94 protein-coding genes and 1 riboswitch (1 of these 95 running past the window's edge) are annotated in these 115,343 nt (G+C 64.3%); of the genes, 58 read left to right on the top strand and 36 right to left on the bottom strand.

Translation table 11 applies throughout. The features are described 5' to 3' along the window. The first annotated feature begins 208 nt into the window (after positions 1-208). Entirely contained in the window at positions 209-1,594 is a 1,386-nt protein-coding gene (locus tag E1748_RS21650; RefSeq protein ID WP_133649181.1) for an EAL and HDOD domain-containing protein, read from the top strand. Here the strand turns inward: E1748_RS21650 and pdxR are convergent. Continuing rightward, on the bottom strand, positions 1,543-3,102 hold the full coding sequence (gene pdxR / locus E1748_RS21645; RefSeq protein ID WP_133649180.1) for a MocR-like pyridoxine biosynthesis transcription factor PdxR: 1,560 nt from the start codon (positions 3,100-3,102) through the stop codon (positions 1,543-1,545). The two genes, E1748_RS21650 and pdxR, sit on opposite strands and share 52 nt — an antisense overlap. A gap of 89 nt (positions 3,103-3,191) precedes the next feature. On the opposite strand from pdxR, the gene E1748_RS21640 reads away from it, so the two are divergent. Continuing rightward, positions 3,192-3,962 (top strand): NAD-dependent epimerase/dehydratase family protein, encoded by a 771-nt coding sequence (locus E1748_RS21640; RefSeq protein WP_133649179.1) that lies wholly within the window; start codon positions 3,192-3,194, stop codon positions 3,960-3,962. Beyond that, a complete protein-coding gene (locus E1748_RS21635) occupies positions 3,959-4,534 on the top strand; it encodes a cupin domain-containing protein (RefSeq protein ID WP_133649178.1) in 576 nt (191 codons plus the stop codon). Before E1748_RS21640 ends, E1748_RS21635 begins: the two co-directional genes overlap by 4 nt. A gap of 19 nt (positions 4,535-4,553) precedes the next feature. Here the strand turns inward: E1748_RS21635 and E1748_RS21630 are convergent, their stop codons facing one another. Next, the gene (locus E1748_RS21630; protein WP_133649177.1) at positions 4,554-6,023 is read right to left on the bottom strand and encodes an HDOD domain-containing protein; all 1,470 of its coding nucleotides are present in this window, start codon (positions 6,021-6,023) and stop codon (positions 4,554-4,556) included. A 60-nt stretch (positions 6,024-6,083) separates the two neighbouring features. Then, positions 6,084-7,829, bottom strand: coding sequence for a putative bifunctional diguanylate cyclase/phosphodiesterase (locus tag E1748_RS21625; protein WP_240766715.1), 1,746 nt, complete (start codon positions 7,827-7,829; stop codon positions 6,084-6,086). A 620-nt stretch (positions 7,830-8,449) separates the two neighbouring features. Between E1748_RS21625 and E1748_RS21620 the strand changes: the two genes are divergently transcribed. From E1748_RS21620 to E1748_RS21610, 3 genes are all read left to right on the top strand, one after another. Then, a complete protein-coding gene (locus E1748_RS21620) occupies positions 8,450-9,829 on the top strand; it encodes an EAL and HDOD domain-containing protein (RefSeq protein ID WP_133649176.1) in 1,380 nt (459 codons plus the stop codon). Positions 9,830-9,987: 158 nt separating this feature from the next. After that, on the top strand, positions 9,988-10,551 hold the full coding sequence (locus E1748_RS21615) for a peroxiredoxin (protein WP_133649175.1): 564 nt from the start codon (positions 9,988-9,990) through the stop codon (positions 10,549-10,551). Positions 10,552-10,627: 76 nt separating this feature from the next. Continuing rightward, the gene (locus tag E1748_RS21610) at positions 10,628-11,095 is read left to right on the top strand and encodes a hypothetical protein (protein ID WP_133649174.1); all 468 of its coding nucleotides are present in this window, start codon (positions 10,628-10,630) and stop codon (positions 11,093-11,095) included. Between the two features lie 17 nt (positions 11,096-11,112). On the opposite strand, the gene E1748_RS21605 is transcribed toward E1748_RS21610, so the two are convergent. The 5 genes from E1748_RS21605 to crcB form a co-directional block, all read right to left on the bottom strand. Continuing rightward, the gene (locus tag E1748_RS21605) at positions 11,113-14,424 is read right to left on the bottom strand and encodes an efflux RND transporter permease subunit (RefSeq protein WP_133649173.1); all 3,312 of its coding nucleotides are present in this window, start codon (positions 14,422-14,424) and stop codon (positions 11,113-11,115) included. A 3-nt stretch (positions 14,425-14,427) separates the two neighbouring features. Then, the gene (locus tag E1748_RS21600) at positions 14,428-17,562 is read right to left on the bottom strand and encodes an MdtB/MuxB family multidrug efflux RND transporter permease subunit (protein WP_133649172.1); all 3,135 of its coding nucleotides are present in this window, start codon (positions 17,560-17,562) and stop codon (positions 14,428-14,430) included. Positions 17,563-17,581: 19 nt separating this feature from the next. Continuing rightward, positions 17,582-18,991 carry an MdtA/MuxA family multidrug efflux RND transporter periplasmic adaptor subunit gene (locus E1748_RS21595; protein WP_133649171.1) on the bottom strand — a complete coding sequence of 470 codons (1,410 nt, stop codon included), beginning with the start codon at positions 18,989-18,991 and terminating at the stop codon, positions 17,582-17,584. Between the two features lie 411 nt (positions 18,992-19,402). Continuing rightward, positions 19,403-20,239 (bottom strand): IclR family transcriptional regulator, encoded by an 837-nt coding sequence (locus E1748_RS21590; protein WP_133649170.1) that lies wholly within the window; start codon positions 20,237-20,239, stop codon positions 19,403-19,405. A 518-nt stretch (positions 20,240-20,757) separates the two neighbouring features. Then, positions 20,758-21,138 (bottom strand): fluoride efflux transporter CrcB, encoded by a 381-nt coding sequence (crcB, locus tag E1748_RS21585; protein ID WP_133649470.1) that lies wholly within the window; start codon positions 21,136-21,138, stop codon positions 20,758-20,760. Between the two features lie 73 nt (positions 21,139-21,211). Next, a riboswitch (Fluoride riboswitch) is annotated at positions 21,212-21,273 on the bottom strand. A 100-nt stretch (positions 21,274-21,373) separates the two neighbouring features. Here crcB and E1748_RS21580 point away from each other — a divergent pair. Together E1748_RS21580 and E1748_RS21575 are read left to right on the top strand one after the other, a co-directional pair. Beyond that, complete coding sequence (locus tag E1748_RS21580) at positions 21,374-21,700, top strand: DUF190 domain-containing protein (protein ID WP_133649169.1); 327 nt, start codon at positions 21,374-21,376, stop codon at positions 21,698-21,700. Between the two features lie 201 nt (positions 21,701-21,901). Further along, positions 21,902-23,557 carry a sensor histidine kinase gene (locus E1748_RS21575; protein ID WP_133649168.1) on the top strand — a complete coding sequence of 552 codons (1,656 nt, stop codon included), beginning with the start codon at positions 21,902-21,904 and terminating at the stop codon, positions 23,555-23,557. A gap of 75 nt (positions 23,558-23,632) precedes the next feature. Here the strand turns inward: E1748_RS21575 and E1748_RS21570 are convergent, their stop codons facing one another. Further along, complete coding sequence (locus tag E1748_RS21570) at positions 23,633-24,214, bottom strand: DJ-1/PfpI family protein (protein ID WP_133649167.1); 582 nt, start codon at positions 24,212-24,214, stop codon at positions 23,633-23,635. Between the two features lie 155 nt (positions 24,215-24,369). Here E1748_RS21570 and E1748_RS21565 point away from each other — a divergent pair, with 155 nt between their 5' ends. The 3 genes from E1748_RS21565 (at position 24,370) to E1748_RS21555 (ending at position 26,133) form a co-directional block, all read left to right on the top strand. Next, positions 24,370-24,828 carry a BCAL1086 family glycoprotein gene (locus tag E1748_RS21565; protein WP_205965269.1) on the top strand — a complete coding sequence of 153 codons (459 nt, stop codon included), beginning with the start codon at positions 24,370-24,372 and terminating at the stop codon, positions 24,826-24,828. Between the two features lie 76 nt (positions 24,829-24,904). Then, positions 24,905-25,360: an Rrf2 family transcriptional regulator gene (locus tag E1748_RS21560; RefSeq protein ID WP_133649166.1), complete on the top strand. Its 456-nt coding sequence runs from the start codon at positions 24,905-24,907 to the stop codon at positions 25,358-25,360. A gap of 125 nt (positions 25,361-25,485) precedes the next feature. Continuing rightward, positions 25,486-26,133, top strand: a complete 648-nt coding sequence (locus E1748_RS21555; protein ID WP_133649165.1) for an NAD(P)-dependent oxidoreductase — start codon at positions 25,486-25,488, stop codon at positions 26,131-26,133. Positions 26,134-26,608: 475 nt separating this feature from the next. Here the strand turns inward: E1748_RS21555 and E1748_RS21550 are convergent, their stop codons facing one another. Then, entirely contained in the window at positions 26,609-27,253 is a 645-nt protein-coding gene (locus E1748_RS21550) for a cysteine dioxygenase family protein (protein ID WP_133649164.1), read from the bottom strand. 130 nt (positions 27,254-27,383) lie between these two features. Here E1748_RS21550 and E1748_RS21545 point away from each other — a divergent pair, with 130 nt between their 5' ends. Both E1748_RS21545 and E1748_RS21540 read left to right on the top strand, forming a co-directional pair. Further along, entirely contained in the window at positions 27,384-27,866 is a 483-nt protein-coding gene (locus E1748_RS21545; protein ID WP_133649163.1) for an Lrp/AsnC family transcriptional regulator, read from the top strand. Between the two features lie 147 nt (positions 27,867-28,013). Next, entirely contained in the window at positions 28,014-28,220 is a 207-nt protein-coding gene (locus E1748_RS21540; RefSeq protein WP_133649162.1) for a hypothetical protein, read from the top strand. Positions 28,221-28,247: 27 nt separating this feature from the next. Here E1748_RS21540 and E1748_RS21535 read toward each other — a convergent pair whose 3' ends face one another. Then, positions 28,248-30,719, bottom strand: a complete 2,472-nt coding sequence (locus E1748_RS21535) for an FUSC family protein (protein WP_133649161.1) — start codon at positions 30,717-30,719, stop codon at positions 28,248-28,250. Between the two features lie 149 nt (positions 30,720-30,868). Here E1748_RS21535 and recC point away from each other — a divergent pair, with 149 nt between their 5' ends. From recC to arfB, 4 genes are all read left to right on the top strand, one after another. Next, positions 30,869-34,336, top strand: coding sequence for an exodeoxyribonuclease V subunit gamma (gene recC, locus E1748_RS21530; protein WP_133649160.1), 3,468 nt, complete (start codon positions 30,869-30,871; stop codon positions 34,334-34,336). Next, positions 34,333-38,061, top strand: a complete 3,729-nt coding sequence (gene recB / locus E1748_RS21525; RefSeq protein ID WP_133649159.1) for an exodeoxyribonuclease V subunit beta — start codon at positions 34,333-34,335, stop codon at positions 38,059-38,061. The genes recC and recB overlap by 4 nt, the downstream gene beginning before the upstream one ends. Then, a complete protein-coding gene (locus tag E1748_RS21520) occupies positions 38,058-40,208 on the top strand; it encodes an AAA family ATPase (protein WP_133649158.1) in 2,151 nt (716 codons plus the stop codon). Before recB ends, E1748_RS21520 begins: the two co-directional genes overlap by 4 nt. A gap of 201 nt (positions 40,209-40,409) precedes the next feature. After that, positions 40,410-40,814: an alternative ribosome rescue aminoacyl-tRNA hydrolase ArfB gene (gene arfB / locus E1748_RS21515; RefSeq protein WP_133649157.1), complete on the top strand. Its 405-nt coding sequence runs from the start codon at positions 40,410-40,412 to the stop codon at positions 40,812-40,814. Between the two features lie 13 nt (positions 40,815-40,827). Here the strand turns inward: arfB and E1748_RS21510 are convergent, their stop codons facing one another. Continuing rightward, positions 40,828-42,108, bottom strand: coding sequence for an EAL domain-containing protein (locus E1748_RS21510; RefSeq protein ID WP_133649156.1), 1,281 nt, complete (start codon positions 42,106-42,108; stop codon positions 40,828-40,830). Between the two features lie 273 nt (positions 42,109-42,381). On the opposite strand from E1748_RS21510, the gene E1748_RS21505 reads away from it, so the two are divergent. Next, on the top strand, positions 42,382-42,672 hold the full coding sequence (locus E1748_RS21505) for a putative quinol monooxygenase (protein ID WP_133649155.1): 291 nt from the start codon (positions 42,382-42,384) through the stop codon (positions 42,670-42,672). A gap of 33 nt (positions 42,673-42,705) precedes the next feature. On the opposite strand, the gene E1748_RS21500 is transcribed toward E1748_RS21505, so the two are convergent. From E1748_RS21500 to E1748_RS21490, 3 genes are all read right to left on the bottom strand, one after another. After that, on the bottom strand, positions 42,706-42,963 hold the full coding sequence (locus E1748_RS21500) for a DNA-binding protein (protein ID WP_133649154.1): 258 nt from the start codon (positions 42,961-42,963) through the stop codon (positions 42,706-42,708). A 165-nt stretch (positions 42,964-43,128) separates the two neighbouring features. After that, positions 43,129-43,398 (bottom strand): hypothetical protein, encoded by a 270-nt coding sequence (locus tag E1748_RS21495; protein WP_133649153.1) that lies wholly within the window; start codon positions 43,396-43,398, stop codon positions 43,129-43,131. Positions 43,399-43,653: 255 nt separating this feature from the next. Then, positions 43,654-44,310: a YdcF family protein gene (locus E1748_RS21490; RefSeq protein ID WP_133649152.1), complete on the bottom strand. Its 657-nt coding sequence runs from the start codon at positions 44,308-44,310 to the stop codon at positions 43,654-43,656. Positions 44,311-44,637: 327 nt separating this feature from the next. Between E1748_RS21490 and E1748_RS21485 the strand changes: the two genes are divergently transcribed. Continuing rightward, positions 44,638-44,952, top strand: a complete 315-nt coding sequence (locus E1748_RS21485; protein ID WP_133649151.1) for a hypothetical protein — start codon at positions 44,638-44,640, stop codon at positions 44,950-44,952. Between the two features lie 194 nt (positions 44,953-45,146). Here the strand turns inward: E1748_RS21485 and E1748_RS21480 are convergent, their stop codons facing one another. After that, entirely contained in the window at positions 45,147-45,422 is a 276-nt protein-coding gene (locus E1748_RS21480) for a hypothetical protein (RefSeq protein ID WP_133649150.1), read from the bottom strand. A gap of 239 nt (positions 45,423-45,661) precedes the next feature. Further along, positions 45,662-46,063, bottom strand: a complete 402-nt coding sequence (locus E1748_RS21475) for a transposase (RefSeq protein ID WP_091016060.1) — start codon at positions 46,061-46,063, stop codon at positions 45,662-45,664. Between the two features lie 407 nt (positions 46,064-46,470). Between E1748_RS21475 and E1748_RS21470 the strand changes: the two genes are divergently transcribed. The 9 genes from E1748_RS21470 (at position 46,471) to truB (ending at position 58,818) form a co-directional block, all read left to right on the top strand. Beyond that, on the top strand, positions 46,471-47,373 hold the full coding sequence (locus tag E1748_RS21470; RefSeq protein ID WP_133649149.1) for a LysR family transcriptional regulator: 903 nt from the start codon (positions 46,471-46,473) through the stop codon (positions 47,371-47,373). A 61-nt stretch (positions 47,374-47,434) separates the two neighbouring features. After that, positions 47,435-48,634, top strand: a complete 1,200-nt coding sequence (locus tag E1748_RS21465; RefSeq protein WP_133649148.1) for a pyridoxal phosphate-dependent aminotransferase — start codon at positions 47,435-47,437, stop codon at positions 48,632-48,634. Between the two features lie 376 nt (positions 48,635-49,010). After that, the gene (gene scpB / locus E1748_RS21460) at positions 49,011-50,066 is read left to right on the top strand and encodes an SMC-Scp complex subunit ScpB (RefSeq protein ID WP_133649147.1); all 1,056 of its coding nucleotides are present in this window, start codon (positions 49,011-49,013) and stop codon (positions 50,064-50,066) included. 60 nt (positions 50,067-50,126) lie between these two features. Beyond that, complete coding sequence (gene rluB / locus E1748_RS21455) at positions 50,127-51,932, top strand: 23S rRNA pseudouridine(2605) synthase RluB (protein WP_133649146.1); 1,806 nt, start codon at positions 50,127-50,129, stop codon at positions 51,930-51,932. A gap of 444 nt (positions 51,933-52,376) precedes the next feature. Beyond that, complete coding sequence (rimP, locus tag E1748_RS21445) at positions 52,377-52,835, top strand: ribosome maturation factor RimP (RefSeq protein ID WP_133649468.1); 459 nt, start codon at positions 52,377-52,379, stop codon at positions 52,833-52,835. Continuing rightward, positions 52,832-54,307: a transcription termination factor NusA gene (gene nusA, locus E1748_RS21440; protein WP_133649144.1), complete on the top strand. Its 1,476-nt coding sequence runs from the start codon at positions 52,832-52,834 to the stop codon at positions 54,305-54,307. The genes rimP and nusA overlap by 4 nt, the downstream gene beginning before the upstream one ends. A gap of 93 nt (positions 54,308-54,400) precedes the next feature. After that, positions 54,401-57,307 carry a translation initiation factor IF-2 gene (gene infB, locus E1748_RS21435; RefSeq protein WP_133649143.1) on the top strand — a complete coding sequence of 969 codons (2,907 nt, stop codon included), beginning with the start codon at positions 54,401-54,403 and terminating at the stop codon, positions 57,305-57,307. A 120-nt stretch (positions 57,308-57,427) separates the two neighbouring features. Beyond that, positions 57,428-57,793 (top strand): 30S ribosome-binding factor RbfA, encoded by a 366-nt coding sequence (gene rbfA, locus E1748_RS21430; protein WP_133649142.1) that lies wholly within the window; start codon positions 57,428-57,430, stop codon positions 57,791-57,793. A 68-nt stretch (positions 57,794-57,861) separates the two neighbouring features. Further along, complete coding sequence (gene truB, locus E1748_RS21425) at positions 57,862-58,818, top strand: tRNA pseudouridine(55) synthase TruB (RefSeq protein WP_133649141.1); 957 nt, start codon at positions 57,862-57,864, stop codon at positions 58,816-58,818. 114 nt (positions 58,819-58,932) lie between these two features. Here truB and E1748_RS21420 read toward each other — a convergent pair whose 3' ends face one another. The 4 genes from E1748_RS21420 to E1748_RS21405 are packed head-to-tail and all read right to left on the bottom strand — an operon-like array spanning position 58,933 to position 63,906. Next, positions 58,933-60,498: a DHA2 family efflux MFS transporter permease subunit gene (locus tag E1748_RS21420; RefSeq protein WP_133649140.1), complete on the bottom strand. Its 1,566-nt coding sequence runs from the start codon at positions 60,496-60,498 to the stop codon at positions 58,933-58,935. Positions 60,499-60,534: 36 nt separating this feature from the next. After that, the gene (locus E1748_RS21415) at positions 60,535-61,761 is read right to left on the bottom strand and encodes an HlyD/EmrA/EmrK family protein (RefSeq protein ID WP_133649139.1); all 1,227 of its coding nucleotides are present in this window, start codon (positions 61,759-61,761) and stop codon (positions 60,535-60,537) included. A 48-nt stretch (positions 61,762-61,809) separates the two neighbouring features. Beyond that, entirely contained in the window at positions 61,810-63,336 is a 1,527-nt protein-coding gene (locus tag E1748_RS21410; RefSeq protein ID WP_133649138.1) for an efflux transporter outer membrane subunit, read from the bottom strand. A gap of 54 nt (positions 63,337-63,390) precedes the next feature. Then, positions 63,391-63,906 (bottom strand): MarR family winged helix-turn-helix transcriptional regulator, encoded by a 516-nt coding sequence (locus E1748_RS21405; RefSeq protein ID WP_133649137.1) that lies wholly within the window; start codon positions 63,904-63,906, stop codon positions 63,391-63,393. A gap of 291 nt (positions 63,907-64,197) precedes the next feature. Between E1748_RS21405 and typA the strand changes: the two genes are divergently transcribed. From typA to E1748_RS21375, 6 genes are all read left to right on the top strand, one after another. Beyond that, positions 64,198-66,024: a translational GTPase TypA gene (gene typA / locus E1748_RS21400; RefSeq protein ID WP_133649136.1), complete on the top strand. Its 1,827-nt coding sequence runs from the start codon at positions 64,198-64,200 to the stop codon at positions 66,022-66,024. A gap of 309 nt (positions 66,025-66,333) precedes the next feature. After that, positions 66,334-69,195 (top strand): 2-oxoglutarate dehydrogenase E1 component, encoded by a 2,862-nt coding sequence (locus tag E1748_RS21395; RefSeq protein ID WP_133649135.1) that lies wholly within the window; start codon positions 66,334-66,336, stop codon positions 69,193-69,195. A gap of 143 nt (positions 69,196-69,338) precedes the next feature. Further along, positions 69,339-70,616, top strand: coding sequence for a 2-oxoglutarate dehydrogenase complex dihydrolipoyllysine-residue succinyltransferase (gene odhB / locus E1748_RS21390; protein ID WP_133649134.1), 1,278 nt, complete (start codon positions 69,339-69,341; stop codon positions 70,614-70,616). A gap of 83 nt (positions 70,617-70,699) precedes the next feature. Further along, positions 70,700-72,130, top strand: coding sequence for a dihydrolipoyl dehydrogenase (gene lpdA, locus E1748_RS21385; protein ID WP_133649133.1), 1,431 nt, complete (start codon positions 70,700-70,702; stop codon positions 72,128-72,130). Between the two features lie 127 nt (positions 72,131-72,257). After that, a complete protein-coding gene (zapE, locus tag E1748_RS21380) occupies positions 72,258-73,355 on the top strand; it encodes a cell division protein ZapE (protein ID WP_133649132.1) in 1,098 nt (365 codons plus the stop codon). A gap of 122 nt (positions 73,356-73,477) precedes the next feature. After that, positions 73,478-73,942, top strand: coding sequence for a transposase (locus tag E1748_RS21375; RefSeq protein ID WP_133649131.1), 465 nt, complete (start codon positions 73,478-73,480; stop codon positions 73,940-73,942). 117 nt (positions 73,943-74,059) lie between these two features. Here the strand turns inward: E1748_RS21375 and E1748_RS21370 are convergent, their stop codons facing one another. From E1748_RS21370 to E1748_RS21355, 4 genes are all read right to left on the bottom strand, one after another. Further along, complete coding sequence (locus E1748_RS21370; RefSeq protein WP_133649130.1) at positions 74,060-74,545, bottom strand: DUF2147 domain-containing protein; 486 nt, start codon at positions 74,543-74,545, stop codon at positions 74,060-74,062. 193 nt (positions 74,546-74,738) lie between these two features. Then, the gene (locus tag E1748_RS21365) at positions 74,739-76,439 is read right to left on the bottom strand and encodes a ShlB/FhaC/HecB family hemolysin secretion/activation protein (RefSeq protein WP_133649129.1); all 1,701 of its coding nucleotides are present in this window, start codon (positions 76,437-76,439) and stop codon (positions 74,739-74,741) included. Between the two features lie 162 nt (positions 76,440-76,601). Further along, positions 76,602-78,128, bottom strand: a complete 1,527-nt coding sequence (locus E1748_RS21360) for a collagen-like triple helix repeat-containing protein (protein ID WP_133649128.1) — start codon at positions 78,126-78,128, stop codon at positions 76,602-76,604. A gap of 142 nt (positions 78,129-78,270) precedes the next feature. After that, positions 78,271-79,983, bottom strand: a complete 1,713-nt coding sequence (locus tag E1748_RS21355; protein ID WP_133649127.1) for a collagen-like triple helix repeat-containing protein — start codon at positions 79,981-79,983, stop codon at positions 78,271-78,273. A gap of 633 nt (positions 79,984-80,616) precedes the next feature. Between E1748_RS21355 and E1748_RS21350 the strand changes: the two genes are divergently transcribed. The 15 genes from E1748_RS21350 (at position 80,617) to E1748_RS21285 (ending at position 94,397) form a co-directional block, all read left to right on the top strand. Further along, positions 80,617-80,805, top strand: coding sequence for a Flp family type IVb pilin (locus E1748_RS21350; RefSeq protein ID WP_133649126.1), 189 nt, complete (start codon positions 80,617-80,619; stop codon positions 80,803-80,805). Between the two features lie 125 nt (positions 80,806-80,930). Beyond that, positions 80,931-81,428, top strand: coding sequence for an A24 family peptidase (locus tag E1748_RS21345; RefSeq protein WP_133649125.1), 498 nt, complete (start codon positions 80,931-80,933; stop codon positions 81,426-81,428). Further along, positions 81,428-81,922: a TadE/TadG family type IV pilus assembly protein gene (locus tag E1748_RS21340; protein WP_420819336.1), complete on the top strand. Its 495-nt coding sequence runs from the start codon at positions 81,428-81,430 to the stop codon at positions 81,920-81,922. Before E1748_RS21345 ends, E1748_RS21340 begins: the two co-directional genes overlap by 1 nt. Positions 81,923-82,010: 88 nt before the next feature. Then, positions 82,011-82,961 carry a Flp pilus assembly protein CpaB gene (gene cpaB / locus E1748_RS21335; protein WP_205965285.1) on the top strand — a complete coding sequence of 317 codons (951 nt, stop codon included), beginning with the start codon at positions 82,011-82,013 and terminating at the stop codon, positions 82,959-82,961. Between the two features lie 39 nt (positions 82,962-83,000). After that, complete coding sequence (locus E1748_RS21330) at positions 83,001-84,440, top strand: type II and III secretion system protein family protein (RefSeq protein WP_133649123.1); 1,440 nt, start codon at positions 83,001-83,003, stop codon at positions 84,438-84,440. Continuing rightward, positions 84,437-84,586, top strand: a complete 150-nt coding sequence (locus tag E1748_RS31550; protein ID WP_166653605.1) for a hypothetical protein — start codon at positions 84,437-84,439, stop codon at positions 84,584-84,586. Before E1748_RS21330 ends, E1748_RS31550 begins: the two co-directional genes overlap by 4 nt. Beyond that, positions 84,558-85,799 carry a fimbrial protein gene (locus E1748_RS21325; RefSeq protein ID WP_133649122.1) on the top strand — a complete coding sequence of 414 codons (1,242 nt, stop codon included), beginning with the start codon at positions 84,558-84,560 and terminating at the stop codon, positions 85,797-85,799. Before E1748_RS31550 ends, E1748_RS21325 begins: the two co-directional genes overlap by 29 nt. Positions 85,800-85,802: 3 nt before the next feature. Next, positions 85,803-87,155 carry a TadA family conjugal transfer-associated ATPase gene (locus tag E1748_RS21320; protein WP_133649121.1) on the top strand — a complete coding sequence of 451 codons (1,353 nt, stop codon included), beginning with the start codon at positions 85,803-85,805 and terminating at the stop codon, positions 87,153-87,155. Continuing rightward, positions 87,148-88,170, top strand: coding sequence for a type II secretion system F family protein (locus E1748_RS21315; RefSeq protein WP_133649120.1), 1,023 nt, complete (start codon positions 87,148-87,150; stop codon positions 88,168-88,170). Before E1748_RS21320 ends, E1748_RS21315 begins: the two co-directional genes overlap by 8 nt. A gap of 2 nt (positions 88,171-88,172) precedes the next feature. Next, complete coding sequence (locus tag E1748_RS21310) at positions 88,173-89,189, top strand: type II secretion system F family protein (RefSeq protein WP_133649119.1); 1,017 nt, start codon at positions 88,173-88,175, stop codon at positions 89,187-89,189. A gap of 10 nt (positions 89,190-89,199) precedes the next feature. Beyond that, positions 89,200-90,051: a tetratricopeptide repeat protein gene (locus E1748_RS21305; protein WP_133649118.1), complete on the top strand. Its 852-nt coding sequence runs from the start codon at positions 89,200-89,202 to the stop codon at positions 90,049-90,051. A gap of 27 nt (positions 90,052-90,078) precedes the next feature. After that, on the top strand, positions 90,079-90,426 hold the full coding sequence (locus tag E1748_RS21300) for a DUF3613 domain-containing protein (RefSeq protein WP_240766713.1): 348 nt from the start codon (positions 90,079-90,081) through the stop codon (positions 90,424-90,426). 79 nt (positions 90,427-90,505) lie between these two features. Continuing rightward, complete coding sequence (locus E1748_RS21295) at positions 90,506-92,209, top strand: TadG family pilus assembly protein (RefSeq protein ID WP_166653604.1); 1,704 nt, start codon at positions 90,506-90,508, stop codon at positions 92,207-92,209. Positions 92,210-92,219: 10 nt separating this feature from the next. Beyond that, on the top strand, positions 92,220-93,611 hold the full coding sequence (locus E1748_RS21290; RefSeq protein WP_133649116.1) for a sigma 54-interacting transcriptional regulator: 1,392 nt from the start codon (positions 92,220-92,222) through the stop codon (positions 93,609-93,611). A 54-nt stretch (positions 93,612-93,665) separates the two neighbouring features. Beyond that, positions 93,666-94,397, top strand: coding sequence for a DUF2968 domain-containing protein (locus E1748_RS21285; RefSeq protein ID WP_133649115.1), 732 nt, complete (start codon positions 93,666-93,668; stop codon positions 94,395-94,397). A gap of 115 nt (positions 94,398-94,512) precedes the next feature. Here E1748_RS21285 and E1748_RS31545 read toward each other — a convergent pair whose 3' ends face one another. Beyond that, positions 94,513-94,674 (bottom strand): hypothetical protein, encoded by a 162-nt coding sequence (locus E1748_RS31545; protein ID WP_166653603.1) that lies wholly within the window; start codon positions 94,672-94,674, stop codon positions 94,513-94,515. A 249-nt stretch (positions 94,675-94,923) separates the two neighbouring features. Here E1748_RS31545 and E1748_RS21280 point away from each other — a divergent pair, with 249 nt between their 5' ends. Continuing rightward, complete coding sequence (locus tag E1748_RS21280) at positions 94,924-95,151, top strand: hypothetical protein (RefSeq protein WP_133649114.1); 228 nt, start codon at positions 94,924-94,926, stop codon at positions 95,149-95,151. 43 nt (positions 95,152-95,194) lie between these two features. Here E1748_RS21280 and hfq read toward each other — a convergent pair whose 3' ends face one another. Further along, a complete protein-coding gene (hfq, locus tag E1748_RS21275; RefSeq protein ID WP_133649113.1) occupies positions 95,195-95,701 on the bottom strand; it encodes an RNA chaperone Hfq in 507 nt (168 codons plus the stop codon). Between the two features lie 366 nt (positions 95,702-96,067). On the opposite strand from hfq, the gene E1748_RS31950 reads away from it, so the two are divergent. The 5 genes from E1748_RS31950 (at position 96,068) to E1748_RS21255 (ending at position 99,778) form a co-directional block, all read left to right on the top strand. After that, entirely contained in the window at positions 96,068-96,202 is a 135-nt protein-coding gene (locus tag E1748_RS31950) for a hypothetical protein (protein WP_276324128.1), read from the top strand. Positions 96,203-96,275: 73 nt separating this feature from the next. After that, on the top strand, positions 96,276-96,806 hold the full coding sequence (locus tag E1748_RS21270; RefSeq protein ID WP_133649112.1) for a sigma-70 family RNA polymerase sigma factor: 531 nt from the start codon (positions 96,276-96,278) through the stop codon (positions 96,804-96,806). Then, positions 96,803-97,603: an anti-sigma factor family protein gene (locus E1748_RS21265; protein ID WP_133649111.1), complete on the top strand. Its 801-nt coding sequence runs from the start codon at positions 96,803-96,805 to the stop codon at positions 97,601-97,603. Before E1748_RS21270 ends, E1748_RS21265 begins: the two co-directional genes overlap by 4 nt. An 89-nt stretch (positions 97,604-97,692) precedes the next feature. Further along, positions 97,693-99,300 (top strand): FAD-binding oxidoreductase, encoded by a 1,608-nt coding sequence (locus E1748_RS21260; protein ID WP_133649110.1) that lies wholly within the window; start codon positions 97,693-97,695, stop codon positions 99,298-99,300. A 40-nt stretch (positions 99,301-99,340) separates the two neighbouring features. Continuing rightward, positions 99,341-99,778 carry a hypothetical protein gene (locus E1748_RS21255; RefSeq protein WP_133649109.1) on the top strand — a complete coding sequence of 146 codons (438 nt, stop codon included), beginning with the start codon at positions 99,341-99,343 and terminating at the stop codon, positions 99,776-99,778. A 70-nt stretch (positions 99,779-99,848) separates the two neighbouring features. On the opposite strand, the gene E1748_RS21250 is transcribed toward E1748_RS21255, so the two are convergent. From E1748_RS21250 to E1748_RS21215, 8 genes are all read right to left on the bottom strand, one after another. After that, positions 99,849-100,847: a DUF1571 domain-containing protein gene (locus tag E1748_RS21250; protein WP_133649108.1), complete on the bottom strand. Its 999-nt coding sequence runs from the start codon at positions 100,845-100,847 to the stop codon at positions 99,849-99,851. A 44-nt stretch (positions 100,848-100,891) separates the two neighbouring features. Then, positions 100,892-102,640 carry an AMP-binding protein gene (locus E1748_RS21245; protein WP_133649107.1) on the bottom strand — a complete coding sequence of 583 codons (1,749 nt, stop codon included), beginning with the start codon at positions 102,638-102,640 and terminating at the stop codon, positions 100,892-100,894. Positions 102,641-102,740: 100 nt separating this feature from the next. After that, positions 102,741-104,042: an acetyl-CoA C-acetyltransferase gene (locus tag E1748_RS21240; protein ID WP_133649106.1), complete on the bottom strand. Its 1,302-nt coding sequence runs from the start codon at positions 104,040-104,042 to the stop codon at positions 102,741-102,743. Between the two features lie 40 nt (positions 104,043-104,082). Next, positions 104,083-104,997: a MaoC/PaaZ C-terminal domain-containing protein gene (locus E1748_RS21235; RefSeq protein WP_133649105.1), complete on the bottom strand. Its 915-nt coding sequence runs from the start codon at positions 104,995-104,997 to the stop codon at positions 104,083-104,085. Between the two features lie 2 nt (positions 104,998-104,999). After that, entirely contained in the window at positions 105,000-106,421 is a 1,422-nt protein-coding gene (locus tag E1748_RS21230) for a 3-oxoacyl-ACP reductase (RefSeq protein WP_133649104.1), read from the bottom strand. A gap of 54 nt (positions 106,422-106,475) precedes the next feature. Next, a complete protein-coding gene (locus E1748_RS21225; RefSeq protein ID WP_133649103.1) occupies positions 106,476-108,974 on the bottom strand; it encodes an acyl-CoA dehydrogenase in 2,499 nt (832 codons plus the stop codon). A gap of 260 nt (positions 108,975-109,234) precedes the next feature. Next, on the bottom strand, positions 109,235-110,128 hold the full coding sequence (locus E1748_RS21220; protein WP_133649102.1) for a TetR/AcrR family transcriptional regulator: 894 nt from the start codon (positions 110,126-110,128) through the stop codon (positions 109,235-109,237). Positions 110,129-110,408: 280 nt separating this feature from the next. Further along, positions 110,409-111,632: an MFS transporter gene (locus E1748_RS21215; RefSeq protein ID WP_133649101.1), complete on the bottom strand. Its 1,224-nt coding sequence runs from the start codon at positions 111,630-111,632 to the stop codon at positions 110,409-110,411. Between the two features lie 268 nt (positions 111,633-111,900). On the opposite strand from E1748_RS21215, the gene E1748_RS21210 reads away from it, so the two are divergent. The 3 genes from E1748_RS21210 (at position 111,901) to E1748_RS21200 (ending at position 114,337) form a co-directional block, all read left to right on the top strand. Next, positions 111,901-112,419 (top strand): GNAT family N-acetyltransferase, encoded by a 519-nt coding sequence (locus E1748_RS21210; RefSeq protein ID WP_133649100.1) that lies wholly within the window; start codon positions 111,901-111,903, stop codon positions 112,417-112,419. Positions 112,420-112,526: 107 nt separating this feature from the next. Beyond that, on the top strand, positions 112,527-112,958 hold the full coding sequence (locus E1748_RS21205) for a nuclear transport factor 2 family protein (protein WP_133649099.1): 432 nt from the start codon (positions 112,527-112,529) through the stop codon (positions 112,956-112,958). Between the two features lie 2 nt (positions 112,959-112,960). Then, positions 112,961-114,337 (top strand): MFS transporter, encoded by a 1,377-nt coding sequence (locus tag E1748_RS21200; protein WP_133649098.1) that lies wholly within the window; start codon positions 112,961-112,963, stop codon positions 114,335-114,337. Between the two features lie 9 nt (positions 114,338-114,346). Here the strand turns inward: E1748_RS21200 and E1748_RS21195 are convergent, their stop codons facing one another. Beyond that, positions 114,347-115,343, bottom strand: the 3' portion of a protein-coding gene (locus E1748_RS21195) for an MFS transporter (protein ID WP_133649097.1). 353 nt of this gene lie beyond the right edge of the window; 997 of the gene's 1,350 nt are visible here — the last part of the coding sequence; its start codon lies beyond the right edge, outside the window; its stop codon occupies positions 114,347-114,349.

Genomic DNA, 115,343 nt, shown 5'->3' with positions numbered 1-115,343 from the left:
ATCGCGTGCATTCAGTGGGGTCGCCACGAAATTTCCGCTGATTTCCCGAAGTACGGCCCACGATCGGGTCATGACAGGGAGCGCGGTGCGTTAAAATTGCGGTGCGTTTTGCATGCGCCCGAACGGACGCTTTTCAGCAAACGCCCACACACGTAAGCACAGATCATATAAAGCAGGCTGAAGCGTACGCGCTTCGCGGGGGACCGGAATGAACACGATCGCGGCCGATGGCCCGCGTCGCCACGCCGTGCCGGGCGTGACGAAGACGATAACCGCACAGGTGGTGTTCGCCCGCCAGCCTGTGCTCGACCGCGACGGGATGCTGTGCGGTTACGAAATGAAAGCCCGCGAAATCGCCGTTGATGAGGCGGCGGATGCGTTGCCGCACGCTGGGACGGACCCGGCTGATCCCGTCGAACCGCGTCGCTCCGATCCGCTCGCGGGTGTCCATCTGGTCGTGCGAGCGGCGGTCCAGCCGGCGGTGCGCGCGGCGCTCGTCGGTCACATCGGCTATCTCGACGTCACGCGCACGATGCTGCTCGACGAGACGTTGCAGGTGCTGCCTCCCGATCGTTTTCTGCTCGAAATTCCGCCGGACATCGAAGTCGATAGCACGCTGATCTCGCGCATCGTCACGCTGCATGCGCGGCGTTACCGTTTCGTGCTCGACCATGTGACCGAAGCGGATCATACGTTTGCGCAACTGCTGCCGTACGCGGCGGCGGTGAAAATCGAATTCGGCCGCACCGAGCGCGCGATGCTCGAGAAGCTCGCGAGCGTGCTGAAGACGGCGGGCAAGACGCTGATCGCACTCGGCATCGATACGCAGGCCGATTTCGATTCGGCGCGGCAACTGGGCTTCGATCGCTTCCAGGGTTACTTCTTTGCGCGGCCGCAATCGTCGACTGCGCGTCGTGTCAGTGCGCCGCGTCATGCGTTGCTGAATCTGCTGCAACTGCTCGGTTCCGAACCGACCGTTACGCAGCTCGAAACCGAACTGAAGCTGAACCCCGTGCTCGTGATGCATCTGATGCGGCTCGCGAACACGAGCGGTCTCACGACGGGCCGAAAGGTCGAGACGCTGCGCGAAGCGATCAACGCGACCGGCACCGACCGCATCGCACGCTGGACGCAACTGCTGCTGTACGCGGACGGACGCAAGGTCGCGCTCGAAAGCGATCCGCTGCTGCAACTCGCGGCGACCCGCGCGCGCTTCATGGAACTCGCGGTCGCGCTGTTGCCGAGCGCCGGACGCGACGAACGCGACGCCGCGTTTCTGACCGGCGTGTTTTCGTTTGTCGATGCGGTGTTCGGCGGGTCGCTGGCCAGCACGCTCGACGTGCTCACGCTGTCGCGGCCGATCCGCGCGGCGATCCTGTCGCGCGACGGCGTGCTCGGCGTGCTGCTCTCGGCAATCGATGCGCTCGAACGCGGTGCGTGGGACGACGTCGATGCAGCCTGTGCGCAGCTTGAACCGCTTACTGCCACGCAGATCGCCGCGCTCGCGCTCGAAGCTGCCGCATGGGCCGGCGTCGCGGATCGTCACGCGGAAGCGGCAGGGCTCGAACGTCTCGACGAAGACGAAGAAGAGTGACCCGTTGCACGTGCGTCGAGTGCGTCGCGTAGTCGCGTGCATAGGCGTGCGGCTTCGTCCGGTGAGGCGACGTTCGTGAAGCCGATCAGCAGACCCTGGTCGTCGCCCGGCATCGCATAGCGCGCCGACAGTGACTGGCAGTTCAGTCCAGCCCGTTGTGCACGGTGCGCGAGTTCGAGATCGTCGAGAGGCGATTTGAACCGCGCGATCAGATGCATACCGCCGCTCGTCAGTTCGACGCTCACCTTGTCGCCGAACGTTGCCGCGAGCGCCGCGACGAGCAGCGTGCGGCGGCGCGCATATAGCAGCCGCATCTTCTTCAGATGACGCGAGAAATGGCCCGCCACGACGAAGTCCGCGACGATCGCCTGCATGAACGGCGCGGGGCCATGTGACCATCTTCGTGCTGTCGCGCGGCCTGCGTCGGCGAGCCGTTCGGGCAGGACCAGATAGCCGAGTGCGAGGCCCGGGTAGAGCGTCTTCGAGAAGCTGCCTGCGTAGATCACGCGATCGTGCGCGTCGAGATTCTTCAGCGCCGGCAGCGGCGGACCGCTGTAGTGGTACTCGCCGTCGTAGTCGTCCTCGACGATCCACGCATCGGCACGCGATGCCCAGTCGAGTAGTTGCAACCGTCGCGGCAACGCGAGCGACACGCCGAGCGGCGCCTGATGCGACGGCGTGACAATGGCCATGCGTGCTTTCGGCGCACGTCGCATCCCGTATTCGACGACGAGCCCCTGTGCATCAACCGGCACACCGACGGGCACGACTTCCGCCGCCGCGAGCACATCGCGCGTCGGCGGATGGCACGGATCTTCGACCCACACGCGTTCGCCTTTCCTCAGCAGCATCCGCGCGACCAGGGCAAGCGATGCCCGATAGCCCGCCGTGACGACCACCTGTTCCGGCGTGCACGCGATGCCGCGCGACACCAGCAGATAAGTCGCGATCGCCTGACGCAGCGGCGCGTGGCCGGACGGATCGCCGTACGCGAGATCGGAGAGTTGCAGCGTGCGCATCCGTCGCGCGGCGAGACGCGTCCATGTCTTGCGCGGGAACGCGTCGAGTGCGGGCATGCCGAGTTGAAACGGCGGCGGGAGCGTGGAGGGTAGGGGTTGCGATGGGACGGAGGTGATCAGCGGGGGTTCCTGCGGCACGGAGGCGCGTACCCGGTTGTTGCCGCGCCCACGTGCTGGTGCAACCGCTGCCGTGGTCGTCGGTTCAGGCACAACCGGCAGATGCGGCGACACAACCGTTCCCGCCTGACCGCGCGCGAGCAAATAGCCTTCCCCAGTCAGCTGTTGATACGCTGCTTCCACCGTACCGCGCGCAACGCCCAGTTCACTCGCCAGTGCCCGTACCGACGAGACACGTTCGCCGGGTTGCAGTCGCCGCTGTTCGATTGCTGTGCGAATCCGCATGTAGATCTGCCGCTGCAGAGGCATCCGGTCGTCGCGATTGAGCCGCAGCCCGTCGCGGGAGTCGCGGGAAACACGCTTCGCATTCATGTCCTGGTCGTTTGCTCCGTTTTTGGCCCTTCGGATTGGGGCATCGTACCGCTATGCTGGTCTCCGTGAAAAGACAAAAGGAGCCCATCATGAGCGAACGAATCTTCCTGGCCGGCGCGACCGGCGCCATCGGCCGGATCCTGGTGCCGTTGCTGGTGCGTGCGGGACACACGGTGTACGGCACGACGCGGCGCGCGGACAACAGCGCGATGCTCGAGAAGCTCGGCGCGATCCCGGTCGTCGTCGATGTGTTCGACCGTGATGCGCTCGCCGATGCGATGAGCGACGCGGCGCCGAGCGTCGTGATCCATCAACTGACCGACTTGCCGCCGGGCCTCGACCCGCAGCGGATGGCCGAAGCGACCGCGCGCAATGCACGGATTCGTACCGAGGGCACGCGCAACCTGGTCGATACGGCGCTCGCGGCAGGCTGTGGCCGGATGATCGCGCAGAGCATCGCGTGGGCGTATGCGCCGGGCGAGCCGCCGCTGACCGAAACCCATCCGTTCGATCTCGACGCGACCGGCGCGCGGCGCACCAGCGTGGACGGTGTGATCGCGCTCGAACGTGCGGTGCTCGAAACACCGGGCCTCGACGGCACGGTGCTGCGCTATGGACAACTCTATGGTCCGGGGACGGGCATTCCGGTGGCGGGTGGCGCGAGTCCGCTGCACGTCGAGGCTGCTGCATGGGCTGCCGCGCTTGCGCTCGAACATGGTGTGTCCGGCGCGTTCAACGTCGCGGAAGACGGGGCGGCGGTGAGCAGCGCAAAGGCGCGTCGCGCGTTCCACTGGACACCGGATCTGCGCTTGCCGCAGGACGTGGCACACATCCTCGAACAGACGCGAGGCGCGCAATGAACCTGCGGCCGCCGTTCGGCGGATTCACGGGACAGAAGCCGTTTCCCGCCGTGCTGTTCCGTTTCGCATGGCCCGCGCTCGTTGCCGCGACGTTGCTTGGCGCGCCGTCGGCGGCTCGGGTCGCGCAGGGCAACGCGTCGCTGCTGGAACAATGGCTTGCTGAGTTGTGCGGCGGAGGTGCCGATCAGCCGTTGTTCTCATCGACACCCGCGCGACCCGGCGAGGCCGCGCGGCCGATGACCAAGGTCACTGTGCTGTCGTGCGAGCCGCTGCCCGATGTGCCGGGCAAGACGATGACGACGACGCTTGTCGAGTTTCCGCCGCGCGCGTACACGCCGGCGCATCGCCATCCGGGTTCGGTGACCGCGTTCGTGGTGGAGGGGACGGTGCGCTCGCAGCTGGAAGGCGGGCCCGCAGTCGACTACACCGCGGGCGCGACGTGGTTCGAAGCGCCGCGCGAGCTGCATCTGTTCGCGGAAAATCCGGACCCGGTGCGGCCGGCCAAACTGCTTGCGACGTTCGTTACCGATCGCGATTGCGGGCCGTTGACGATTCCCGAACCGAAGTCCTGAACGGGTCGAGAAAGAACGGTCAGCGCGTTTCGGCTTCGGTGTCGGTATCCGTCTCGGCCGTATGCGCAAAGAACCGCCCAAGCTCGCGCGCAAGACTGTTCAACGCCGCCATCTCGCGCTGAGAGATCCGCCGCGGTTCATGCGTGAGCGACCAGTCGCCGTACAGCAGTGCCACCGTCGACTGATCGCTGGCACGCGAGATCGGCAGCAGCACGAACGAGCGTGCATCGTCGATCGTGCGACGGAACCATTGCGGCAGCCGCGCGAGCATCTTCGGATCGCGTGCATTCTCGATGAAGATGCCGACCGAATTCGCGATCGCCAGATGGAACACGTCGGGTTCGAACGCCGCGTCGAACGAGAGTCGCGGCAGCGCGGCCTCGACGTCGGGTCCGAAACCGAGACGCGCGACGAACGTGCCGCTGCCCTGGCGCACGAACACGATCGTGCGCGTGAACCCGAGGCCCGCCAGCACCGTTTCCGATGCGAGCGCGAGCGCCGGACCGAGCGCATTGTCAGAGGAAAGCGCACGCAGATCCTCGACCCCCGCGTCGATGCGCGCTTCCGGATCAAGCGACTCGCGCGCGATCGCATCGGCGTTCGCGCGCAGCTCGACGATCTCGCGCATCACGCTGTCGCCGGCTTCTTCATGCGCGAGCGACACGCTCATCTCGACCAGCGTCTCCACGTCCGAGCCCAGCACGCGGCTGTAGCTGCCCGCCAGCTCCGCAATGCGCGCTTCGCGCTGCGATTCGGGCAGGTTCGGGGTCGTGAGCAGCTCGGCGACTTCGGTCGAATAGGTGGTGAGCGCGCGCAGCCATTGCACCTGGCGCGGCTCGTCGCCGTGCGGATCGTATTCGCCCATCCCGGTGCGAATCGTGTCCGGCAGACGCCAGCGCGTCGCGGCCTCGAGGCCGATCTCCTCGAACGTCACGCCGAGCACTGCATCGCAGGCTTCGTCCGGATCGGTGCCGGCTTCGATGCGCTGGCGGATCTGATCCCACTCGGTGTCGAGATAGAACACGACCAGCAGCTTGCCGATCTGCCGCATCAGCGTGCAGACGACCGCTTCTTCACCGACGCGCAGATCGCCGCGCTCGGTGAGCTTGCGCGCGACGCAACCCGACAGCATCGTACGGTTCAGTTCGAGCTTCGCGTCGATGCGGCGTGGCGCGCTGTGATGAAAGTGATCGACGATTTTCAGGCCGACGACCAGATGGCCGACCGCGTCCATGCCGAGCACCATCAGCGCGCGCGTGACCGTCGTGATGTTGCCGCCGAACGCCATGTACATCGCCGAGTTCGCGAGCCGCAACACCTTCTGCGTGAGCGCGAAATCGGACAGCACGACCCGTACGAGCGCACTGAAATCCAGCTCGTCGTTGTTCATCGCTGCCATCGTCGTGCGCAGCGATTGCGACAGCATCGGAAAGTCGCCGCGCTCGCTCATTCGCGTCCAGAGCCTGTCGAGCACCGCCGCTTTTACCATGTGAATCCCGCCAACAAAACCATAGGTGTTGCAATGAGTGGTACGCCGCGTCGCACGCCGTTACGGCATGCGACGCGGCGAGCCGTGCAGATGCAGCGAGCGCGATTCGAAGCGCTGCGCCAGTTCTTCCGACGGCAATGCCCTGCAGACCAGCCACCCCTGAATATGATCGCAGCCCATCTCGGTCAGCAGCGTGCGCTGCGCTTCGGTCTCGACGCCTTCGGCTACCAGTTCGAGATCGAGCGTCTGCGCAAGGCCGACCACCGCGCTGACGATCGCCTGATCGTTGCGCGAGGTTAGCAGATTCTCGACAAAACTCCGGTCGATCTTCAGCTTCGCAAGCGGAAAGCGCTGCAGGTACGCGAGGCTCGAGTAGCCGGTGCCGAAGTCGTCGACGGCGAAGCGGATGCCGATCGCGGTCAGTTCTTCCAGCAGCGCCTTCGCGTGCAGCGGATCGTGCATCAGCAGGCTCTCGGTGATCTCGAACACGAGCCGGCGCGGGTCGAGCCCGGTCAGCTCGATCGCTTCGCGCACGCTGTCCTTGAAGCGCGGATCGCGGAACTGCTGCGGCGACACGTTGACTGCAACGTATTGCAGTGCGATGCCCTGCGCGTCCCACTGGATCAGCTGCATGCACGCCGCCTTCAGCACCCAGTTGCCGAGGTAATTAATCAACCCGACCGATTCGGCGAGCGGAATGAACATCGACGGCGGCACGAGTCCATGCAGCGGATGATGCCAGCGGATCAGCGCCTCGACGCCGACCACGCCGTGCGTCTGGCTGCTCGTGATCGGCTGGAAGTGCAGCGAGAATTCGCCGTTGCGCACACCGTCGTACAGATCCGATTCGAGCTTCAGACGTTCGGCGTCGGCGGGGCTGTCGTCGGCGACGTAGAACGCGAGCGTGTTGCCGCCCGCGGCCTTCGCCTGCAGCAACGCGTGATCGGCCCAGCGCAGCAGATGACTGTCGTGGTTCGCGAGGTCGCGGGTGCCGGATACGTCCGGGTACAGCGCAATGCCGATGCTGGCTGACAGATGCACCTGCTGGCCGTGATACGAATACGGTTGCTGCACTGCGGTCAACAGGCGTCGCGACAGCGCTTCGGCCGCGGCGGCCACCGCGGTCCGTCCACCGCCGGGGGGCAGCAGGATCGCGAATTCGTCGCTGGCGACGCGTGCGATCGTCTCGCCCTGGTTCGCGGCGGCCGAGAGGCGGCGTGCGGTCTCGCGCAGCATTTCGTCGCCGGCATCGTAGCCGAGCGCGCGGTTCACGCGTTGATAGTCGTCGAGATCGAGCAGCAGCAGGCCGGCCGGCGTGCCGAGCGTGTCGGCGCGTTGCTGCGCGTCGAGCAGCGCCGGAATCAGCGCGGACAGGTTCGAGATGCCGGTGAGCGGATCGTGATTCAGCGCATGCGTGAGACGCGCTTCGGTCGCGCGCCACGTCGACACGTCGAAGCCGGCGATCGCATAGCCTTCGACGCCGTCGTGCTGATTGCTCACCACACGCAGTTCGACCGCGATCGGATAGGTCAGCGACTTGACGAGTTCGATGGTCGCTTTCTCGACCATGCCGCTCGACTTCGCGCGGGTGAGCAGCGCGGTGAGGCGGGTGGCGTCGGCGGGCGCGACGAGGTCGTACAGCGTGACCGTCTGCAGATACTCGCGGTGATAGCCGATGAAGCGCAGGCTCGCATCGGACACGTACAGGAAATGCAGCTCGTGATCGACCTGCGCGAGAAAATCGACCGCGCCGACCGTCTGCTCGAGACGCAGCGGTGCGAATGCGGGGCTGGGCCGGCCGCCCATGTGCCGGCTTCCCGGATGCCGGCCGCCCATACGCCGGCCGAATGCGCGGAACCGGTCGAAGACCGTGCGCAAGGAGCCCCGGCGGGGCGCGATGATGCTGTTCGCTTCCATGTTTGTGGCGGGCAACCCTCGTCGTTCTGCGGCGGCGCGGCCCGTCCGTCCAGCCGCGCGTGAGTCGCGACCGGGACGGTAGAGCCGCCCATCAGAACTTGATATCGACCGGCGGGGAAAAATCTTTAACAATTTCTGACGGATCGACAGGTGGGACGCACGGCGGGGCGCGAGTCGCACGGGAAAGCACACGGGAACGCACGCAGGAAAGGATTGGAAAGCACGGGGCATACCGTATGTGCGTTGCTGTCAGTTGCACATGCAGTTGCACATGCGGTTGCTCATGCCGGACGACGGGCGGTCCCATAAACAGTACCCCGATACCCTCATTTTTCCCTGTACGCCGCCGCGCGGGATTCGGTTAAAGTGGGGCGATCGAGTGGGCGCGGATGTCGATGCGCCACGTGCGAGCGTCGCGCATCGCGGCTTCGTATGCACGACGAATCCAGGTGCACCGCGATGCATCGCGAATCCGCGACGCTGTCCCCGAACCTTTGCTGCCGCAAGCCATGTCCGACTCTCCGAAAACCGGCGTGAGCAGTCAACCTGCGGGCCATCCGGCGCCGTTGCGCGTGCCTGCCGACGCTGCACGGCAGCCGACGCCCGCCGCGCTCGCGGCCGGCGTCCAGCAGTGCGTCTATCTCGGCCGGCAGCCGATCGTCGACCGGCATGGCGCGGTGCACGCGTACGAGCTGCTGTTTCGCTCGGGCCCGCACAATCGCGCCGACGTCAGCGACGATGCGCAGGCCACCGCACAGGTGGTCGCGCGCACGATCGGCGGAATCGGTGTCGCGGCGGTGCTCGGTACGCGACGCGGCTACGTGAACATCGGCCGCGAGCTGCTGTTCGACGACATCGTGCATCTGATGCCGCCCGAGCGCTTCGTGCTCGAGATCCTCGAAACCGTGACCTTCGACGCGCGGCTGCTCGCGCGCATCACGGAACTGCGGCGCGCGGGTTTCGGCATCGCACTCGACGACGTCTGCGCATGGAGCGGCAACATCGCGCTCGCGCTGCCGTACGCGGACATCATCAAGATCGATTTCCTGCAGACACCACGCGACGCGTTGCCCGCGCTCGTCGAGCAGATGCGTGGGGCGGGGCGCACGCTGATCGCGGAAAAAGTCGAGACGCGCGAAGACTTCGCACTCGGTCATACACTCGGCTTCGATCTGTTCCAGGGTTATTTTTTCGCGCGGCCGCAGATGCTCGCCGCGCCGCGTGCGCGCATCTCGCGGTCCGCGCTGCTGCGTCTGCTCGCACTGCTTGCACGCGATGCGGACATCGTGGAACTCGAGGCCGAGCTGAAGCGCAGTCCGTCGATCGTCGTGCAGTTGCTGCGGCTCGTGAACTCGAGCGCATTCGGTCTGCCGCGCGAGATCGGTTCGCTGCGCGAGGCGGTGCTGGTCGTCGGCACACGGCAGATCGCGCGCTGGGCGCAGTTACTGCTGTATGCGGGCGGCAGCGAGCTGCCGTGGCATCGCGATCCGCTCGTGCAGCTGACCGGCACGCGCTCGCGCTTCATGGAACTGGTCGCGCGCGCGCTGCGTCCGCACGACGACGCATTCGCCGATGCGGCGATCATGACCGCGATCTTCTCGCTCGTGCATGTGGTGCTGGGCGGCACGATCGAGGAGGCGCTCGACCGGGTCGGACTCGCGCAGCCGATCCGCGATGCGATCGTCGGATATCACGGACCGCTGGGTGCGGTGCTGCGTATCGCCGAAGCCGCCGATCACGGCGACGATGCGACGGTGCTCGCTCACGACGATGCACTGGCCGGTTTTGCGCCACTGACGCAGGCGTCGCTCGCGGAGTTGAATCTGGCGGCGGCTGCATGGTTCGATGCGCATGCGGGGGAGTCGGTGGATACGCAAGCGGGTGAGTAGATCCTCCCCAATCGATGCCGACCAGCCTGCGCATCCCCCCGTAACGTGTTCCAATACCGGCACGGACCGACGGTGGTCCGCGGCGGTCTCCGGCGGCGCACCATGCGTGCGCGCCTGATCGACATGATGAATTCGACGTGGACTAGCGAGGTGACGACATGATGCGAAAAGGATGGCCGGCAGCGGCCGCGATTCTGAGCGGCGCGGCACTATGCGCGTATTCGATGCTCGCGTCGGCGACGCTGAAGCCGGGTGCGCAGGCGCCGGACTTTACGGCGCAGGCGTCGCTGGGCGGCAAGACGTTCACGTACACGCTCGCCGATGCGCTGAAGAAGGGCCCGGTTGTGCTGTACTTCTACCCGGCCGCGTTCACGAAGGGTTGCACGATCGAGGCGCACGAGTTCGCCGAAGCCGTTGACCAGTACAAGCAATACGGCGCGACCGTGATCGGCGTGTCGCACGACAACATCGATACGCTGACGAAGTTTTCGGTCAGCGAATGCCGCAGCAAATTCCCGGTCGCGGCCGATGCCGATTCGAAAGTGATCGACGCGTACGACGCCGGCCTGCCGATGCATGCGCCGATGGCGAATCGCGTGTCGTATGTGATCGCGCCGGACGGCAAGATTCTCTATGAGTACACGAGCCTGTCGCCGGACAAGCACGTCGAGAACACGCTGAATGCGCTCAAGGCGTGGGCTGCTGCGCACAAGCAGCAGTAGTCATGGTTTTGCGGTGCGCGGGTCAGCAGGACTACCTGCGCGCACCGGCTTTCGTTTTTTTCTGATGGTGCGTTGAATGCCGATTCTGGTTCTGCTGGTCGTCGTGATCGGAGTGATCTACGGCGCGGTGTGGTCGTTCGAACGGCTGGCCGCGTTGTTCGGCACCGGCGTCGCGGTCGCCGTGGCCGTGGTGGTCGCGGCACTCGTCATCGCGGCGCTCGCGTACTGGTGGCGGCGCCGTCGCGAGGTCGCGTCGAACATTCGCGACGGCGACTGGACTCACGAACTGAAGGGCGGCTGGGGCGACGTGCGGTTCGCAGCGGACAAGCGGCTGTGCCGGTTGCGCATCGACGGTGTGGAAGGCAACTACATCTTCGCCGATCTTGAAGCGGCAACCGCGCGGTCCGACCCGCAGCGTGGCTGGCTGGTCGAGGTCTACGTGAAGGATGCGAAGCGGCCGGTGTGGAACGTGCCGGCCGGCGACGAGCGGCGTGCGCGTCAGTGGGTGCGGATCTTCGCGCTCGCGATTCGTCAGGCGCTTTGAACGGCGCCTGACGATCCCTATGTTCCAGCAGGCCCTGCCGACTCCGCGCGTCCGCGTGCACCACGGTTTTCCCACCGCACGCGAATCCGGTCCATATACAGATAAACGACCGGCGTCGTGTACAGCGTCAGCATCTGGCTGACGATCAACCCCCCGACAATCGAGATGCCGAGCGGCGCGCGCAGCTCGGCCCCTTCGCCGGTGCCGAACGCGAGCGGCAGTGCACCGAGCAGCGCTGCGCAGGTCGTCATCATGATCGGCCGGAAGCGCAGCAGACACGCCTGGCGAATCGCCTCATACGAAGACAGTCCTTGCCGCGACGCCTCGATCGCGAAGTCGACCATCATGATCGCGTTCTTCTTCACGATGCCGATCAGCAGGATCACGCCGATCAACGCGATGATGCTGAACTCCGTCCTGAACGCGAGCAGCGCGAGCAGGGCGCCGACACCGGCCGACGGCAACGTCGACAGAATCGTGAGCGGATGGATGTAGCTCTCGTACAGCACGCCGAGCACGATGTACACGGCGGCGAGCGCTGCGAGGATCAGGATCGGCTGGTCGGACATCGATTGCTGGAACGCCTGCGCGGTGCCCTGGAAGCTGCCGTGGATCGTCGCGGGCATGCCGATTTCGGCCATCGTGTCGTAGATCGCCTGCGTCGCGTCGGACAACGATTTGCCCGGCGGCAGGTTGAACGAGATCGTCGATGCGACGAACTGGCTCTGGTGATTCACCGATATCGGCGTGTTGCCCGGCCCGAAGCTCGCGATCGCCGATAGCGGGATCATCGTTTCCTTCGACGTCGACACCGCCGAGCCCGACGACGCGCTCGACTTGCCGCTCGCGGCGATCGAGTTGATCGCCTGGTTGCGCGCGGAGTCGGCGGCAATGCTCGCGACGCTTGCGGCGGTCGTGCCGCCGGTGCCGCCCACCGCCGCCCCGGGCGCGGAATTCGACACGGTGCCGGCCGCCGCGTTGGTGGTCTGCGCGCCGCTTGCGCTGCCGCCCGACGTGCTGATCCACACCTGGTTCAGCATGTCCGGGCTCTGCCAGTATTTCGGCGCGACTTCCATCACGACGTGGTACTGGTTCAGCGGGTTGTAGATCGTCGAAACCTGGCGCTGGCCGAACGCATCGTACAGCGTGTTGTCGATCTGCGCGGGCTTGATGCCGAGCCGCGCCGCAGTTGCGCGGTCGATCGTCACCATCGCTTCGAGACCGCCTTGCTGCTGGTCGGAGTTCACGTCGGCGAGTTCGGGGCGGGCCAGCAATGCGTCGGTGAGTTTGGGGCCCCACTTGTAGAGATCGGCGGTGGTGTCGGACAGCAGCGTGAACTGGTACTGCGCGTTCGACTGCCGGCCGCCGACGCGAATGTCCTGCACCGCCTGCAGGAACGTACGCGCGCCGGCGACGTCCCCGAGCGGCGCGCGTAGCTGCGCGATGATCTGGTCGGCGGACTGCTTGCGCTCGCTCTTCGGTTTCAGCACGACGAACATGAAGCCCGAGTTGGTCTGCCGGCCGCCGGTGAAACCGACCACGCTCGCAACCGACGGGTTCTTCTGCACGATCGCCATCATCTCGGAGAACTTTAACTTCATCGCCTGGAACGACGTGCTCTGGTCCGCCTGAATGCCGCCGACCAGACGCCCCGTGTCCTGCTGCGGGAAAAAGCCCTTGGGAATGATGATGTACAGCCAGACGTTCAGCCCGATCGTCGCGAGCAGCACGACGAGGATCAGCCGCGGATGCCGCAGCGACCAGCCGAGCGTGCGTTCGTAGCCGCGCTGCATCCGCTCGAAACCGCGTTCGAGCCACTGGCCGAAGCGGCCTTCCTTTTGTGCTTCGCGCGGCTCGCGCAGCAGTCGCGAGCACATCATCGGCGTGAGCGTGAGCGACACCACGAGCGACACGCCGATCGCGAGCGACAGCGTCAGCGCGAATTCGCGGAACAGCCGCCCGACGATCCCGCCCATCAGCAGGATCGGCAGAAACACCGCGACCAGCGACAGGCTGATCGACAGCACGGTGAAGCCCACTTCGCGCGCGCCAATAAACGCGGCTTTCATTCGCGGCACGCCGTTCTCGATGTGCCGAGAAATGTTTTCGAGCACGACGATCGCATCGTCGACGACGAAACCGGTCGCGATCGTCAACGCCATCAGCGACAGGTTGTCGATCGAGAAGCCGAGCAGGTACATCGCCGCGAACGTGCCGATGATCGAGATCGGCACCGCGACACTCGGGATCAACGTCGCGCGCCAGTTGCGCAGGAACAGGAACACGACCATCACGACCAGCGCGACCGCGACGATCAGCGTGCGCTCGGTGTCTTTCAGCGACGCACGGATGGTCGTGGAGCGGTCGGCGGTGGGCAGTACCTCGACGTCCGCGGGCAGCGACGCCTGCAACTGCGGCAGCATTTCGCGCACGCGGTCGGTCGTTTCGATGATGTTCGCGCCGGGCTGCCGGTAGAGGATGACCAGCACTGAACGCTTGCCGTTCGTGAGGCCGAGGTTGCGCAGATCCTCGACCGAGTCGACCACTTCCGCGACGTCCGACAGCTTGACCGCCGAGCCGTTGCGATACGCGATCACGAGATCCTTGTACTGGGTCGCCTTGCTCGCCTGATCGTTGGTGTAGATCTGTACGCGGTTCGGGCCGAATTCGATCGAGCCCTTCGGACTGTTCGCGTTCGCGGCCGCGAGCGCGGCTCGCACGTCTTCGAGCCCGATGCCGTAGTGGAACAACGCCTGCGGTTCCAGTTCGACCCGCACCGCCGGATTCGCTGAACCGGCTACGTCTACTTCGCCGACGCCGTCTACCTGCGACAGCGACTGCTGTAGCACCGTCGCCGCCGAATCGTACAGTTGGCCTGCTGGCAGCGTTTTCGACGTTAGCGCGAGGATCAAAATCGGTGCATCGGCCGGATTCACCTTGTGATACGTCGGATTGCTGCGCAAGCTCGCAGGCAGATCGGCCCGTGCTGCATTAATTGCTGCTTGCACGTCACGCGCGGCGCCGTCGATGTCACGGTTCAACCCGAACTGCAGCGTAATCCGCGCACTCCCCACCGAACTCGTCGACGTCATTTCAGTAACGTCCGCAATCGACCCAAGATGCCGTTCGAGCGGACTCGCGACACTGGTCGCGACGGTTTCCGGACTCGCACCCGGCAGGCTCGCCTGCACCGAGATGGTCGGAAAATCGACCTGCGGCAGCGGCGCGACCGGCAGCTTGACGAACGCGAACATCCCCGCGAGTGCGATGCCGATCGCGAGCAGCGTCGTGGCGACCGGCCGCTGGATGAACGGACGCGACAGATTCATCGGTCAGTTCTCCGCGTTCGCGGCGGGCGGGGTTGTACCGCTGCCGGGCTCGTCGCGATTAAAGCGCGCGCGGATACGGCGTGCGAGCGAATCGAAGCCGAGATAGATCACCGGTGTCGTGAACAGCGTCAGCAGCTGGCTCACGATCAGGCCGCCCGCAATCGCGATACCGAGCGGATGACGCAGCTCGGAGCCCGCGCCGGTGCCGAGCATCAGCGGCAGCGCGCCAAGGAGGGCTGCCATCGTCGTCATCAGGATCGGCCGGAAGCGTAGCAGACACGCCTGGTAAATCGCCTCGCGCGGCGGCTTGCCCTGTTCGCGCTCCGCTTCGAGCGCGAAGTCGATCATCATGATCGCGTTCTTCTTCACGATACCGATCAGCAGCACGATGCCGATGATCCCGATGATGTCGAGGTCGTGCCCCGACACCAGCAGTGCAAGTAGTGCGCCGACACCGGCGGACGGCAGCGTCGACAGGATCGTGATCGGATGGATGAAGCTCTCGTACAGCACGCCGAGCACGATGTACATCGTGACAATTGCTGCGAGGATCAGGAACAGTTCGTTCGACAGCGACGCCTGGAACGCGAGCGCCGCACCCTGGAAGCGCGTCTGGAACGACCCCGGCAGACCGACATCCTTCTCCGCCTGCTGGATAGCCTTCACGGCCGCGCCGAGCGACGCGCCCGGTGCGAGGTTGAACGACACCGTCGTCGCGGGGAACTGGCTCAGATGCGTGACGAGCAGCGGCGCGGGCCGTTCGTGGAAGCTCGCGATCGACGACAGCGGCACCTGGCCGCCGCTCGACGTCGACGACGGCAGATAGATCGCGTTCAGCGACTCGGTGTAATGCTGGATGTCCGGCTGCGCTTCGAGAATCACGCGGTACTGGTTCGACTGCGTGAAGATCGTCGAGATGATGCGCTGACCGAACGCGTCGTACAGCGCGTTGTCGACGGTGGCGGGCGTGATGCCGTAACGCGACGCGGTCGCGCGGTCGATCTCTATGTAGACGGACTGGCCGCTGCTCTGCAGATCGGTGGCGACGTCGGCGAGTTCGGGCGACTCCTGCAGACGCGTCATCAGCTTCGGCACCCACGTCGAGAATTCGTCGATGTTCGGCGACGTCAGCATGAACTGGTATTGCGTCGGGCTGACGGTGGAGTCGATCGTCAGATCCTGCACCGGCTGCATGTACAGCGACGCGCCCGGAATGTGCGCGACGTCGTGCTGCAACTGGCGGATCACCTGGCTCGCGGTATTGCTGCGGTCGTCGCGCGGTTTCAGGTTGATCAGCATCCGGCCGCTGTTCAGCGTGATGTTGCTGCCGTCCACGCCGATGAACGACGTGAGGCTGTCGACGTCCGGGTTCTTCAGGATCTCGGCGGCAAGATCCTGCTGACGCTGCGCCATCGACGCATACGACACCGACTGCGGCGCCTGCGTGATCGCCTGGATCACACCGGTGTCCTGCACCGGGAAGAAGCCCTTCGGAATGAAGATGTACAGCACGGCGGTCAGCACGAGCGTGAGCAGCGCGACAAAAAGCGTCGAGCGCTGCCGGTCGAGCACCCACGTGAGCGCGACTGCGTAGCGGCCGATCACGTAATCGATGAACTGGTGCGCCTTCGCTTCGAAGCGATGGCTTTCCTTCGGCGGCGTGTGGCGCAGCAGCTTCGCGCACATCATCGGCACGAGCGTCAGCGACACGATCGCCGAGATCACGATCGTCACCGCGAGCGTGATCGCGAACTCATGGAACAGCCGGCCGACCACGTCGCCCATGAACAGCAACGGAATCAGCACGGCGATCAGCGACACCGTCAGCGAGATGATCGTGAAGCCGATCTGCTTCGAACCTTTTAGCGCAGCTTCGAGCGGCGCCTCGCCTTCCTCGACGTAACGCGCGATGTTCTCGATCATCACGATCGCATCGTCGACGACGAAGCCGGTCGCGATCGTCAACGCCATCAACGACAGGTTGTCGAGCGAGAAGCCGCACAGATACATCACCGCGAGCGTGCCGATCAGCGACAGCGGCACCGACAGGCTCGGGATGATCGTCGCGTAGATGTTCGCGAGGAACAGGTACATCACCAGCACGACGAGTACGACGGACATCAGCAGTTCGAACTGCACGTCGCGCACCGACGCGCGGATGGTGGTGGTGCGGTCGGTGACGATGCGCACGTCGAGCGCGGCGGGCAGCGACTGCTGCAGTTGCGGCAGCAGCGCCTTGATGCCGTCGACCACCTGGATCACGTTCGCGCCCGGCTGGCGCTGCACGTTCAGGATGATCGCCGGCGTGCTGTCGACCCACGCGCCGAGCTTCGTGTTCTCGGCGCCGGAGACGATTGTGGCGACGTCGGTGAGCATCACCGCGCGACCGTTCTTGTAGGCGATTACCGCTGACGTGTATGCGTCGGCGTCGGTCAGCTGGTCGTTCGCATTGATCGTGTACGCCCGCGTCGGGCCGTCGAAGTTGCCCTTCGGCGTGTTGACGTTGAGGTTCGAAATGGTCGTGCGCAGATCGTCGAGATTCAGACCGTACGCGGCGAGCGCACGCGGATTCGCCTGGATACGCACGGCCGGCCGCTGCCCGCCCGACAGACTGACGAGCCCGACGCCCGCGACCTGCGAGATCTTCTGCGCGAGCCGCGTGTCCGCGAGATCCTGCACCTGCGTGAGCGGCATCGTCTTCGACGTGATCGCGAGCGTGATGATCGGCGCGTCGGCGGGATTGACCTTTGCGTAGATTGGCGGCGCGGGCAGGTCGGACGGCAGCAGGTTGCCGGCCGCGTTGATCGCGGCCTGCACTTCCTGCTCGGCGATGTCGAGCGGCAGATCGAGACTGAACTGCAGCGTGATGATCGACGAGCCCGCCGAGCTTTGCGACGACATCTGGTTCAGCGACGGCATCTGGCCGAACTGCCGCTCGAGCGGCGCGGTGACCGACGACGTCATCACGTCCGGGCTCGCGCCCGGATAGAACGTCTGCACCTGGATGGTCGGATAGTCGACTTCGGGCAGCGCCGACAGCGGCAGAAAGCGCAGCGCGACGAGCCCGACCAGCATGATCGCCGCCATCAGCAGCGCAGTGCCGACGGGGCGCAGGATAAAAGCGCGGGAAGGATTCATGCGGTATCAGCCACGCCCTTTATTCGGAAGCTTGCGCCGCGTGGCGGCGATGGTGGCCCTTGGCCCCGGATGCACCCGACGCACCCGCTGCGCCGTGTGCGCCCGATGCACCATGCGCGCCGGAAGCGCCGGCAGGATGATCGGCCGGGATCGTGATCTTCGCGCCTTCCTTCAAACGATCGGAGCCGTCGATCACCACACGCTCGCCGACCTGCAGGCCCGACTGGATGCTGGTGCGCTCGCCGTCGACGGGACCGACCTTCACCTGACGCACGGTCACGGTGTTATCCGGCTTCACGACATAGACGAACTGCCCCATCGAACCGTTCAGCACCGACGACGTCGGCACGATCACCGCGTTGCGCACGACGTCGACGAGCAGGCGCGTGTTGACGAACTGGTTGGGGAACAGCACGTTGCCCTTGTTCTCGAAGCTCGCGCGGAGTTTGAGCGTGCCGGTGGTCGTGTCGATCTGGTTGTCGATGGTTTGCAGAGAGCCGCCTTCGAGCGAATTCGTGTTGCTGCGGTCGTACGCGGTCACCGACATCTTCGTGCCTGCGTTGATCTGCTTCATGATCGCGGGCAGGTTGTCCTCGGACGTCGTGAAGATCACGCTGATCGGCTGCAGCTGCGTGATGACGACGATGCCGTTGGTGTCGCCCGATGTTACGTAGTTGCCCGGATCGACCTGGCGCAGCCCGACGCGGCCCGACACCGGCGCGGTGATGCGCGCGTAGGTCAGGTCGAGTTTGAAGGTATCGATGTTCGCCTGGTCGGACTTGACGGTGCCTTCATATTGTTTGACGAGTGACGCCTGCGTATCGACCTGCTGGCTCGCGATCGAATCCTGCGACAGCAATGTCTGGTAGCGCTTGAGGTCGAGGCGAGCGGTTTGCAGCAGCGCCTGGTCGCGTGCGAGGGTGCCTTGCGCGTTGGCGAGCGAGATCTGATACGGGCGCGGGTCGATCTGCGCGAGCACGTCGCCCTGTTTGACCATCTGGCCTTCCTGGAACGCGACGGTCTGCAGGATGCCGGACAGCTGCGTGCGTACCGTGACGTTGGCGAGCGGCGTGACCGTGCCGAGCGCGGTCAGCACGACCGGCATCTCGCCCTGCGACGCAGTCGCGACGTGGACCGGTTGCGGCTGGCTGGCGAATGCGCCGCCGCGTCCGCCGCCGCCATGTCTGCCGCCTCCGCTGCTCGCCGCGCCGGGTGCCGCCGCACCCGACGAAGCGCCCCACGGATGCCAGCGGAACAGCACGATGCCCGCGATCACGAGGACAACGACGATCAGCGCGATCAGGCGACCGCGGCGTTTGCCAGGCGGCTTGCCGGACGGTGTACCGGACAGACCCGAAGGACCGGAAGCCGGGCGATTCGGCTGTGACGGGCGTGATGTGCTTTCAGGATTCTTTTGTTGTTCGTCCATCGGTTTTCGGTGACGTGAAGTGGAGCCGAAAGCGCTTCGTCGGCGGGACGTAGGGCGGCGGCGTGCAGGCCTGCTTCGACTGCCGGCGCCGCAAGCCGGTTCAGCGCGATCCTACGCGAGACGTGAGAAAAATGGTAAGGCCGAACGGATGGCGACCTCCCGCCGCCACGACGCCGTACCGTATCCGTGATGCGCCGCCCGGTGGGGCTCGCGCCGCTGACAGCTAGTTGAAAACCATGATGCTACGTCGGGCGCTTTGTTACAGTCCAGCCGAGTATTTTTCTGTTGATTACGGGATTGATGGGTGGCGGGTGCAGGTTAACAATTTGTCATGACGACAGCGTGCGGCCGAGTCGAACGGCCACACGCTGTCATTTCACTTGCATCGAGTAAAAGCGGAGCGGGGTGGAGTCAGTCGTCGAGCCGATGACCGGGACTGCCGCCGATCTCCTGCACGATCCGTCCGATGCATTCGAGCAGCGCGGGCGCCGCACGCGAGATCAGCCAGTCGCGCGGACACTGATGCGCCGAGCCGCCGCAGTTCACCGCGTAACGTTCACCGGACGGACCGATGAAGCCCGCCGCGATCGCGTTGAGGCCGTCATACCACTCGCCGGTCGCGATCGCGAAGCCCTGCGTGAAAGTCTCCTGCAGCGCGCTTTGCAGACGGTTGCTGAGATAACCCCAGTCGTCGCCCGATGCGGCCTGCACGCCGGTCAGCAGCTTTTCGCGTTCCGTTTCGCTGAGCGCGGCGAGGTACGCGCGCCCGACTGCGGTGCGACACAGATCCATCCGCGAGCCGATTTCGAGACGCGACACGAGCACGGCCGAACGCGGCCGGATCGCGTCGATCACGACCATGTCGAGCCGGTCGCGCACCGCGAGATGGACCGACAGCGAGGTCCGTTCGGCGAGTTCGATCAGAAAAGGACGAGAGCGAGCACGGATATCGAAATTGCGCAGAAAGCCGTTACTCAGTTCAAGCACCGACGAAGTCAGCACGAAGCGCTCGCTGTCCGGCAGGCGGAACAGAAAACCCGCGCTGACGAGCGTGGCGGTGATACGGGAAACGGTTGGCTTCGGAATACCGGTCTGCTCGGTGAGTTCGCGGTTACTAAGTGGCGCGTCGGCGGCGGCAATGCGCCGCAAAACAGTCAGGCCGCGGGCGAGCGCCGTAACCTCGTCACCGGAACCGTCCTTGTCTTTGACGGGGTCGGCGCGGCGGGAGGGCGTCGGAGGCTGGTTCATGTCGTTTTATGGAACTTTATTTCAATTTAACCACTCGGGACGCGTTTGCCGTTCTACGGAGCAGCCGCGGGCGGTCCCCGGATGTCGTGACGAGAGAGCCTTTATTTATGACGGTTTATTGTCCCTGCGATTCAAAGAAGTACTCTGTGAGCCACATCAGATTTTTCTTGACTTAGTCAGCATAACCATAAAAAATGGAACCCTATTTCGAAAGCGGCGTACGACAGCCGTATCTTTTGCTGGGTCGGAGCCGTTGCACGGTTTCGAGGCCGGCTGTCACTTCTGGCAAGAGCGTCTGCCGGCAGTTCCAACGCTTTCGGATCCCATCTCTCAGGTTCTAGCACGGCCCTCGGAATGGCTAGAACTTTTTAAGGCGTCACGGTCACGTGACGCCTTTTTTTTCGCCCGTCGTTTTTTGATATTGCCTGGCGTTGAATGCTTTTATCGCAGAAAGCGGCGCATTCGCGCCGACAGCGTCAGTACGGCCGGCGCGATTCCAACGTGTGCCTGCAACGACGTCAGCGTGTCGCGAGCGAGACCGTCGCGAAACCGAGCAAGGTCATCGCGACGGACGCTCCCACATGAATGCCGATTTCACCCGCAGCCCATCCGAGCCGACCTTCCTGCAGGTGCTGCACGATTTCGGCGGAGAAAGTCGAGAACGTCGAGAGGCCGCCCATCAAACCGGTGATGACGAAGAGTCGCCACTCGGGCGCGATGTCGGGCGTTCGGGCGAAGAATGCAATGGCGACGCCGATGATGTAGCCGGCCACCACGTTGGACGCGAGGGTGCCGAGCGGCAGCGCGGGAAACAGACTGTTGAGGCGAATACCGAAGAACCAGCGCAACAGCGAACCGAGAGCGCCGCCAATCCCGACGGCGAAAATGGAAAGATACATGACAGGGCCTGAAAGCCGAAAAGGTCGACAGGCCGGGCTGCAAAGACACGATGCCGCCTCCGCAGTGATCCGGGCCAGGGCAGGCATCATCAGCCACATGGGCGGTTAACGGAGAATGCCATCTCCGGCGCGCAAGTCTATCACCGTCGGAGAGCGGCCGGCGACGCCGCGCATCGCTGAGCGGGCACGGAGCGGTGGCCTAAAATGAAATCGACAGGGCTGCTGTGGAGGCGATATGAACGGCTATCAACTCACGTTCTATACAGAGCAGAATCGACGGCACGGTCATCACACGGTAGTCGAGTGGCTGCTTGCGCAGGCTAGCGACGCGGGCATTCATGGCGCGACGGTCGTCGCGACCGCGGAAGGCGTCGGGCATACGGGCGTTCATCATGCCGCGCGCTTCTTCGAACTGGCGGACCAGCCGGTGCAGATCATTTTCGCGGTCACCGAGGCCGAGTCCGAGCGGCTTTTCGACGCGATCCGCCATGCCGGCGTCCGGCTTTTCTATACGCGGTGTGCAGTTGAATTCGGCACGCTCGGCGAGCTGCCTGCTTCCTGATGAATGTGCCGTGAGGCGCTGTTGCGTCACAGATGGCCCGCACTTGAGCGCCCGGCCCGACGGCCCGCGGATTATGCAGCGCGCACATGCTGCGCCTCGTGTCGACGCGGCGCGGCCCGACGCCTTTGTCATCTGACGTAAACGTCGACATAATGTGCCGTCCCCGTGCGCCGCACGCCGGACCCACGACTTTTCCCGCGCATGAGACTGACGACCAAAGGGCTGTTGCTGATCGCGATTCCCGCCGTGTTCGAACTGGCGTTGCTGTCCGGGCTCGTCAAGGCGCAGGCCGATGCGGAAGAGGCCGAGCGCTGGGCCGCGCATAGCCAGGAAGTGCTGCGGCAGACCACATCGATTCTCGAGCCGGTCCTGCTCGAATCGCTGCGGCTGCGCGGCGCGGTGATCGGCAACGACGCGAACGTGTCGACGCCGATCGTGCTGTGGATGGACATCGATCGGCGGATCGACCGGCTCGCAGAACTCGTCGCCGACAATCCCATGCAGGTCGAACGCGCGGTGCAGATTCGCCAGGCGGTGCAGGCGTATCGTCAGTGGTCGGATCGCGTGCAGGATCTGATGCATTCGGGCCGGCGCCGCGACGTGCTCGCGCGCTTCGGCGAGCAGACCACCACCGATGTACTCGACCGTTTCCGCGCGCAGGTCGCCGCGTTCCAGGCGGAAGAGCGGCGTCTCGATTCGGTGCGCGCCGTCGCGGCCGAAGCTGCGCACGAACAGCAGCAGACCCTGATCGTCATCGCAGTGATCGGCTCGATCCTGTTCGTTGCGCTCGCGATCTGGCTGTTCACGCGCGGCGTGAGCGGGCGGCTCGCGCTGCTGTCGGCGAACGCGGGGCGTCTCGCGGGCAGCGAACCGCTCGCGCCGGCCGCGCCCGGCAGCGACGAAATCTCCCGGCTCGACCTCACGCTGCACAACACGAGCCGTCGTCTGCTCGAAGCGGAGCGTCTGCAGGCGCGTTTTCAGTCCGATCTCGCGCGTCGTGCCGACGAACTCGCGCGGATCAATGAAACGCTGCGTCAGCAGACGCAGGAAAACGAGATGTTTATTTACAGCGTGTCGCACGATCTGCGTGCGCCGCTCGTGAACCTTCAGGGCTTCTCGAAAGAACTGATTCACGCGTGCGACGATCTGCGCGACGCGATCCGCCAGTCGTCGTTGACGGCGGGGGACCGGCAGCGTCTCGAACGACTGATCGAAGACGACATCGGCGAGGCGCTGCATTATCTGCAGACGGCGGTACTGCGCGCGTCGCACATCATCGACGCGTTGCTGCGGCTGTCGCGCGTCGGCCGCGTCGAGTACCGGCATCAGCAGGTGCATCTCGGCGATCTCGTGCAGCGCGTCGTCGATGCGATGCAGGCGTCGATCAAGGCGCGTCGCGCGAACGTGGTCGTGCACGATCTGCCGCCGGTATGGGGCGACCCGACCGCGCTCGAGCAGGTGTTCGCGAATCTGATCGGCAACGCGATCAACTATCTGGACCCGGCACGCGAAGGGCTCGTCGAGATCGGTACGACACCCGCGCCGCCCGGCGTGCAGTCGCTGCGGATCTTCTACGTGAAGGACAACGGGCTAGGCATTCCGGAGATCGCGTTGCCGCGACTCTTCAATGCATTCCAGCGACTGCATTCGAACGTCGCGACCGGCGAGGGCATCGGGCTCGCGCTGGTGCGTCGCGTGGTCGAGCGGCACGGCGGGAGAGTGTGGGCGGAGTCGTCGGAAGGGTTCGGCACGACGTTCTATCTGTCGCTGCCGGAAGCGGCGATGCGGCAGGCTCGCGAGACGGCCGCGCTCACTTATGCTGATGAGCCGGAGCTGCGTTTCAGCAGCGTGCGCTGAGTGCTCGCTTAGTGCCCGGGTAGCGTTCAAAAGACGGTCACGGATTGCCCGCGACCGTCTCCATTTTCCTCACATTCACAGTTCGATACGCGTGCCCAATGCAGCGAGGAACTGTCGCAACCATTCGGGATGCGCGGGCCACGCCGGCGCGGTGATGAAGTGCGCATCGGTGATGGCCGCATCGACTGGAATGTCCGCGTAGTCGCCGCCTGCGAGCTTCACCTCCGGCGCGCACGCTGGATACGCCGAAATGCGACGGCCGCGAATCACGTCGGCGGCGGCGAGCAGTTGAGCCGCATGGCAGATCGCCGCGATCGGTTTGCGCTGTTCGTTGAACAGCTTCACGATGTCGAGCACCTTCTGGTTGAGCCGCAGATATTCCGGCGCGCGTCCGCCGGCGATCGCGAGCGCGTCATACTGGGTCGGATCGATTTCATCGAACGACGCATTGAGCGTGAACTGGTGGCCAGGCTTCTCGGTGTAGGTCTGGTCGCCTTCGAAGTCGTGGATCGCGGTCTTGATGCGTTCGCCCGCGTGCTTGCCCGGACAGACCGCATCGACCACGTGACCGACTGCCTGCAGTGCCTGGAAAGGCACCATCGTTTCGTAATCCTCGGCGAAGTCGCCGGTGAGGAAAAGGATCTTCTTCGCTGCCATTGCATACCTCCTGTCGGAGAGAAAAGACGCGGAACGTTCGGGCAGTCTACTCCAGCGAGTTTGACAGTAGCGCGACGGCGTATCATGGCTGCGTTATCCGCGGTTTTCGCGTTCTCTCAACGATGCAATGCTGCCTCGCGCGGCGCTCTCACTCCATGACTCCGAACTCAATCTTCCGTCGCTCTCCGTTCCGCGTAGCCGCTGCCGTCGCGACACTGCTCGTGCTGCTGACCGCATGCGAGAAAAACGATGCGTCCGCCGGTCAGACCAAACTCAACGACGTCGCGCAGCAGGCCGGCCAGAAACTCGACCAGGCGGCGAGCTACGTCGGCCAGCAGGTCAACAATGCGAGCACGGCCACGCAGCAGAGTCTCGACTCGGCGTCGAAGCCGTCGATTACTATCGATCCGTCGGCGCTGGCGTCGGGTGCGCAGGCCAATCTGCGGAGCGCGGCCAGCGCGACCCAGGGCCTGCTCGGCCACGCGGCGTCGGTGACCGGCACCGGGCTCGAAAGCGCGGGGCGCAAGCTGCAGGAATGGTCGAGCCAGAGCGCGGCGTCGTCGGCGGCTGCGTCGTCCGATTCGAGCGACGCGCAGAAGCAGATGGACAAATGAACCTGTCCGAGAGCGGTTTGACAGGACGAATAAGTGTAATTATCATAGTTACACATTGTCGTTGGACGGGTTCGCTGTGAATACGAGTAGCCGCTTTGCGTTTGCGGTTCACGTGCTGGCGCTGCTGTCGCTGCAGGACGGCGTGCCGCTGTCCTCGGAGATGATCGCGGGGAGTGTGAATACGAACCCGGTGTTGATCCGTCGTCTGCTGGCGATGCTGGCCAGTGCGGGGTGCACCACGTCGCAACTGGGTGCGGGCGGCGGCGCATTGCTGGCACGGGCGCCGGAAGATATTTCGCTGCTCGACGTGTACCGCGCCGTGGACGATGCTCAACTGTTCGCGCTGCATCGCGAGACGCCGAATCCCGCGTGCATGGTGGGGCGGCACATTCAGGGCGTGCTGACCGGCATCGTCGACGACGCGCAGCGGGCGATGGAAGCCTCGCTCGCATCGCGCACGCTCGCGGATGCAACTGCGGATGTCGTGCGTGCGGAACGTTTGCGTGAGCGAAAGCGGAGAGCGGACGGATAACTGCACGATGCAGACAATCGAAACGCAATAAGCGAAACGGGGCGAGCAGATCGATGCCCCGCTTTTTTTCACTGAATATGTAATCAACGTAGTTACACATAACCGACTTCAAAGGAATCTTGACCATGAGCCAATCCCTCAAAATCGCACTGTTCGGCGCTACCGGCATGATCGGTTCGGAGATCGCCGCCGAGGCCGCGCGTCGCGGCCACCAGGTCACCGCGTTCGTGCGCGATCCGGCGCGTGTACCGGCGGATGTTGCGAACCTGCGCGCCGTGAAGCTTGACCTGCTCGACGCACCGGCCGTGGCCGCTGCGCTGCGCGGTTTCGATGCGGTTGCGAGCGCATATTCGCCGGCGCATGGCGACGTCGCGACGCTCTCGACGGCGACCCGTTCGCTCGTCGAAGGTGCGCGCGCCGCAGGCGTCAAACGACTCGCCGTGGTGGGCGGTGCGGGTTCGCTGGAGGTCGCGCCGGGCAAGCAGCTCGTCGATGCGGAAGGGTTCCCCGACGCGTACAAGGCAGTTGCGCTCGCGCATCGCGATACGCTGACGATCTATCGCAGCGCAAACGATCTCGACTGGACGTTCTTCTCGCCGGCGGCGGAAATCGCGCCCGGCGAGCGCACCGGCAAGTTCCGCACCGGCGCGGGTTCGCTGATCGTCGATGCAAACGGCAACAGCCGCATTTCGACGAAGGACTACGCTATCGCGTTCGTCGACGAGCTGGAGCAGGGGCGCTTCATCCATCAGATCGCGACAGTCGCGTACTGAGACTGAAGGTTGTAGATCGATGCACCGTCGGCAGATCGTTCTGATTTTCCGGCGGCCTTTTTCACATTCCTTGGCCGTATCCATGCGGTAGGCAAGCCGCATAACATTCGGTTACGCATCGATACGTGTGTCGCTGATGGCAGCGGCTACACTGGCGCATCCGGTTTGATACTGTGCCGCCATGAAGTTACCTTCGCAGCGGCGCGAACCGGGTGCCGCGCTTGTCTCAGGCGCCGCACCGGTTGCGCGCGTCGTTCTTCGTATTGCGTCGTTCTTCCTGTCTCGCCGCGTTCGCGGCACATTCCTTATCCCTGTCGTTCCGGTTCCGGTCGCCGTGCGCACGCATCGTGCGTTATGCCGCGCGTCATTTGTCGACGCGCTTGCTGGCTGTTTCGCGGTGCTTGCGGGGCGGTGTTAAAAAATGTCGCGCGCCGCACGTATTGTCTTCGCGAGCAGGCGAGTCGTCGGGTGCCAGTCAGGCCGATACGGTGTGCGTCGTGCAGCGTGTGGTGACGGGTACGTCACCGATGCGCACGATGTCGTTGACATGCGTCGCGATGCGCGTGCCGCACACGCCGTACAGATGCAGCGACACCGCGGGGGACGCATGCGCGTCGGTGTCGACACCGGTATTGGCATGGGCCGGATTGCCGAGGCGATGGATGCCGATATGACCGGCGCGGGTGAACGACACGGCGCCGGCGGGGCGCAACCGGGTGCGTGTCTCGATGGCGCAGTGCGTGGCGGCGTCCCACGCGTAGACCGTTTCGGCCAGCGTGCCCGCGACGACCGCGTAGCCGCACCACGTGTGATGCGCATGAGCCGGGCTCGCCTGTCCAGGTTGCCAGACGAGTGCGGCGAGCGCGTAGCGTCCGTGTGGATCGGCGGCGAGCAGGTGACGGCGGTAAGTATCGGCATGACCTTCGCGCTGCGCGGGCGACAGCAGCGCGGGATCGGCGGCGGCTTCCGCGAGCGCCGCCCGAACGATGCTGGCGAAGGTCGCGCGGCATGCGGGATCGCCGGTGGCGTCGGAGTGATCGAAAGCAGCGTCGACCGCATGGCACAGGCGCGCGACGGCAGGTGCGGGAGCAGAGGTAGAAGGGCGCATGGGGTGATTCATAGGGGCTTCCGCGATATATTTGTTCAGGCCTCGGACACTGACATTTATACCGGCTTGCCCAGAGAAAGAGTTTTCATATAATTCTGAAAACAACTAGATAAATAGAATAATTTTCTATATTGGTGCAATCATGGGAATGGATATCATCGATCGCAAGCTGCTGGAATTGCTTCAGCAAGACGCGACCACGCCGGTCGCCGAACTCGCGCAGCGCGTGAATCTCTCGCAGACGCCGTGCTGGAAACGGGTGCAACGTCTGAAGGAAACGGGCGTGATTCGCGCGCAGGTCGCACTGTGCGATCCGCGCAAGCTGGGTGTCGGGACGACGGTGTTCGTCGCGGTGCGGACGAATCAGCACACGGAGGAATGGGCGCGCGCGTTTACGCAGGCGGTGCAGGATATTCCCGAGGTCGTCGAGGTGTACCGGATGAGCGGCGAGACGGATTATCTGCTGCGCGTCGTGGTGTCCGATATCGACGACTACGATCGCGTGTACAAGCTGCTGATTCGCGCGGTGCCGCTCTACGACGTGAGCTCGAGCTTCGCGATGGAACAGATCAAATATTCGACCGCACTGCCGGTGCGGCCGCTCGCGATTGCCGGCGCAGGTTGACGTAGCGATTCACCGACATCGATCGGCTCGCCGCCCGCCTGCGACGTGGTGGCGCACCCCGCGCACTGCAAGGCACGCGCAAGGTGCGGCGGCGTAGAATGCCGGCTCCGTCATTGCCCCGTGTCCCACGCGAGCCGAGCCTCCCACATGAACGAACCGCGCAAGAAGAACCCCACTCAAGGCATCGCCATCCTGATCGTGGTCGTGGTGTTGCTGGTGATCGCGACGCTGCTGTACAACGCGATTACCGAGAAGCGCGAATTCGAGCGCGACAATGCGCCGGCGGCGGCATCGACCGCTGCGGCAGCCGCGGCTGCGACGACGGCGTCGGGTAGCGGCGGGGCGTCGCAGTAACCTCTTCGCGACACGTTCGCCTCGTCGCTATCCTGCGGCTGGCAACCGGATCACGCTCGCGTCCTTGCGAATCTGCGACGACGCGGCAAGCATCTGCTTGCATTGATGCGCGAGTAGTTTCAGTTCGTGCACTGCGTCGGCGGACCACGTCGACGACTTCTCCGCTTCCACCACCATCGTATCGAGATCGCGAGTCATCGGCTTCGCGGCATCGCCTTGTTCGGCGGGCAGCGCGGTGCCGTTTTCCGCGGCGCTCAGGTTGTCGCGTACCAGCGTCAGCGCGCGTTGCAGCGGTTGCAGCGACACGTCGTCCTGATGCTGCGCTGTGGTACGCAGTAGCGGCGCCGCCGCGGTGATCTGCGACGCGAGCACGTGACTGCGCACCAGCAGATCGTTCAGTTCGGGGACGAACTTCTGCGCGGCCTTCGGTTCGAGCATCATCCGCTGGAATGCCTGACCCAGGTTCGCGAACGCGACGTGCACGTTCTTGCGGGCGAGCCGGTAGCGGTAGTCGCGATCGAGTGCGCTGGCCGCGGCTGCAGCGGCGGGTGTGGTTGCGGGTTTCGATGCGGGCGATGGAGCGGGGGCCGTTGGGTTCGTCGTCGACACGACCGGCGTAACGGGAGCGGTGTGATCGCTTGCTGCGATTTCATCGCGCGGTGCCGGTGCTTGGGACGGCGTCGATGCGGCCGCTGGCTTGACCAGCGCATCGGCATCCGCCACAGCCGCCGCCGGTGCACGAGCCCCGCCTTCGGTGACGGCGGCCGTGGCGACGGTCGCCGTCTTGCTGCTCCACCACCAGGTGGCCTCGAGAAATTGCCGCGTCGCCGCGATCATGTCGTTGACGAGCTTGCCCATCAGCCGGTATTCCCAGTACGGGAACAGGTGGCTCGCGGCGATCGCGATCGCGCAGCCGACGACGGTGTCGATCGCCCGCTCGCCGATGATGCGCATGCTGCCCGGCGCGAGCAGATGGAACATCAGCAGCACGTACGACGACGTGAACACGACGCTCGCCGCGTAGTTGAACAGCAGCAGGCTGTAGCTCATCACCATCGACGCGAACATCACGATGAGCAGGATGTGCGGTTCCTTGACGAACATCATCAGCAGGATGCTCGCCGTACAGCCGATCAGCGTCCCGACGATCCGCTGCCCATTGCGCTGCTTGGTCAGCGAGTAGCCTGGCTTCAGAATGATGACCGTGGTCATCACGATCCAGTACGCGTTGGTGAGCGGCAGCAGGCGCCCGAGCCAGAAGCCGACCGCGACCGCGATCGTCACGCGCAGCGCGTGCCGGAAGCTCGGCGACGCCATCGTCAGGTTCGAGAAGATCTGCCGGAACGGCACGCGCCGGCTCGATACGAAACGCGACAGCGCCTGGTCGAGCCGCAGTTCGGTTTCGGTCGTGGCTGCATCGGTGGACAGGCTCTTGCGCATCCGGTCGATCAGCCGCGTCGCGCTCCAGATCCGGCGGAACGTCCCCGACACGGCCTGGTACGCGTCCGGATTCTTCGCCGGCAGTTCCTGCTTGCGCATCACGTCGATCTCGAACTCGATCGCGCGCAGCTCGGCCTTCACGTTGACGCGTGCGCGCGGCGGCCGGTTCTGCAGCACGGCGAGGCCGATATCCTCGAGATCGGCTGCGGCCTTGCGGATCAGGTCGCGATAGAACACCAGCAGATCGGAGCCGCCGAACGTATTGCGCACGAGTGGATAGTCGATCTGCGCGCCGACGAACAGTTCGTGCAGGTCGACCGTGTTGATGAACAGATTGAACAGCATCGCGCGACGCGGATCGAGCTGGCCGCTCTTCAGTTTCGGCAAACCGCGCAGCACGATGTCGCGGGCCGCGTCCTGGCGTTCGACCGCCGCGATCTGTTTCGCGACGAGATTGCGATAGCACTCGTCGAGATCGTTGTCGAGATCGTAGAAATCCGCCCGCGCGAGCAGGTAGTCCGCGCACGCGAACACGCTTTCCGCGAGCGCCTGCTGCTCGATGCGGTGCATCTGCCAGCGGCTCACGAAGGTCGACCAGTACGTGTACCAGAGCCCGCCCGCGAGAATCCACGCCGCGTTGACGAGCGCCTGCATCGGCGTGAAATGCTCCTCGAGCGTCATCACCATCATGAACAGCGTCGCGAAGCTGATCTGCGGCCAGCGGTTGCCGTAGACGACGATCAGCGACAGCACGAACGTGAGCGGCACGACGGTGCACCACAGCGCAACCGAGTTCACGGTGGCAAGCCCGGTGGCGAGCGCCGACAGGAAGCCGATCACGCTGCACGCGAGCATTTCGTTGTGCTTGTACTTCAGCGGGCCGGGCATGTCGACCACGCACGCGCCGAGTGCGCCGGTCGCGATCGTGAAGCCGAGGTCGCGATTATGGAAAACGATCAGACAGAGGACCGCCGGCAACGAGATGCCGACCGCGATGCGTAAGCCGCCGTAAAAATACTGGCTGTAAAGGAACTTCTTGATTTCGATCGAGTAGCGCATCGACTGCCGGGTCTTCTTGCGAATGTGCGAATGGAAAGCGCTGATTGGGGAAGTTCAACGCCGTCGAGTCTAACGTATTTTGTACGGCATCTGACCTCGGCCATTCGGCCAGGTTCTACAGCGGGGTAGCGTTTGCTATGCTGCGCGTCATGCTCCAGCTCTTCTATTCGAACCGGTACGAAACGCTCGTCGCCGCACTGCTCGCCGACATGGCCGATGCGCCGTCCGAACCCTGGGTCGCGCAGCCGCTGATCGTGCCGAGCGCGGCGCTGCGGCGCCGGCTCGAACTCGATATCGCCGCGCAGCGCGGCGTGTGCGCGAACGTCGACTTCCGCTATCTCGCGCAGTGGCTGTGGGAGCAGATCGGTGGCGTGATTCCGGTGCAGGCGCATTCGCCGTACGCACCCGACCGGCTCGTCTGGCGCTGCTACCGGCAGCTCGGCCGGACCGACGAAGACAGCGCACTCGCGCCGTGGAATGCGTCGCCCCGTTTGCGCGCGTATCTCGATGCCGCCGATCCGCCGATGCGCTACGAACTCGCGCATCGGATCGCGACGGTGCTCGATCACTATCTGACCTATCGTCCCGAATGGCTGTTGCAGTGGCAGAAGGGTGGGTCGATTTTTGCGAACGGTGTGCCGGGTGCGCCTGGTGCACCTGGCGAAAGCGGGCCACGTCTGATCGGTGCGAGCGCGGCGGCGCGCGAGGACGAGGCGTGGCAGGCTGCGCTGTGGCGCGCGGTGCTCGCCGAAGTGGCGAACGAGGCTGCACCGGAAACGTCAGCCGACAGAAAGAAAGGTTCGGGAGGGGCACGCTCCCGATCCACTGCCCCGGTCACGCCCCCGGCCTACCGTTTTCTCGACGAGGCCCACACCCTTGATCTCGATGCGATCGCGCGCGCGGACTGGCCCGCGGCTGTTTATGTGTTCGCGCTGCCGACGATGCCGCCGCTGCACGTCGAGCTGCTGCGCACGCTGTCGCGCTGGGTCGACGTGCGGCTGTACGCGATGAACCCGTGCCGCGAGTTCTGGTTCGACATCGTCAGCGAACGGCGCATCGAGGCGCTCGACGCGGCGGGGCAGCGCGACTATCAGGAGGTCGGGCATCCGCTGCTCGCGGAGTGGGGGCGGCAGACCCAGGCGCAACTGCACATGCTGCACGAACTGACCGAGAGCGCGGCATCGAGCGAATCGTCGGTGTATGTCGAGAACCCGGAGCCGACCTGGCTTGCCGCCGTGCAGAACGCGATGCTCGCGCTGGAGCCGGAGGAACCGCCCGCGCTGTCGAGTGCGAACGGCATCGAGGTACACGTCTGCCATAGCCTGTCGCGGCAGCTCGAAGTGCTGCACGACCGGTTGCTCGGCTGGTTCGACGAATTCGATGACCTGCAGCCGTCCGACGTGCTTGTCGCCTGTCCCGATCTTGCCGCCGCTGGTCCGCTGATCGACGCCGTGTTCGGCACAGTGTTTGGCACGGCGGCGGGGCGCAGCGAAGCGTCGTCGCGCCGCATTCCGTATCGAATCACCGGCTTGCCGCCGACCGAGGCGAACCCGGTCGCGCGCGTGCTGCTCGACTGGCTCGCGTTGCCCGAGCGTAGCGCGGCCGCGCCCGAGCTGATCGAGTGGCTGCGCGTGGATGCGGTCGCGGTGCACTATGGCATTGACGCGATGGCGCTCGAAACCGCGCAGGAATGGCTCGCGGCCGCAGGCGCGCGACGCGGCCTCTCACCGGTCGAGCCCGAAGACGCGGCGGTGCCGGTCGCGCGCCACACGTTCGCCGATGCGTTGACGCGGCTGTTCCTCGGCTACGCGATGCCGGATCGCGGCGAACCCGTCGATGCGTGGCTGCCCGTCGAAGGCGCAGGCGGTCCCGATGCCGAACTGCTCGGCCGTCTCGCGCGTTTCGTCGATCATCTGGATGCATTCGTGCGCCGCGCGTCGCTGGATCAGACGCCGGCCGCGTGGACCCGACTGCTGCTCGACACACTCGGGCAGTGCTTCGATGCCGGCGTCGAATTCGCGGACGCAGTCGCCGACGTGCGCGACGCAATCGATGCAATGGGCGACGCGATGCACAGCGGCGCACACGACGAACCGTTGCCTGCCGCTGTCGTGCGCACCGCGCTCGCCGCCGCGCTCGACGATCCGGCGCGCGGTGGTGTGCCGTGGGGCAGCGTCACATTCTCGTCGCTGACCAGTTTGCGTGGACTGCCGTATCGCGTCGTGTGTCTGCTCGGCATGGACGATGGCGTGCTGCCGAGCCTCGCGCGCGCGGACGAGTTCGATCTGATGGCGGCGTTCGGCAAAGCCGGTGACCGCCAGCGTCGCGACGACGAGCGCAATCTGTTTCTCGATCTGTTGCTGGCCGCACGCGATCGTCTGCTGATCGCGTACACGGGTCGCAGCATTCGCGACAACGCGCCGCTGCCGCCGGCCGCGCTCGTCGATGAACTGCTCGATCATCTGGCGCGTGTGTCGGTGGGGCCGGACGCGTCACCGAAGGAACTCGATAAGGCGCGGCGCGCGTTTATCGTCGAGCATCCGCTGCAGGCGTTCTCCGCCGATTACTTCGAGCCGCGAAGCGACGCGCCGCTCTTCACATACGACCCCGATCGCGCGGAACTCGCTGCGTTGCTCGCCACACCGCACGATGCAACGACGGCGCCGTTCTTCACCGAACCGCTGCCCGTGGAAATTGCCACGCCCGTGGCCTTCGACGATTTCCAGCGCTTCTGGCGCCATCCCGCCCGCGCGCTGTTGCGCGACCGGCTCGGCATCGTGCTGTCCGATACGCAGGGCGAGCTGCTCGATACCGAACCGTTCGAACTCGACTACGCGGGTCGCGATGCGCTGGCCGATCGTCTGCTGCCCGCATTGCTCGACACGAATGAGCAACCAGGAGCACTCGAGCGGATACATCGCATTGCCGAGGCAAGCCCCGAATTGCCCGGCGGCGCGACCGGTTCCGTGTGGCGCGCGCGCGAACTCGGCGCGCTACGGCAACTCGCGGACGGCGTCCGGCATGCGCTGGCTGGCGGCGCGCAACGCCTGCCGTTCGCGCTCGACGTGGTGCCGCGCTGGCCCGATACCGGCGACTTCGCGCTGTTCGGTCAATACGATGCGTCACTGCGCGAAGCAGTCCAGACGCCGCTGCAACTGCACGGCACGCTGAACCTGCTGACCGACGCGGGGCAAGTCGTGTTTCGCTACGCGCGGCCGACTGCGCGTGACTACCTGTCCGCGTGGATCGCGCACCTGGTCTACTGCGCGGCGCTGCCCGACGGTGCGCGTCGAACGGTGTGGCACGGCAGCGGCGAGACCTTCGAGTTCGCGCCGGTTGCCGCGCCGCTTGATGAACTCGCGCCGCTCGCCGCGCTGTTTCGCGCTGGCCGTTCGCTGCCGTTGCGGTTCTTCCCGAAGAGCGCATGGGCGAAGATCAGCGACAGCGATTCGGCGGCACAGGGCGCATGGATCAACGAGCGGGTGCGCAGCGAATCGGACGATGCCGCGTTGCGGATCGCGCTGCGCGGCACACCGCTGACACTCGACGAACCGTTCGGCACGCTCGCGGCGATCGTGTTCAAGCCGCTCGCCGAGCATCTGCGGAGCACGTCATGAGCGCCGCGATGCAACCGCCGACCGACGCCCGCGAGCTCGACGTATTCGGCTGCGCGCTCGATGGCGTGAACCAGATCGAGGCGTCGGCGGGTACTGGCAAGACGTGGAATATCTGCGCGCTGTACGTGCGGCTGCTGCTCGAAAAGAATCTCGGCGCGGACCAGATCCTCGTCGTCACTTTCACCAAGGCGGCCACGGCTGAACTGCACGAGCGCATCCGCAGCCGCCTGGCGGAATTGCAGCGCGCGCTCGAAACCGGCGACGACGGCGGCGACCCGTTTATCGCGGGGCTGTTCGATACGACGCTCGCGCCTGGCAGTGGGATCGATCTGGGGAAGGCGGCCGGCATCGTCAAGCGTGCACTACGCGCGTTCGATCAGGCAGCGATCCACACGATCCACGCGTTCTGCCAGCGCGCGTTGCAGGAGGCACCGTTCGCGGCGGCGATGCCATTCGCGTTCGAGATGGAAGCCGACGACGCGCCGCTGCGTTTCGAACTCGCCGCCGATTTCTGGCGCGAACGCGTCGAGCCGGTGGCGGCCGCGCATCCGGCGTTCGCCGCGTGGCTCGTCGGCAAGCGCGCGGGGCCTGCTGCGCTCGATGAACAGTTGGCACGTCGGTTGAAGAAACCGCTTGCGGAGTTGCGCTGGGGTAGTGGTGCAGTTAGCAATGACGATGGCGCGGTTGTACAAGGCGAGGACGATCCGCAGACGCGCTTCGACGCCGCGTGCGCGCTATGGGAAGCGGAGCGCGACGCGATCGTTGCGCTACTTGCGCAGGCTGCCGAGCGGTTGAGCAAAACGTCGCACAAGCCCGAAGCGATCGCCGCGGCCGTCGACGCATGGCGCGACTATTTCGCGCAACGCGACTGCCATGCGCCACCGCCGCGCGCCGCGCTCAAGCTGACCGCGTCGGCTCTGGCGAAAGCGACCAAGGTGAAGTTCGAGCCGCCCGAGCATCCGTTCTTCACGCTCGCCGACGAACTCGCAGCAGCCGTCGTCGCCGCCGAAGCCGCACAGCGCGCACGCTGGCTCGCGCTAGTGCAGACGTGGCTCGCCTATGCCCCCGACGAACTCGCAGCCCGCAAGCGTACGCGTCGCGTCGTATCGTTCGACGATCTGCTGTCGAACCTGTATCGCGCGCTTGCCGCGCATCCGTGGCTCGCCGAGACGTTGCGCGCACGCTATCCGGCCGCGCTGATCGATGAGTTCCAGGATACCGATCCGCTGCAGTTCGCGATCTTCAACCGGATCTTTGCGCCGGCTGGCCCGCTGTTTCTGGTCGGCGATCCGAAGCAGGCGATCTACAGTTTTCGCGCGGCCGATTTGCACACGTATCTCGCCGCGCGTGCCGAGGCGTCGGCGCGCTACACGCTCGCGGTCAACCAGCGCTCGACGGCGCCGATCGTCGACGCGTGCAACCGCTTCTTCGAAGCGAACCCGCGCGCGTTCGTGCTCGATGGGCTCGACTATCAGCCGGTGCGCGCGGGTGAGCGGCAGCGTGAGCCGTTCGTCGATCTCGCGACGGGGCATGACGACGAGCACGCGCCTGACTTCCATATCTGGACGCTGCCGGGCGGTGAATCAGCGCTAACGAAACGCGACGCGCAGCGGGCAGCGAGCGAAGCGTGCGCGGCCGAGATTGTGCGTCTGCTGCGCGGTGCGCGCGAAGGCAGCGTGAAAGTCGGCGACGCGCCGCTCGCGCCTGGCAACATCGCGGTGCTCGTACAGACGCACAGGCAGGGCAGCCTGATCAAGCGCGTGCTGGCCGCATGGGGCGTCGGTAGCGTGGAGCTTGCGCAGGCGTCGGTGTTCTCGACGCTCGACGCGGAACAGATCGAGCGTGTGCTGGCTGCGGTCGATACACCCGGCGATCTGCGACGACTGCGTGCCGCGCTCGCCACCGACTGGCTCGGCCTCGACGCATCCGCGCTATGGCGTCTCGAACAACTGACCGACGCACCGTCGCCCGCCGACGATCCCGCGCATGCCGCCGATGCGATGGGTTGGGTCGAACGCTTCTCGCACTACCGGACGCTGTGGCACGAACGCGGTTTCGCCGCGATGTGGCGCACGCTGATGCGCGAGCTGGGCGTCGCGCAGCGGCTCGTCGCCGGGCCCGATGGCGAGCGCCGGCTTACCGACGTGAACCATCTCGCCGAGCTGCTGCAGGCGCGCGCGTCGACGCAGCCCGGCATCGCGCCGACGCTGCGCTGGCTCGCGGCGCAGCGCGAGCAGGGCGGTGGCGACGATGCGCAACTGCGTCTCGAGTCGGATCGCAATCTCGTGCAGATCGTCACGGTGCACAAGTCGAAGGGGCTCGAATACGCGGTCGTGTTCTGTCCGTTCCTGAACGACGGCGCGTTGCGCGATCCGCCAGCGTCGGGTCTGCCCGATGCGCGCGAGTATCACGACGATACGGGCGTCGCGGTGCTGCACTACGGCTACGACGACGAGCAGGCCGAGCAGGCGGCGCGCTACGCATCGCGCGAACAGGCGGCAGAGCGCGCGCGGCTCGTCTACGTCGCGTTGACGCGCGCGGTGTACCGCTGCTATCTCGTCGCGGGCACTTATCTGTCGTCGCGCTCGACCAAAGAATCGCGACGCAGTGTGTTGAACTGGCTCGTCGCGGGCGCAGGTCGCACGTTCGACGACTGGCTGGCTGCACCGCCCGAAGAGAGCGAGCTGCTTGGGCGCTGGCAGGCACTCGACGGCGGACCGATCGCACTCGATCCGTTACCGGTCGGTCTGCGCCGCGTGCCGCTCGAAAGTCGTGCGGACAGCGGTCGCGAAATGCGCGCGCGTACGAGTCGACGGATACTGCGCGACCAGTGGCGCATGGCGAGCTTCAGCGGCATGATCACGGCCGGCGCACGTAGCAGCGACGCATTCACGCAGCCGGAAGAAGAGCGTCCCGATCACGACGGTGTCGCCGATCTGGTCGCACAACCGGCGTGGATTGAACCGCAAGCCGAACCGCTCGCCGCCGACGATATCCTCGCGTTTCCGCGCGGCGCAGCGGCCGGCGAATGCCTGCACCGGATGTTCGAACTGGCCGATTTTTCCAACCGCGATACGTGGCCCGAGGCGATCCTGCGCGCGTTGCGCGAACGTCCTGCACCAGCCACGCTGGATCTTGCCGCGCGTCTGCCGCGAATGATGTATCGGCTGCTCGAAGACATCGTCGCGACCGAACTCGTACCGGGTATGACGCTCGAGCGCCTGAACCCGGCGCGGCGGCTCAACGAACTCGCGTTCCTGTTTCCTGCAGCGTCGCTCGATTTCGCGGCGCTGCGTGCGTGTCTCGTCGCGTGGGATTATCCCGACGTCGCGCTCGAACCGGGTGCGCTGCGCGGTTTCGTCAAAGGCTTCATCGACATGATCGTCGAGCATGACGGGAGATACTGGATCGTCGACTGGAAATCGAATCATCTCGGCGATACGCCGGCCGACTACGGCGCGGCTTCGCTCGACGCTGCGATGGCCGGGCACGCGTATCACCTGCAGGCGCTGCTGTACACGGTCGCGCTGCATCGCTATCTGAAATCGCGTCTGCGTGACGCGTACGATTTTGACCGGCATCTCGGCGGCTATCTGTATCTGTTCGTGCGCGGCGTGCGTCCGGGTTGGCAGGATGGTGCGGAGCCTGCCGGCGTGCATGCGCGTCGACCACCGTACGGTCTGGTGATGGAACTCGATGCGTTGATGGACGGAGGCGCGGTATGAGTACGCACCCCAGCACGCGCACACGCACCGATGCACCCAAGGCCCCGTTCCCGGAAGCCGACATCAGGCTGCCGGCTCCGACCGATTTCAGCACCGCGCTCGCCGACGGATTCGCGCGACGCATCGCGGCGTTGACGCGGCGGTCGGGTGCGTCGGCGGAGATCGTTCGCTGGGCTGCGCGTGCCGCGTTTGCCGCGAGCCGCGCGACTGCCGACGGTCACGTGTGCGTGCCGATGTGGGCGCTCGCGCGGCGTTATGAAACGACACCGCGCGAGATCCGCGCCGCGCTGTTCGCGAGCGGGGTGGTTTGCGACGGTACGCAGGAAGCGATGGCATTGCGTCCGCTGGTGCTCGACGCGCATGGGCGCCTGTATCTCGCGCGCTACTACGACTATGAGCGCAGCCTCGCGCGTTCGCTCGTCGCGCACGAGCGGGCCGCACGGGCGCTGCTGATGCATGACGATGCCGGCGAGCAATCGTCGAGTACGAGCGATATCCAGACGCGGTTGCTGCGCTACTTCGGACCGCCGCCCGACGACAGTATCGACTGGCAGCGCGTCGCGGCGGCGACGGCGTTGACGAGCGGGCTGACGATCGTCAGCGGTGGACCGGGTACAGGCAAGACGACGACGGTCGTCGGCGTGCTCGCGTGTCTGCTCGATCTGCGCGCCGATCTGCGGATCGCGCTTGCCGCGCCGACCGGCAAAGCCGCACAGCGGATGCAGGAGGCGCTGCTCGCGCGGGCCGGCAGCTTGCCTCCCGAACTCGCGGCGCGGCTGCCGCAGACGTCGTACACGCTGCACCGTTTGCTCGGCGCGGGGCCGTCCGGACGCTATCGGCATCATCGGGACAATCCGTTGCCGTACGACGTTGTCGTCGTCGACGAGGCATCGATGATCGATGTCGCGATGGCCGCGCATCTGCTCGACGCCATTGCACCGCAGACGCGGCTCGTGATGCTCGGCGACAAGGACCAGCTTGCTGCGGTAGAGGCAGGCGCGGTGTTCGCGGAACTGAGCGCGCGGCCCGCGTTCAGCTCGGCTGGTATCGACGCGATTGCAACTGCACTTTCGATCGATGCCACGACGTTGGCGGCGGCACTGCCACACGCGGACAACGATCAGGACGATCAGGACGCGGAGCAAACATCGCCCGGCGCGGGATGGATCTCCAACGACGAAACGCCGCCGTGGCTTGGCGACGATGCCGCGCCGTCATGGTCGCTGGACGAGACCGCCGCGACCGCAGAACCCGCTGAAAGCGATGCGCACACCGAACACGATCCGCAGCCGTCCAACACACCGCTCGCCGATTGCGTCGTCTGGCTCGAACGCAATTATCGCTTCGGATTGGACTCGCCGATCGGACGTCTTTCGCTGGCGATCCGGCGTGGCGCAAGCACAGCCGCGCTCGACGTACTGACCGACGGCGCACAGTCCGAACAACGCGCAGTACTTCACGAAGACGCGAACCCGACGTTCGGCGAACGCACGACACAGCGACTCGCAGCCGGATTCACGCCGTACGCGGCCGCACTCACGGCGGCATTGGCAACTGACGACCCCGATCCGTTGCCGCTCTTCGACGCGCTGAATCGCTTCCGGATTTTGTGCGCGACGCGCGGTGGTCCACGCGGTGTCGAACAGCTGAACATCGCGATGGCCGCCGAGGTGCGCCGCGTTGCGCGCGTGCCGTCGGCGATCGGTGGATCGTGGTTCGCGGGCCGGCCCGTCATGGTGACGCGCAACGACTATGCGCTCGGCCTGTTCAACGGCGATATCGGCATCGCGTTGCCTGGGCCGGGCGGCGCGCTGCGAGTGTATTTCCGCACCGGTGACGGCGGCGTGCGCGCCGTGTCGCCGGCTGCGCTGCCGCCGCACGATACGGCTTTCGCGCTCACTGTGCACAAGTCGCAGGGCTCGGAGTTCGAGCATGCGGTGCTGGTCCTGCCAGCGGTGTTCAGCCGCGTGCTGTCGCGTGAGCTGGTCTATACGGCGATCACGCGAGCGCGGGAGCGCGTCGATGTGATCGGCACGCGGGCAGTGCTCGCCGAAGCGATCGCGACACCGACGCGGCGAGACTCGGGGCTCGCGGAACGGATTGCTGCTGCGTCGCGTGAGTTCGATGCCACGGACGGGGGCGGGTAGTCGTGACGCGTTGAATCGTGAGGTAACGGCGAGCGTTGGATATCGTGGCATGCCACCCAGGATTTCGCAGCGACGAAGCGATGCAGCGCCGCCACCCTCACGTATCGCGACGCTTTGCAGCGTGGCAACAAGCCGACACGTCATACCTATCCGCAACCACGCAGCAAGCCACCACCCGCGCCCGACGTTTATCATTCGGTCATGACTTCCCGCTATCCGATCCCACTAAACGAAATCGAGTTGACCGCCGTACGCGCGCAAGGTGCGGGCGGCCAGAACGTCAACAAGGTGTCGAGCGCGATTCACCTGCGCTTCGACGTGCGTGCGTCGTCGTTACCCGACGTGTTGAAGATGCGCCTGCTGGCGCTGAGCGACCATCGGTTGACGCGCGACGGCGTCGTCGTGCTCAAGGCGCAGGAGCATCGCACCCAGGAGATGAATCGTGCGTCGGCGCTCGCGCGGCTCGATCAGCTGATCGAGAGCGTCAGCGTGACGCGCAAGTCGCGCGTCGCGACGCGCCCGACGCGCGCGTCGAACCGGCGGCGTCTCGATACGAAGACGAAGCGCGGCGAAGTGAAGGCAGGGCGTTCGCGGGTGGACGACTGACCCGTCGACTGGATCAGCGGAGGGACAGCTCGATGCCGGCTGCCGGCGTGAAGTCGACGCAGAACACGTTCAGCTCGCCGTCGCGTTCGAGTGCGATCGCTGCGGTATAGCAATCTTCGCCGTCGGTCAGCGAGCGATGCGGGCCCATCATCGCAACGCGCCCCGGCGCCGCGAGCGCGTGCTTGAAGTACGTGCGCCGCGACCAGTTGCTGTACGTGCCGGGCAGCAGCGGAGCGAGGCGCGTCGGCGGCGGGGGCGACGATGGCGACATCACCGAGGGCTTCAGTTGATGCCCGTGCGAGTTCGTCACGAACACGCGGCGCGCCTCCGGAAACGTGAACACCTTTTGTGCAGCCAGCTCGAGATCGCCGGTCGACGCGAACGTTTCCGCTCCGGCCAGCACGGTCTCCGCGAGTCCCTCGAAGCCGATCCGCTGATGGCGCGCGTGCGTGCGTTCGTATTCGGTGAACTTGTCCCACATCGATTCGACCAGCTCGGGCGCCTGCGCGCTTGCCGCGCGCACGGAAGGCTTCGGCTGGCCGAACCAGAAACCCTGCACGAAGTCGACGTCCGCCTGCATCAGGATCATCAGTTCGTCGTCGGTCTCGATGCCTTCGGCGAGCACCATCGTCCCCAACTGATGAAGCATCGAGATCAGATGGCTGATCATCGAGTTGTCGCCGTCGCGTTTGCCCGCGCGCGCGATCAGCGAGCGGTCGAGCTTGACGATGTCGGGACGGAAGCGCCACACGCGGTCGAAGTTCGAGAAGCCGGTGCCGAAGTCGTCGATGGCAATCAGGAAGTCGCGCGGCTGCGACGCGGCCAGCATGCTCGCGACGGCGGCTTCGTCGTCGGCGGGCTGCTCGAGCACTTCGATGACGATGCGCTCTTGCGGCACACCGAAATACGCGGACAGCTCGTCGATGAATTCGCGCTGCGGCCAGCTTGTTTCGAATACCTGCGGGCGCGTGTTGAGGAAGAGCCAGGTGTTGTCGTCGCTATCCTGTTCGACGAAGTTCGCGACGTGCATGCAGCGCGCGAGCCGGTCGAGCGCACGCGCATCGGCGGGCGAGCGGGTCGCGGCGAACAGCGTTTCGGGCGACACCGGCGTGCCGATCGGATCGTATGCGCGCAGTAGCGCTTCGTATCCGACGACGCGTCGATGTGTGATCGACAGGACCGGCTGGAAGACGCTGTGCAGCGTGACGGTTCGCCAGTTGGCGCTCCAGCCGCTGTCGCCGCGTACGAGGTGGGGCAGCAGGCCGGTTAGCGTCTGGTCGTCGATGGTCGGCATGGTGATGTCAGGCTGGCTCGCGCAGCCGGCACTCGCCTGACCAGCGGAGAGCTCGAATGATCGCGGAAGGGAATGACCCGACAAATCGGGAAGCGATGCCAGCCAAGCTCGGACTCCGGCGGATAGTCGTGATTCAGTCTAGCAGTTCGTATGCGCAGTGAATGTACGGGTAATCACAGACCGGTACAGACGTGCGCGCGGGTGTCCTGCATGCCGGCAAGCGAGTCCGCTCGGGCAGGGGTATTCTGCTGCTTTTTGTCGAGGAGCGAAGGCATGGCTGAAGTTGCAGTGGTGGCGATCTCGGTGGCGAAACCCGGTGATGAGGAAAAGCTGCGCGTAGCGATCGAAGGTATCGTCGAGCCGACGCGCAAGGAGCGCGGCGCGCTTCAGTACGACCTGCATCGCGATGTGCGCGAACCGCGGCGGTTCGTTTTCTTCGAGCGCTGGGAGAGCGAGGAAGCGCTCGCCGCGCACGCGAAGTCGGCACATATCGAAGCGTACAAGAAAGCGATTGTCGACTGGGTCGAACACGCGGAAATCCGCGTGCTGACCCGGATCAAGTGAGCGGGCGGCGGCCGCTTTTCTCCGCTTCGCTCGTCAGTGCGTGGACTGCGGGACGTCGAGGATCAGGACGATGGTCCAGTCGGCGTCGCCGTCATGATGGTATTGCCGCTCGGCGACGATGAACGGTTGCTGCTTGCCGTCCGGTCCGAGGAACAGCACGTCGCCTTCCATCGGCAGGCATTCGACCGGCGGTAACGCAAGGTAAGCTTCCTGGCCGCCGCGCGGCATCAGCTTTTCGATTTTTTTCGATGCTGCTTCGGTCCATTCGATGTCCAGCTGGATGTTGCTCATTGTGTCCTCCGCACCAGGGGCGCACGGGTTGGGGAATAGCGTGGTGCGCGACTTTAGCATACCGGTCGACAACGTCCCGTAAAGAAAAAAGCCGAAACCGGCATGACCGGTTTCGGCTTTTTTCGTCATTGCGGCAACCGTCGATGCGTGCCGCGTGCAGGTCGGTTACTGGCTCGCGCCAGCAGCCGGTGCAGCTTCCATTTTGCCCTTCATCGCCTTCTTGTGATGGTGCATCGGCTTGTGATGCTTTTCCATCGGCATGTCTTTCATGTCTTTCATGCTTTCCTGTTTGGCCTGCAGATCCTGCGCACGCTGCTCGACGTCCGCGGCCTTCGCGGGATCGGTGCTCATCGTGACGCCGCTATCCGTTTGCGCATAGGCCGCACCTGACAGTGCAGCCAAAGAAACCAGGATAGCCAGGGACGCTTTCTTCATCGTTACCTCCACAAAGGTGGTTAATGGACCCGAGGACCCGAGGGTGGCCTGTCCAATCGGAAGGACACTGCATTCTAGCCAGCAATATCTGCTCCAGCAGACGGTTCGTAACAGAATTCACATACAGTTACATCCTGTTACACACATCCGGCATGGCTGGCGGGATGGGCCGCGGTGGCGGATCGAACACATGTCGATGTCAAGCGAATCGTTTGCTTCGAAAAAATGAATCGTATCCCTAACTAATTGGCAATCTCAAAACCAGCCGATTGCGCGGTACACATGAAACTGTGCGATGCCGATCAGTTCATGCAATGCGGTCTCCGCATTCACCAGGTTGTCGTAGCGCGGCAGCAGGCCAGGTTCGATGCGACGCGTGTTCGAGATCGCAGGGTAGGGCTGCATGCCGAAGCGATGGAAATCGAGCAGCGCGCGCGGCATCTGGTACGCCGACGTGACGAGAATCAGTGTGTCGTAGTGCGCGTGCTGCACGATGTCCGACACGAAGCGCGCGTTCTCGTAGGTCGTGCGGCTGCGGTTCTCGAGGACGATGTCGGCGCGCGGCACCTGCTTGCGCAGCAGCCATGGCAGGTAGGTATCGGCCTCCGGTGCCGTGTGCCGCTGCGGATTGCCGCCGCTCACGATCACGTCGCAGGTTTGCGAAATCCGCCTGCATTGCGCGTAGAGCGCGGCGCTCGTTTCGATGCGCGCGAAGACATCGTGCTTCGGCATCAACGTGCCGTCGTCGGCGTATTCGGTGCCGCCGCCGAGCAGCACGATCGCGTTTCGCGAAGCGAAAACCGGCGGTGTCGACGGTACCGGGCTGTGCTGGGCCCAAGCGAGCAGCGGGGCCGCGATCCAGCCGGTGGCGATCAGCCAGAAGAGCGCCAGACCGGCAATGACGAGGGCCATACGGAGGCGCCGCGCTAGCACGATTGCTGCAAAAAAAAGCACCGATAAAATGAATAGAATCAATTTAAATGCGGTAACGTATGACTTTCAGGGCAAATTTCCGGGCTCGACATCGCGCCAGTTTGGCGGCATCGTAGGCACCGGGGAGAGAACGCTAACATGACGTTCGAACGGGGGTCCTGAAGCATGGCAGCATCTGGCGCGACACGGCGCCGTCGAACATCGCACGACGATCGTTCGCAATGGCTCCGCGCTGGCGTCCTAAAGGCGGCGCGTTCTACATCGCGCAGAAACTGAGTCATGGCTGCACTTTAAGAAAGAAGTGAGATGACCACGTATTCCAATGAAACGGTACTAGAAGCGCTGAGGCGGGCGCAATACCGCCAGGTCCCGTGGGCCAGACGTCCGGGTGTCTTCGAATATTTACGATCGCTCGGTTTGATGGAGACGGTCCGGCAGCGCACCGTTGCGCCGGCTCCCGGTTTCCATGCTCCCGTGGACATCGCGGTACTGACGGAGCGAGGGCGGGCCGAATTCGCGCGGCTCGCACGCGACGAACGGGCGATGACCTGGGATGCGCAGCGTACCAGCCACTACGTCGTGACCGAAGCCAGTTCCGCGGATCTCGAAGCGCGGCTTTAGCGGCCGCAGTATCGCAAAATCCGGTGCGGACGATAGCGACGGCGGCATACGCCGCCGCACTACCATCGACGCAAAAAAAGCCCGTATCGCAAGGATACGGGCGTACCGGATTACTGCTGCCACGCTGTGCTTATGGCGTTCAATGAGACTGACATGCGCACGGGTGGTTCCCGGCTTTAGCCGTAGTAGAAACGCTAGCGGCGCTGCGGATTATTGTTGCGTGCCTGCGGCGGTGGGCGTACCTGCTCCGGGCGCACCCGAGCATTGCTGGCGATATCGCCACGCAGATCGCCCCGCGGTGCCGGCGGCGTAAATTCCTTAGGCTGTTGGTTAGCGTGTTGCGCGGCTTCAATGGTCGTCGCATGGCCTTTGGGCGCCCAGTGTTGAGGACGTTCCTGCGCGGCGATACCCACAGCTACCGCGATGGATGAAACCACAATGCCGCGCAGTAGCAGGGACACTGGTTTCATGTGAACTCCCGTCAAGTCGATCGACTTGCGTCTGTTGGCATACGTCTACCGTATGCGCGGGAGCGAAAGCGCGCTGTAAATAATAGTAAATGGATGTTTCGCTAGCGGCGGAATACGCGGCCGATACGCGCATCACGGATGCATGGCGCATTAATCGCAATACCGACACGCCGCATCGCGTATGCGACGCAGATACGCATCGGGCGCCCGAAGGCGCCCGATAGCGATGCGATGTGAAGTCAGGCCATCTTGACCGGCGCGCGCCACGATTCTGGATTGGTCCAGAACGCACCGCGCAGACGATCGCGGCTCGGCGGTGCCGGCGGCTTCGCCGCGGTGGCGCCGATGCGCCCGCGCAGCGAAACTTCGCGGCCGCTCGTGCCGAGACGCTTGACTATCTCGGTGAGCGTGCCGTCGGCTTGCCACTCGTCGAAGCGACGCCGGCAGGTCGGCGGCGACGGATACCGACCGGGCAGCTTGGACCAGCCTTCGCCCGTCGACAGCACCCACAGCACCGCATTGACCACCGCTCGTGCTTCCACGCGAGGACGTCCGCGCCGTTCGCTCCGTGCAGGCTCCGCACAGAACAGCGCCTCGACCAGCGCCCACTCGTTGTCTCTCAAATCGTCGAACAGCATCATGTTTCACCTCAGCGAAGCTAACTCCGGTGCGCTGCCCCGCGCCGCGCACTCTTCATGCACCCGAAAACGGGTGCCAGGCGGGATCGGGCTTGCCGCGGCGGTCGATGTGAAATCGAACCGCAGACGGCGCCGACCTGTGCACACTTCAATGCAGGAAGTGTGCCATCGCGCTGTCAATTTCCTTGAAGCCCCTCGGAGCCGGGCCAGCGCGGGTGCTAGCCAGGGGCGTATAAGAATCCAAAAAACCCATCCCGCAAATCGGGACAATCACCAATCTTGTGCAATCAGTCCCGCCCGGCGTGCGTTTGCGCCGTATTGCTGCGTTGCGGCGAAATAATCAACTCGATGCCGCCCCAAAATATCGGCAATACAATCTCATTAAATGACGGCATTGATGAGGTGCGGGGATGAACGTGACGTTGCGCCAGTTGCGCGTATTTATCGAAGTTTCGAGGCTGCAGAGCTTCAGCCGGGCGGGCGATGAGATCGGTCTGACGCAGTCGGCGGTGAGTCGCTGCGTGCGCGAGCTGGAGGCGGAAATCGGCCTGAAACTGATCGACCGGACGACGCGCGACGTTCAGCTCACCGACGTCGGCGCGAATCTGGTCGCGAGCGTGTCGCGGCTGCTGGGCGATCTCGACGACACGTTGCGCGAGATTCGTGAGATCGGCGAACAGCGGCGCGGCCGCGTGGTGGTCGCCGCGAGTCCGACGATCGCATGCCGGCTGATGCCGCAAGTGGTGGCCGGCTGCGGACAGCAGTTTCCGTTCATCACGCTCGGGTTGCGCGACGATGTGCAGAGCGACGTGATCCGCAAGGTGAAGTCCGGCGAGGTCGATTTCGGCGTGGTGGTCGGCCCGTTTTCCGCCGACGATCTGCACGGCGAGCCGCTGATGACCGACACCTTCTGCATCGTGTGCCGCGAGGATCACCGGCTGGCGACCCAGCCGCAGGTTTCATGGAGCGATCTCGAGGGCGAGCGTCTCGTGATGCTCGACCACGCGTCCGGCAGCCGTCCGATCATCGACGCGGCGCTCGACGCGCACGGCGTGACTGCATCCGTCGTCCAGGAGCTTGGGCATTCGGCGACGGTGTTCGGGCTCGTCGAGGCGGGCGTCGGCGTCAGCGTGCTGCCGTGGCTCGCGCTGCCGCTGCCCGCGGATGCCTCGCTCGCGGCGCGACCGCTGGTGCCGCGCGTCGAGCGGACCGTCGAGCTGGTGCGTCGGCGCGACCGTTCGCTGTCGCCGGCGGCGGAAGCGGTGTGGGGATTGATCCGTCAGTTGCCGGCGCGCGCCGAGGATCTGCGCTGACGATCGATCTGCCTGCAGCACGTTAAACTGTGAGCTCCTGCCAATACACCCGCACCCGTCGATGAGCGAATCGGATCTGCCGAAACCTTCCGTCCCGAATGCACGCGACGCCGTGCGCGCGTTGCGCCCGTCGCAGATCCGCGAAGTCGCGAATGCCGGCTTCGGCATACCCGATGTGCTGCCGTTCTGGTTCGGCGAATCGGATCGCGTGACGCCGCAGTTCATCCGCGACGCCGCGAGCGACGCGCTGGCCGGCGGCGCAACTTTCTACACGCACAACCTGGGCATCGCGCCGTTGCGCGCGGCGCTCGCCGAATACGTGACGTCGCTGCACGGTCCGACGTCCGGCGATCACATCGCGGTCACGAGCGCGGGTGTCAACGCGCTGATGCTGGCAGCGCAGCTTGTCGTGGGTGCAGGGGATCGGGTCGTCGCGGTGACGCCGCTGTGGCCGAATCTCGTCGAGATTCCGAAGATTCTCGGCGCGCACGTCGACACGGTTGCGCTCGACTACGGCGACGCGGGCTGGCATCTCGATCTGGACCGGCTGCTCGCCGCACTGACGCCACAGACGAAGCTGCTGATGCTGAACTCGCCGAACAATCCGACCGGCTGGGTCATGACGCGCGACCAGCAGCGCGTGGTACTCGACCATTGCCGCAAGCACGGTATCTGGATCGTCGCTGACGAGGTCTACGAGCGCCTCTACTACGCCGAACCGGACGCGCTCAGCGCGCCGTCGTTTCTCGATCTCGCGGCACGCGACGAACGTGTGATCTGCGTGAACTCGTTCTCGAAGGCATGGCTGATGACCGGCTGGCGACTCGGCTGGATCGTCGCGCCGGCCGCGTTGATGGACGATCTAGGGAAGCTCGTCGAATACAACACGTCGTGTGCGCCGGCGTTCGTACAGCAGGCAGGTATCGCGGCCATCCAGCAGGGAGGGGACTTCACCCGTACTCTCGTGCGTGAACTGCACGATGCCCGCGATCACCTGGTGAAGGCGCTGGGCGCAATCGATGGCGTCGACGTGAAGGCGCCGCCGGGTGCGATGTACGTGTTCTTTTCGCTGCTGGGCGCGGACCGCAGCCTGGAACTCTGCAAGGCGCTGGTGCGCGACGCCGGCCTGGGCCTTGCGCCCGGCAGTGCCTTCGGTGCCGAGGGCGAGGGTTTCGTGCGCTGGTGCTACGCATGCGAGCCGCATCGGCTCGATGCCGGTGTCGAACGGTTGCAGCGCTTTCTGGCAGGGCAGACTCGCTGATTGCCGTGCCGATGCCGGACCCGAGCGGTTTCGGCATGGATTGCGCAGCGGGATTTTCAGGTGAATCACGAAGTCGTTTCGACCGCCGATCAACGGTTTTATCGAGACAGGCTTTCGGCGGGGTTTCGTCTTTACGCACTGGATGTTTTTGCGTAATATGGCGCTCAGTCACGTGATTCCCTCTCGGGACATCGCTGCTCCGTCCGGCTGGGCATGGCTCGGATCTGTTTCGAAGATCCGATTCGCCGCCCCCCGGTGCGTGCTCCCATCAATATGACCGATCAGAATCGGGCGAGCGCGTCTTCAGTTCCATATCGTCTGTTTCGTCTGGTTGATCCGGTTCTTTGACCCTAACCATAAGGTCTGATCTGGCTGCATGAATACCCAAGAGGCGAAGATCGTCCTCGAGACTGCCTTGATCTGTGCGCAGGAGCCGCTGAAGCTCGCTGAGCTGCGCAAGCTCTTTGCCGACAACGTGTCGGCCGATACGGTTCGGACGTTACTCGAAGACCTGAAACATGAATGGTCGGGGCGCGGCGTCGAACTGGTCGGGCTGGCTTCCGGCTGGCGCTTCCAGAGCAAGCCCGCGATGCGTACGTATCTCGATCGGTTGCATCCCGAGAAACCGCCGAAATATTCGCGCGCGGTGCTCGAGACGCTGGCGATCGTCGCGTACCGGCAGCCGGTCACTCGTGGCGATATCGAGGAAATTCGCGGCGTCACCGTGAATACGCAGGTGGTCAAGCAACTCGAGGATCGTAACTGGATCGAGGTGATCGGCCATCGCGACGTGCCGGGGCGTCCGGCGCTGTATGCGACCACGCGGCAATTTCTCGACGATCTGGGGCTCAAGGCGCTGGACGAACTGCCGCCGCTCGACGATCCATCGGCGCAGCTGAACGTCGATCTGCTGGCCCAGCATTCGATCGAATTCGCGGACGGTGAGCTGCAGGTTGCCGATGCGGAAGTGGCACCGGCAGGCGAGATCGCTGGTGAAGTCGCCGCAGCGGAAAGCGCGCTGGAAGAAGCGCACGATATGCAGGAGACGCCTGAAGCACGGACCGATGAAGACGATGCGACGAAGTCCGCCGCATCCGCGCTCGAAGGCGAGGTGCCGCCGGCCGCGCCAGTGAGCGAGGTCGCGAGCGAAGAAGAATCTGCTGCCGAAGTAGCAACGCCGGCAGAACCTGAGCCGGCCGCAGCTGTCGCACCAGAAGGCGCCGACGAGATGCCGGAAGCGACACCCGAAGCAAGCGAGGCGAGCGCCGATCCGGCTACGCCCGCACCCGATTCGAACGCGCAGTCCGAGATTCCCGAAGCGGATCAAGCGGACGCGACCCACGCGGCGCATGACGATAACGATCATCGCCGCAAAGCCGCTCACGACGACGGCGTGATGAGCGACGACGAGGCTGCCTCGCGCAGCGCCTGACGTAACCGAACTTTTTTGCCGTGCCCGCAACGGGCGCGCGACCTGACATTCGAGGTTGTTTTGACACATACCCACGATACCGATTCGTCCGAATCCGAGCACGCGGCAGCGCCTGCTCGCCCCGACGAAACGCATACCCAGCAGACCTCCGCTAGCGGAGCGGACGCTGCGGCGCAGACCCCGGAAGCAGACGGTGAAGACCGTCCGCGCCGAGGTCTGCGTCGTGGGCCGCGCAGCCTGATCGCACGCCGCCGTGCCGGCGCGAAAGCGAAGAGCGCCGACGGAGCGCAGGCGCAGCCGGCGCCGGTTGTGACCGAGGCGCCGCCGGACGGCGTCGTCGTCGCGCAGGTCCGGATGCCGCGCAAGGACGCAGGCGCCAAGGGCCAGCGGCGCAACGCAGGCGGCAAGCCGCGCGGCAACGATGCGCCACGCGACGCGACGCGTGAAGGCGGTCAGCCGCGGCAGAATCGTCGCGGTGCCGAAGCGCCGGCAGCCGACGCGACGCCGGACGATCTGTTTGCCTACGTCACGTCGCCGGCGTTCGACGCCGACAATGGCACGACCGGCGGCGTCCGCGCACCGATGCTGCGCAAGGGTCGCGAACAGGCGCCGAAACGCGTGCTCGCTCCGGACGATGACGCACCGAAGCTCCACAAAGTCCTCGCAGAAGCCGGCATGGGTTCGCGCCGCGACATGGAGGAACTGATCATCGCGGGGCGGGTGTCCGTCAACGGTGAGCCGGCGCATATCGGCCAACGGATCATGCCGACCGACCAGGTCCGGATCAACGGCAAGCCGGTGAAGCGCAAGCTGCAGACCAAGCCGCCGCGCGTACTGCTCTATCACAAGCCGACCGGCGAAATCGTGAGCCACGCGGATCCCGAGGGTCGCCCGTCGGTGTTCGACAAGCTCCCGCCGATGAAAACCGCGAAGTGGCTCGCGGTCGGCCGTCTCGACTTCAATACCGAAGGTCTGCTGATGCTGACCACCTCGGGCGATCTGGCGAACCGTTTCATGCACCCGCGCTATAGCGTCGAGCGCGAGTATGCGGTGCGCGTGGTCGGCGAGCTCGCCGAAGGCTCGCGGCAGAAGCTGCTGCGCGGCGTCGAGCTCGACGACGGCCCGGCGAATTTCCTGCGGATTCGCGACGGCGGCGGCGAAGGGACGAACCACTGGTATCACGTCGCGTTGGCCGAAGGCCGCAACCGCGAAGTCCGCAGGATGTTCGAGGCGGTCGGTCTGATGGTGAGTCGCCTGATCCGGACGCGGCACGGCCCGATCTCGCTGCCGAAAGGCTTGAAGCGCGGCCGCTGGGAAGAGCTCGAAGATAATCAGGTGCGCAGCCTGCTCGCGTCGGTTGGCCTGAAGGCACCCGCCGAAGAGAAGGGCGGTCGTAATGCCGCGCCTGAGCGCAAACAACCCGATCCGATGCAGACGTCGATGGGCTTCATCAACCGCGAACCGGTGCTGATGTCGCACGGTCGCTTCGATCAGCAACAGACGCCGCGCGGGCGTCCGGGCGGCCGGCCGCGTGGAGCCGCGGGTGGCGGTTTCGGCGCACTCGGCAATGCAGGTTCTGGCCTTGGCGGTGGACCCGCTGGCAACCGTGGCGGCAATCGCGGCGGTCGCGGGGACGTCGACGGCAACCGGGCGCCGTCGGGCAATGGTAATCGCGCAGGCGCAGGCGCACGGGCTGGGGGCGGCAATGCTGGTACCGGTAGCAACCGGTCGCCTGGCGCAAATCGCGGCGGCAGCGGCGGTAACGGTAATCGCACGGGCGGCAATCCGAACGCCGCGAACGGCGGCGGTAGCCGCAACGGCGGTGCACCGCGCGGCGCACCTCGCAACCGGTCGCGCGGGCGCTGAACACGAGCGCCAGGCCAGGTGCCGGCCGTGTGGCCGGCAGTCGCGCTTGACGGGAGCGGGGCAAGTCGGCCTCGATGCGAGGTTTGTACAGGCCACGTGCCGAGCATCCTCTGCGAACTGCGGGCGATGACGAAAAAGCCCCGTGAACTCGCGAAGAAACCCGCGAAATCGAACGGCGAAGGGCATCGGCGGCCCTTCTGCGGTTTGCGTTTGCAGCGGAAAAAGGCTAAAATCACGAAGTCGCTGGGCGTGCGGCTTTTTATGTGCGGCTCAGGTGCGACCACTGGCAACAAGATGATGGGCGTTTAGCCCATTTTTTTTTGCCGCTCGATTCATCGTGGTTCGGCATCTCGGGTAGCACCATACGTGCGCCGGCTTGGCGCGCAGCCCGCGAGGTGAGATGGTCGCAGAGGCTTGCCGCGCGAACATCTTAAAGGGCGCATTGTGCATTTGACGGAACTGATAGAAACCACGGTCTCGGGTCTCGGCTACGAGCTCGTCGATCTCGAGCGCACCGGGCACGGCATGTTGACCGTCTTTATCGATCAGCCCGCCGGCATTGCGATTGAAGATTGCGAAAAGGTCACGCGTCAGCTCCAGCACGTTCTGACGGTCGAAAACATCGAATACGAGCGGCTCGAAGTGTCGTCGCCGGGTCTCGACCGCCCGCTGAAAAAACTGGCGGATTTCGAACGCTTCGCAGGCAGCGAAGTGGTGATCACATTGAAAAAGCCATTGGACGGACGGAAATCGTACCGGGGCATCCTGCATGCGCCGGACGGCGAAACGATCGGTCTGGAATTTGAGGGGAAGGAAGGGGCCGCGATGCTCGATTTCACGCTCGCGGATATCGATAAAGCCCGCCTGATCCCCAAAGTTGACTTTAGGAGCCGCAAACAATGAGTCGCGAAGTGTTGATGCTGGTGGATGCGCTGGCACGCGAAAAGAACGTCGACAAGGACGTCGTATTTGCCGCTCTCGAGGCGGCGCTCGCTTCGGCCTCCAAGAAACTCTTCGCCGAAGACGCGGATATCCGCGTCCATATCGACCGTGAAAGCGGAGAGCACGAAACCTATCGCCGCTGGCGCGTCGTTCCCGACGAAGCCGGGCTGCAGGAGCCGGACCAGGAAATCCTGCTGTTCGAAGCACGCGAGCAGAAGGCAGACGCACAACTCGACGACTTCATTGAAGAACCGGTGCCGTCGATCGAGTTCGGCCGTATCGGTGCGCAGGCCGCCAAGCAGGTGATCCTGCAGAAGGTGCGCGACGCTGAACGCGAGCAGATCCTGAACGATTTCCTCGAGCGTGGCGAAAACATCATGACCGGCACGGTCAAGCGTCTCGACAAGGGTAACTTCATCGTCGAATCGGGCCGCGTCGAAGCGCTGCTGCGCCGCGACCAGCTGATTCCGAAGGAAAACCTGCGCGTCGGCGATCGTGTGCGTGCGTATATCGCGAAGGTCGATCGCACCGCGCGCGGTCCGCAGATCGAACTGTCGCGCACCGCGCCCGAATTCCTGATGAAGCTGTTCGAGATGGAAGTGCCGGAAATCGAACAGGGCCTGCTGGAAATCAAGGCGGCTGCACGCGATCCTGGCGTGCGTGCGAAGATCGGCGTGGTCGCGTACGACAAGCGCATTGACCCGATCGGCACCTGCGTCGGCATTCGCGGTTCGCGCGTGCAGGCAGTGCGCAATGAGCTCGGTGGCGAAAACGTCGACATCGTGCTATGGTCGGAAGATCCCGCCCAGTTCGTGATCGGTGCGCTCGCGCCGGCAGCCGTCCAGTCGATCGTCGTCGATGAAGAAAAGCATTCGATGGACGTCGTCGTAGACGAAACCGAACTGGCGGTCGCAATCGGCCGCAGCGGCCAGAACGTGCGTCTTGCCAGCGAACTCACCGGCTGGCAGATCAACATCATGACGCCGGACGAATCTGCGCAAAAGCAGAATCAGGAACGCGGGATTCTGCGCGACCTGTTCATGGCGCGTCTCGATGTCGACGAGGAAGTCGCCGACATCCTGATCGACGAGGGCTTTACGAGCCTCGAAGAGATTGCCTATGTGCCGCTCAACGAGATGCTCGAGATCGAAGCCTTCGACGAAGACACGGTGCACGAGCTGCGCAACCGCGCGCGTGACGCACTGCTGACGATGGCGATCGCAAACGAAGAAAAGGTCGAGAATGTCGCACTCGATCTGAAGAGCCTTGACGGTATGGATGCCGACCTGCTCGCGAAGCTGGCCGAACATCAGATCCAGACTCGCGACGATCTGGCGGAACTGGCGGTCGACGAACTGGTTGAGATGACCAGCATCGACGAGGAAGCCGCCAAGGCACTGATCATGAAAGCACGTGAACACTGGTTCCAGTGAGAAATGACCATGGCCCACTAAATTGACGCGGCCGCGAGGCCGCACGAACCGATGTTAACCGCAAGGAATCGGTCCTTGCACTAAGAGGAATGAATGGCGAGTAACAACGTAGCCCAATTTGCCGCTGAACTGAAAATGCCTGCAGGCGTGCTGCTCGAGCAGCTGCAGGCCGCAGGCGTGACCAAAGCGAACGAAGACGACACCCTGTCCGAAACGGACAAGGCGCGTCTGCTCGACCACTTGCGCAAGTCTCACGGCTCGACTGATGCAGACAAGCGCAAGATCACGCTGACGAAACGGCATACGTCGGAGATCAAGCAGTCCGATTCGACGGGTAAGGCTCGTACCATTCAGGTCGAGGTGCGCAAGAAGCGCACGTTCGTCCGCCGCGATGAGGCGGCCGAGCAGGGAGCGGAAGCATCGGCTCAGGTGGCTGAGGTCGACGAAGCTGAATTGCAGCGTCGTGAGGAAGAAGCGCGTCATGAAGCGGAGCTGCTCGAGAAGCAGGCTCAGGAGCTGAAGGAGCGCCAGGAGCTTCTCGAGCGAGAAGAATCCGACCGTCGTGCACGTGAGGAAGCGGCCGAAGCCGAACGCCGTCGCGCGGAAGACGAAGCTGCGACGAAGAAGCGTCTCGCGGCTGAAGCGGCTGCGAAGGCACTCGCGGCGGAAGCCGTCGAAGCGGAGGCCCGCGAGCCCGAGCAGGAAGACGAACAACGCGCTGCGGCCGAACGTGCCGCGCAACGCGAAGCCGCGAAGAAGGCGGAAGACGCCGCACGCGAAGCGTCCGAAAAAGCCCGCGCCGAACAGCAGGAAATTACGCGTCGCCGTGCGGCGGCCGAGGCCGAAGCTCGCGCGATCCGCGAAATGATGAACACGCCGCGCAAGGCGCAGGTGAAGGCGCCCGAACCGGTGAAACCGGTCGAGCAACCTGCTGCCAAGGCGGCCGAAGCGAAGGGCACGCTGCACAAGCCGGCGCGTCCGGCGGGCGAAGCGGGTACGCGTCCGGCGCCGAAGAAGCCGGCTACGACGACCACGACGACGACGGCCGCTCCGTCGGCAGGCGCGGGCGACAAGAAGAAGCCAGGCGGCAAGGCCGGCTGGCAAGACGACGCAGCGAAGCGCCGCGGTATCAAGACGCGCGGCGACACGAGCGGTGGCGTCGATCGCGGCTGGCGCGGTGGTCCGAAGGGTCGCGGCAAGCATCAGGACGCGAATACGACATTCCAGGCGCCGACCGAACCGATCGTCCGCGAAGTGCACGTGCCGGAAACGATTACCGTTGCCGACCTCGCGCACAAGATGGCGGTGAAGGCTTCGGAAGTCATCAAGTCGATGATGAAGCTCGGCCAGATGGTGACGATCAACCAGATGCTGGACCAGGAAACGGCGATGATCATCGTCGAGGAACTGGGTCACCATGCAGTCGCGGCAAAGCTGGACGATCCGGAAGCACTGCTGGTCGAAGGCGAAGAAGTTTCCGACGCGGAATCGTTGCCGCGTCCGCCGGTTGTCACGGTGATGGGTCACGTCGACCACGGCAAGACCTCGCTGCTCGACTACATCCGGCGCGCGAAGGTTGCGGCGGGCGAAGCGGGTGGTATCACGCAGCACATCGGCGCGTATCACGTCGAAACGCCGCGTGGCGTCATCACGTTCCTCGATACGCCAGGCCACGAAGCGTTCACCGCGATGCGGGCACGCGGCGCGAAGGCGACCGACATCGTGATTCTGGTGGTCGCTGCCGACGACGGCGTGATGCCGCAGACAAAGGAAGCGATTGCGCATGCGAAGGCAGGCGGCGTGCCGCTCGTCGTAGCGATCAACAAGATCGACAAGCCGGATGCGAATCCGGATCGCGTGAAGCAGGAGCTCGTCGCGGAAAGCGTCGTGCCGGAAGAGTATGGTGGTGAATCGCCGTTCGTGTCGGTGTCGGCGAAAACCGGCGCGGGCATCGACGATCTGCTCGAAAACGTGCTGCTGCAGGCCGAAGTGCTCGAGCTCACCGCACCGGTCGACGCACCGGCGAAGGGTCTCGTCATCGAAGCGAAGCTCGACAAGGGCAAGGGCCCGGTCGCGACGATCCTCGTGCAGTCCGGTACGCTGAACCGCGGCGACGTGGTGCTGGCCGGTAGTGCGTACGGTCGTGTGCGAGCGATGCTCGACGAAACCGGCAAGCCGACGAAGTCGGCAGGTCCGTCGATTCCGGTCGAAATCCAGGGTCTGTCGGAAGTGCCGCAGGCTGGCGAAGAAGTCATCGTCATGCCGGACGAACGCAAGGCACGTGAAGTCGCCCTGTTCCGTCAAGGCAAGTTCCGCGACGTGAAGCTGGCCAAGCAGCAAGCCGCGAAGCTCGAGAACATGCTCGAACAGATGGGCGAAGGCGAAGTGCAGTACCTGCCGCTTATCGTCAAGGCCGACGTGCAGGGTTCGCAGGAAGCGCTCGTACAGTCGCTGCAAAAGCTGTCGACCGACGAAGTGCGCGTGCAGATCGTGCACGGTGCGGTGGGTGGCATCAGCGAAAACGACGTCAACCTCGCGACCGCTTCGAAGGCTGTGATCATCGGCTTCAACACCCGCGCGGATGCGCAGGCGCGCAAGCTGGCGGAATCGAACGGTATCGACATCCGCTACTACAACATCATCTACGACGCGGTAGATGAAGTGAAGGCGGCGATGTCCGGCATGCTCGCGCCGGAGAAGCGCGAAGTCGTGACCGGTATGGTCGAAGTCCGTCAGGTCTTCAAGGTACCGAAGATCGGCGCGGTGGCGGGCTGTATGGTCACGGACGGTCTCGTCAAGCGTACGTCGTCGGTGCGCGTGCTGCGCGAGAACGTGGTGATCCACACCGGCGAGCTCGATTCGCTGAAGCGCTTCAAGGACGACGTGAAGGAAGTCCGTCAGGGCTTCGAATGCGGGATGTCGATCAAGAACTTCAACGATATCCAGGAAGGCGACCAGTTCGAAGTCTTCGAGGTCACCGAAGTCGCGCGTACGCTGTAAGTACGGCGCGAAACTCACGGGGCGGAGCGGGCGCTTGCCCGGCTCCGCCCGTTTTGTTTTTGTGCCGGCGGCGCGTACCTGCCGTCTCTGCTGTCCGGTCGAACGGAACACGAATTCACCATGCCCAAGAAACGTAGCTCCCCCAATCGCAACGTGCAGATCGCGGATCAGATCCAGCGCGATCTGTCCGAGCTTCTGCGCGAGGTCAAAGACCCGCGCATCGGCATCGTCACGATCCAGAGCGTCGAGCTCACGCCCGACTATGCGCACGCGAAGATCTTCTTCACGACGCTGACCGGCGATCCGCAGCAGACGCTGGAAGCGCTGATTCACGCGGCCGGCCATCTGCATAACCAGTTGTTCAAGCGACTGCACATCCACACGGTGCCGACGCTGCATTTCCACTACGACAAGACGATCGAGAAAGCGGTCGAGATGTCCCGCCTGATCGACGAAGCGAACGCCAGTCGCGCGAAAGACGACTGAGCGCATCGTTTTCCCGGACCGCGGTTGCTACGCGCAACCGCGCCGGACTCTCTTATTCCCCCCACACCATGACCGGACCTAAACGCGCAACTGAGCGCGCACCCGAGCGTCCCCGCATCCCGCGTCGGTTGCTCGACGGCGTGCTGCTGCTCGACAAGCCGATCGGACTGTCGAGCAACGACGCGCTGATTCGTGCGAAGCGTCTGTATCTCGCGAAGAAAGCGGGGCACACGGGAACGCTCGATCCGCTCGCGTCGGGTCTGCTGCCGCTCTGTTTCGGCGAGGCGACGAAGTTTTCGCAGGATCTGCTCGAAGCGGACAAGACGTATGAAGCGACGATGCGTCTCGGTGTCCGGACGACGACCGGCGACGCGGAAGGCGAAGCAGTGGAAACGCGTGACGTCGGCTGCAATGAACACGACGTGCTGGCCGCGCTCGCGCGTTTTCGCGGCGATATCGTGCAGGTGCCGCCGATGTACTCCGCGTTGAAGCGCGACGGTAAACCGTTGTACGAATACGCGCGGGCAGGGCAGGTCGTCGAGCGCGAAGGCCGGGCCGTGACGATTCATCAGCTCGAACTGCTCGCGTGTGCGTTGCCCGACGTGACGTTTCGCGTCACGTGCAGCAAGGGCACGTATGTGCGCACGCTCGCCGAGGATATCGGCGAGACGCTCGGCTGCGGCGCGCATCTGGTCGCGTTGCGGCGGACCGGTGTCGGTGCACTGACGCTTGAACACGCCGTCACGCTCGACGCGCTGTCCGATGCGACGGCGGATGAGCGCGACGCGTGGCTGCAACCCGTCGATGCATTGCTGTCGACGTTTCCCGCCGTTCACCTCGACGAAACCGCCACGCGACGTTTCCTGCAAGGGCAGCGGCTGCGGCTGGAAGAGGTAGGCAGCGCGCTGTCGCAAGACGACGTACCGCGCGTGCGCGTCTACGATGCGGAGAACCGGCTGCTGGGTGTCGCGAGAATAGCGAGCGGGGTGCTTGCGCCGGAACGGCTGGTCGTCACGGCAGGTTGATTTTTGAGCCTGCCGGATTTTCGGCGAGCATAGAGATAAAGAAAAAGGCCGTGCTGCTTTTGAAAGCAGCACGGCCTTTTTTATCGTCGCGTGTTTATCGTGGCAGCATGCGACTCAATGCGCCGCAGACGCGGCCGCACTCGCATCGCCGCCGCCCGCACGTTCGGGCTTGGTGATCCAGATCAACCCGACCAGCGCGACGAAAATGCCGGCAGAAATAAAGAATATATCGTTCACGCCGAGCTGCGCCGCCTGCTGTGTGACCATCGAGTTGAACAGGCCGTGTGCCTGCGACTGACTGAAGCCCGAGTTCTGCATCTGTTGCATGGATTGCGTGAACACCGGGTTGTACACGTTCGCCTGCTCGGTCAGCTGCGCGTGATGCATGGTGGTGCGATGGTCCCACGCAGTCTGAAAGATCGACGTGCCGATGCCACCGCACATGATCCGCACGAAGTTCGATAGTCCCGATGCGGCCGGAATGCGATTGCCGGGCAGTCCCGACAGCGTGATCGACACGAGCGGAATGAAGAAGCCCGCCATCCCGATGCCCTGGATCAACGTGGGCAGCATCAGCGAAAACTCGTCGACGTCCGTCGTGTAGCGCGAGCGCATCCAGAAGATCAAAGCGAAGATCAGGAACGATGCCGTCGCGATATAGCGCGGGTCGGTGCGCGGCAGGATCTTGCCGGTGAGCGGCGACAGCAGGATCGCGAACAGGCCGACTGGTGCCATCACGAGACCGGCGTCGGTTGCGGTATAGCCGATGTCGGTCTGCAGCCACAGTGGCAGCAACACGAGATTGCCGAAGTACAGCCCATAGCCGATCGCGAGCGCAACCGTGCCGCCGGTGAAGTTGCGTAGCCGGAACAGCGACAGGTCGACGACCGGATGCTCCGCGGTCAACTCCCACACGACGAAGAACGCGAACGCAATCACGGCGGTCAGTGCAAGCACGACGACCGTGGTCGACGAGAACCAGTCGAGATCCTTGCCCTTGTCGAGCATGACCTGCAGCGAGCCGACCCACGTGATCAGCAGCGCGAGACCCACGCCGTCGATCGGCGCTTTCTTCACGACCGAATCGCGCTTGCGAAAGATCATCCACGTAGCGAGCGCGGCGACGGCGCCGACCGGGATGTTCACGTAGAAGATCCACGGCCACGAGATATTGTCCGAAATCCAGCCGCCGAGAATCGGCCCTGCAACAGGCGCGGTCAGCGTCGTCATCGCCCACATCGACAGCGCCATCGGCGCCTTCGCGCGCGGATAGCTCGCGAGCAGCAGCGTCTGCGACAGCGGAATCATCGGACCGGCCACCGCGCCCTGCAGCACACGCGACGCGAGCAGGAACGGCAGTGTCGGCGCGAGACCGCACATCCACGACGAGATCACGAACAGCACGATTGACGCCATGAACAGTCGCACCTGACCGATACGGTCGGTGAGCCAGCCGGTAAGTGGCACCGAGATCGCGTTGGCGACCGCGAACGACGTGATGACCCACGTGCCTTGATCGGACGACACGCCGAGATCGCCGGAGATCGACGGGATCGACACGTTCGCGATCGACGTGTCGAGCACGTTCATGAAAACGGCGAGCGACACCGCGATGGTGCCGATCACCAGTTGCGCACCCTCGAGCGGCGGGTGAGGGAGTTGCGCCTGAGCTTGAGCCATGCGTAGAAAAACCTTTGCGTTGACCGGCTGTGCCGCTTACATCAGCTTCGCGGCGGGCTTCGCGTCACCGCTCGCCGCCTTCTGCGGCAAGCCCGAGTTCGGCCCCGCGTTCGCCGCGATGATGCGCGCGATTTCCGCATCGGCTTCGTCGCCGTACTTCGCGAATACGTCGGTCTGGTAGACGGTGTTCGGCGCGTTGCCGAGTTCGCCGCCCGATTCGTCCTTGATGGTCACGTCGACCTGCATCGACAGGCCGATACGCAGCGGATGCTGTTCGAGCTGCTTCGGATCGATTGCGATCCGCACTGGCAGACGCTGCACGACCTTGATCCAGTTACCGGTCGCGTTCTGCGCCGGCAGCAGCGAGAACGCCGAGCCCGTGCCTGCCGAGAAGCCGACGACCTTGCCCTCGTACTTGACCGACGAACCGTAGACGTCGGCGGTGAGTTCGACCGGCTGGCCGATGCGCATGTACTTCAGCTGCACTTCCTTGAAGTTCGCGTCGACCCACACGGAGTTCAGCGGCACGATCGCCATCAGCGGCGAGCCCGGCGACACGCGCTGGCCGACCTGCACCGAGCGCTTCGCGACATAACCGGTGACCGGCGCGGGCAGCGTGTTGCGCGCGTTCGCGAGGTACGCGTCGCGAACCTTCGCGGCGGCGGCGAGCACGTTCGGGTGATCGGCGATGGTCGTGTTCGCGGTCAGCGCGCGATTCGATGCGAGCTGCTGCTGCGCGGCGTCGAGCCCGGCCTGCGCGCTTTTCACTGCGTCGCGTGCGTGCGAGATTTCTTCCTGCGATACGGCGCCCGTCTGCGCAACCGTCATCCGGCGGCGCAGATCGTCCTGCGCACGCGACAGGTCGGACTGGCGAACGGCGACTTGCGCCTGATACTGGTTGTCGTCGGCGAACAGACCGCGCACCTGGCGCACGGTCTGCGCAAGCTGCGCTTCGGCCTGCTGCAGCGCGACGCGCGAGTCGGCCGGGTCAAGTACGACGACCGGGTCGCCGATCTTCACGGTCTGCGTATCGTCTGCGTTCACGGCGATCACCGTGCCGGTGACTTGCGGCGTGATCTGCACGACGTTGCCGTTCACGTACGCGTCGTCGGTGTCTTCATGGAAGCGCGCGACGAGGAAGTAGTACAGGCCGTACGCGATCGCGGCGATCAGGATCACGATGACGAGCAGCGTCATCATCCGTTTGCGTTTGCCGTTGTTCGCCGGTTGTGCGCTTGCGGCAGGTTGCTGAGGGGTGCTCATGGATGGGCTCCGGGTTCTTTCTGTCTTGTCGTTCAAGCGTGTGTGGAATTAATTCGCGGCCTGGGTTGCCGTCGCGGTCGGCCCTGCACCGCCCGGTGCCGCCTTGCCGTCCGTCGGTACCGTCAGGCCAGTCTGCGTGGCGTCGAAGCCACCGCCCAGTGCAGAGATCAGACCGATCTGCTGATCGCGGCGGCGCATCTTCAGATTGGTCACGGTCTGTTCGGCAGCGAGCCGGTTCTGGTCGGCGGTCAGCACCTGCAACTGCGGCGACAGCCCGGCCTTATAGCGGATCACTGCGAGTTGATACGCCTTCGTCGATGCGTCGAGTGCACGCTGCGCGTCGCCCGACTGCTGGTCGATCGAGCGGATTGTCGATACCTGTGTCGCGACGTCCGACAGCGCGTTGATCAGCGTCTGGTTGTAGTTCGCGACGTCGAGGTCGAAGTCGGCATAACGGCTCTTCAACTGGGCGCGCAGCGCGCCGGCGTCGAAGATCGGCAGATGGATGGCCGGGCCGGCCTGGATCTGACGGCTCGACGCAGTCAGGAAGCGGCCCCAGCCGAACGCGTCGAAGCCGAAACCGGCCGCGAGGTTGATGTCCGGGAAGAATTCGGCCTTCGCTTCCTTCACGTCATGCATTGCGGCTTCGACCTGCCAGCGCGCAGCGACGAGGTCGGGGCGGCGCGACACGAGATCGGCGGGGACGTTGTCCGGCAATGCGACCATGCCGCCGGGGTTCAGTACCGGCGTCGCGATCTGCAAACCGCGATCCGGGCCCTTGCCGAGCAGCGCGCCGAGCTGGTAGCGGGTCGTGGTGATCTGGCCGTTCAGGTCGCTCAGGTTGGCCTGGGTCGTCGCGATGTTGCCGTTCGCGGTTTCCCGCTCGACGTTCGTGTCGAGACCGGCCGAAACACGGCCGTTCGTGATCCGGCTGATGTCCTGGCGGTTCGCGATTTCGCGTTGCGCGATGTCGCGCAACGAATACAGCTGCGCGAGCTGGTTGTACGTACGTGCCACCGACGCAGCGAGCGTCACACGTGCCTGCTGCATGTCGGCTTCGGCGGCCTTTGTCTGCGAGACGGCCTGGCCCAGACGCTGACGGTTCTTGCCCCACAGGTCGAGGTCCCACGACGCGTTAGCGAGCACGTTGTTTTCGCTATACCAGGTGCCGCCATACGGAGGCGGGTACAGCGCGTTCGACGAGAACAGCTCGCGGTTCCACGAGTAGCTGCCCTGGACCTTCGGCAGCAGCGCGGCGCGCGAACTCTCGATATACGACGATGCCTTCGCGATACGGGCCTGCGCCTGCGCGATCGACGGATTGCCGTCGAGTGCTTCCGTAATCAGCTTCGGCAGCTGCGGGTCGCCGAACTGGTTTGCCCAGTCGAGCGACGGCCACTGGCCGCCGGCGCCCGCGAGACTCTGCGAGGACTCGTACTGTGTCGGCCCCGAGATCTGCTTGTCGCTCTTGATGCCGAAGTAGTTCGCGCAGCCCGTGAGGGCGAGCGCGGCCACTGCTGCGGCAATCGCGCTGCGGCGCGACAGTGCGGGCGCGGACAGGGAAAGGGATTTCATCGCTCGACTCTTTGCGTGTGAGTGGAATTGATAATGGACACTGCAATTATTTTGCTACGACTTATTGTCCGAACTGCTTGCCGTATCACGGGTTAAGCCCATGTGTTCGCCGCTGTTGACGAGAATCCGGCGCAGCATGCTTTTGAGAAATCCTGTTTCTTCGGGCGTGAAGCCCCCGAGCACGTTGTCCAGCACGCCCTGAAAGATGGCTGGCATGCGTACGGCGATATCCTGGCCCTCGGTAGTGAGCGCGAGGCGCACGACCCGCCGGTCTTCGGAGCTGCGCACCCGCGTAAGCAGGCCGCGCTTCTCCAGCCGGTCGACAAGCCGCGTGACCGCGCTCGCGTCGATCCCGTATTCACGCGCCAGTTCAGCCGCCAGCAGACACTTTCCGCTCGCCACCATGAACAGGATGCTGCCTTGCGTACTGGTGATGCCCAGTTCAGCCATCGTGCGTTGCGACACCATGTTCGATATCGTCGAGCGGACGCGTGCAATCAGGTAGCCGACGCTTTCGCCCAGCTGGTACTCGCTGATCTCCGGCGGGAGCGGAGGGGACGGATCGGTCATGATGCCCGTGCAAATGCAATAGTTGACTAAGCAGTATTGTACGGCCCTGTTAGTTGACGCGGCAAGTGTTATTACAGCTTAGGCAAGGAATTTTGACGTCTCAAGAAAAATCGGCGCAATGCGCGTGCTGACGGGCCCATTAGGGCAAATACTGAATCGTTCACGCCGGCGTGCTATAATTTCAGGTTCCCAAAAGTGCGCTTTGGGCTTGTTGGCCTCCGCTTCGTTAATCGCGAACCCAGGCATCCAGCAGTAAAAGCAGAGGGCGCACTCTTAACTCCCCAGGTTCTTATGACCCGCGCCCTTCGCAACATCGCCATCATCGCTCACGTCGACCACGGCAAAACTACGCTCGTCGACCAGCTTCTTCGCCAGTCCGGCACCTTCCGCGAGAATCAGCAGATTGCTGAACGCGTGATGGATTCGAACGACATCGAAAAAGAGCGTGGCATCACCATCCTCGCCAAGAACTGTGCCGTCACGTACGAAGGCACGCACATCAACATCGTCGACACGCCGGGCCACGCGGACTTCGGCGGCGAGGTGGAGCGCGTGCTGTCGATGGTCGACTCGGTGCTGCTGCTCATCGACGCGGTCGAAGGCCCGATGCCGCAAACCCGCTTCGTTACGAAGAAGGCGCTGGCGCTCGGCCTGAAGCCGATCGTCGTCGTGAACAAGATCGACCGGCCGGGCGCGCGGATCGACTGGGTGATCAACCAGACATTCGACCTGTTCGACAAGCTCGGCGCGACCGAAGAGCAGCTCGACTTCCCGGTCGTCTACGCGTCGGGCCTGAACGGTTATGCCGATCTCGATCCGAGCGTGCGCGAAGGCACGATGCGTCCGCTGTTCGAGGCAATTCTCGAACACGTGCCGGTGCGTCCGGCCGATCCGGAAGGTCCGCTGCAACTGCAGATCACGTCGCTGGATTATTCGACCTACGTCGGCCGGATCGGCGTCGGCCGCATCACGCGTGGCCGTGTCAAGCCGGGTCAGCAGGTCGTGATCCGCTTTGGTCCGGAAGGCGAAATCCTGAGCCGCAAGATCAACCAGGTGCTGTCGTTCGAGGGCCTCGAGCGCGTGCAGGTCGAGCAGGCCGAAGCCGGCGACATCGTGCTGATCAACGGTATCGAGGAAGTCGGTATCGGCGCGACGATCTGCGCGCCGGAAGCGCCGGAAGCGCTGCCGATGATCACCGTCGACGAACCCACGCTGACGATGAACTTCCTCGTCAACTCGTCGCCGCTCGCGGGCAAGGAAGGCAAGTTCGTGACGAGCCGCCAGATCCGCGACCGTCTGATGAAAGAGCTGAACCACAATGTGGCGCTGCGCGTGAAGGAAACCGGCGACGAAACCGTGTTCGAAGTGTCGGGCCGCGGCGAACTGCACCTGACCATCCTGATCGAAAACATGCGCCGCGAGGGCTACGAAATGGCCGTGTCGCGGCCGCGCGTGGTCCTTCATGAAGTCGACGGCGTGAAGCACGAGCCGTACGAACTGCTGACCGTCGACGTCGAAGACACCCATCAGGGTGGCGTGATGGAAGAACTCGGTCGCCGCAAGGGCGAAATGCTCGACATGGCGTCGGATGCACGTGGTCGCACGCGTCTCGAGTACCGTATTCCGGCGCGTGGCCTGATCGGCTTCCAGGGCGAATTCCTGACGCTCACGCGTGGTACCGGTCTGATGAGTCACGTGTTCGACGAGTACGCGCCGGTTCGCGAAGGCTCGCTCGGCGAGCGCCGCAACGGCGTGCTGATCTCGCAGGACGACGGCGCCGCCGTCGCCTACGCACTGTGGAAGCTGCAGGATCGCGGCCGCATGTTCGTGAAGCCGGGCGATGCGCTGTACGAAGGGATGATCATCGGCATTCACAGCCGCGACAACGACCTCGTCGTGAACCCGATCAAGGGCAAGCAGCTGACTAACGTGCGCGCGTCGGGTACCGACGAAGCGGTGCGTCTCGTGCCGGCGATCCAGATGTCGCTCGAATACGCGGTCGAATTCATCGACGAAGACGAACTCGTCGAAGTCACGCCGCAATCGATCCGTCTGCGCAAGCGTCACCTGAAGGAACACGAGCGCCGTCGCGCGAGCCGCGAAGCTGCGGTCGACTGATCGGTAACCTGAAACCGGCGTTATCCAGGCTGGTTTGAGAGAATCGACGCGAAAGAAAGCCGCCTTCGGGCGGCTTTTTTACATTCCGCTTCGCGCGCTGCGTATCCGCTGAAAGCCTGATGCGACGGGCTTTCGGGGGCGGTGTTCCGCTGTCGGCACTATTGGTTCTGTGCTATGCTCCCCGGATGCCAGTTTTAGGTCCTTCCAAGCAGACTTGATTCGCGCAATCCGCCAAACGGTCAGGCCGTGTCGCGGAAGGTTGAGTAACCCGCTATTTCTCGAGAAACTCGAAGAAAGGTGAGCGTAAAAATGATGAAGCAACTCCAGCTGAACTCGTATCTGTTCGGCGGCAATGCTCCGTACGTTGAAGAACTGTACGAAGCGTATCTCGACAATCCGGCGTCAGTGCCCGAGAACTGGCGCAGCTATTTCGACGCGTTGCAGAACGTCCCTGCATCGGATGGCACCAGTGCCAACGACGTGGCCCATGGCCCGATCGTCGAATCGTTTGCCCAGCGCGCGAAAGCCAATGCTTTCCTGCCACGTGCCGGAGCCGGCGGTGAAGACCTCACCACCGCGCGCAAGCAGGTGTATGTGCAGTCCCTCATCGGCGCCTATCGCTTCCTCGGCTCGCAATGGGCCAATCTCGATCCCCTGAAGCGCCGCGAACGTCCGAATATCCCCGAGCTCGAACCTGCGTTCTACGACTTCACCGAAGCCGACATGGACCAGACGTTCAACACGACGAACCTGTACTTCGGTTTCGAACAGGCGTCGCTGCGGGACATCGTCAAGGCATTGCGCGACACGTACTGCGGCACGATCGGTGCCGAGTACATGTACCTGAGCGATCCGGAACAGAAGCGCTGGTGGAAGGAAAAGCTCGAGTCGATCCGCTCGACGCCGAATTTCTCCGCCGACAAGAAAAAGCACATCCTGAACCGCCTGACCGCGTCCGAAGGTCTCGAGCGCTTCCTGCATACCAAGTACGTCGGCCAGAAGCGCTTCTCGCTTGAAGGCGGCGAAAGCTTCATCGCGTCGATGGACGAAGTCGTCCGTCATGCAGGTGCGAACGGCGTGCAGGAAATCGTCATCGGCATGGCCCACCGCGGCCGTCTGAACGTGCTCGTGAATACGCTCGGCAAGATGCCCGCCGATCTGTTCGCCGAATTCGAAGGCAAGCACGTCGACGATCTGCCGGCCGGCGACGTGAAGTACCACAAGGGCTTCTCGTCGGACATCGCGACCGAAGGCGGTCCGGTTCACCTGTCGCTCGCATTCAACCCGTCGCACCTCGAAATCGTGAACCCGGTGGTCGAAGGGTCGGCGAAGGCGCGGATGGACCGTCGCGGCGACGAGAACGGCCTGCAAGTGCTGCCGGTGCAGATCCACGGCGACGCGGCCTTCGCGGGTCAGGGCGTCGTGATGGAAACGCTGAACCTCGCGCAGACGCGCGGCTACGGCACGCACGGCACGCTGCACATCGTCATCAACAACCAGATCGGCTTCACGACGTCGGACCCGCGCGATGCGCGCTCCACGCTGTATTGCACCGACGTTGTGAAGATGATCGAAGCGCCGGTGCTGCACGTGAACGGCGACGATCCCGAAGCCGTGGTGCTGGCGACGCAGCTCGCGATCGACTACCGGATGCAGTTCCACAAGGATGTCGTCGTCGACATCATCTGCTTCCGCAAGCTGGGCCACAACGAGCAGGACACGCCGGCGGTCACGCAGCCGCTGATGTACAAGACCATTGCGAAGCACCCGGGCACCCGCGCGCTGTACGCGGAAAAGCTCGTGCAGCAAGGCGTGATCACCGCTGAAGACGCGGACGAATACGTGAAGGCGTACCGCCGCGCAATGGACGAAGGTCACCACACGGTCGATCCGGTCCTGTCGAACTACAAGAGCAAGTACGCAGTCGACTGGGTGCCGTTCCTGAACCGCAAGTGGACCGACGCCGCCGATACGGCCGTGCCGCTCGCCGAACTGAAGCGCCTCGCCGAACGCATCACGACGATCCCCGAGAACTTCAAGGTCCACCCGCTCGTCGAGCGCGTGATCAACGATCGTCGCGCGATGGGTCGCGGCGAATCGAAGCTCGACTGGGGCATGGGCGAGCATCTCGCGTTCGCGTCGCTGGTCGCTTCCGGTTACGCGGTTCGTCTGACCGGCCAGGACTCGGGCCGCGGCACGTTCACGCACCGTCACTCGGTGCTGCACGACCAGAATCGCGAGCGCTGGAACGACGGCACGTACGTGCCGCTGCAGAACATCGCGGAAGGCCAGGCAAAGTTCACGGTGATCGACTCGGTGCTGTCCGAAGAAGCGGTGCTCGGTTTCGAGTACGGCTACTCCACTGCAGAACCGAACACGTTCGTCGCGTGGGAAGCGCAGTTCGGTGACTTCGTGAACGGCGCGCAGGTCGTGATCGACCAGTTCATCTCGTCGGGCGAAGTGAAGTGGGGCCGCGTGTCGGGCCTCACGATGCTGCTGCCGCACGGTTACGAAGGTCAGGGTCCGGAGCACTCGTCGGCGCGTATCGAACGCTTCCTGCAGCTGTGCGCGGATCACAACATGCAGGTCGTGCAACCCACGACGCCTGCACAGGTCTTCCACCTGCTGCGTCGCCAGATGATCCGCCTGTTCCGCAAGCCGCTGATCGTCTTCACGCCGAAGTCGCTGCTGCGTCACAAGGAAGCCGTGTCGGATCTGTCGGAACTCGCGAAGGGTTCGTTCCAGCCGGTGCTCGGCGAGACCGACGAAGCGATCGACGCGAAGAAGGTGAAGCGTGTGGTCGCGTGTTCGGGTCGCGTGTATTACGACCTCGTCGCGCATCGCCGCGAAGCGAAGGCGAACGACGTCGCGATCGTGCGTATCGAGCAGTTGTATCCGTTCGCGCACAAGCAGTTCGAAACCGAAATGAAGAAGTACGACAACGCGACCGAAGTGGTCTGGGTGCAGGACGAGCCGCAGAATCAAGGCCCGTGGTTCTACATCGAGCACCACCTGAAGGAAGGCATGAAGGACGGACAGAAGCTGGCATACAGCGGTCGTCCGGCATCGGCCTCGCCGGCGGTCGGCTACTACGCGAAGCACTACGAGCAGCAGAAGGCGCTGATCGAAGGTGCGTTCGGGCGTCTGAAGAGCGCATCGATCGCGAAATAAACACGACAGCCGAAGCGGGAAAGCGCAGCGCGCTTTCCCGTGCCGCGTCCGGAATGCGCCCCAAACTTTCTTCATGCGCGCATTGAACGGCTGGCGGCCCGCTCAAGGTTCGTTGTCTCCAGATACGTATTCAGGAAAATCACATGGCTATTGTTGAAGTCAAAGTCCCCCAGCTGTCCGAGTCGGTTTCGGAAGCCACCATGCTGACGTGGAAGAAGAAGCCGGGCGAAGCTGTCGCCCAGGACGAAATCCTCATCGAACTCGAAACCGACAAGGTCGTGCTCGAAGTGCCGGCACCGTCGGCAGGCGTGCTCGCGCAGATCGTGCGCAACGACGGCGATACCGTTGTTGCCGATGAAGTGATCGCGAAGATCGATACGGAAGGCAAGGCAGGCGCAGCGGCTGTCGAAGCCGAAGTGAAGCCGGCACCCGAGTCGACTCCGGCCGCGACGCAGCATCCGGCGGCGCAGGCTGCTGCAGCCGGTGCAAGCACGGCGGCATCGCCGGCGGCGACGAAGCTGATGGCCGAGCAGAACCTGTCGTCGGGCGACGTCGCCGGCACCGGCCGCGACGGTCGCATCACGAAGGGCGACGTGCTGGGCGCAGGTCAGGCACCGGCCGCAAAGGCCGCACCCGCAGCGGCACCGGCTGCACCGAAGGCTGCAAAGCCGTCGCTGCCGGACGTCAAGGCGCCCGCATCGGCCGACGCATGGCTGAACAACCGCCCGGAACAACGCGTGCCGATGTCGCGTCTGCGTGCGCGTATCGCCGAGCGTCTGCTCGAGTCGCAGCAAACCAACGCCATCCTCACGACGTTCAACGAAGTGAACATGGCGCCGGTGATGGATCTGCGCAACAAGTACAAGGACAAGTTCGAGAAGGAACATGGCGTGAAGCTCGGCTTCATGTCGTTCTTCGTGAAGGCGGCCGTCCATGCGCTGAAGAAATTCCCGCTCGTCAACGCGTCGATCGACGGTAACGACATCGTCTATCACGGCTACTTCGACATCGGTATCGCCGTCGGTTCGCCGCGCGGCCTCGTCGTGCCGATCCTGCGCAACGCGGATCAGATGAGCCTCGCCGACATCGAGAAGAAGATCGCCGAATTCGGCCAGAAGGCGAAGGACGGCAAGCTGTCGATCGAAGAAATGACCGGCGGTACGTTCTCGATCTCGAATGGCGGTGTGTTCGGCTCGATGCTGTCGACGCCGATCATCAACCCGCCGCAATCGGCGATCCTCGGCGTGCATGCGACGAAGGAACGCGCAGTGGTCGAGAACGGCCAGATCGTGATCCGCCCGATGAACTATCTGGCGATGTCCTACGACCACCGGATCATCGACGGCCGCGAAGCGGTGCTGTCGCTCGTCGCGATGAAGGATGCGCTCGAAGATCCGGCGCGTCTGCTGCTCGATCTGTAACCTGTCTCCCGCATCGGCTTGAACCGGAGCGGCGCGCGCCACGCAATACGGCGGCGCGCTGCTCCGTTATCGAAAGGATTGTCATGTCCAAAGAATTTGACGTCGTCGTGATCGGCGCCGGCCCCGGCGGCTATATCGCGGCGATTCGCGCTGCGCAGCTCGGCAAGAGCGTCGCGTGTATCGAGAAATGGAAGAACCCGGCCGGCACGCTGAAGCTCGGCGGCACCTGCCTGAACGTCGGCTGCATTCCGTCGAAGGCGCTGCTCGCTTCGTCGGAAGAGTTCGAGAATGCATCGCACCACCTCGCCGACCACGGCATCAGCGTCGAGAATGTGCAGGTCGACATCGCGAAGATGATGGGTCGCAAGGACGGCATCGTCGAGAAGATGACGAAGGGTATCGAGTTCCTGTTCCGCAAGAACAAGATCACGTGGCTGAAGGGCCATGGCAAGTTCACCGGCCGCACCGACGCCGGCGTGCAGATCGAAGTGAGCGGCGAGGGCGATACCGAAGTCGTCACCGCGAAGAACGTGATCATCGCGACGGGTTCGAAGGCGCGTCATCTGCCGAACATTCCGGTCGACAACAAGATCGTCGCCGACAACGAAGGCGCACTGAGCTTCGAATCGACGCCGAAGAAACTCGCCGTGATCGGCGCCGGCGTGATCGGCCTCGAACTCGGTTCGGTGTGGCGCCGCCTCGGTGCCGACGTGACCGTGCTCGAAGCGCTGCCGGAATTCCTCGGCGCGGCGGACCAGTCGCTCGCGAAGGAAGCCGCGAAGCAGTTCAAGAAGCAGGGCCTCGACATTCACGTCGGCGTGAAGGTCGGCGAAGTGAAGACGTCGGACAAGGGCGTGTCGATCGCGTACACGGACAAGGACGGCAACGCGCAGACGCTCGACGCCGATCGCCTGATCGTGTCGATCGGCCGCGTGCCGAACACCGACAACCTCGGCCTCGAAGCGATCGGTCTGAAGGCGAACGAACGCGGCTTCATCGACGTCGACGACCACTGCGCGACGAGCGTGCCGAACGTGTACGCGATCGGCGACGTGGTGCGTGGCCCGATGCTCGCGCACAAGGCGGAAGACGAAGGCGTGCTGGTCGCGGAAGTGATCGACGGCCAGAAGCCGCACATCGACTACAACTGCATTCCGTGGGTGATCTACACCGAACCGGAAATCGCGTGGGTCGGCAAGACGGAACAGCAGCTGAAGGCCGAGGGCCGCGAAGTGAAGACGGGCCAGTTCCCGTTCATGGCGAACGGCCGCGCACTCGGCATCAATAAGGCGGACGGTTTCGTCAAGATGATCGCCGATGCGAAGACCGACGAGCTGCTCGGCGTGCACATCATCTCGGCGAACGCGTCCGATCTGATCGCCGAAGCCGTGGTCGCGATGGAGTTCAAGGCGGCGTCGGAAGACATCGGCCGGATCTGCCACCCGCACCCGTCGCTGTCCGAGGTGATGCGCGAAGCCGCGCTCGCCGTCGACAAACGCGCGCTGAACATGTAACGCGCACGCCGGACCTTTCGCGGTCCGGCCGACCGGTTGCCTCCGATGGTCACACCGGCGGCATCCGGCATCACGACGCAGGCGGGTGGGTTCGATCCCACCCGCCTGCTTTTTTTCTGGCCGCACGATGAACGTCACCGAATACTACGAAAACGAACTGCAGACACGGGGCTACCAGTCGGACCCGGCGCAACGCGCGGCGGTCGACCGTCTGCAGCGGTGCTACGACGAATGGAGCGAGTACAAGTCGCGCCGCTCGAACGCGTTCAAGAAGCTGATCATTCATCCGGATCTGCCGCGCGGGATCTACATGTGGGGCGGCGTCGGACGCGGCAAGAGCTTCCTGATGGACAGCTTCTTCACGATCGTGCCGATCCAGCGCAAGACGCGGCTGCATTTTCACGAATTCATGCGCGAGGTACATCGCGAACTCGAAGAGCTGAAAGGGCAGGCCGATCCGCTCGACGAACTCGCGCGCCGTGTCGCGAAGCGCTACCGGCTGATCTGCTTCGACGAATTCCACGTGTCGGACATCGCGGATGCGATGATCCTGTATCGCTTGCTCGACCGGCTGTTCAACAACGGCGTGCAGTTCGTGATGACGTCCAACTACGATCCGGACACGCTGTATCCGGACGGGTTGCATCGCGACCGCGTGCTGCCCGCGATCGAGCTCATCAAGACGAAGCTCGACGTGATCAACGTCGACGCGGGCGTCGACTACCGGCAGCGCACGCTTGCGCAGGTCGAGATCTATCACACGCCACTCGGCGCAGCGTCCGACAAGGCGTTGCGCGACGCGTTCGCGCGGCTCGCCGCGGTACCTGACGAAAGCCCGCTGTTGCGTATCGAGAAGCGCGAACTGAAAGCGCTACGGCGTGCCGACGGTGTCGTGTGGTTCGACTTCGCGACGCTGTGCGGCGGTCCGCGCTCGCAGAACGACTATCTCGAGCTGGCGAGCCGCTTCCACGCGGTGATCCTGTCGGGCGTGCCGCAGATGACACCGCGGATGCAATCCGAAGCGCGCCGCTTCACGTGGCTCATCGACGTGTTCTACGACCACAAGGTCAAGCTGCTGATGTCGGCTGCTGTGCCGCCCGAGCAACTCTATGTGGAAGGTCCGATGGCGAATGAATTCACGCGGACCGTTTCGCGGATCGTCGAGATGCAGTCGAAGGAATATCTGGACGCGCCACGGCGTCTCGTCGATACGTCGCTCACGTAAGCGGGGTATCAAGCGGCGTAGCGAAATAAGCGTAATCCATTTCGAGATTCGGATTGTTCTGATGTCCTGCGCGCGAATGCGTCGCTATCTTCGTTGTCATCGTTCCGACAAAGGAGATCCGCATGAGTCCGCATCGAGATATGACCGACGAAGAATGGCTGCGCGTGGCCCCGCTGATTCCCGAACTGCGGCCGAGACGTGACATGCGTGGCAGGCCGCTCGCGAATACGCGCTCGGTGCTCAACGGCGTGCTGTGGGTGATCTATAGCAGCGCGACGTGGTCGTCGATGCCGCGCCGGTATCCGCCGTACCAGACGTGTCATCGGCGCTTCAAGCTGTGGTTGCAATCGGGCGTGCTGCAGCGGGTACTGGAGACGCTGTTCGGCGTCGCGAGCCATGGGTTGCTGCATACGGTGAGCGCGCGCACGCGGCGGCGTGTTCCGCGTAAAGATGCGACAGGTGTGCAATCGGGCAGTGACATCGAAGCGCGTAATGTGCCGGCTCTTTCGTTATCCGTACCGGCTATCGTAGTGCCCGCGTCCTTACCGGCACCGCTACCTTTAGTGACCGCGTTACCGACGATGTGACCTCGCACACGTCACATCGCAAACGTCGCGCAAGTCGATAAGCGGCGCACCGGCGAACGCATTTTCAGAATCGGATGCGCCGCCGCGTACGCGCTGGTCGAACGTTCGGAACGACGACTACTGCTGGCGATTCCACGTCTGCGAACGGCCGAGCAGCGAGATGCCGATATACCCGCGCACGACCAGCTTCTGGCCATTTTCGTCGAGGTGCATCTTGCACTTGTAGAGTTTGCCGTTTTCCGGGTCGAGGATCTGGCCGTTGTCCCAGCCGTCGCCGTCCTTCTTCATCCCGTTGATGATCGTCATGCCGAGAATCAGCTGGTCCTTGCGCGCGTCGGTGCAGGCGGTGCAGCGGCGATCGGGTTGATCGTTCGGGCCCAGGCCCTTGATCACCTTGCCGGACAGCGAGCCGTCCGCGTCCTGCGTGATCTGCACGAGTGCTTTCGGCTGATGGGTGTTGTCGTCGATGGTTTGCCACGTGCCGACGGGGGTATCGGTCTGTGCCATCGCAGCGACCGCGCAGACGAGCAGGGCGCCCGCTACCGCGGCGTGTTTTGCGGTGCCGAGCACCATCGAACGGGCGCGCTGGGTGAAATGCGTCATGTCTTCCTCCGGGTAGAAAATCGTCGCGATGGTAGTCGCGCGGCGTCGTGTTGTCTCGGGCAACGCCATGCCTTGTGCTGTCTTCAAGCTGTCCGGGCAGAATACGTGAAACTCGCGCGAAACTGCTGCGCCAGTTTGATAGTGGAACCTCTAATCAGCAGGCACGGATCACCGTGCCTGACGCTACGAGGCTTTAGTTCAACTGATAGGAAAACGCCGCGTTGATACGCGGGCTGCGCGACGCGCTTTCGACCGGCGCGTCGGCGATCGGTTTGGCCACCGACAGATCCAGGCTGTAGTACTTCGCATCGGTCACCCGAAAACCGAGCGACACCGACGAGAGTTTCGACGGCGACGGTGTGCCGGAGTGCAGATAGACGCGCGCCATGTCGAACGACACATACGGTGTGAACGTTTGCAGGTACGTGTAGCCGATCGCGATCGGCCGGTTCACTTCGAACGATGCGCCCCAGCCCGAATCGCCCGATGCCTCGCCCGGCTCGTAACCCTGCGCGAAACGTTGCGCGCCGAACGCGATCTGTTCGGAGGTCGGCAGCGAGTTCGGGCTGTACTGACCGATCAACGACACGACGGTGCCGATCTTGAGCGGCCATTCGTTGCTCTGCGAAAAACTCGCACCGGTACGCACGAAATTCAGCGAGATCGGATTCTGGCCGGCGAGACCAGGAATGTTGCTGTCGAACGACTTCGACGCGCCGAGCACGTCGAATGCTTTTGCGACATTCAAGCTCGCCTTGCGCACCTGGCCCGTCTGCACGTTCGCGTAATCGGCCTGCAGTTGCAGCACGCGTACCTGCGATCGCAAGCCGAAGTTCAGACCGTTGATCTGGTTGTTGTAGCTGTCCTGGTCGCGCGATGCATACGCGCTTGCCGTGCCGATCAACGTCTGCGAGTTGCTGAGGATCACCGGATACGCAAGCGAACCGCTGACCTTATCGTTGACCACCGTGCGTTGTACGTACGAGGGCAGGCCCGGGTTGTCGACCGGATTGCCGCGATAGTGCGTCGCGTCGACCTTCGCGATCAGACCGTTGCTGCCGATCGGCACCGCGCCATGCACCGCGAGATAGGTTTGGTTGTCACGACCCTTCGGCAGCAGCGCGGACACGCTCAACTGTTCGCCGAGCGACGTGAGACCGTTTTCAGTCGCGGTCAGCAGACCCTGCACGCCGGGGTGATTGAAGTCGAGACCCATGCCGACGTCGAACGGTTTGCGCGTGACGTTCAGCTCGAGCGTCGTTGCACCGTCGGTGGTCGTCGGCGGCGGCACGTTCGCCGCGACCTTTACGCCGGGCAGCAAACCGAGCGCCTGGATATAGCGTTCGAACGTCGCGCGATGCAGCGGCCGGTCGTCCTGGATATGCGCGGCGAACGCGCGGATGCGGTCTTCGGTCGCGCCCGGCTTGCCGGTGATCTTGACGAGCGACACATAGCCTTCGACGATCGTCACGCGCACGACGCCGTCATCGAAAGTCTGTGCCGGAATGAACGCGAACGACAGCGCGTAGCCGTGGTCCTGATACATCTTCGTCACGCCGTTCGCGACTTCGATCAGCTCCGCGATTGTGATGTCCTTGCCGACGAGCGACGTGAAGCGCTTCGCGACATCGTCGAAGGAAATCGATTTCACGCCCTCGATCTGGATCTTCGTGGGCGTCAGATGACGAGCGAGCAATTCCTGCAGTTGCGGTGGTTGCGACTGCACCTGCACGGTCACGCTGGGTCCTTTGTCCGGCGCCTTGATCTGCGGCAGCGAATCCATCGGATTGCCGCCCGCCGGGTTGCCGGTCAATGCCGGCCTGCTTTGTGCATGCGCCGCCCCCGCGGCGACTGCTGCGAACAGCAGCGTCCATTTTTTATACCCGAGTTTCATCGGATTTCCCTCGTTGGCCGTTCTTGTGATGCGAGTATGCCGTCTCTGCGGCTGGATCGCGAACGTTTATCTGTCGATCGATTCGTAGTGCATGGCAACGCAAATACGCCGCGTACTCCGGGAAGCGATAGAGCACGCGGCGTCCTCTCAGGTTCTGTCGATTTACTTGTGTGCTACGGGAAGCAGACCACCCAGAAGCGAGCCACCGCCAGTCGTCGTGCCCGAGCCCGTTGCCGAGCCGAGTGCGCCGGTCAGCCCACCTACCAGGCCGGTGATCGGTGCCAGCAGACCGCCTGCCGCCGAGCCACCCGACGAACCACCAGTCACACCACCCAGCAGACCCGTCACAGCGCCGAGCGGGTTCGAGCCGCTGCTACCTGTGCCCGTGCCCGACGTTACGCCGCCGAGCAACGAGGTCACCGGGCTCAACAGATTGCCGCCACCCGCACCCGACGTTACACCACCCAGCAGCGACGTCAATGGGCTCAGCAGATTGCCGCCGGAACCCGACGTTGCGCCGCCGAGCAGCGACGTGATCGAACCCAGCGGATTGCTGCCGCCGGTGCTCGACGACAGACCGCCCGTCAGACCACCCAGCAACGACGTGACCGGGCTCAGCGGATTGCTGCCCGACGTGCCGCCGAGCAGCGACGTCACCGAGCCGAGCGGGTTGGTGCCGAGTCCGAGGCTCGCGAGCGCGCCTTGCAGCGGGCTCAACGGATTGCTATTCGACGGCGGACCGTTCGCGACGCTCACGCTCGTGCTGCCGAGCAGGCTCGTGATCAGACCGGGGATCGGCGCAGCGCCGTTCGGCCCATTCGGATTGACGAGGCCGCCTGCGTTGGTGATCGTGTTGCCGAGCGAGCCGACGAGGTTGCCGACGTCCGCGCCGAGCACGTTGTTCGTCGTGCCGCCGATCGTCGTACCCGCCGACTTCACCGCGCCGCCGATCTGCGCGAGCAGACCGCCGACTGGTGCACCGAGACCCGTCTGCGTGCCGACCGTCTGCGTGATCAGGCCGGCCGTTTGCACGATCGGTGTGATCGCGGTGCTGATCGGTTGCGTGATCTGCTGGATCGGTGCCGAGCCGAGCACGTTGCCGAGCGTCGTGCCGCCTGCGTTGACACCGTTCGCGACCGTGCTGAGCAGGCCGGCGACCGGCGTCGTGACCGGCGACAGCGGCGCGAGCGTGCCGGTGCCGAGTCCGGCGACGGTGGTGCTGAGACCCTGCACGACACCCGACGTCGTGCTGACGACCGAGCCGAGTCCCGCGACCGTCGTGCCGACCGGATTCGCCGTCGTGCCGATCTGACCGAGCCCGCTGCTGACCGTGTTCGCGAGCGACGTCAGCGTGTTGCTCGTGGCCGACACGCTGTTGCCGAGCCCTTGCGTGACCTGCGGGCTGAGACCCGGGATCGCGATCGAACCGATCGTGCTGCCGAGATCGTTGACCGTCTTCGCTGCTGTCGTGACGACACCGGCGGTTCCTGTGTTCGTGACCGGCGTGGTGCCGCCGCCGTTGTTCGGCGGGGGTGTCGTGTTGCCGCCACCCGCGCTGGGCGGTGCGTTGACACTGCTGCCGCCGCACGCGGCGAGCACGCATGCCACCGCGATGGCGCTGAGCGGCAGACGCAGCGATGCAAGCGTCACGCGAGCCGCGTGAGAGATAGAGAGCCGTTGGTTGGACATGGTGCTCCTCACTTTCTGTTTTCTGGCGTAATGATGGAAGGTCTCCGCGCGCCGTTGCGCTGTGCACCTTGAACCGCGGTGCTTTGTGCGGGTCAGCCGGGCGTGGCGCGCTGCATCCCGGCTGTACCTGTGATGACCGGCGTTACTTCTTGCCTCCGAGCGCGCCGAGCAGACCGCCGACGAGCGACGTCACCGGAGCCAGCAGGTTCGACGAGCTGCCGCCGCTGCCGCTCGTTGCGGAGATGCCGGTCGATGCCACGGTGTTCGTCGATGCAGTCGCGGCCGGTGCGGCTGTTGCCGCGACACCGCCGAGTGCACCCGTCACCGCCGACAGCAGACCGCTCACCGGACCGAGCGGACCGCCCGAGCTACCCGACGTACCGCCTGCAACGCCACTCAGTGCACCGGTGACGCCGGAGAGCAGACCCGTGACCGGGCCGAGCGGACCACCCGCGCTACCCGACGTGCCGCCTGCAACACCGCTCAAGGCACCCGTGACGCCAGAGAGCAGGCCGGTGACCGGGGCGAGCGGACCACCGCTGTTGCCGCTACCGCCGGTCAAGCCACCGAGCAGACCCGTGACTGGCGAGAGCGGGTTGCCGCTGCTGGAGCCACCAGTGAGGCCACCGAGAAGACCGGTGATCGGGGAGAGCGGGTTGCCGCTACTGGAGCCGCCGGTGAGACCACCGAGAAGACCTGTAATCGGAGAGAGCGGGCTACCGCTGCTGGAACCGCCTGTGAGTCCACCGAGCAGACCGGTGATCGGAGCGAGCGGGCCGCTGCCGCTGCTGGTGCCTTCGCCCAGACCGCCAAGGCCACCGAGGATGCCGGTGATCGGCGCAAGCGGATTCGATCCCGCAGTACCGCCGACGAGCAGACCGCCGGCCGACGAGACGATCTTGCCGGTGTCGGTGACGACGTTGCCGAGGCCCGTCGTGACCGGATTGCCGCCCGTCGATGCGAGCAGCTTGCCGGCCGTGCCGAGGCCGCCGCCGATCGTGCCGAGCAGACCGTTGAGCGGAGCGCCGAGACCCGTCACGGTGCCGACGGTCTGCGTCGTCGACGCGACCATCGACGTGATCGGCGTGATGGCCGAGCTGACCGTCGACGTGATCTGTTGCACCGGACCCGTCGACAGCACATTGGTAAGCGTGCCGCCGGCGTTCGTCACTGCACCGCCGAGTGTGTTGACGACGCCACCGAGCGGCGTGGTCAATGCGGAGAGCGGAGCGAGCGGGCCGCTGCCGAGGCTCGTGACGAGATCGCCGGTCTTCGACACCGCACCGCCGAGATTGCTGACGACACCGCCGAGGCTCGACACCGTCGTGCCCACCGCGTTGCCACCTGTGCCGAGTTGTCCGAGACCTTGCGCGACGCCGTTGCCGAGCGTCGACACAGCGGAGCCAACGCTCTGCACGACACCGCCTGCGGCCTGCGTGGTTGCCGAACTGACGATCGGAAGATTCTGCGAAGCGATCACGCTGCCGATGCCCGACACCGTCGAGCCGACATCCGTGACGACGTTACCTGTGTTGCCGACCACCGTACCGATTGCGTTCGCAACCGGTGTGGTGCCCGTGCCTGTTCCCGTGCCGCCGGTACCACCTGTACCCGTTCCAGTGCCGGTTCCCGTTCCGCTGCCCGAGCCGCCGCCGTTGCCTGCGGTCGCGCCGGAACCCGTGCCGTTGCCGCCCGTCGTGAGCGTGCCGCCGTCGGAACCGCTACCACTGCCGTTGCCGCCTGTGCCCTGGCTGATCGTGCCCGAGCCGCCGCAGGCGCTGAGAGAAAGCATCGCTGCAGCTGCGGCCGCAATGATCGTTATCCGGAACCCGTTATAAGTCGTTTGAATGTTCATGTCGCCCTCGCATCGCATGTGTAGTTGGGTGGTACCGCGCACCTTTCTCTGCAACAGCCGTGCCATTTCATTCGGCCGTCGACATGCAATTACATTGCGCGACCCGCCAGGCGAATCAGGGCGTGCATTTGCGGGGAATCAGTGGAGTGTTTGCTAAAGCAACTGAAGCGTCGAAAACGGCATTCGGAACGCGTGTGCGGAGGCGGCGTAACGTAACGGGCCGCGTGCGGCGTTACGAAGTGCCGCGTAACGGGGGTGACGCGATGCTTGAAACGACAGGTTCAAACGGTTAATTAGTGCGCCGAATCTAACGTATGGTTAGTCCTATGTGCGGTGCGCAACGCCGAAGCGTTAACCTTGTTATGCGTATTCAGCTAACGATGACGCGCCTCAGGGCGTCGGATAATTGCTTAAAAATGATTGATACGCTATAAAACCTGAGAGCATCAAAGTTACGAGGGAGGTGCGATATCGAACAGACGGCCACATTTCTATTGCATAGCAACGGCCGACTGCGGTAATTCCGGTGTATCAGGCGAGGACCGGCCCGGTGGATGAGAGAACCACCGCGCTAACCTGGCGCTGGAAGCAGTCTGCAAACCACAATGAATATATGAAGTTCCGAGGGCTAAAATGAAAAAGTTCATCACTACGTTCCTGAGAGATAACAACGGGGTTACGGCCATCGAATACGGCCTCCTCGCGGGGTTGATCGCTGTCGTTCTCGTGTCGTCGATCAGCGGTGTGGAAAAGGCACTCTCCACCACGTTCAGCAGTATCGTCAACGCCCTCACCCCCACTTCGGCAGGCGGCGGCAGCTAACGGGCAGAATAGTCTGGGGGCGCGATACCATCGCGCCCCTAGGCCCTTGAGACAACCGGTGTTAACGCTGGATGTGCGAGTTACCTTTGTGACTCGTACGCTTTGTCCTGCCCGTCGAGTCCGATATGAGTGCCTCAATCAGCAACTTTCTGTTCGTTGCCTGGGTGATGGCGGTCGCGGTTAGCGACTGTCGCAGCCGGCGTGTATCGAACACGCTCGTCGCCGCCGGCCTCGTTGCCGCGCTCGCGAGCGCATTTCTATTTCACGGTCCGTTCGGTCTTACGCCAATGCAGGCAGTGACTGGCATGATCGTCGGTCTCGCCGCGTTGCTGCCGTTCTACATGCTTGGTGTAATGGGTGGCGCGGACGTCAAGGTCTTTGCGGTGCTTGGTGCGTGGTGCGGCATTCACGCATTGCTCACGCTGTGGATTGTCGCGAGCCTGATCGCGGCGGTGCATGCGATCGCACTGCTCGTGATTACGCGTACACGCGTCTCGTCACTGGTACAGCAGGGCGCGCGCACGTTCCAAGTGGCAGGCCATCGCTCGACACCCTACGCCGCATGTCTGTCCGTACCGGCGATCGCGTTACTTGCGATCCGCGCGAGCGGAGGAGGTGTTTGATGAAAGACGCCGCGATGTGCCACTCGCGTCATCGCTCGCAGCAGTGCGGTGTCTCCGGGCGCACGCAACGCGGCGCGACGGCTGTCGAATTCGCGCTGGTGTTTCCACTGTTCTTCACAGTGTTATACGCGATCGTCACTTACAGCCTGATCTTCGTCGCGCAGCAGAACCTGACGCTTGCGAGCGAAGAGGGTGCGCGTGCCGCGCTGAACTATCAGAAGGCAACCACTGTAGCCGCGGCGGTCGGTCTGCGTGCGGCGGCGGCATGCACGACTGCGACCAATATGATCACAGGGCTGATTGGCAACTCGACCTGCACGCCGACGCCGACTGCCTGTTCATTCGACGCGACGATGCAATGCATCACGGTCACGCTGACCTACAACTACGCGACCCATCCGCTCGTGCCGACCTTGCCGCTATTTAATCTGGTGCTCCCCAACACGTTGACTAGCACCGCGACTGTTCAACTCAACCCTGTGACCCTACTGTGACCAACGCGCACGCCTTCCGCTGTCCGTTGTTACTTCGTTCGCGTCGGCCGACCGGCCGGCCGGCGCGGGCCTCTTCATCGTGCGGGCCATCATGCCGAAACTGACCCGGATCCTCGCAGGCGTATTGATCCTGCTGGCATTGCTGCTTGGCATCTTCGCGTGGATGCTGTCGCGCAAGCCGGCGCCTACGCCTGCTGCGACCACGGCGCAGGCAAGCTATTCCGTCGTCGTCGCCGCGCATCCGCTAACGGCCGGTAAGCCGATCACGGCGGAGGATCTGCGCGTGCAGTCGCTGCCAATCAATCCCGGTGGCGCATTCACGGACCCGACGCTACTCGTCGGACGGATTCCCTCCGGTGACATCGGTGCCGATTCGCCGGTGCTCGAAGCCCAACTGTCGTCGGGGATGGCAGAGCAGATCCAGCCCGGCGAACGCGCGCTCGCTGTGCGTGTCGACGATGGCAACGCGGTCGGCAACCGGCTGCGGCCTGGCAATCTCGTCGATGTGTTCTTCACATTGAAGCGCGATAACGCGATGGCGGGTACCGGCGAGATTGGGCAGACCCAGGCACGTCTGCTGATCTCGAAGGTGCGCGTGCTCGCATTCGGCAACGCGACTGCCGGCAACGATAGTGCTGGCGATCCGAATGGCCTCGTGCGTACGGCGGTGCTTGCAATGCCGGTCGCCGACGTCGACCGTGTGACACTTGCCGAAGCGTCAGGACATCTCGTGCTCGCATTACGTAATCCGCGTGATGACGATGTAATCGATGCCAACGCATTCCCACCGCTACCAGAGGTGATCAAGACCGCGATACACGCACCCGGCGACAAGGCAGGAGGGAGTCTGGGCAGCACAGCGACCGACTCCACGCGCGCAGCCGCGGGCATCGCACTCGACTCGCTGGCAGGCGGACCCGGCAATGCGCGTACGCCCGTCGCTCCGACGCACGTCGCGGCACCGGTCGTGCGGGCCGCGCGTTCGGGAGGAGGAATCGAAGTGATACGGGGTGGGCGTTCCGAGACGGTCGCTCAATAGAAGCTTCAGGGAGTGGCGGTTACACGCCATTACAAGAACATGAGAAAACGGATTTCCGAGTACGTCGCGTTGGTGGCACTGTGGGTAGCGGCATCGTTCGTCGTCAGCTCGACGGGCGAGGCCGCGGGCATGCCACAGGCGCTCGACATCGTCGTCGGTTCCCAACAGGTGATCGCGAGCGGCCACACGCTGCGTCGTATCGCGATCGGCGATCCGACCGTCGCCGACGTGCTGATCATCAAGGGCGACAAGGCGGGCGGTGTCCTGCTGATCGGCAAGTCGCCGGGCACCACGAACCTGATGCTGTGGGAGCGCGGCACTGATACGCCGCTCGCGTACACCGTGAATGTCGTAACTGCTGCATCGCGTACGCTGCTCGGTCCTGGTGCGCCGAACGTCAAGATGCTTGGCGATTCCGCATTGATCTCCGGTTCGGCATCGTCGATGGAGCAGCATCAGCGTGCAGTCGCGGTTGCGCAGATCGAAGCAGCTCAGCGTGCATCGTTAAAGGGCGGCAAGGATGCGGGTTCGTCAGGCGGCAAGTCGGGCGGAGACTCCGGTGGATCGGGGGGCGCAAGTGGCGGTGGCGACAACAGCACGATCTACGACACGTCGACCGTCGCTACGCGTTCGGTCGTTCAGGTCGACGTCCGCGTCGTGGAATTCAGCCGTCAGGTGTTGAAGCAGCTCGGCCTGAATATCCTGAAGAGCAGCGGGGGCTTCACGTTTGGTTCGTTTTCGCCGTCGTCGCTGACTTCCGCGACGTTCGGCGCGCAGCCGCAGTTCCAGTCGACGGCGCCGATCGCTTCCGCGTTCAACCTTGTATTCAATTCGGCGACGCACGGCATCTCGGCGGACCTGAGTCTGATGGAAGGTAACAATCTTGCACGGGTGCTTGCGGAACCGACGCTTGTCGCGTTGTCCGGGCAGAGCGCGAGTTTCCTCGCGGGTGGCGAGATTCCGATTCCGGTGCCGCAAGGACTCGGCACGACGTCGATCCAGTTCAAACCATACGGCGTCGGTCTGACGTTGACGCCCACCGTGTTGAGCCCGCAGCGCATCGCGCTGAAGATCGCGCCCGAAGCGAGCCAGCTCGACTTCACGAACGCAGTGACGATCAACGGCGTCACCGTGCCGGCACTCACAACGCGCCGTACCGACACCACCGTCGAACTCGGCGACGGCGAGAGTTTCCTGATCGGTGGCTTGATCGATCGCGAGACGGTATCGAGCGTGAACAAGGTGCCGTTGCTAGGCGATCTGCCGATCATCGGGGCGTTCTTCAAACAACTGAGCTACTCGCAGAACGACAAGGAACTCGTGATCATCGTGACGCCGCATCTGGTGTCGCCGATCGCGAAGGGCGCTGCGTTGCCGACGACACCCGGCGAGCAGAGCGAACAGCGCAACGGACACGTGTGGGGTTCAGTCATTGGTGGCGTGTTTTCGAGCGACCCCGCGCCAGGATTTTCAAAATGAAGCCGCACAAGCAATGGCAACAGAAGCAGATTCGAACGAGCTACGCCGCCATACCGGCGCGCAGCCCGTTCGGCGATGTGGTGGCAACGCAACCTTTGCCGCCGGAGGAAGTTCAACATGAACGCGAGAACGTATTCGTTGACTGAACGCGCGATCACCGACTATTTCGTGTTCGCCTCGCTTGCGGACGAGCACGTGCGTTGGCTCGCGGGAACGCTCGTCGCGGTCGGCGCCGTCGAGGCGGCGACGCTCGATCCCGCGCAGCTCACGCAGCGGATCGCGTCGCTGAATCCGTCGGTGGTGTTCATCGACTTTTCGGGCGGCCGTGCGGCCGCCGCAAGTGTCGCCGCAAGCGCGGCGCGTACAGCCTATCCGGGCATGCAGATCGTCGCGGTCGGTTCGCTCACCGAGCCGGAGAGTGCGCTCGCTGCGCTGCGCGCCGGCGTGCGCGATTTCATCGATCTGTCCGCACCGGCTGAAGACGCGCTGCGCATCACGCGTCAGGCGATCGATAACCTCGTCGAGCCAGTGAGCCGTCACGGTCGCATCGTCGCGCTGCTCGGTGCCCGCGTCGGCATGGGCGTGAGCACGCTCGCCGCGAATCTCGCGGTGCTGCTGCAAAGACGCGATGCGCCGCAAGGCCGTCAGGCCGCGCTGCTCGATCTCGGGTTGCCGCAAGGCGACGGCACGCTGCTGCTGAATACGCGCAGCGAGTTCAGTTTTGTCGAGGCTGTGCGCAATCTGCGTCGCTTCGATCAGACGTTCGTGCACACCGCGCTGTCGCGGCACGCGAGCGGGCTCGCGTTGACGACGCTGCCGCCGAATCTCGCCGATATGCGCGAGGTGTCGTACTCCGCGTCGGTGAGTCTGCTGAACCGGCTGCGTGCATTCTTCGATCAGCAGATCGTCGACCTCGGCGGGTTTACTAACAACGAGTTCATCGCGCAGGTCGTGAAGGCCGCCGACGAAACGTGGCTGGTCTGCGACCAGGGCGTTGCGTCGATCGTATCGGCGGCGGCGGTGCTCGACGGGCTGCGTGAAGAATCGATCGAGATGGACAACGTCCGGCTCATCGTCAACAAGTACGAACCGGAATTCAGTCTGACGGCCGCGCAGATCGTGCAGCGGCTCGAAGTGCCGCTGCTCGCGATGCTGCCCGAGCGGCGCGTCGCACTCGGGCAGGCGGCGAACCAGGGGCAATTGCTGGCCGACGCGGCCGCGCGCGATCCGTACATCCGCGCGCTGGAGCCGCTCGTCGAACGGCTGGGCGGCGCGGCGCAGGCCGCGGCGTCCTCGCGTAGCCGGGCTGCGCTCGACGCGCTCAGGCGTTTCATTCCAACCTCACCAAAGCGGTCATAGACGATGGCAAAAGATATCGAATTTGCCGACGACGCGCCTGCATTCGCGCATAGCCAGCAGTTCCAGGACATCAAGAACGCGGCGCACGAACATCTGCTCACGCGTATCGAGGAACTTGGCGCGGAGTTCGGCCGCTGGTCGCGCAGCGCGATCAACCAGTTCGTCGACCTGGAAATGGACAGCTTCGTGAGGCTGCGCCGGATTCCGATCAACGAGAGCGAAGTGCGGTTGATCGCCGAGGCGTTGACGAAGGAGCTCGCGGGCTTCGGTCCGATTGAGGATCTGCTGAACGATCCTGCTGTCGAGGACATTCTCGTCAACGGCTACAACGACGTGTACGTGTCGCGTCACGGCATCCTCGCGAAGATCCAGGTGCGCTTCGCCGACAACGCGCACCTGCTGCGGATCGTGCGACGCATCCTTGCACCGATCGGCCGGCGGCTCGACGAATCGAACCCGATGGTCGACGCGCGGCTGCCGGACGGCGGACGTGTCAACGTCGTGATCGAACCGCTGTCGATCGACGGACCGATCGTATCGATCCGGAAGTTCCGCAAAGATCCGCTGCGGCCAGACGACCTGCTCGGTAACGGCACCTACAACCCCGAGATCGGCGCGCTGCTCGAAGCCGCGGTACAGGCACGCTGCAACGTGCTCGTGTCGGGTGGGACGAGTTCGGGCAAGACGTCGCTGCTCAATGCGCTTGCGTTTCACATTCCTGAAGTCGAGCGCGTCGTCACGATCGAAGATACCGCCGAGCTGTCGCTGAATCACCCGCACGTCGTGCGGCTCGAGAGCCGGCCAGGTGGTTTCGACGGCACCGGTGTCGTGTCGATCCGCGATCTTTTGCGCAACACGCTGCGGATGCGGCCGGACCGCATCATCGTCGGCGAAGTGCGCGGTGGTGAAGTGCTTGAAATGCTGCAGGCGATGAACACCGGTCACGATGGGTCGATGGGCACGGTGCACGCGAGTTCGCCGCGCGAATGTCTGTACCGGCTCGAAATGCTTGCGGGCTTCGCGGGCTTTCAGGGCACCGAGTCGAGCTTGCGTCGGCAGATCGCGAACGCGATCGACTTCATCGTGCAGATCGGGCGGTTGTCGAATGGCCGGCGCCGTATTCTGTCCGTGACCGAAGTGACGGGTCTGTCCGACAACATCATCGCGACTCAGGAGCTGTATCGCTATGAGCCGGTGACCACGCAGGACGGCGAAGAGATCGACAAGTGGGAATCGCTCGGCATCCATCCGCATTCGCCGAAGCTGGCGCGCTTCCGTCAGGCGTTGGGCGGTGGACAGAGTGGTGCTGGCGGTGGTGGTTTTGGCGGTGGGTTCGGCGGAGGCTTCAATGTCTAGTGTCGCCGCGTTGCTCTTTGCCGCGCTCGCGCTGTTGTGCGCGGCGGGTGCGCTGCTGGTTTTGCGGCGGGGCGAGCAACGCAAGGGGCAGGTGACGACTGAGCGGTTTATCGATAGCCGGATGGCGACTGCGCAGCAGGGGGTGGCGGGCCTGGCGCGTCCGGCTGCTGTTGCGCCGGGCGCGGCGCGAAATTCGGGCGTCGCAGGGCTCACGCCGCCGCAGGCACCCGATGCCGATTCACCGTGGCAGGCCAAGTGGCGCCATTTCACCGCGCGCGCGATGTTCGCGTTCGATACCATGATGAGCCGCGCGGGCATCTCGCATGCACGCATACCGGCGCTGCTCGCGTTGCTCGTCACGCTGGCCCTGTGCGTGTGGGCAGGACAGACGGGCGGCGCGCTCGCTATCTGCATGATGCTTGCCGTATGCGGCTTCGTGTTCTATTTCGTAATCTCCTGGCGCACGACGAAACGGCGCCAGCAGATCGTGCGTCAGTTGCCGTTGTTTCTCGACGGCATTGTGCGGCTGATCGTGCTCGGCAACAGCGTGCCTGCGGCGTTCCAGGCGTCACTGCAGACCACGGAAGCGCCACTGCGCGAATGTCTCGACCACGTGTCGCGGATGCTGCGTACCGGCGTCGAGATCGATCGCGCGCTGTACCACGTCGCGCAGATCTATCGGGCGAGCGAGCTCGAGCTGATCGGCGCGGTGCTGCGCCTGTCGGTGAAATACGGCGGACGCGCGGACGTGATGCTCGACCGGATGTCGTCGTTCATGCGCGACCTCGAGCAGGCCGAGCGCGAGCTGACCGCGATGACCGCTGAGACCAAGATGTCGTCGTTTGTGCTTGCGATGCTGCCGATCGGAATCGGCGGCTTCCTGATCCTGACGAACCCTGCGTATTTCGGTGCGATGTGGTACGACCCGGAGGGGCGGCAACTGGTGTATCTGGCGGTCGGCCTGCAGGCATTCGGTGCATGGCTGCTGTACCGGCTCGCGAGGTTGCGCAAATGACGATGGAACCGCGCCACCTTGCCGCCATTGCACTCGCGCTGCTTGCGCTCGGGCTGCTGATCTTCGGTGCGTTGTTGATCGTTCGGCTGTCTGCGGAGCGGCGTAGCGATCGCACGCTCGCACATGCCCTCGACCGACGTGTCGTGCACGCAGCCTCGCTCGGTGCACAGACCGGCGCGGCGGAATCCGCGGCACAAGCGGGCCAGGGCGGTCACCCGGCGTCGGGCAAGACGGTGGCCCAGCGTTTTGCCGGCACGTTTGAACGCCTCGGCCATGCGGGCATGAGATGGCTGGACACACCATTCGGGCGGCAGATCGTCGCCGACGAGGACCGGCGGCTGCTCGAGCAATGCGGTTTTGTCGACACGCGTACGCGCGGGCTTTTCCTGATCGCACGGATCGCGTGCGCGATCGCATTGCCTGTGCTGATCGGGCTGTTCGCACATGTGTACGTCGACGGGCCGCGCTACGTGTTGTATCTGATCGTCGCGCTCGTGATCGGCTTCATGGCGCCGAAGCTGTATATCCGGCAACGCGCGGGCGGGCGCCGCCGCGCAGTTGTCGACGAGTTGCCGATGCTGGTCGACCTGCTGCGTTTGCTGCAGGGTGTTGGGTTGTCGATCGATCAGAGCTTGCAGGTGATAGTCGGCGATTTTCGCGGAGTGCTGCCGATCCTGTCGAGCGAGCTCGAGATCGCTCAGCGGCAGTTGGCGGCCGGCCGCACGCGCGAACAATCACTGAACCGGTTGGCGTCGAGCTATGACAACGAAGACCTGCGCGCGATCGTGCGACTGTTGATTCAAGTGGACCGTCACGGCGGCGCAGTACAGGAGCCGCTCAAGCAGTTCGGTGACCGCTTGCGCGAGGCAAGGCGCGCGATGCTGCGTGAACGCATCGGTCGACTGACCGTGAAGATGACCGGCGTGATGATCCTGACGCTACTGCCCGCGCTGTTGATTATTACGGCGGGGCCGGGCGTGCTGTCGGTGACGCACGCGCTGAAGTCGATGCACAAGTAAGGAAACAACGATGACCTTCGACCTCGCTCCGGATCGTGTCGCGCGCCTCGCGGGCCGTACTGCCACTGCGTGCGCGTTTGCGCTGCTAGGCGCGTGTTCGTCGATCCAGTCGGGCTATGGCGTGGGCCCGCAGGCCGAACGCCAGGCGATGATGCAGCAGGCCGACAAGCAGCCCGCACCCGATACGCCGGGCATGTATCTCGGCCTCATCGATCAGATGCAGACGCAGGGACTGTACTTCGCGTCGCTCGCGCATATCGACGCGTACGAAAAGCAGTATGGCGTTTCGCCCGACACGATCGTGCTGCGTGCTGACGCGCTGCGGATGACCGATCAGCCGGCCGCGAGCGCGGCGAACTATCGACAACTGCTGCAAACACCGCTGGCTGCGCGCGGGCATCGCGGTCTTGGGCTGATCGCCGGCGAGTCTGGCGACTTCCGGCTGGCCGTGCAGGAATTGCAGATCGCAGCGCAGCTCGTGCCGACCGACGCCGCGACGCTGTCCGATCTCGGTTATGCGGAACTGCGGGCGGGTAACGTTGGTAGCGCCCGTGTGCCGTTGATGAAGGCCGCGCAGCTCGATCAGAACAACCGCAGGATCATCAGCAACGTCGTGCTGTACCTGTTCGCGGACGGACACGCCGATCAGGCACAGGCACTGATGACGCAACAGAAGATGACGCCGGAAGTACGCTCGGCGATCCGTGCCGACGCGGTGAAGGTAGCGGCGGCAAAACGCGCGCAGGTGCTCGACGTGCCGTTGCCGCAGGGCGTGCGCACGACTGGACCGACCGGGCCGGTTGCGAGCGTGCCGCGTGCGTCCGAGACGGCACCGCGTCTGCTGCAGTGGTTCGCGCAGTGACGGACCGATGAAGTAATGGGGGATGAGATGGACAACAACAGAATGAAGGGATTCGCGTTTGCCACGGTTGCCGCGTCGGTGACGTTGGTTTGCGCAGTTGCGGCTGTGCCGGCTCACGCGCAGACCGATGCGCAACCGGTTGTGCGGACCGACAGACCAGTGAATGCCAGCGAAATCGGCCACGCGACGAAGGGGTGGCTCGAACTGCAGCGGACCAGTGCATCGCCCGCGCAACCGATGCTCGGCGACGAGGCGGGACTTGCCTATCACCGCTACATCGAATCGTTCAAATCGAAGATTCCGGATCTGTATGGCTCGGCAGTGAATCAAGGTAGTGGCAACAGCAGCGGAAGCGGTTTGTCGCCGTCGAACTGACATGTCTATTTTCCGTCGACCTGTTCGCCGCTCTCTGCATGCGCGCCGCGCGCGGCGGCAGCAGCAGGGCGCGATCGCTGTGCTCGCTGCGATCCTGTTCGGTATTGCCGTTGCGGCGTTCGGCGTGATCGATGTCGGCCACTTCTATTTCGCACGCCGCGATCTGCAGCGCACAGCGGATCTTGCCGCGACCGCAGCGGCCACGACGATCGGCAGTGCGGGCGGCTGCGGCGCCGCGACCACGTCCGCGCAATTGAACGCGACGGCGAATGGGCTGCCGTCGGACGGCACGGTAGCCGTGCTGTGCGGTCGTTGGGATCCGGGCGCCAGCACGGTGAGTCCATATTTTTCGACAACTACGACGCCGATCAATGCCGCGCGTGTGACAGTCAGTCGTTCAGTGCGGTACTTCTTCCTCGCCGGTCAGCCACGTCCGATGAGCGCAGTGGCGACGGCGCAGGCGACGAACGTGGGCTCGTTCAGTCTCGCGACTGGACTGTTCGCACTCGGCGGTTCGATGTGTCAGTCGAATGGGACTCCGACTGCCGCTGGGGTTGCGCAGGCGGGAGTCATCAACGGGCTGCTTGGCGCGCTGCTGAATACCAGTCTGAACCTCTCGGCGGTGTCGTATTGCGGGCTCGCAAATGTCGGAGTGAAGGTGAGTGACCTGATGGTTGCCGCAAACGTCGCGACAGTCGATCAGCTGCTGCAGGTGCCAGTTAATGTGGGCTCACTGGCGTCGCTGCTGGTGACCGCACTAAGTCAGACGACAGTCGCGAGCGTCGTGCTGCAGGCGGGGCAATCTGCAATGCAATCGATCACCGCGTTGAACATTCCCGGTACACCAAAGTTCGCGCTGGGCCAGACTGCGGGTAGTGGCGCCAACGGTGTAATTACGCTGAGCCTCGCCAATTCGCAGGCCGCGCTCAGTGCGGTGATCAATCCGCTCGACGCATTGATCGTCGCGGCCGAAATCGCTCAGGTGGGCAAGCCGGCGATCAACGTTGGGGCCGGGATCAATGTGCCCGGTCTTCTGGGTGTAAACCTTTCTTTGCAGGTCATTCAGCCACCGGTGATCGCTATCGGTGAGGCAGGCTTGAATCCGGCGACCAACGATTGGCGTACCCAGGCGCGGACTGCGCAGATTTCGTTGGCGCTGCAAGTCGACGTCGGTCACACCGGCTCGTTCGCGCTGCTGGGCAGCGTACTGGACGTGACACTGCCGCTTACCGTTCAGGTTGCTTACGCAAAGTCCTGGCTTCAGTCGACCCAATGTGCGACCACACGAGCCGCCAGTCGATCAACGATTTCAACATCGCCAGGTATTGCGAACATCATCGTGGGTAGCACGTCCGGCAACTCTTGCAGTCAGCCTGCCCAGCTCATTGGCGTTCTGGGGGGAAACCTCGTCTCCGTGACGGCGTGCGGTAGTGCGCCGATTGCGCCCCCAGGCCAGCAGACCCAGGTGTTCGACGGCAACACGCAACTCGTTAGCGGCGCGACACCGAATTCGAACAACGTGGGACTCGCGCTGGCGAATGCGTTGAATCAACTCAACCTGCAATTGACGAGTTCGCTGACAGTGAGACTGCTTGGCATCCCGATAAACCTTGGCCTACTGCTCGCACCGATTACGAACGCTGTAGTCGACCTTCTGACAGCGGCATTGACGCCACTCAATCAACTGCTCGTAATCCTTCTGCAACTGCTCGGCGTCCAACTCGGCGTCGCCAACGTTACTGATCTGTCGCTCTCCTGCAGCGTCCCGCAACTGGTCAACTAGCAATCACCCGATGAGAACCACCACCAAAATCGAAGAACTCGACCTCTACGTCTGGGAGGGCAAGGCCGACATCGTCGATCGGGTCGCGCGCTGCATGGCGAGCTTCGACGTCGAGGTGATCCGTGCCGACGATATCGCGATCTCGCCCGAGCGGACCGCGATGCGTCCGTCGCTCGCGATCATCAGCGTGTCGGTGATCGAAAGCGGCGCGCTGATCCTGCGCGACTGGCAGGCGGCGCACGGCATGCCGGTCGTGTGGGTCGGCGCCGCACCGCGCGATCACGATCCGTCGACGTACCCCGCCGAGTATTCGCACATCCTGCCGCTCGACTTCACCTGCGCCGAACTGCGCGGGATGATCTCGAAGCTCGTGCTGCAACTGCGCGCGCACAGCGCGCAGACGCTCGAGTCGAGCGCGCTCGTCGCGAACTCGGAATGCATGCAGGCGCTGCTGCACGAAGTCGATACGTTCGCCGACTGCGACACGAGCGTGCTCGTGCACGGCGAGACCGGCGTCGGCAAGGAACGCATCGCGCAACTGCTGCACGAAAAACATTCGCGCTACGGGCAGGGTCCGTTCATCGCGGTGAACTGCGGTGCGATTCCGGACGGCCTCTTCGAGTCGCTGTTCTTCGGTCACTCGAAGGGCTCGTTTACGGGCGCGGTGGTCGCGCACAAGGGCTACTTCGAACAGGCGGACGGCGGCACGCTGTTCCTCGACGAAATCGGCGATCTGCCGCTGTATCAGCAGGTCAAGCTGCTGCGCGTACTCGAGGACAGCGCGGTGACGCGCATCGGTTCGGCCGCGCCCGTCAAGCTCGACTTCCGGCTCGTCGCGGCGACCAATCGACATCTGCCGCAACTCGTCAAGGACGGAACGTTCCGCGCCGATCTGTACTATCGGCTCGCAGTGATCGAGCTGAAAATTCCGTCGCTGGAAGAGCGGGGCGCCGTCGACAAGATCGCGATCTTCAAGGCGTTCATCGCGTCGGTGGTCGGTGCTGATCGTCTCGCGCAGCTACCCGACATTCCGTACTGGCTCGCCGATGCAGTCGCCGATACTTACTTCCCCGGCAACGTGCGCGAGCTGCGCAATCTCGCGGAGCGCATCGGTGTGACGGTCCGGCAGATCGGCGCATGGGATGCCGCGCGGCTGCACCGGCTGCTCGCGCTCGCGCGCAGCACCCAGCCGGTGCCGGCGGAGAGCGCGGCGGAGGTGCTGGTCGATCGCAGCAAGTGGGACATGGCGGAGCGCAATCGCGTGCTTGCCGCGCTCGACGCGAACGGCTGGCGCCGCCAGGATACCGCGCAGTATCTCGGCATCAGCCGCAAGGTGTTGTGGGAGAAAATGCGCAAATACCAAATTTTTGATGAAGAGCCCGAAACTCGCGAAAGTGAGTAATAATGAGACGGTTCTACGCTGTCATAAAACAAAAACTGTTCAAGCAGGACATACATGGACCATAAGTCGACACTTCGACATTTCGCGCTGGCAGCGTTCGTGGCGCTGACCGGTGTGCAGGGTGCACAGGCCCAGGCCCTTCCCGATAGTGCAGCAAGCGCCACCGGCGCAGTCGTCGCGCAGCCGTCCGTCACGACGGCATTGCCGTCGACGGCGCCCGCGGCTGCGGCTGCTCAATCGTCGTCCGCCGCGCTGACACCCGCCGAAGCCCAGCAGTCCGCCGCCGGCAACGTCGCCGAGTTGCAGCAGATGATCCGCGGCGCGGATCTGAGCGAACTCCGCACGACGTACAACGGCAGCTACGGCGCGAGCCTGCTGTTCTACGGCAAGGAGATGACCTACTACGTCGCGCTCTTCCAGCAGAAAAACTTCTGGCGGGTCATCAAGACCTCGGATGAAACGCGCGCCGAAATGATCTACAAGGACTTCGTCCGTCAGACGATGCAACTGTCGGACATCGAGCTCCGCCGCACGCGGCTCGAAGCGCAGAAAGCCTTCACCGAGCGGATGGTCGCGCTGTCGCAGGATCGCGCGAGCCGGCTGCAGGCGGACCTGAACGTCGCGCGTCAGCAGCAGTCGATCGTCGCCGACCAGCAGAAGCAGAACCAGGCGCAGGCCGTCGCGCTGTCGCAGCAACGCTCCGCCGCGCAGGAACAGCTGCGTGCTGCACAGCGTCAGGTGCGCGAGCTGCAGCGTCAGCTGGAAAGCGGATTGCCGCCGAACTGACTGGATTGCCGCTGACGTCTGTTGCTTGAGTCAGCCGGTACAGAAACGAAACCCCGCACGGGATGATGCCCGTGTGGGGTTTTCTTTTTTGCGCGCAGAGAAAGGACGCGAGGGGCTACGCGGGCTTGCGTTTCTCGGGCGACGGAGCCGGCCTGGCCGGCTCGGTGGGGTCGACCGCAATCGGGTCGCTGGCCGGGAAGGTTTCTTCCAGCGCTTCGTCGAGTCGTTCATCCGCCGATTCGGCCGGCTCCGGCGTTCTGGGCTGGGCTGTGGACATGTCGCTCTCCGTGGGGAAGTGCCAGCGTTCAGCATAGCGCACGCGGGGCAGCGCCGTAGCTCGCGATGTAAGGAGCGCCTGCAGACTCGCCTCGCGCCGATCCCGGCGCAGCGTACGCCACACCACACCGTGCCACACGACGCCACGGATATCCTAAAAATGCGTTGCGGATGTTTCGTCTTTCGAGTGTCGCGCCGACGGTGGCATCAGCCGCCTTCCGGAGCGACATACAAACAGGATCTCACGATCATGGAGACGAACAAGCCGGGACAGGCGCGACGCATGCACGCGTTGCACATGGTGGAGACGGAACTGGAGCATCTGGAGTGGGCGACGCGCCAGCCGATGATTCGCGCGCTGAACGCCGGTTACTGGCGTCGTCGGGTGCTGGAGGTGAAGTGCGGGTTCGAGCTGACGCAGCAGCAGGGCATGCGGATCGAACGGATACTGCAGCGGCTCGAAGAGCCCGTGGACTAGCCGGAAAATGAAAAAGCCCGGACGTGCTGCCGGGCTCATCAGGTCATTCGTGGCTGCCGCCGTTACCACCGTTACCACCGCTGCCACTGCTGTTGCCGCCGTTGTCGCCACCGCCGGTGCCGAACAGGCGCCGACGACGCGTGACGACGACCGGCGCATCGGAACCCGAGCGTTCGCTGGACGAGTGCGAGCCGTACGATTCACGCGGCTCGCGCGGTTCTCTCGGTTCGCTGCGCGAATCACGGGAATCTCGCGAATCCCCGCGCGGTTCACGCGAGCCGTGCGGTCCGCGCGTGGTGTGCTCACCGTGCGACGGGCGGCCGGTGCGCGGGCCCGGCCGCGTGCCGGTGTCCAGCTGGATCGTCGAGATGGCGCGCTTGTAGATGCCTTGCAGCCCGACGGGCGTGCGCAGCATCACCAGGTACTGGTCGAACGACTCGATGCACCCGGTCAAACGGATCCCGTTGACGAGGTAAATCTCGACGCGCTTTCGTTCTTTGCGCGCTGCGTTCATGAAGTCGTTTTGCGGATGCGATTCTGCGGAAGGCATGGGCGATTCTGGTTGAGAGACGTTGGTTCGCCGGGATTCTACCCCTTGTAGCCAAGGTGCGCGTCTGCTGGCGAACTTTCGACCACTATAACGGCTTGTCGGCGTGGAAGCATCTCAAAATTTCCCGGTGTAACGTTGAGTTACGAATCAGACGAATATGGGCAGGTCGAGCATGAACCCGCCGTGGTTCAAGGCCGACGCAAAAAAGTGCATGCTGTCCGGAATAAAAGGGCCGACGTGACCGTTCATTGGACATGGCAGTGCGGCGCTGTCGCCCACACGGCCGAGCGATTCCGGATTCCCCCACGCGTTGAGCGAACCACTGACATATTGGCACGCGACGACGCCCCTATCAGGAGACGAACCATGCAGACGAAACGCCTTCTTTCCACGCTACTGACGATCCTCGCGCTCTCGCTGTCGACGCTTGCGGTCAGCGCATGCGGCGATATGTCGTCGGGCGGCGGCAGCAGTTCGAGCGGCAGCACCGGCGGGTACTGAGCATGCGCAACATGTCGCTCGGGCCTGACGTGACCAGCGCGTCCGGTCACGCGTTCGCCGGAGCGCTGACCGGGTGAGCTTCGAAGCAGAAGTGATCGGGTGGCTCCCGCAGCTGCGCCGCTATGCGCGCGCGCTGACGGGCGATCCCGCGTGGGCGGACGATTTAGTGCAGGACACGGCGGAGCGTGCGTTGTCTCGCTGGACGGGGTTCCGGCCGGGCAGCAACCTGCGCGCGTGGTTGCTGACGATCTTGCGGCATCTGTACATCGACCAGTTGCGGGTACGTCGCGAGATCGCCGTCGACGACGAAAGCGCGCCGTGGCGCACGCTCGAAGCGCCGCGCGGCGAGGTCGACGGTCTGGTGCTGCGCGACGTGCAGCGCGCGTTATATTGTTTGCCGGTCGAGCAGCGCGAGGTACTGCTGCTCGTCTGCGTGGAGGAACTGACGTATCAGGAGGCGTCGAGCGCACTCGGTGTGCCGGTCGGCACGGTGATGTCTCGACTCTCCCGCGCGCGCGAGCACATGCGCGGCCTGCTCGCGGAAGGCAACGAAGGGCCGATCGGCAAATCGCCCGCGCTGAAAGTAGTGAGAACTTCGCGATGACCCACGACAACCACGACCACGATTCCGATCCCGCAGCCGATGCCGCGCTGCGCGCGCTGTCGGCATTCGTCGACGGCGAGTTGCCGGAGACGGATCGCGCGGCAATCCGCGAGCGCGTTGCGACCGATCCGCTGGCCGCCGCGCAGGTCGCGTCGTGGCGCGCGCAGAAGTCCGCCTTGCAGGCGCTGTGCGGCGAGCCCTCGGAGCATGCGCGGCCGTTCGTCGTGCTGCGTCCGCGCGTGTCGCCGTGGCGGCGCGTCGCGCTCGCCGCGTGCTGGGTCGCGGTGGGCGCGGGGCTCGGTCTCGCGCTCGGCACGGTGGGGCCGCGCATCATCGGCAGCACGGGCGGCGACACGATGGCGCTCGCGCGTCGCGCGGACGTCGCGTATGCGGTCTATTCGCCGGAGCAGCGTCATCCGGTCGAGGTCGCCGCGAGCGAAGAGGCGCATCTGATTGCGTGGCTGTCGAAGCGGCTGAACCGTCCGCTGTCGGTGCCGTCGCTGCAGGAGTATGGCTATTCGCTCGTCGGCGGGCGGTTGCTGCCCGGCGAAGCGGGGCCCGCCGCGCAGTTCATGTACGAGAACGACGCGGGTGCACGCCTGACGCTGTACGTCGCCGGCATTCCGAAGGACGAGACCGTGTTCCGCCTGTTTCGCGACGGCAATCGCCGCACGTTCTACTGGGTCAGCGACCGGATGGGCTATGCGCTGTCCGGAACCGTTTCGGAAGGCAAGCTGCGCTCGATGGCGATCGATGTGTGCAGCGCGCTGGGTGGGCGGCCTGAGACGTGGCAGTAAGGCGTGAATGACGTGGTTGAGGTGATCCGTCTGCCGCGCGCCGCAGGTCTTGTCGAGCCGCGCGTCGAATCACGCACGGAGACCACGCAATGAACCGCATGCTGCCGCCCGGCGTTTCCTCTGCGATCTTCGATCGCGCGCTCTCGCAGTGGGCGTCTGAAATCGGCGCATCGAACGTGCTGACTTCCGACGACGCGCTGCACGCCTATCGTGATCCGTTCGCACCGGGCGCGGGTTCATCCGGTGCGGCATCGGCCGCGCTGCTGCCTGCTTCCGTCGATGAGATCCGCGCGGTTCTGCGCATCGCGCGCGAACAGCAGATTCCTTTGTGGACCGTATCGACAGGCCGCAATCTCGCGTACGGCGGCGCCGCACCGCGACTCGCGGGCTCGGTCGTGCTCGACCTGCAACGGATGAACCGCATCGTCGAAGTCGACGAGACGCTCGCATTCGCGATCGTCGAGCCGGGCGTCAGCTATTTCGATCTGCATCTTTATCTGCGTCAGCATGGCTATCGACTGTGGGTCGATCCGCCGGCGGCGGGTTGGGGCAGCGTGATCGGCAATACGCTCGAGCGCGGCTTCGGCTACACGCCGTATGGCGACCACGCGGCGCATCAGTGCGGGATGGAAGTCGTGCTCGCGGACGGCAGCGTCGTGCGGACCGGCATGGGCGCACTCGACGGCAGCGCTGCATCTTCGTCGTCGTCATCATGGGCGTTGTTCAAAGGCGGTTTTGGCCCATCGTTCGATGCGATGTTCATGCAGTCGAACTACGGCGTCGTCACGAAGATGGGCGTCTGGTTGATGCCCACGCCGCCCGCGTATCTGCTCGGCGAAATCCAGTTCCGCAATGAAGGCGATCTCGAAGCGATCGTCGACACGCTGCGGCCGCTGCGGCTCGACGGGACCATTCGCAATCAGGCGGTGATCGAAGGCGGTCTGCGTCGCGCGGCCGGGCTGTCGACGCGCACCCGGTGGTACGACGGTGCCGGCGCAATGCCGGAAGACGCAATCGACAAAATGCTCGCGGCGCTGCACGTGGGACGCTGGAATCTGCATTACGCGCTATACGGCGACGACGCTTTGCTCGACGTCTGCGATGCGCGCGTGCGACGTGCGTTTTCGCCTATACAGGGCGCGTCGTTTTCATCGCGGCGTTATCGAGGCGACGCCGAAGGCGATGCGTTGCCGAAGGACGGCGGCGATCGCAATCTCGCGGGCATTCCGGCGATGACTGCGTTTCGGATGCTCGACTGGCGGGGTGGCTCGGGTGCGCATGTCGATTTTTCGCCTGTGTGTCCCGCGACGGGTCAGGACGCGATGCGTCAGTACACGATGATCAAGGCACGCGCGGCCGAATACGGCTTCGACTACTACGGCGGTTTCACTGCAGGCGAGCGGCATCTGCATCACATCTTCGCGGCGATTTTCGATCGCGACGATGCAGGTCAGACGCAGCGCGCGGGCGATCTGCTGCGCGTGCTGATGCGCGACACGCAGGCGGCCGGTTACGGTCAGTACCGCACGCATCTCGCGTACATGGACGAAGCTGCCGCGCAGTACGGTTTTAACGACGGCGCGCTGCTGCGTTTGTCGGAGACGGTCAAGGATGCGCTCGATCCTGCCGGCATTCTGTCGCCGGGCAAGCAGGGTATCTGGCCGCGCGCGTGGCGGGACCGGCGGGGGACGACGTGAACGCTTTACGTTGCGCGTATCTCGGCATGGAGTCGGCGCGATGAAACGGCGCACGTTCGTCATGGCCACTGGTGTGCCGCTTGCGGCGCTCGTTGATTATGCGTGGCCAGCATACGCGCACGGCGTCGCGAAGAAGGCAGACGCATCGCGAGGCATTGCGTTTGTGCTGGTAGACGAGCATCTCGCGCGAGGACGCGAACTCGCGCGTCTCGCTGCGCGTGCAGGTTTACCGGTTATCGAAACCGGCGACGATGTCGGGATGCTGTGGCATACGACACTCGGTCCACGGCTCACGGGCAAAGAGGCATCGTTCGTCGGCGTCGTACGCGCGTCGGATGCGTTCGTTCTGGCACGGCTCGCCGCGAGTTCGCATCGCATCGAGCAACGGACGATACAGCGGGATGGGGTGGTCGAAGTCTGGATCGAAACGGATGCGCGCCGCTTCGATACGCAGACGGACGAAACGACTAACGGATGAGCATGCATGCACGCTTGCGAGCGCACAGGTGTGCGGCTCGCGCGTCAACGTGCAGGCAGTGATCGAAAAACTAGAACTTATAAGCCGGATTCTTCGGATCGAACGTCGCATCATCCAGCGTCTTCGGCGTAATCGATTCAAAGATGATCTTCTCGAAGATGCGCCCGTCGTTGTCATAAGACTCGACAGTACGGAACCACGGATGCCGCAGATCCAGTCCAAGCGTTTCCTTCTTCGCGTAGAACGCGGGCTTGCCGGTCGGCGTTTCCCACGTGAACGCGACGACGCGCACGCCGTCGATCGTCTTCACCTCGGTCTGCATCGGCCGCGCGATGCCGGCTTCACCATACTTCTTGCCTTCAGTCAGATACTGGCCTGCGACGTACGCGGTACCAAGATCGCGCACCGTGTGATTCGACTGCGCACGCGCGAGCGAACCGGTGATCGATGTCCACAGCGGCATGATGTTCAGCATGCCGCCCAGATGCCCGTACATTTCGTCGGTGCGCTTCGACTCGTCGTAGATGATTTCCTGACCCGCATGCGCACCGTCGGGCAACCACTTCGCGTACACGCGCAGCGGGTCGTGCGCGATCCGCACGAGCATGTGGTCGGGCTTGTCGGGCCACACGCCGCGAATGCGTTCCTGGCGCGACATCGTGAACTCGTACGACGGATAATCGTTCGGACCTTCGCGGATATAGCGCGGTACCGCGAGCGGATCGAGCGATTCGAACAGTGACACGAGCGTCGCATCGTCGAGCTTTTCGAGCATGCCGCTTTGCGCCGCGCGACGCAGCCAGTGCACCTGTTGATCGAGTGTCTGCTTGCCGACCTGCGCGGGCGGCGTGGTCGGCGGGGAGACAGGCGCGGTGCTGTCGGCAGGCACGGTCGTGGCGGTGGCGGCCGCGTTGTCGGATGCCGATGCAGCGGTCTGCGCGATCGCAGGGTACGCGGTCAGCCCGGTAACGAGCGCGAGCGCGCTCGCCATCGCGCACAGTTTCGTGAGCCGAAGCGAATGCAGCGAAAGCGCGGTGAAGCGGAACCTCGAATGCTGGGGGTGCATCATTGCACGTTCTCCGAAATGAATGGCAGACAACCGCCGACAACCGTTCAGGCAGCGTTATGCTTCGCGAGTTCCTCGTCGCGCAGCGCGCGCCGCAGGATCTTGCCGACGTTGGTCTGCGGCAGCTCGTCGCGGAACTCGACGACCTTCGGCACCTTGTAGCCGGTCAGGTTCTTGCGGCAATGCTGGATTACCGCGTCGGCGGTCAGCGACGGGTTGCGCGACACGACGAACACCTTGATGCGTTCGCCCTGCGCATCGTCGGGAATGCCGATTGCGGCGACTTCGCGAACGTCCGGATGCATCGCGATCACATCTTCGATTTCGTTCGGATAGACGTTGAAGCCCGACACCAGGATCATGTCCTTCTTGCGATCGATCAGCCGGATGAAGCCGCGCGAATCCATCACGCCGATATCGCCGGTCGCGAGCCAGCCTTCGTCGTCGAACACCTTCGCGGTTTCCTCCGGACGGTTCCAGTAGCCCTTCATCACCTGCGGACCCTGCACGCACAGCTCGCCCGCTTCGCCGACGTTCGCCCAGCTGCCGTCGTCCTTCTTGAAGCGCACATGCGTGGACGGCGCGGGCAGCCCGATCGAGCCTTCGAAGTCGCGCATGTTCTTCAGATCGACCGGATTCATCGATACGATCGGCGAGCATTCAGTCAGCCCGTAACCCTCGACGATCGGTTTGCCGGTGACCTGCTTGAAGCGGTCGGCGACGGCCTTTTGCGTGGCCATCCCGCCGGCCATCGCGAGCTTCAGGTTCGAGAAGTCGCGCTTCCTAAATTCCTCGTTGTCGAGGAACGCGTTGTACAGCGTATTGACCGCCGTGATGCCGGTGAATTTCTCCTTGCGGATGATCATCATCACGCGCTTCGTGTCGCGCGGATTCGCGATCAGGATGTTCCTGCCGCCGAGCCCGAGAAAGATCAGCGCGTTCACCGTCAGCGAGAAGATGTGATACAGCGGCAGCGGCGTGAGCACCGTTTCGATTTCATCGGTGAGTTGTCCAGCGGACCATTCCTTCGCCTGCAGCAGGTTCGCGATGATGTTCCGGTGCGTGAGCATCGCGCCCTTCGCGACGCCGGTGGTACCGCCGGTGTATTGCAGGAACGCGAGGTCGCCGTGCGTGGGGCGCACCGGTTCGAGCGGGCGCCGGTAGCCTTCGGCGAGTGCATCGAGCAACCTGACCGCCTGCGGCAGGTTGTACGGCGGCACCATCTTCTTCACGTGCTTGAGCACGAAGTTCAGCATCTTGCCCTTGAGGTTCAGCCCGTCGGCGAGCAGATCGCCGAGCGACGTGACGACGATGTTCTGCACGCGCGTACCGGGCAACGCGTCCTCGACGGTCTTCGCGAAGTTCTCGAATACGATGATGGTCTGCGCGCCGCTGTCCTTCAGTTGATGCGCGAGTTCGCGCACCGTGTACAGCGGATTCACGTTGACGACGATCGCACCGGCCTTCAGCGTGCCGAACAGCGCGACCGGGTACTGGAACGTGTTGGGCAGCATGATCGCTACGCGGTCGCCGGGCTTCACGCCGATTTTCTGCAGCCACGCGGCGAATGCGGTCGCCTTGCGGCCCAGTTCACCATACGTGAGGTTCGATCCGACGCTCACGTACGCGACGCGCTCGCGGAACTGCTCGATGCATTCGTCGAAGAACTGCGGAATCGATTCGTACTGGTTGACGTCGATGTCGTGCGGCACGTCGGGTGGGTACGACGCGTACCAGATGCCGTCGGTGTTCGGCGCGGGTTGTGTCGCGGGCTGCGCTTGCGTGGGCTGGTTCATCGGTTGTCTCCGGTCATTCGTTCATATTCGTGTGCGGCACTCCACGGTCTGCGGCGCGTACTCTGACGGTACGGTCCGCCGCAGCGCGAATAAACAGGCGCTAACGTTCGAGTATCGCGACGACGCCCTGACCACCCGCCGCGCAGATCGAGATCAGACCGCGTGCGGTGCCGGCCGGCTTGTCGAGTTGCGCGAGCATTTTCGCGAGCCCCGCGACGAGTCGTCCGCCGGTCGCCGCGAACGGATGACCGGACGCGAGCGAACCGCCGTTCACGTTCAGCTTCGCGCGATCGATCGGACCGAGCGGGCCGGGCAGGCCGAGCGTGGTCCGGCAGTATTCGTCGTCCTGCCATGCTTCGAGCGTGCACAGCACCTGCGCGGCGAACGCCTCGTGAATCTCGTACAGATCGAAGTCCTGCAGCGTCAGACCCACGCGCGCGAGCATGCGCGGCACCGCGTACGCGGGCGCCATCAGCAGGCCTTCTTTCTTGTCGAAGTAGTCGACCGCTGCGGTCTCCGATGCGCTCAGGTACGCGAGTACCGGCAGGCCGCGTGCGGCAGCCCATTCTTCGCTGGCGAGCAGCACGGCCGATGCGCCGTCGGTGAGCGGTGTCGAGTTGCCGGCGGTCAGCGTGCCGGCATCGCGATCGAAGGCAGGCTTGAGGCTGGCAAGCTTTTCGAGCGTGAGATCGCTGCGCAGGTTGTTGTCGCGCGCGACGCCGCGATACGGCGTCATCAGGTCGTTCAGAAAACCGCGTGCATACGCTTCCGACAGCTTCCGATGACTCTCGTACGCGAGCACGTCCTGCGCCTCGCGCGAGATGCCCCAGCGCTTGGCCATCAGCTCGCAGTGCTCGCCCATCGACAGCCCCGTGCGCGGCTCGCTGATACGCGGCAGCAGCGGCTTGAAGAACATGCCGGGCCGCAGCTTCGACAATGCGCCGACACGCTGTCCGGTCGATTTACCGCGATTCGCTTCGAGCAGGATCTTGCGCATCCGCTCGTTCACGCCGATCGGTGCATCCGACGTCGTATCGACGCCGCCCGCGATGCCCGCTTCGATCTGCCCGAGCGCAATCTTGTTCGCGACGAGGATCGCGGCTTCGAGGCCGGTGCCGCATGCCTGCTGCACATCGTATGCGGGGGTTTCCTTCGCGAGCGTCGTCGACAGAACCGATTCGCGGGCGAGGTTGTAATCGCGCGAGTGCTTGATGACGGCGCCAGCTGCGACTTCGCCGAGCCGTTCGCCGTGCAGGTTGAAGCGGTCGATCAGGCCTTGCAGCGTGAACGTCAGCATGTCCTGATTCGACGCGGTCGCGTACGCGGTGTTCGAGCGCGCGAACGGAATCCGGTTGCCGCCGATGATCGCGACGCGTCGCACGGCGGGAGGCGAGAGGGGCATGCGGGTCTCCTTGGGATGGTTATCGCTCATTGCAGCACCTTCATTGAAGCACCCACTGAAAGCGGCCGCGCAGATGCGGTTTGTCGCCGGTCTTGTCGCGTGCTTCGAACTCGCGCTCGACGAGCGACGGCGCGGCGGTCCACAGCGAGGCTTCGCCGGGCAGCAGCATCGGCAGCTTGAATTCGGCGGCGAGCGACGCTTCGGCGAGCGGTTTCGGTGGTTGCAGCGCGGCGGCGGCGCGCGCAAGCGACCACATGCCGTGCGCGATCGCGCGCGGAAAACCGAAGGCCTTCGCCGATAGCGCGCTCATGTGAATCGGGTTGTAGTCGCCGGACACGCGCGCGTAGTCGCGGCCCAGTTGCGCGGGCAGTTGCCAGCGCGCGTGGCGCGCGAGCGCGTCGCGATCCAGTTCGAGCGGCGCGAGCGCCGTGCCGCGCGCGGGGATGCCGCGTTTCAGGTACACGCTGTCGCCGTCCCACACGGCTTCGCCGCGCCGGTACATGCGTGAGTGCAGCACGAACGCCTGGCCCTTGTCGTGCTGCAGCAGCGCGCCGAATTCGACTTCGACGCGCAGTACGTCGCCAGCCGAAAGCGGTCGCCGCAGACGCACGCTGTTCGCGAGATGCACGAGCCCGAGCGCGGGCCACGGAAACGCCGGCTCGGTCAGCATCTGCAGATGCAGCGGAAACGCGAGCAGATGAGGGTAGGTGAGCGGCATCCCGTGTTCGGGGATGAAGCCGCATACACGCGCGTAGCGTTCGATGTCCGCGTATTCCAGCGGCACGGCGGGACGCACGAGACGCAACGCGGGCAACTGCGTCGCGCGGCCGCGCTTGAAGATGCCGGACAGCGCGCGCGCATAACGCTTCGAGGGCGGCGCAAGACGTTCTATGACGACGGTCTTCGCGCGCTCCGTGCGCTGCGTGTCTTGTCCGGCGCCGTACGGTTCGCTCATCGTCACGCTCCGATCAGGCTCTGGCCGCATACGCGCACGACCTGTCCGGTGACGCCCGCCGATGTCGGCTGCGCGAGCCACGCGATGGTCTGTGCGACATCGACCGGCAGACCGCCCTGGCTCATCGAATTCATCCGGCGGCCGGCTTCGCGGATCGCGAGCGGAATCTTCGCGGTCATCTGCGTTTCGATGAAGCCGGGTGCGACCGCGTTGATCGTGATGCGTCGTTCGCGCAAACGCGGCGCCATGCTCTGCACGCGGCCGATCACGCCCGCCTTCGACGCCGCATAGTTGGTCTGCCCGAGATTGCCCGCGATGCCGCTGATCGACGATACGCACACGATCCGTCCGCCGTCGCGCAGCGTACCGGCCGCGAGCAACGTATCGTCGATGCGTTCCTGCGCGCCGAGGTTGATGTCGAGCACGCTGTGCCACGCGGCGTCGCTCATCTTCGCGATGGTCTTGTCCTTCGTGATGCCGGCGTTGTGCACGACGATGTCGATGCCGTTTTCGTCGAGCGCGGCGGCGATCTGCGCAGGCGCATCGGGCGCGGCGATGTCGAACGTGAGCGCGGTGCCGTTGAGCGGACGCATCGTCGTCGCGAGTGCATCGTGCGCGGACGGAATGTCGATACCGATCACGTGCGCGCCCTGCGCGGCGAGCACGCTTGCGATTGCCGCGCCGATGCCGCGTGCGGCGCCGGTGACGACCGCTCGGCGTCCGGCGAGCGGGTGAGTCCAGTCGAACGACGCGGGTAGCGCGACGTCCGCTTCAGTCGCTTGAGATTCGATCCGCACGACCTGACCCGACACATATGCCGAGCGCGGCGACAGGAAGAAGCGCAACGTGCCTTCGAGTCGATGCGCGGCCTGCGGCGCAACATAGATCAGGTTCGACGTGATGCCCCGTCGTGCTTCCTTGCCGAGCGAACGCGTCAAGCCTTCGAGCGCGCGCTGCGCAGTATGGCGGCGAGGCTCATCGCAAGTCTCAGGCGTGCGCCCAAGGACCACGATGCGACCGCACTTGCCGAGCGAGCGCAGCGTGTCGTGAAAGAACTGGTAAAGCGCATCGAGCTGCGCGCTGTCGTCGATGCCGCTTGCATCGAATACGAGCGCCGCGACGCGCGCGGATGAACCGCTTTCGGCCGGCTCGAAGCGACCGGTCATCAGACCGTGGCGGTTCGCGAGCGGAATCCACAGCCCCGCGCTTTCGTGCGCGACGCTCGTGAGACCGGTGCTCGCGACAACGTCCGCGAGCGCGTCGAGTAATTGCGGCGCAGTACCTGCACCGACCGCGACGAGGCCGTCGTATTCCGGCTTGTCTTCGCGATAGCGGCGCAGCACTTCGGGTTTCGGCAGCCCGAGCGAGCGCGCGAGGCGCGCGCCGAACGCCGAGTTGACGAAATTCAGGTAGGAGTCGTTCATCGTCCGTTGTTCCGCCGGCGAGGTTCAGTCACGTCAGTGTGCACGGTGGGCGACTCATGCGGCAAGCTGCATCGCTTTGTCGAGTGCTTCCTTGCGGCGCTGCAGATCGCCGAGGATCCCGAAGTCCTGATCGAAGTCGTCGACCTTCACGACCATCGCACCGTAATGCGCATAATCGTCGAGCGTCTTGCGTTCGTCCGCGTCGATCAGGCCGCGTTGCTGCGCGATGTCGGTCCAGCCGGCGAGGTCGGGGAGGCTCTGCGGCATCGGTTCGATCTCGCCGCGCTTCACCGCTTCGCGAAGTTTCTGGTCGATCTGTGTGACGCGCGGGTTCAGCGCGAACACCAGTTCGCCATAACCGAGCGCATCGATTTCGACCGGCGGGATGTACGAATCCGAGAGCAACCGGTCGCGTGCGGCGCCGGGCGTCTGCATCAATTCGGCGATCTCGGTGCCGAGCTGGTCGGACGGTTCGCGATGCGGCAAACCGAACGGGAACGCGAGCACGCGCACAAGCGCTGCCGCGACGCGGTTCGGGTAATTCGCGAGTACGCCGTCGAGTGCGTGCTGTGCCTGGTACAGCGAATCTTCGACACCCCAGCGCACGAGCGGCAGGTCCGCTTCCTGACGGCCTTCGTCCTCGAAGCGCTTGAGCGTCGACGAGATCAGGTACAGCTGCGACAGCACGTCGCCGAGTCGGCCGGAGATTCGCTCGCGCCGCTTCAGGTCGCCGCCGAGCACGAACATCGATACATCGGCGAGCAATGCGAATGCCGTGGAGATCCGACTCGCCGCGCGGTAGTAGTGCACGAGCGGTGCGTACGCGCGCTGCGGCTTCGCGATCAGGAGGCCGCCGGTCACGCTATCGACGAAACTGCGCACGACGTTCGACAGCGTGAACGCGATGTGACCGAAGAACGCTTCGTCGAAATCGATCAGCGCTTTCGCGCGATCGGTCTCGCGCACGGCGGACATCTCTTTCAGCACAAACGGATGGCAGCGGATCGCGCCTTGCCCGAAGATGATCAGGCAACGCGTGAGAATGTTCGCGCCTTCGACCGTGATCGCGATCGGCACCTGCTGGTACGCACGTGCGAGGAAGTTCGACGGGCCCATGCAGATGCCCTTGCCGGCGACGACGTCCATGCCGTCGTTGATGACCTTTCGTGCGCGCTCGGTGATGTGATACTTCGCGATCGCGGAAATCACCGACGGCTTTTCGCCGAGATCGACCGCATGCGCGGACAGACGACGCGCGGCATCCATCACATAGAGATTGCCGCCCATACGGCCGAGCGCTTCCTGCACGCCCTCGAACTTGCCGACGGCCGTGCGGAACTGACGCCGCACCGCAGCGTACGCACCGGTGCCGCGCACCGCGATCTTCGCCATCCCGACGTTCGACGACGGCAGCGAGATCGCGCGACCCGCCGCGAGACATTCCATCAGCATGCGCCAGCCGTTGCCGACCTGCGCGCGTCCGCCGATCACCCAGTCGAGCGGAATGAAGACGTCCTTGCCCGAGTTCGGGCCGTTCTGGAACACCGCGTTTAGCGGCCAGTGACGCCGGCCGATGTTCACGCCCGGATGACGCGTCGGAATCAGCGCGCAGGTGATGCCGGGTTCGTCGTCGCCACCGAGCAGATGGTCGGGATCCTGCACGCGGAACGCGAGACCGAGCACCGTCGCGATCGGACCGAGCGTAATGTAGCGCTTGTCCCACGTCACGCGAAAACCGAGCGTTTCGCGACCGTCGAACGTGCCTTTGCAGACCACGCCGACGTCGGGAATGGCGGCTGCGTCGGAGCCCGCGTACGGACTCGTCAGCGCGAAGCAGGGGATCTCGTCGCCGCGCGCGAGGCGGGGCAGATAGTAGTTCTTTTGCTCGTCGGTGCCGTAGTGCATCAGCAGCTCGGCGGGTCCGAGCGAGTTCGGCACCATCACCGAGACGGCCGCCGCCGAACAGCGCGTCGCGAGCTTCATGATGACCTGCGAATGCGCGTACGCGGAGAACTGCTTGCCGCCGTACTGCTTCGGAATGATCATCCCGAGAAAGCCTTTTTCCTTCACGTACTGCCACGCTTCCGGCGACATGTCCTGCCACACGGCGGTGCTTTCCCAATCGTTCGCAAGATCGCACAGACGCTCGGTCTCGTTGTCGAGGAACGATTGCTCTTCGGCCGTGAGCGTCACGGGACCGTACGCGAGCAGCGTGTCCCAGTGCGGTCGGCCGGAGAACAGCGCGGCATCCCACCACACCGTGCCGGCTTCGATCGCATCGCGCTCGGTCGGCGACATCTCCGGCAGGATCTTGCGGAACACGTCGAGTACGCGCCGCGACAGCCACGCACGACGCAGCGGCTTGACCGCGAGCACGAGCGCGGGCAACACGAAGACGATCGCGAGGAGCGTCGTGCCGAATCCACCGGCGCCGCCCAGCCAATGCGCGGCCGCGACCCACACGATCATGAAGGCCAGCCACCACGATGCCGGCGCCCGGCGATAGATCAACGCCCCACCGATGACCACGAGCGCAATGATGAACCACGTCATGACGATTCCTCCTTCTGTTCCTGTCTCTGTTTCTGCGGGCGAGCGCATCCCCACGACGGACGGCGCGCGTGTTCGGGTTGTGACGGGCACGAAGCCTGTCGTCTGGTTCAGGCCGGCCTTGACGGCACGGCCGGCACGATCGGCGGTTGGTCTACGCGATGTTGCTACGTAGACGCCGCCGCCCGACCGCGCGGTCGCTGTTCAGGCCGGGCTCGAACGACACCGCAAGGATCGTGCTCGGGTGCCGTTCGAGTGCGGTTTCACGCGGTGCCGTGCACGACCTGTGCGGTCACGCTTTCGGTCGCCGGTGAACTGTTGGTGCTATTGCTGCTGTTGCCGCTGTTGCTATTGCCACCGCTGCCGTTGCTGCGTTCGACCGGCACCGCCGTCTGCGCGATCGCAGCCGCCGCGATCGGACACGCGAGCGTGCTGCCGCTGTCCGGCGTGCCGTCAGCGGCATCGCCGAGGACGGCCGCGAACGCGGCGAGCTGGTTTGCGTCCGGTTGCGGCGCCTTCAATGCCGCGACCATCAGCGACGCGAGCCGCGCGATCAGTTGCAGGTCGTTCATGTTCTTGCCTTGCGAGAACTCGGAGATGAGGCTCTCCGTGTCCGTGCCGGCGAGTACCCCCGACAGCGCGCCGATCGCGAAGTGCAGACGCCAGCCGAGTTCTTCGCGCGGCAGATGCGGCAGCGCACGCTGGAACGCGTCGAAGAACCGCACGGCCACCGACGCGTAGTGCGCACCCAGAAAATCGCGGATGAACGACGACGGATCGGTGTATGCGCGTCCGAGCAGACGCAGGAACGCCTTGCCCCCGACCCGCGGTTCGCGCGATAACCGCAGCGCGGGAATGAACATCGCGCCGAGCACGTGCTCGCAGGTCAGACGCGAGCCAAGCATCGCGTCGAAGCGTTCGAGCAGTTTCAATCGCTCCTCGTTGAGCCGGTCGAGCCGGCGCGAGAGCATCGCGTGGATCAGTGCTTCCTTGTTGCCAAAGTGATAGTTGACCGCGGCGAGATTGACCTCAGCGCGCGAGGTGATCTGCCGCAGCGACATGGCCTCGTAGCCGCACTCGATGAAGAGTGCTTCGGCTGCGTCGAGGATTCTTGATTTCGTGTCGCCGGCGGGCCGGCCCGTTGTGCGAACTGCCATGTTGCGTCTCCCAATGCCGGTTGCCCAGCCGCAAACAAGCGATTCAAATAAGTATTTGAAACAGCCGTTTTTTTCAGGATAAAAAGGATAGGGTCGAGCGAGCAAGCGTTGTGTGTGGATAGACTCCTCTAAAAAGCGGGAGGCGCACGACTGTGCAGGCATCCCGGACCGCAGACGAAAAAGGCCGTTCCGACGTGAGTCGGAACGGCCTCGTATGGCAAATGCTGGCAATGTTGTCCGGCAGGTCGTGCCCGCCGGTTTTTTGCTTCCGGTCGGCGGGCTAGTGAATGGCCGCGACAACCTGTTCTGCAGATTGTGTCATATCTATGCCGCGACGTTCACGGCTAAACCAGATCAATATCGCAATCACGACCGCGACGATGCCGATCACCGTCGCCATCACGGTCGCGTAGTCGTTGCCGTGCGCTTCGGCGACGCCTGCCTGCAGCGGTCCGTTGACCGACGCGATCAGGTTGCCGAGCTGGTAGACGAGACCCGGGAACGTCGCGCGAATTTCATCCGGCGAGATTTCGTTCAGATGTACAGGGATCACGCCCCATGCGCCTTGCACGGAGATCTGCAGCAGGAACGCGCCGACCGCGAGCATGATTGCCGTGCTCGAGAACGCCCACAGCGGGATCACCGGCAGCGCGATCAATGCGGCGATGCAGATCGCGCGCTTGCGGCCGATCTTCTCCGACAGCGCGCCGAAGAACAGACCGCCGACCATCGCGCCGATGTTCAGCACGACGGAGATCCACAGGATGGTGTGAGGATCGAACTTATGCTGGATCCGCAGGAACGTCGGATAAAGATCCTGCGAGCCGTGCGAGAAGAAGTTGAACGCGGTCATCAGGATGATCGCGTACAGCGACATCTTCCAGTTGTGCTTCAACGTTTCGATGAGACCCGGACGCACCTTCTTCTCGAGCGTCTTGAACGCAGGAGATTCCGGCACGTGTGCCCGCACGTACAGCACGAGCAGCGCCGGCAGCACGCCGACGAAGAACATGCCGCGCCAGCCGATGTATTGATAGAACAGCCCGAACACGATCGACGCGAGCAGATAGCCGCATGGGTAGCCGGCCTGCAGCAGCCCCGACACGATGCCGCGCGACTTGGGCGGCACGGTTTCCATCGTCAGTGCACCGCCGACGCCCCATTCGCCGCCCATCGCGATGCCGAACAGCGCACGCAGCACGAGCAGGGTGGTGAGGTTCGGCGAGAAACCGGACAGCAGTTCGAGTAACGAGAAGCACGCGATGTTGACCATCAGCGTGGGTCGACGGCCGTACTTGTCGGCGAGCCAGCCGAAAATCAGTGCCCCGACGGGACGCGCCATCAGCGTCAACATGATCCCGAAAGAGACCGCTTTGATGTCCGTTCCGAATTCCGCCGCGATGTCTTTCAGAACGAAAACCATCAGAAAGAAATCGAATGCATCGAGTGTCCAGCCTAGAAAGGCGGCAATCGTTACGTTTCGTTGTTCTCGAGTCCAGCTCATCGATTGTTCTCCTGAGTCTCCGGTTTCTTCGTGATGAACGAAAGGCCGCTTGTTGCTGTGTATCGCTGTGCCGCCTTACCCCGTTTGAGTTTGAAGCGAGTGTACGCCGACCGTTAAGCAAACGCATGGAGGATTGCAGCTTATCGGTGGTAATCCCTGGTCCCGACCCGTTTCGGTTTTGTTTTAAGTGCGATGGATGTAATTTATGTATTGATGTTGTTGGATTTTTGTTTGAATTCGGTAATGTTTGTTTGGGGAGGTTCTATCGATGTTGCCGCATCTGGGTACGGCGCGGCTGCTGCTGCGTCCACGCACGCTCGATGATGTCGATGCGTGCATGGCGATGGATCGCGATCCCGAAGTGACGCGCCACATTCCCGGGCCGTGGCATGACCCGGTCGCGCATCGGCGTTTCGTCGAGGAGCGGACGACGCAGGTTTATCCGCGCGGGCTCGGCTACTGGTCGATCTTCGAGCGACACGCGCCCGAGCGATTCGTCGGCTGGGTGCTGCTGATTCCGGAGGATGCGGTGGGGCCCGATGTGGAGATCGGCTGGCGTCTCGTGCGCGATACGTGGGGGCGCGGTATCGCGAGCGAAGCCGCGTTGGCGGTCGTGCGGCACGCGTTCGATACGGTGGGGCTGAATGAAATCGTAGCGGGCATCGCGTCGGGCAATGCGGCGTCACTGCGCGTCGCGGAGAAACTTGGCATGCGGTGCGCGCCGGATGCGCGACCTGATGCGGAGGGGTATGTTCGCTATCGGCTCGCGCGTTCAGGACCTGCGTGATACGAGCGGTGGCTTCATTGCGCGGTTCATGCTTCGATCCGCGTCGAAGCATCCGGAGCGGTTGCGCGTCTAAGCTGGATGCAATCTCCTCCTTAGCGCCTCTTGCCATGACCGCACACACTGATCCCGCGATTCTCCACATCTACGAGCAATGGCATCGCGCAGTCGTCGATCGCGATCTGGAGAGCTTGATCGCTCTCTATGCAGACGATGCGATACTCGAAACGCCATTGATCGTCGTGACCTTGCCCGAAAAATCAGACGGCGTGCTGCGGGGCAAATCCGCGATTCGCGACTTCTTCGACGCAGGGCTGCGCAAGCTGCCGAATAGTTTGGGGCGCTGGTATCGAACGGGTCTCTTCTTTTCCAACGGGCATCAGCTGACCTGGGAATATCCACGCGAGACGCCGGACGGCGATCAGGTGGATCTCGTCGAAGTGATGGACGTGGCCGATGGGCTCATCGTTCATCATCGCGTGTACTGGGGCTGGGTGGGATTCAAATCGTTGATGAACGTCGTCAACGGCAACGCGCGCTGATCGTGGCCGAGCTCGTATCGACACGCAGTACCGCACATCGCGTGCTGGCCGCGACATCGATCAGCTACACGGTCGTGCTGCTGGACGCATCGATCGTCAACGTTGCATTGCGTGAAATCGGCAGCACGTTGAGCAGCAGCGTCACGGGGCTGCAGTGGGTCATCAACGCCTACACGCTGACCTTCGCGAGTCTGCTGATGACGGGCGGCACGCTAGGCGACCGGCTCGGTGCGCGCAACGTCTACTTCGCGGGGCTTGCGCTCTTCGTGCTCGCATCGGTGCTGTGCGGTTTCGCGCCCGACCTCGCGACGCTGACGTTAGCGCGTGCGTTGCAAGGCATCGGTAGCGCGCTGCTCGTGCCGTGTTCGCTCGCGCTGATCAACGACGCTTATCCTGTGCCTTCCGAACGTGCGGCCGCGGTCAGCGTATGGATGGGTTGCGGTGGCGTTGCAATGGCATCCGGTCCGCTGGTCGGCGGGCTGCTGATTCATCTGCTCGGCTGGCGCAGCATCTTCTTCGTCAACGTGCCGATCGGGATCGTCGGGCTGTGGTTGACGTTGTCGGTCGATCGTACGGTGTCGTCGCGGACGCGGCACTTCGATCTGCCGGGGCAGCTTGCGGCGATCGTCGGGCTTGGGGCGTTGATCGGCGTGCTGATCGAAGGGCCGGTGCTTGGATGGACGTCCGTACCGATCGTCGTTGCACTCGCGACGACTGGCGCTGCGTGGGTCGCGTTCTTCGTCATTGAAATGCGCACACGCAATCCGATGCTGCCGCTGCAGTTCTTTCGCAATGCGCTGTTCTCGGCGTCGACGTTCGTGTCGATGGCGTCGGCTTTCGTGTTCTACGGAATGCTGTTCACGTTCAGCCTCTACTATCAACAGGTGCGCGGCTATTCCGCGCTCGACACGGGGCTCGCATTCCTGCCGATGACCGGCATGGTTGCGATAGGCGGCCTGCTGTCGAGCAGGCTCGTGAAGTACCTCGGCAGCAGGCCGTCGATGTGCATCGCGTTCGGTCTGTATGCGGCGGGTGCACTCGGCATGATGCTGTCGAGCGCGCATTCGCATTACTGGCTCGCCGTTGCACCGTTGCTCGCGATCGGCCTCGCGTCGGGTTTCATTTCGCCGGCCGCGACTTCACCGGCGCTCGGCACCGTCGAGAAGAATCGCGCGGGCGTCGCGGCCGCAGTGCTGAATTCGGCGCGGCAAAGCGGGTCCGCGCTGGGCGTCGCGATCTTCGGCACGTTCATCTCGACGGCCCACGCATTTCAGACGGCGATGAGTGCGGTGCTTGGTATCGTCGCTGTGCTGTCGTTGGTGGCTGCGCTCGTCTGGTGGGCGATGCCGGGATCAGGCAACACGAAGCGACGCCCCTGATCCCACACGTCAATCCGTTGCAACTTCGCTGCTAACGATCGGTACGCTGATCGCGCGAGGCGGCCGCATCACGAGAATCGCGCCGAGGGCCATCGCGCTCGATAGTAGATACAACGCGGGCGTGGTGCTGTGCGTCGTGTCTCTGACCCACCCGATGAAATAGGGGCTCACGAAGCCCGCGATCTGGCCGACCGAGTTGATCAGCGCGACGCTCGGCGCCGACGGACTTCCTCCAGGAACAGCGGACGTGAACGGCCAGAACATCGCGAGTCCCGTCAGCGTGCCGGCGGTCGCGAGCGTGAGACCACCGAGCGCAACCGGTATGCTGCCGTTCGCGGTAGCGGCGAGCAGCAGACCGACGAAGCCAATGAGCACCGGCACGCCGAGGTGCAGGCGTCGTTCCTGATGCGCATCGGCGGAGCGTCCGACGAAAACCATCACCACGGCGGCGCACAGATAAGGGACCGCGCTGATGAGACCGACAACGCCGAGGTTAGGAAAGCCAAGCGACCGGATGATCGACGGCAACCAGAAGTTCATCGCGTACACGCCCATCTGGATGCAGAAATAGACGAAGCCCAGCATCAGTACGGTATGGCTGATCAATGCAGGGCGTGCCGTTTTGCGCGTGTTGTGTAGCGTGGATTGCAGACGTGCGTCGCGTTCCAGGTCTTCGCGTATGAGTTGCTTGCCGGATTCGCCTAGCCAGTCGGCGTGATCGACGTCGTCGCGTAGCACCGATAGCAGCACCAACCCCATGACGATGGTCGGTGCGCCCTGTAGAAGATAGAGCCATTGCCATGCCGCGAGACCGTTCGGCGCCGCTGCAAAGTGCTGCAGGATCCACCCCGACAACGGTCCGCCGACGAGTCCCGACAGCGGAATCGACACCATGAACAGCGACATCACGCGGCCGCGCCGGCTAGACGGAAACCACTGCGCGAGATAGAGCACGATGCTCGGAAAGAAGCCCGCTTCGGCTACACCGGTCAAAAAGCGCAGCACG

The organism is Paraburkholderia flava, assembly GCF_004359985.1.
Taxonomy (GTDB): Bacteria; Pseudomonadota; Gammaproteobacteria; order Burkholderiales; family Burkholderiaceae; genus Paraburkholderia; species Paraburkholderia flava.
This window is presented reverse-complemented; position numbering and strand designations above follow the sequence as displayed.

Excerpts from the sequence above, each read along its gene's own strand:
- E1748_RS21265 (WP_133649111.1), top strand. The coding sequence starts at position 96,803 with ATGACCCACGACAACCACGACCACGATTCCGATCCCGCAGCCGATGCC.
- E1748_RS21490 (WP_133649152.1), bottom strand. The coding sequence starts at position 44,310 with ATGGCCCTCGTCATTGCCGGTCTGGCGCTCTTCTGGCTGATCGCCACC.
- odhB (WP_133649134.1), top strand. The coding sequence starts at position 69,339 with ATGGCTATTGTTGAAGTCAAAGTCCCCCAGCTGTCCGAGTCGGTTTCG.
- E1748_RS21310 (WP_133649119.1), top strand. The coding sequence starts at position 88,173 with ATGGAACCGCGCCACCTTGCCGCCATTGCACTCGCGCTGCTTGCGCTC.
- E1748_RS21625 (WP_240766715.1), bottom strand. The coding sequence starts at position 7,829 with ATGGGCGGCCGGCCCAGCCCCGCATTCGCACCGCTGCGTCTCGAGCAG.
- E1748_RS21205 (WP_133649099.1), top strand. The coding sequence starts at position 112,527 with ATGACCGCACACACTGATCCCGCGATTCTCCACATCTACGAGCAATGG.
- E1748_RS21485 (WP_133649151.1), top strand. The coding sequence starts at position 44,638 with ATGACCACGTATTCCAATGAAACGGTACTAGAAGCGCTGAGGCGGGCG.
- arfB (WP_133649157.1), top strand. The coding sequence starts at position 40,410 with ATGACTTCCCGCTATCCGATCCCACTAAACGAAATCGAGTTGACCGCC.
- E1748_RS21475 (WP_091016060.1), bottom strand. The coding sequence starts at position 46,063 with ATGATGCTGTTCGACGATTTGAGAGACAACGAGTGGGCGCTGGTCGAG.
- E1748_RS21375 (WP_133649131.1), top strand. The coding sequence starts at position 73,478 with ATGAGTCCGCATCGAGATATGACCGACGAAGAATGGCTGCGCGTGGCC.
- E1748_RS21605 (WP_133649173.1), bottom strand. The coding sequence starts at position 14,424 with ATGAATCTGTCGCGTCCGTTCATCCAGCGGCCGGTCGCCACGACGCTG.
- E1748_RS21340 (WP_420819336.1), top strand. The coding sequence starts at position 81,428 with ATGAAAGACGCCGCGATGTGCCACTCGCGTCATCGCTCGCAGCAGTGC.
- E1748_RS21315 (WP_133649120.1), top strand. The coding sequence starts at position 87,148 with ATGTCTAGTGTCGCCGCGTTGCTCTTTGCCGCGCTCGCGCTGTTGTGC.
- E1748_RS21250 (WP_133649108.1), bottom strand. The coding sequence starts at position 100,847 with ATGATGCACCCCCAGCATTCGAGGTTCCGCTTCACCGCGCTTTCGCTG.
- E1748_RS21220 (WP_133649102.1), bottom strand. The coding sequence starts at position 110,128 with ATGGCAGTTCGCACAACGGGCCGGCCCGCCGGCGACACGAAATCAAGA.
- E1748_RS21395 (WP_133649135.1), top strand. The coding sequence starts at position 66,334 with ATGATGAAGCAACTCCAGCTGAACTCGTATCTGTTCGGCGGCAATGCT.
- E1748_RS21505 (WP_133649155.1), top strand. The coding sequence starts at position 42,382 with ATGGCTGAAGTTGCAGTGGTGGCGATCTCGGTGGCGAAACCCGGTGAT.
- E1748_RS21630 (WP_133649177.1), bottom strand. The coding sequence starts at position 6,023 with ATGGTAAAAGCGGCGGTGCTCGACAGGCTCTGGACGCGAATGAGCGAG.
- E1748_RS21580 (WP_133649169.1), top strand. The coding sequence starts at position 21,374 with ATGAACGGCTATCAACTCACGTTCTATACAGAGCAGAATCGACGGCAC.
- E1748_RS21545 (WP_133649163.1), top strand. The coding sequence starts at position 27,384 with ATGGGAATGGATATCATCGATCGCAAGCTGCTGGAATTGCTTCAGCAA.
- zapE (WP_133649132.1), top strand. The coding sequence starts at position 72,258 with ATGAACGTCACCGAATACTACGAAAACGAACTGCAGACACGGGGCTAC.
- E1748_RS21215 (WP_133649101.1), bottom strand. The coding sequence starts at position 111,632 with ATGAGCTGGACTCGAGAACAACGAAACGTAACGATTGCCGCCTTTCTA.
- E1748_RS21305 (WP_133649118.1), top strand. The coding sequence starts at position 89,200 with ATGACCTTCGACCTCGCTCCGGATCGTGTCGCGCGCCTCGCGGGCCGT.
- E1748_RS21350 (WP_133649126.1), top strand. The coding sequence starts at position 80,617 with ATGAAAAAGTTCATCACTACGTTCCTGAGAGATAACAACGGGGTTACG.
- E1748_RS21405 (WP_133649137.1), bottom strand. The coding sequence starts at position 63,906 with ATGACCGATCCGTCCCCTCCGCTCCCGCCGGAGATCAGCGAGTACCAG.
- E1748_RS21345 (WP_133649125.1), top strand. The coding sequence starts at position 80,931 with ATGAGTGCCTCAATCAGCAACTTTCTGTTCGTTGCCTGGGTGATGGCG.
- E1748_RS31950 (WP_276324128.1), top strand. The coding sequence starts at position 96,068 with ATGCAGACGAAACGCCTTCTTTCCACGCTACTGACGATCCTCGCGCTC.
- E1748_RS21590 (WP_133649170.1), bottom strand. The coding sequence starts at position 20,239 with ATGAACCAGCCTCCGACGCCCTCCCGCCGCGCCGACCCCGTCAAAGAC.
- E1748_RS21225 (WP_133649103.1), bottom strand. The coding sequence starts at position 108,974 with ATGACGTGGTTCATCATTGCGCTCGTGGTCATCGGTGGGGCGTTGATC.
- E1748_RS21420 (WP_133649140.1), bottom strand. The coding sequence starts at position 60,498 with ATGGCTCAAGCTCAGGCGCAACTCCCTCACCCGCCGCTCGAGGGTGCG.
- E1748_RS21615 (WP_133649175.1), top strand. The coding sequence starts at position 9,988 with ATGATGCGAAAAGGATGGCCGGCAGCGGCCGCGATTCTGAGCGGCGCG.
- lpdA (WP_133649133.1), top strand. The coding sequence starts at position 70,700 with ATGTCCAAAGAATTTGACGTCGTCGTGATCGGCGCCGGCCCCGGCGGC.
- E1748_RS21325 (WP_133649122.1), top strand. The coding sequence starts at position 84,558 with ATGAACGCGAGAACGTATTCGTTGACTGAACGCGCGATCACCGACTAT.
- E1748_RS21230 (WP_133649104.1), bottom strand. The coding sequence starts at position 106,421 with ATGAACGACTCCTACCTGAATTTCGTCAACTCGGCGTTCGGCGCGCGC.
- hfq (WP_133649113.1), bottom strand. The coding sequence starts at position 95,701 with ATGCCTTCCGCAGAATCGCATCCGCAAAACGACTTCATGAACGCAGCG.
- E1748_RS21245 (WP_133649107.1), bottom strand. The coding sequence starts at position 102,640 with ATGAACCAGCCCACGCAAGCGCAGCCCGCGACACAACCCGCGCCGAAC.
- E1748_RS21495 (WP_133649153.1), bottom strand. The coding sequence starts at position 43,398 with ATGAAGAAAGCGTCCCTGGCTATCCTGGTTTCTTTGGCTGCACTGTCA.
- E1748_RS21595 (WP_133649171.1), bottom strand. The coding sequence starts at position 18,991 with ATGGACGAACAACAAAAGAATCCTGAAAGCACATCACGCCCGTCACAG.
- E1748_RS21330 (WP_133649123.1), top strand. The coding sequence starts at position 83,001 with ATGAGAAAACGGATTTCCGAGTACGTCGCGTTGGTGGCACTGTGGGTA.
- E1748_RS21240 (WP_133649106.1), bottom strand. The coding sequence starts at position 104,042 with ATGCCCCTCTCGCCTCCCGCCGTGCGACGCGTCGCGATCATCGGCGGC.
- E1748_RS21570 (WP_133649167.1), bottom strand. The coding sequence starts at position 24,214 with ATGGCAGCGAAGAAGATCCTTTTCCTCACCGGCGACTTCGCCGAGGAT.
- E1748_RS21300 (WP_240766713.1), top strand. The coding sequence starts at position 90,079 with ATGGACAACAACAGAATGAAGGGATTCGCGTTTGCCACGGTTGCCGCG.
- E1748_RS31550 (WP_166653605.1), top strand. The coding sequence starts at position 84,437 with ATGAAGCCGCACAAGCAATGGCAACAGAAGCAGATTCGAACGAGCTAC.
- E1748_RS21535 (WP_133649161.1), bottom strand. The coding sequence starts at position 30,719 with ATGCGCTACTCGATCGAAATCAAGAAGTTCCTTTACAGCCAGTATTTT.
- E1748_RS21565 (WP_205965269.1), top strand. The coding sequence starts at position 24,370 with ATGACTCCGAACTCAATCTTCCGTCGCTCTCCGTTCCGCGTAGCCGCT.
- E1748_RS31545 (WP_166653603.1), bottom strand. The coding sequence starts at position 94,674 with ATGTCCACAGCCCAGCCCAGAACGCCGGAGCCGGCCGAATCGGCGGAT.
- E1748_RS21290 (WP_133649116.1), top strand. The coding sequence starts at position 92,220 with ATGAGAACCACCACCAAAATCGAAGAACTCGACCTCTACGTCTGGGAG.
- rbfA (WP_133649142.1), top strand. The coding sequence starts at position 57,428 with ATGCCCAAGAAACGTAGCTCCCCCAATCGCAACGTGCAGATCGCGGAT.
- E1748_RS21575 (WP_133649168.1), top strand. The coding sequence starts at position 21,902 with ATGAGACTGACGACCAAAGGGCTGTTGCTGATCGCGATTCCCGCCGTG.
- scpB (WP_133649147.1), top strand. The coding sequence starts at position 49,011 with ATGAATACCCAAGAGGCGAAGATCGTCCTCGAGACTGCCTTGATCTGT.
- pdxR (WP_133649180.1), bottom strand. The coding sequence starts at position 3,102 with ATGAATGCGAAGCGTGTTTCCCGCGACTCCCGCGACGGGCTGCGGCTC.
- E1748_RS21465 (WP_133649148.1), top strand. The coding sequence starts at position 47,435 with ATGAGCGAATCGGATCTGCCGAAACCTTCCGTCCCGAATGCACGCGAC.
- E1748_RS21355 (WP_133649127.1), bottom strand. The coding sequence starts at position 79,983 with ATGAACATTCAAACGACTTATAACGGGTTCCGGATAACGATCATTGCG.
- E1748_RS21480 (WP_133649150.1), bottom strand. The coding sequence starts at position 45,422 with ATGAAACCAGTGTCCCTGCTACTGCGCGGCATTGTGGTTTCATCCATC.
- E1748_RS21285 (WP_133649115.1), top strand. The coding sequence starts at position 93,666 with ATGGACCATAAGTCGACACTTCGACATTTCGCGCTGGCAGCGTTCGTG.
- E1748_RS21320 (WP_133649121.1), top strand. The coding sequence starts at position 85,803 with ATGGCAAAAGATATCGAATTTGCCGACGACGCGCCTGCATTCGCGCAT.
- E1748_RS21210 (WP_133649100.1), top strand. The coding sequence starts at position 111,901 with ATGTTGCCGCATCTGGGTACGGCGCGGCTGCTGCTGCGTCCACGCACG.
- recB (WP_133649159.1), top strand. The coding sequence starts at position 34,333 with ATGAGCGCCGCGATGCAACCGCCGACCGACGCCCGCGAGCTCGACGTA.
- E1748_RS21550 (WP_133649164.1), bottom strand. The coding sequence starts at position 27,253 with ATGAATCACCCCATGCGCCCTTCTACCTCTGCTCCCGCACCTGCCGTC.
- E1748_RS21280 (WP_133649114.1), top strand. The coding sequence starts at position 94,924 with ATGGAGACGAACAAGCCGGGACAGGCGCGACGCATGCACGCGTTGCAC.
- E1748_RS21555 (WP_133649165.1), top strand. The coding sequence starts at position 25,486 with ATGAGCCAATCCCTCAAAATCGCACTGTTCGGCGCTACCGGCATGATC.
- E1748_RS21365 (WP_133649129.1), bottom strand. The coding sequence starts at position 76,439 with ATGAAACTCGGGTATAAAAAATGGACGCTGCTGTTCGCAGCAGTCGCC.
- E1748_RS21620 (WP_133649176.1), top strand. The coding sequence starts at position 8,450 with ATGTCCGACTCTCCGAAAACCGGCGTGAGCAGTCAACCTGCGGGCCAT.
- truB (WP_133649141.1), top strand. The coding sequence starts at position 57,862 with ATGACCGGACCTAAACGCGCAACTGAGCGCGCACCCGAGCGTCCCCGC.
- E1748_RS21600 (WP_133649172.1), bottom strand. The coding sequence starts at position 17,562 with ATGAATCCTTCCCGCGCTTTTATCCTGCGCCCCGTCGGCACTGCGCTG.
- E1748_RS21410 (WP_133649138.1), bottom strand. The coding sequence starts at position 63,336 with ATGAAATCCCTTTCCCTGTCCGCGCCCGCACTGTCGCGCCGCAGCGCG.
- E1748_RS21610 (WP_133649174.1), top strand. The coding sequence starts at position 10,628 with ATGCCGATTCTGGTTCTGCTGGTCGTCGTGATCGGAGTGATCTACGGC.
- E1748_RS21360 (WP_133649128.1), bottom strand. The coding sequence starts at position 78,128 with ATGTCCAACCAACGGCTCTCTATCTCTCACGCGGCTCGCGTGACGCTT.
- E1748_RS21635 (WP_133649178.1), top strand. The coding sequence starts at position 3,959 with ATGAACCTGCGGCCGCCGTTCGGCGGATTCACGGGACAGAAGCCGTTT.
- crcB (WP_133649470.1), bottom strand. The coding sequence starts at position 21,138 with ATGTATCTTTCCATTTTCGCCGTCGGGATTGGCGGCGCTCTCGGTTCG.
- E1748_RS21520 (WP_133649158.1), top strand. The coding sequence starts at position 38,058 with ATGAGTACGCACCCCAGCACGCGCACACGCACCGATGCACCCAAGGCC.
- E1748_RS21500 (WP_133649154.1), bottom strand. The coding sequence starts at position 42,963 with ATGAGCAACATCCAGCTGGACATCGAATGGACCGAAGCAGCATCGAAA.
- nusA (WP_133649144.1), top strand. The coding sequence starts at position 52,832 with ATGAGTCGCGAAGTGTTGATGCTGGTGGATGCGCTGGCACGCGAAAAG.
- E1748_RS21415 (WP_133649139.1), bottom strand. The coding sequence starts at position 61,761 with ATGAGCACCCCTCAGCAACCTGCCGCAAGCGCACAACCGGCGAACAAC.
- E1748_RS21650 (WP_133649181.1), top strand. The coding sequence starts at position 209 with ATGAACACGATCGCGGCCGATGGCCCGCGTCGCCACGCCGTGCCGGGC.
- typA (WP_133649136.1), top strand. The coding sequence starts at position 64,198 with ATGACCCGCGCCCTTCGCAACATCGCCATCATCGCTCACGTCGACCAC.
- E1748_RS21370 (WP_133649130.1), bottom strand. The coding sequence starts at position 74,545 with ATGACGCATTTCACCCAGCGCGCCCGTTCGATGGTGCTCGGCACCGCA.
- recC (WP_133649160.1), top strand. The coding sequence starts at position 30,869 with ATGCTCCAGCTCTTCTATTCGAACCGGTACGAAACGCTCGTCGCCGCA.
- E1748_RS21510 (WP_133649156.1), bottom strand. The coding sequence starts at position 42,108 with ATGCCGACCATCGACGACCAGACGCTAACCGGCCTGCTGCCCCACCTC.
- E1748_RS21235 (WP_133649105.1), bottom strand. The coding sequence starts at position 104,997 with ATGAGCGAACCGTACGGCGCCGGACAAGACACGCAGCGCACGGAGCGC.
- E1748_RS21470 (WP_133649149.1), top strand. The coding sequence starts at position 46,471 with ATGAACGTGACGTTGCGCCAGTTGCGCGTATTTATCGAAGTTTCGAGG.
- E1748_RS21640 (WP_133649179.1), top strand. The coding sequence starts at position 3,192 with ATGAGCGAACGAATCTTCCTGGCCGGCGCGACCGGCGCCATCGGCCGG.
- E1748_RS21255 (WP_133649109.1), top strand. The coding sequence starts at position 99,341 with ATGAAACGGCGCACGTTCGTCATGGCCACTGGTGTGCCGCTTGCGGCG.
- E1748_RS21260 (WP_133649110.1), top strand. The coding sequence starts at position 97,693 with ATGAACCGCATGCTGCCGCCCGGCGTTTCCTCTGCGATCTTCGATCGC.
- E1748_RS21540 (WP_133649162.1), top strand. The coding sequence starts at position 28,014 with ATGAACGAACCGCGCAAGAAGAACCCCACTCAAGGCATCGCCATCCTG.
- infB (WP_133649143.1), top strand. The coding sequence starts at position 54,401 with ATGGCGAGTAACAACGTAGCCCAATTTGCCGCTGAACTGAAAATGCCT.